The sequence below is a fragment of the Pirellulales bacterium genome, assembly GCA_019694455.1.
Lineage (GTDB): Bacteria > Planctomycetota > Planctomycetia > Pirellulales > JAEUIK01 > JAIBBY01.
On sequence record JAIBBY010000021.1, the window covers coordinates 1 to 81841 of the forward strand.

Sequence of the window (81841 nt, forward strand, 5' to 3'; positions counted from 1 at the left end):
CCTCCGCTGGTTCACAAGGCGTTCCGGAGTTGGCGCGGCGACGAGCGCGTGTACATCGGCCCGCTGCGCGACGCCAGCGAATCGCCAGACCGGCAACTGTCGATCTCCGGCATCGGTCGACTCAACGCGTCGCTGGTCGAGCAGCTCGATGGCGGCTTGGGCGATCTGCTGCACTACGGCGACGCCATTTCCATGGCGCACTCGATCGAGGCGCGCGTGCCGTTCTTGGATTATCGCCTGGTGGAGTTTTGTATTCGGTTGCCGGGCGAATACAAATTTCGCGCCGGTCGCGGGAAGGCGGTGCTACGCGAGGCGGTCAAAAAATTGGTTCCCGCCGAGATTCTGGACAATCGCAAGAAGTTGGGTTTTCCCACCCCCATCGCGCGCTGGTTTCGCGAGCAACCCGAGAACACCGTCTACCCGGTGCTGCGCAGCGAAACCTGCCGCCGGCGAGGTATTTTTTCTCCGGCGGAAATGGAGTCGGCCATCGCGCAGCACGTAGCGGGCAAACAAGACTTTTCGAGCAATATTTATCGCTGGCTGCTCACGGAACTTTGGTTCCAGGAGTTTATCGATCAGCGCCCCGCAGCGAGACACGATTGGTCTGCGCCGGACGCCAAGCGTATGGCCGAAGTCGCCGCCGCCTGAGTGGATTAATACGGGACGTACGACTTACAGGCCACATGGCGGTGGAAGCATGTTCATCATTTCTCTGGCAGGCCATTCCGCCCAAGCTGTCGTCAGCGTAATCTGTAGGATGCGAAGCCGCCGGTTGGGCCGCGCTGTGGACTGCTCCGCAGGCAGTCGCGCGCGACTCACTGGCAGGCAAACTGATGACCGGCGGGATCTACGCGCCGGATACCCCATCTCAATTGGATATTCCCGGTTGCGTCTCGCTTGCCAAGGGGCGACTGCGTGAGTTTAGGTTTTCGCAAGCGAAACGAGCCATCAGGTCAGCCGGGGGAGCGCTGGGTGATCGTCACCCAGTATTACCCCCCCGAGCCGGGGGCGCCGCAGATTCGCCTGCACACTTTGGCGACACGCTTGAAAGCGGCCGGCATCGATGTGCGCGTGCTGACCGGCATGCCCAACTACCCGGTGGGCGTGATTCACGAGAAGTATCGCGGCAAGCTGCACTCGACCGAAACGATCGATGGGATCGAAGTGCAGCGGGTATGGCTCTATCCGGCGACAGGGCGTAAGTTCCTCAGGCGGTTGGCCAACTATCTTTCGTTCACATTCACAGCCACGTGTTACCTGCTGTTCATGCCGCGGGTCGATGTGTTGTTCGTCGAGTCGCAACCCATCTCGCTCGGCATCGCCGGCGTGTTGATGAAGTGGTTTCGCGGCGTGCCGTATGTCTACAACATTCCCGACCTACAGGCCGACTCCGCCAAGCAACTGGGCTTTATTGGCGCGCGGCTGTTGCTCTCCATCGCAGTGATGATGGAAAACCTGTTCATGCGGCAATCGTGGACCGTGGCCACCGTGACGCATCGCTTTATCGACTACTATGTCGAGCGCGGGATTCCGCGCCGCAAACTGACCTTCTTGCCCAACGGCGCCGACACCGCCGTCCTCAAGCCGCTTCCCTACGACGAAGAATACGCGCGCCGCATGGGCGTGCTCGGCAAGAAGGCCTTTGTGTATGCCGGCACCCACGCTTATTACCACGGCCTGGAGGTCTTGATCGAGGCCGCGCGCAAACTGACCGATCGCGACGACATTGTGATCTTGCTCGTCGGACAAGGGCCGGTGCGCGAGAATCTCAAGCGCATGGCGCGCATCTATGGCCTGAACAACGTGCTGTTTGGCGATTCGCCCTTCTCCGAGATGCCGCGTTTGATGTCGATCACCTACTCTTCGCTGGTGGTGATGAAAGACATCGAAACCGCGGAGAAGATGCGGCTTTCCAAGACGTTTCCGCCGTTGGCCTGCGGGGTGCCGGTGCTGCATTCGGGCCGTGGTGAGGCGGCCGATCTGCTCATAGAGCACGATTGCGGTCTTTGCGCGCCCCCCGACTCGCCCAGCGAATTGGCCGCCGCCATTCGCCGGCTGGCCGACCAACCAGAACTTCGCGATCGGTTGGGGCAAAACGGCGTGCGCTTCATTCAGCAAAACCTTTCCTGGTCGCGGATCATTGCCAACTGGCTGGAACAACTGCGACAATTGCCGCCCCATGCCGCTCCGCCGCTCGAGCCCGAACACGCTGGTGCGCACTGATGTCCGCTAGCCCCACAGCCCCCACCTCCACCTCGGGCCGCGTGATCGCGTTGTTTGGCCTGGGCTATGTCGGTTCGGTCTCGGCCTGCTGCCTGGCACGGGCAGGGCATCGGGTGATTGGCGTCGAGATCGTGCCGCAAAAGGTTGAGGCGATCAACCGCGGCGAGATCACCTTTGTCGAACCGGGGCTCGGCGAGCTGGCGCGCGACATGGTCGCCGCCGGCCGACTGAGCGCCACCGCCGACGTGGCCGCCGCCGTGGACGCCGCCGACACCTCGTTCATCTGCGTCGGCACGCCGGGCCAGCCGTCTGGCGCGCCCGACTATTCGCGCTTGTACCAGGTGTGCAAGTCGATCGGCCGCGTGCTGGCGAACAAGCCCGGCACGCACGACGTTGTGATTCGCTCCACGATCCTGCCGGGCACCGCCGAACAATGCGCCCTGATCGTGAGCGAGACCTCGGGCAAACGTGAAGGGGAAGGTTTTCGGGTGCTGGTCAATCCCGAGTTCTTGCGCGAGGGGACGGCGCTGGCCGATTACCAAAGCCCGCCGTTCACCGTGATTGGCGCCGAGAGCGAGGCGGACGCCGCCGCCCTGCGCGCGCTCTATGCCGAGTTGCCGGCCGCGCTATTCGTGGTCCCGCGGCGCGAAGCGGAAATCATCAAGTATTCGTGCAATCTGTTCCACGCGGTCAAGGTGGTCTTTGGCAACGAGATAGGGCGGCTTTGCAAAGCGGCCGGCATCGACAGTCATCGCGTGATGGACATCTTTTGTCACGACGAAAAGCTGAACCTGTCGCGTTACTACCTCAAGCCGGGCTATGCGTATGGCGGTTCCTGCCTGCCGAAGGATCTGCGCGCGATACTGGGCTATGGCCGACAGCAAGTGCTGGATCTGCCCATGCTCAACTCGATCGACGAGAGCAACTGGCAGCAGATCGAGCAGGGCTTTCGATTGATCGCCGAGCGCCAGCGCCGCAAGATCGGCATGGTCGGTTTATCGTTCAAATCATCGACCGACGACCTGCGCGAGAGCCCCTTGGTGCTCTTGGCGCAGATGTTGGTCGAAAATGGTTTTGAGCTGCGGATCTTTGATCCCAATGTGGTGGTTGCGGAACTATTGGGGGAAAACAAGACTTACGTGGAAAAGCGGTTGCCAACCGCCGACAGGCTGGTGACCACCGACCTGGCCGAGATGCTGGCCTGGGCCGAATGTCTGGTTATTGGCAATCGGCTACCGGCGGCCAAGACGGCGCTAGAGCAAGCGCGGCCCGATCAATGCGTGATCGACCTGGTGCGGGCGGAACAAAACATCGACACACGCGCGGAATATCACGGACTGGGCTGGGTCGCCCGGCCGGCGAATTGACGAAAGGAAGCGGACCGCGGGGAGGCGATTCGCGCGACGAAGAGCGACATGCGGATACTCTTTCTGACGCAATACTTCCCCCCGGAAATGGGCGCGCCCCAGGTGCGGCTTTCCGAATTGGGCGAGCGCCTGATTGATCGCGGTTGGCAGGCCGAAGCTTTGACCGCGCTGCCGAACTATCCCACCGGCAAGATCATCGGCGATTACTCTCCGTGGCGCTGCGTTGAAGAAACGGTGGGGCGCATCCGCACGGTGCGCGTGCCGCTCTATCCGGCCAAGACCGGCTTCATCAAACGGTTGTTCTCCTACTTCTCGTTTGTGCTGAGCGCCTCTTGGTACGGCCCCAAACGCTGCCAACGGCCAGATGTCATGCTCGTCGAGTCGCCGCCGCTGTTCATCGGCTACGCGGCGCGCTACCTGGCCTGGCGCTGGAAGTGTCCTTATGTGTTCAATGTCAGCGACCTGTGGCCCGAGTCGGCGATCCGCATGGGTGTGCTGCAGCCGGGCATGGCCGCGCGCATGGCCGAGCGATTGGAGCTGTCGCTGTATCGCAACGCGGCGGCGATCACCGGCCAATCCGAGGAGATCATCGCGGCCATACGCAAGCGCGCGCCGGAAACTCCCAACGAAGTCATCACCAATGGCGTCGCGCCAGAGCGATTTGGCAAACAAGCGGTCGATGGCGACGTGCGCGACCTGTTGGGCGACGAACCGGGGCCAGTGTTCACTTATGCCGGTCTGTTGGGCTTGGCGCAAGGGCTGGATCAACTGCTCGACATCGCGCAACAGTGGCCCGCCGACATGCCCGGCCGGTTCTTGATGGTTGGCGACGGACCGGCCCGCGAGGTGCTCGAGCGCCGCATTCGCGAGGAAGGGATCACGCGCGCGCGCATCGTGGGCCCGCAACCGCGCGAGCGCGTCCCGGCGCTATTGGCCGCCTCCGATGTGGCCTTTATTAGCCTGGGGATGAGCATACCGGGCGCGGTGCCGAGCAAAATCTATGAAGCGATGGCCTCCAGCTTGCCGATTCTGCTGATCGCCGATGGCGAGCCGGCGCGGCGCGTCGAGCGCGCGGGCTGCGGACTGGTGGTTTCGCCCGGCAATGTGGCGGCGGCCCGTGACGCCTGTTTGCGCTTGGCTCAAGACTATGAGCTGCGCAAGAGTCTCGGCGAGTCAGGTCGCATCGCGGCGGAGACCGACTACAATCGGCAGCGCATCGCCGATCGGCTCGATGGCTTTTTAACGCGCGTGGTCGAGAACACTCCCGCCGCAGCCAAGTGACTTCGGCGGTCTGACGACAGAGGTTGATGTCGTCGGCATGCGCTATCGACCCAAACCCGCAGGATGGGAGCGACTATGTATCGCTGGCTGACGCTGCTTGGGTTGGCCGTTTGTTTGCTATCGCAGCAGACCCGCGCGGCCGAGCGCCCCAACATTCTATTGATCATCACCGACGATCAAGGCTATGGCGATCTGGGCGCGCACGGCAATCCGCTGATTCACACCCCGGCGCTCGATCGATTGGCAAGTGAATCGGTCGAATTGACGCGCTTCTACGTCTCCCCCGTTTGCGCGCCGACACGCGCCAGCCTGCTCACCGGCCGTTACAACTATCGCACCGGCGTCACCGACACCTATCACGGCCGGGCGATGATGCGCGCCGCCGAGGTTACGCTGGCCGAGCACCTCGCGTCCGCAGGTTACGCCACCGGCATTTTTGGCAAGTGGCATCTGGGAGACAACTATCCGCTGCGGCCCATGGATCAGGGGTTTCAAACGTCGCTGGTGCATCGCGGCGGCGGCATTGGTCAGGCGTCGGACGCGCGCGACGGGCGCAGCTACTTCGATCCCATTCTCTTTCGCAATGGACAGCTTGAAAAACAACAGGGGTATGTGAGCGACGTCATCACGCGCGAGGCGGAACGCTTCATCGCCCAGCATGCGACCGGCGCGGAGCCTTGGTTTTGCTATCTGGCGTTCAATGCGCCCCATGTGCCGTTGGAGGTGCCAGACGCCGATCGCCTGCGCTATGCCAACATCGATCCCGCGGCGCAGCCTCAAATCGGCAATCCGCCAGACAAAAAGCTCGATGCCGACGTACTGGCCCGCGTGTACGGCATGGTGACCAATATCGACGACAACGTGGGCAGGCTCCTATCGCGCCTCGATCAACTTGGCGCCCGCGAGAACACGGTGGTGATCTTTATGACCGACAACGGCCCGCAGCAGGCGCGGTATGTCGGCGGTCTCAAGGGGCGCAAAGGAACCGTGTACGAGGGGGGCATCCGCGTGCCGTGCCTGGTGCGCTGGCCGGGCACACTCGCGCCGCGCAAGGTCGAGTCGGTCGCCGCGCATATCGACCTGACGCCCACGCTCCTGGAGTTTGCCGATTGTCGGCCGCAAGCGCAGTTCGACGGCGTGAGCCTGGCGCCGCTGCTCCAAGGAGCGGCGACAGACCTGCCGCAGCGAACGCTCTTCTTTCAGTGGCATCGGGGCGACGCGCCAGAGCGTTATCGAGGGTTTGCCGCTCGCTCGAACGAGTGGAAGCTGCTGCGGATCGATCCCGGCCGCGACGACGCGCTCGCCCTGCCAGAGCAGTTTGAACTCTATCGCATCGCCGACGACCCGTACGAATTGCACAACGTCGCCGCTAGCGAGCCCGAGATCGTCGCCGATCTCAAACAACAGTACGACGCCTGGCTAGCCGACGTGGGCGCCGAGCATAGCTACGCGCCGGTGCGTCCTGTGCTCGGCACGCCGCACGAGAACCCCGCGACCCTCACCCCGCAAGATTGGCGCGCCGGCGACCAAAAGTGGACTCGCGACACCATCGGCCAGTGGGAAGTGGATTTTGGCTTGGCCGGCGATTATCAGGTGACCGTCGAGTTGCCGCGCCGCGTCAGCGGCACGGTCGCACTGAATGTGGGCGCAGCGCATCAAGAGCTAGCGATCGAAGACGCGGAGACCGCGCGATTCACTTTGGCTCCGATCGCGGCGGGACCGGCGGCGATTCGCGCCGTCGCGGTCGCCAACGGCGATGAAGTCGGCCCCGATCGGATTATCGTCGAGCGGGTCGGCTCGCCGGGCCGCAAACCATAGACAGTGGCCGCCGTGGCGTTTGTAATGGTGGCAGTCGCACCGCCTGCAACCGTCGCGCGAGCCGTCGATGTCGCGAACTGTTCTACGTTGGCTACCGCTGAGCGCGCTGGCGCTCTGCGCGGCGCTGGGGGGCGCGGCGCGAGGCGACGATAGCGCGCCGCGCTTCGAACCGGCCGATATCGAGTTCTTCGAAAACAACGTGCGTCCCATTCTGGTCGCCCGCTGCCACGAGTGTCACAGCGCCAGTGAGCAAAAGGGCAACTTGCGACTCGACTCGCGCGCCGCCGCGCTGACGGGCGGCGACACCGGCCCGGCGCTCGTGCCTGCCAAGCCCGACGAGAGCCTGCTGGTCGACGCGATCCGCTACGGCGACACCTATCAGATGCCCCCCAAGTCGCAATTGCCAGCGGCGGAGATCGACGCGCTGACCGAGTGGGTGCGGCGCGGCGCTCCCTGGCCGGCGGAAGCCGCCACGGCCAGCGCGGCGCCGGCGAAGGCGTTCGATCTTGCCCAGCGCGCCCAGCACTGGTCGTTGCAACCGATCACCGATCCGCCGGCGCCCAAGCCACAAACCGCCGGCTGGTCGCGCACGTCGGTCGATCGCTTTCTCTTGGCGCGGCTCGAGTCCGCCGGCGTTGCGCCCAACCCACCGGCCGACAAGCGAACGCTCTTGCGGCGAGTGACCTTCGATTTGATTGGCCTGCCTCCCACGCCGGACGAGATTCAATCGTTTCTGGCCGACGAGTCGCCACAAGCCTATGAGCAGGTCGTTGAGCGACTGCTCGCCTCGCCCCACTATGGCGAGCGCTGGGGGCGACATTGGCTCGACCTGGTTCGTTACGCCGAAACGTATGGGCATGAGTTCGATCGCGACATACCAAACGCCTATCGCTATCGCGACTATGTGATTCGCGCCTTCAACACCGATGTGCCCTACGATCAGTTTGTGCTGGAGCACCTGGCGGGCGACCTGCTGCCGACGCCGCGCGTGAACGAGGCCGAGCGCATCAACGAATCGGTGATCGGCACGGGCTATTGGTTCCTCGGCGAGTCGACCCATTCGCCAGTCGACGTGCGCGCCGACGAGGCCAACCGCATCGACAATCAGATCGATGTGTTCGGCAAGGCGTTCCTTGGCCTGACGATCGCCTGCGCCCGCTGCCACGATCACAAGTTCGACGCGATCAAGACGCAAGACTATTACGGCCTGGCCGGTTATCTGCAAAGTTCGCGCTACGATCAGGCGTTTATCGATCTGCCCGGCGTCTTCGCGCCGCATCTGGCGCAGCTTGAGTCGTTGGCGGCCGACGAGCGCCAACATGCCGCGCGGCTGCGCGACGCGGCGCGCCAGCATGCGACTGAGTGGGCGGCGACTGTCTTTGCGGCGCTGGCAACCGACGAGGCGACGCAGCGCGCCGCCGCTGACCCCGCCGATCCGCTGTATGCTTGGGGGGCGCTCTCGGCGCTTGCCGCCGACGCCAGCGTCGATCAGTTTGCCGCCGAGCGAAACAAAATCGCCGAACGACTCAAGACGGCCAGCCAAGCTAATCCACCGGCTGACGCGGTCGAAATCGCCTCGTTCACTCGCGCTGACTGGGGCGACTGGGTCGCCAGCGGGCAGGCGTTCGGCGCTGGCCCCGCACCGGCCGAGGGTCATCTGTCGCTGCCAGCGGCGCATAGCGGCCGGCTGGCGGGCAAACTGCGAGGCACGCTCCGCTCGCCGACCTTCACGATCGAAAAGCCAAAATTCTTGTATCTCTTGGCGGGCACGTCGGGGCGGGTGCGACTGATCGTCGACGGCCTGCAGCTGATTCAGTATCCCATCTATGGCGGACTGGGAATCAAGCCCGCCAGCTCGCGGGCCCGGTGGCATGTGCAGGACGTGAGCAAATGGATTGGGCATCGAGCGTATCTGGAATTGCTCGATGAGGACGATGGCTATCTGGCCTTGATGCGCGTCGCCGCCGCCGATGGTGAGTTGGCCGTCCCGGCCACCAGCGCCCCGATCCACGCGCTGGCGGCCGACACCGGCATCGCTTCGCTCGCCGCGCTCCGCGAAGCGTACGAGCGATTGATCGCCCGCATACTGGCCGGCGAAGAGACCGCTGCCGATCTGGTGGCGTGGGTCAGGCCGGCCCTCTCCCGCGCGGTGGCCGCCGTGCCGGGCGCCGAATCGCTGGTGGCCGAGCAGGCCAGACTGGTCGCGCGGCGAGAATCGCTCGAGGCGGCGCTCCCCGTGCCGCGCCAAGCGCTGGCCATGGCCGACGGTACGGGCGAGAACGAGCGGATCTTCATTCGTGGCAACCACAAGAACCTTGGCGCCGAGGCGCCGCGCCGCAATCTGGAGGCGCTGTCCGGCGACAATCAACCCGCCCCCATCAGCGGCAGCGGACGCCTGGAACTGGCGCGCCGGCTGGTCGATCCGACTAATCCGCTCGTCGCGCGCGTGCTGGTCAATCGCGTTTGGAAGCATCATTTTGGAGAAGGCCTTGTCTCGACCCCAGACGATTTCGGCGCGATGGGTCAGCCGCCCACGCATCCCGAATTGCTCGATCACCTAGCCACGCTGTTCGTGCGCGAAGGCTGGTCGATCAAGCAACTGCATCGCCTGCTGCTGCTGTCGAGCGCTTATCAAATGTCGAGCGCCGCGCGCCCCGAGTTGGCTTCGATCGATCCGCAGAACAAGCTGCTGCATCGGATGCCGATTCGACGACTGGAGGCCGAGAGCGTCCGCGACGCCCTGCTGGCGGTCTCCGGCCGGCTAGATTCCACGATCGGCGGGCCGAGCGTGCCGCCACACCTCACCGAGTTCATGCAAGGACGCGGGCGGCCGGAGCAATCGGGACCGCTCGATGGCGGCAACCGCCGCAGTATCTATCTCAATCTGCGCCGCAACTTCTTGCCGCCATTCTTGTTGGCGTTCGATTATCCCACGCCGTTCACTACCATCGGCCGGCGCAGCGTATCGAACGTGCCGGCGCAGGCGCTCAGCTTGCTCAACAACCCGTTCGTCGCCGAGCAAGCCGAGTATTTCGCCCAGCGGATCTTGGCCATGCCGATGTCGCAGGCGAGCGAGCGAATCGCGGCGATGTACGAGTTGGCGTTTGCCCGCGCGCCCAGCGAGGAAGAACTGTCGGCCGCCGAGCAGTTCTTGCAGGCCCGGCAGGCGCAACATTCAGAGCAAGCCGCACTCGCCGAACTGGCGCATGTGCTGTTCAACGTCAAGGAGTTTGTGTTCATCCAGTAAGAAGACCCCTCATCCGGCCTATCGGCCGGACCTCTCCCCGCACGTGGGGCGAGGGAACCAGAAAACCCGCCAGACACTTCAATGCACTGTGGCTGCTTTCCATCGCCGACTCTCTCGCGCCGCCAAATGTTGGCCCGCTGCGCCAATGGCTTTGGCGCCGTGGCGCTCGCCTCACTGGCCGCCGAGACCGGCGCGTTGGCCGCCGCCGCCAGTCCCTTTGCGCCGCGCCCCACGCACTACCCGGCCCAGGCCAAGAGCGTGATTTTCTTGTTCATGGATGGCGGCCCGTCGCAGATGGACACCTTCGACCCCAAGCCGCGGCTCGATCGCGAGCACGGTCAGCCCATCAAGATGAAGGTTCAGCCCACCCAGTTCGACAACGTCGGCACGGTGCTCAAGTCTCCCTGGCAGTTCCACCAGTACGGGCAGAGCGGCATCCCGGTCAGCGATCTGTTTCCGCATGTCGCCCAGCATGTCGACGATCTGGCGGTCGTCCGCTCGATGGTCGCCAACTTCAGCGAGCACACCAACGCCAACTACTTCATTCACACCGGGCACGGCCAGCAAGGCCGCCCCAGCATGGGCGCCTGGGCCACCTATGGCCTGGGTAGCGAGTGTCAAAACTTGCCCGGCTTTGTCGTGTTGGGGAGCGGCCTGATTCCGCCGGGCGGGCTCGATTGTTTTGGCAGCGGCTTTTTGCCGGTGGCTTATCAGGGTTCAATGTTCCAGCACGGCCCGCAGCCGGTGGCCGACCTCGCGCCGCAAGAGGCCACGGTCGACGCGCAGCGCGCCAAGCTCGATCTGATGCACGCGCTCGACCGCGAGGCAGGCCAGCGCTTTGGCCCCAGCGACGCGCTCGAAGCCGCCATCGCCAACTACGAACTGGCGTTTCGCATGCAGACCGCCGTGCCCGACCTGATGGACTTTGCCGACGAGAGCGCCGAGACGCTCAAGCTGTACGGCATCGACCGGCCGGAGACCGAGGTGTTTGGCCGGCAATGCCTGGTGGCGCGGCGCCTGGTCGAGCGCGGCGTGCGGTTTGTCGAGCTATTGTGCCAGAAGCTGGCCGCCGACCGCTGGGATCAGCACTCCAACCTGAAAGAAGGGCACGAGAAGAACGCGCTCGCCACCGACCGCCCCATCGCCGGCTTGCTGCAAGACCTCAAGAGTCGCGGACTGCTCGACCAAACGCTGGTGGTCTGGGCCGGCGAGTTTGGCCGCACGCCAATGGCACAAGGCGCCGATGGGCGAGACCACAACCCCTTTGGCTTTAGCCTCTGGCTGGCCGGCGGCGGCGTAAAGGGGGGCACGATCTACGGCGCCACCGACGAATACGGCTACTACGCCATCGAGAACAAAGTCGAAATCCACGACCTGCACGCCACCATGCTGCACCTATTGGGCATGGATCACACGCGGCTGACCTACCGCTTTGGCGGACGCGACATGCGGCTGACCGATGTGCATGGCCACGTTTTGCACGACATTCTGGCGTGAGGGGTCACGGCATCTTGGCTTACCGAGTCACGCGGTCGCTTGCTGCGCGAAGCGCGGGAAGCGGTCTTGCATCGCCTGCACCCCCATCTCGCCTTGGCGCAGCGCCTCCATTGCTCGCACCACCGCCTCGGCCGCTTGAATGGTGGTGCAACACGGCACACCATGCTGCACCGCCGCGGCGCGAATTCGCCCCTCGTCGGTCCGCGCCCCCTTGCCGCTGGGGGTGTTGATGATGAGTTGCACGCTGCCGTTGATCAGATAGTCGAGCAGGCTGGGATGCCCTTCTTGCAGTTTCTTCACCGTCTCGACCGCGATGCCGTGCTGCGCCAACAGCTTGGCGGTGCCGCTGGTGGCCAGCAGTTTGTAACCCAAGGCCGCCAGTCGTTGGCCGATCGCCACGATCTGCGGTTTGGTCCGTGTCGACACGCTCAAAAAGATGTTCCCCTCGGTGGGCAGCACCACGCCGGCCGCCAGTTGGCTTTTGGCGAACGCGATCGGAAACGTCTCGCTCACCCCCATCACCTCACCGGTCGAGCGCATCTCGGGGCCCAGCACGATATCGACGCCGTGAAACTTGACGAACGGAAAGACGCTCTCCTTGACCGAGAAGCCGCGCGGCGCCGACTCGGCCTCGATCCCTTGCTCGGCCAGCGACACGCCCGCCATCACCTTGGCCGCCACCTTGGCTAGCTCCATGCCCGTGGCCTTGGAGACAAACGGGGCGGTGCGGCTGGCGCGGGGGTTCACCTCCAACACGTAGACGTTCTGCTGGCCGTCCTCGCGCTTGACGGCGTACTGAATGTTCATCAGCCCCCGCACCTGCATCTGCACCGCCAGGGCGCGGGTGGCCTGTTTAATGTTTTCGATCACGCCCGCTGGCAGGCTGAACGGCGGAATCGAGCAGGCCGAGTCTCCCGAGTGGACCCCCGCCTCTTCGATGTGCTCCATGATGCCGGCCACGATGGTCCGCTCGCCGTCGCTGATGCAATCGACATCGACCTCGATGGCGTCTTCCAGAAAGCGATCGATCAGCACCGGCTGCCCTTGGGCGACGACGAACGCCTCGGCCACGAATTTCTCTAACTGTGAGTTGTCGTAGCAAATCTCCATGGCGCGGCCCCCCAGCACAAAGCTCGGTCGCACCAAGGCCGGAAAGCCGATCTTCGCCGCCTCGGCGCGGGCTTCCACCATCGTGCGCGCGATGCCGTTGGCCGGTTGCGACAGCCCTAGCCGCTTGAGCAGCCGGGCGAACTTCTCGCGGTCCTCGGCGTCGTCGATCGTGTCGACGCTGGTGCCGATGATCGGCACGCCGGCGGTCTCCAGCGCGCGGGCCAGATTGAGGGGCGTCTGCCCGCCAAACTGCACAATCACGCCGTCGGGTTGCACGCGGTCGAAGATGTTCAGCACGTCCTCGGTGGTCAGTGGTTCAAAGAACAGCAAGTCGCTGGTGTCGTAGTCGGTGCTGACCGTCTCGGGATTCGAGTTGACCATGATCGACTCGATGCCCAGTTCGCGCAGCGCAAAGCTGGCATGGCAACAGCAGTAGTCGAACTCGATGCCTTGGCCAATGCGGTTGGGCCCGCCGCCGAGGATCATCACCCGCTTCTTACCGGGCTGCTTGGCGGGAGTTTCGTCTTCATCCTCGTAGGTCGAGTAGTAGTACGGAGTATACGCCTCGAACTCGGCCGCGCAGGTGTCCACCGATTTGAACGTGGCCACGATGCCCCGCCGTTTGCGCTCCGCGCGCACTTCCATCTCGGGCATGTCCCAGATGTGGCCGAGTTGGCGGTCTGAAAAGCCAAATCGCTTTGCTTTGCGCAACAGCGCGTCGCCACAGGCGGCCAGCCCGGCCGTGGCGCGCAGTTCTTCTTCCAGTTCGAAGATTTCGTGCAGGTTGTCGAGGAACCAGGGGTCGATCTTGGTCAGCTCGTGTACTTCGTCGGCGCTCATGCCCGCCTTGAAGGCGTAGCGAATGAACCACACGCGATCGGCGTTGGGGATGGAGAGCTTGGAGCGAATCTCCTCGATGCTGGGCTGATCGGCGCGGCCCCAGCGGTCTTTGTTGTCGCAGCCAAAGCCAAAGCTGCCGACTTCCAGCCCGCGCAGCGCCTTTTGCAGCGACTCCTTGAAGGTGCGTCCAATGGCCATCGTCTCGCCGACGCTCTTCATCTGCGTCATCAGAGTGGAGTCGGCCTCGGGGAACTTTTCAAAGGCGAACCGCGGCGCCTTGGTCACCACATAGTCGATGGTCGGCTCGAAGCAGGCCATCGTCTCGCGGGTAATGTCGTTGGGCAGTTCGTGCAGGCGATAGCCCACCGCCAGCTTGGCGGCGATCTTGGCGATTGGAAAGCCGGTGGCCTTGGAGGCCAATGCCGACGAGCGGCTGACCCGCGGGTTCATCTCGATCACGATCATCCGCCCCGTATGTGGATGAATGGCGAACTGGATGTTCGAGCCCCCCGTCTCGACGCCGATCTCGCGGATCACCGCCAGCGAAGCGTCGCGCATGCGCTGATACTCTTTGTCGGTCAGCGTCATGGCGGGCGCCACGGTGATCGAGTCGCCGGTGTGGACCCCCATCGGGTCAAAATTTTCGATCGAGCAGATGATCACCACGTTGTCGTCAACGTCGCGCATCACCTCCATCTCGTACTCTTTCCAACCGATGATCGATTCTTCGATCAGCACCTCGGTGATGGGCGAGGCGTCGAGCCCGCGGCCCACCAATTGATCGAACTCGTCGCGGTTGTAGGCGATGCTCGAGCCACTGCCGCCCATGGTGAAGCTGGGCCTCACCACGCAAGGCAGGCCGATCTCCTGGATCAGCTTGCGGGCTTCGTCCAGACTGTGGACCGTCTCCCCGCGGCACACTTCCAGCCCGATCTTTTCCATCGCCCGTTTGAACTGGTCGCGGGCTTCGGCCTTTTCGATCACGGCCGGGTTGGCGCCGATCATCTCGACGCCAAACCGCTCCAGCACGCCGTGGCGGGCCAAGTCCATCGCCAGGTTCAGCCCCGTTTGTCCGCCGAGGGTCGGCAGCAGCGCGTCGGGGCGCTCGGCCTCGATCACCTTGGCAACCATCTCCCAGGTCAAGGGCTCGATATAGGTGCGGTCCGCCATGTTGGGGTCGGTCATGATGGTGGCGGGGTTCGAATTGACGAGGATCACCTCGTACCCTTCCTCGCGCAGGGCCTTGCAGGCCTGGGTGCCGGAGTAGTCGAACTCGCAGGCCTGGCCAATCACGATGGGGCCAGACCCGATCAAGAGAATCTTGCGAAGATCGGCGCGTTTAGGCACGGAAGAACCTCATCCGGGGGAACGACTTGACCGAAGGCGCGGCGCCAGGGGGCGATGGCGTCCGGCGCAGGCAGCGGCGGCGGGTGTGCAAAATTTCCTGACGATAGCACGCCGAGGCAGACCGCTCAAGGATGAGGAAAAGCGGATACTAATGCCGGTTGGCTAAGGCCGCGACCCGGCACGGGCGGCTTACAACAGCCAACTCACGAAAGCGGCGCCTGCGTCCCGCGTTGTTGGCAGCCAGACCGGCTGTGATCGCAGAAGTCAGCGGCGCGCAATTCGCTAAGCTGCTTAATGATGTGCTGATCCTGCCCCCCATAGCGCACCGCGCCGCAGCATCCCACCGCCACAGCCATGATCGCCCGTTGCAACTCGTCTGGCGTCTTGGGTTGCCGATTGGAGTAGCAGTGCTCGGCGGCGTCAGACGACATCAAATCTGGCGCTTCGTGTTCTGGCGCGTGGCAGGCGATACAGTATCCATTCTCGACATAGAAATCGCCGGGAGCATTTAGCGGGTGCGCCGGCTTTTTGTCGCGGTCAGTCACTTCCTGCAGTCGACGGCGCAAACGCAGCACTGCCGCAGCGAGCAGCAGCAACAAACCGATACCGATCACTGCCAGGCCGAGCCGGGCGACATAGTTGGTCACCACAACGACGCCGATCAGTTCTGGATCGACATTTGCCAATGTGTCCCCATAAATCCACAAAATCAGCCGATACGAACAGAGCACTAGTCCAAATCCAATGAACTGGAGTCCTCGAACCACAGGCTCAACAGTCGGTCGCTCGACGACCAGAGGAGCGGGCGCCTGATACGGGTTGTCGCTCATCCCGTCATGGTACGCCCTTGCAGACCGCTCTTACACTGCGCGCGATCCGCTTGAACCCCGCGAGCATCACACTGACGACTGACATGATCGCCCGATATACGGTGCGCACAACCACCTCGAAAGCGATTTCGAGGAACGGCACAACCAACAGATCGAGAACGATGCCGGCCAGCAGTTCCATACCCGTTGTTCGCCCCGGAAGAGCCAGCCTTGATTTGATGGTCCTGCTGGCACTTAGCCGATGACGGCCACAGCCGCAGCGTGGTCCGGCGCGACCGTGGAAATCATGAGGCAGTCACAAGTTGTTACATCAATGCCGACAACCACTTATGCCGCTGCCCGCAAACTAGGCGGCGCGTTCACTTTCTAGGCAATCGGCCGCCGGCAGCCAATTGACACTGTGACGTAAGCTTTTTACTGTGAAAAGGTTGTAGGGGTTTCCCGCCTCGCTGTCTCCTCCCCCCGAGCGCCTCGCCGTGGCCAAAAAGTCTTGGAGCGGTGTTTTCGCCGAGGCCACCGACCGCCGCGTCGAGGCCTTCACCGAAAGCATCAGCTACGATCGCCGACTCTACCGGCACGACATCGAAGGCTCCATTGCCCATGCCACGATGCTGGCCGAGGTGGGGCTGATCTCCACGGCCGAACGCCAACAGATCGAGGCCGCTCTGGCCGCCATTGGCGAGGAGATCGCGGCGGGCCGCTTCGAGTTCCGCACCGAGCTCGAAGACATCCACATGCACATCGAGCGGGCGCTCATCGACCGGCTGGGCGACACCGGCCGCAAGCTGCACACCGCCCGCAGCCGCAACGATCAGGTCTCGACCGATTTGCGGCTCTGGCTGCGCGACGCCATCGACCTGCTATCGGATCGGCTCCGCGAGCTACAGGCCGCCTTCGTCGGCCGGGCAGACCGCGATGCCGGCTGCATCCTGCCCGCTTACACCCATTTGCAACGGGCCCAACCGGTGCTGGCCGCCCACTACTGGCTGGCCTACTGCGAAAAACTGGAGCGCGACCGCCAGCGACTGGCCGATTGCCGCCGCCGCGTGAGCACGCTCCCCTTGGGCTGCGCCGCCGTGGCGGGCACCACGCTGCCGATCAACCGCGAGCGGACTTGCGAACTATTGGGATTTGCAGGCGTGGCGGCCAACAGCATCGACGCTTCGAGCGACCGCGACTTTGCCCTGGAGTTCGCTTTTTGCTGCACGCTCGTTTCCGAACATCTCAGCACCTGGGCCGAAGAGTGGATCTTGTGGTCGACCAGCGAGTTCAACTTCATCAAGTTGCCGCAGGCGTTCTGCACCGGCAGTTCGATTATGCCGCAAAAGATCAACCCCGACACGCTGGAACTGACGCGCGGCAAGACCGCCCGCGTCATTGGCAATCTGCAAGCGCTGCTGGTGCTGGTGAAGGGCTTGCCGCTGGCCTACAACCGCGACCTGCAAGAAGACAAGCAGCGCGTGTTCGATAGCTTCGACACCGTGCTGGCCTGCCTGGAGATCGCCATTCCGGTCGTGGCGGGCGCCGAATTGAACCGCTCGGCCATCGCCGAACGGCTGGAGCGCGGCTACCTGGACGCGACCACGCTCATGGAATACCTCATTGCCCGCGGTGTGCCGCAGCGCTCGGCGCACGAGATTGTGGGCACGCTGGTCCGCGCGGCGATGGACAAGAACCTGCCGCTGGCCAAGTTGCCGCTGGACGACTTTCGCGAGGCGCACCCGGCGATCGACGACGGCGTGTATGGCGTGCTCGGCGCCGAGAACACGGTGAACGCTTTTGTCAGCTACGGCTCGACGGCGCCGGCGCAGGTCGAGGCGCAACTGACGCGTTGGCGCCAGAAGTTGGCGGCCGAAGCGCCGACGGAGGTCGCGATATGAAGCGTGTTGCGGTGATGCTCGTATTGCTGTACAGCACCGCTTTCGCGCGCGCTCAAGACGCGACCGCGCCGGCCAACGACCTGAATGTGCAGGCGGTGCTCGAAACCAATCCGACCACCCCCAGCGAGTTGCTGCGCGCGATCACGCTGCTGGTCGAACTCGATCGCGCCGACGCCGCCAAGCCGTTGTTCGCCAAGCTGGCGGCCGCGCCCCCCGACGACGCGACCGCCGCCCAGTTGTTGGGCGAGTTTGGCATGGCCACCTTCATCAAGATCGCGCTATCGTGCGACGAAGGCAAAGCGCTCTCCGCGCAACTGCGCGCTGCGGGCGAGCGTTACGTGCAAGACCCACAGCGCATCGCCGAATTGATCCAACAACTGGCCGACCCATCCGCCGGCAAACAGGCCCTGGCGATTGAACAACTGCGGATCGTCGGCCCCAGTGTCGTGAATCCGCTCTTGGCCACGCTGGCCAATCCGGCGCAGTCGACCGCGCACCGCGGCGCGATGGCGGCAATCGTGCATCTGGGCGCCGATGCCAAGGCGCCGCTTGTCGGCGCGCTCGAAGCGCTACGCCCCGAAATCGTGGCCGAGGCCGCCTCCGCGCTGGCTCGACTCGACGCCAGCGACGCGATCGACCGCCTGTTGCCGCTGGCGCATGGCGAGGAGGGGGCCGCCCGCGACGCCGCTCGCGCGGCGCTGGAGACAATGGTTCATCGCGTCCCATCGGCGGCCGAGAGCGCCGACTTTTTGGAAGACCTTGCCCGGCGCTACCTTTCCGGTCGAAAAGACATTCCGCCCGGCTCGCTCGACGATCAAGGCGCGCCAGCCGTGACTTTGTGGCACTGGAACGTGGAAGAAGAACAGACCCAGCCGCGACAGTATACTGCGGCGGCCGCCCGCGCCGAGTTGGCCGCCCTTGCTGCTCGATCTGCCGATCGCCTGACGCCGGCGGACAGCCCGCGGCACAATGCGCGTCAGCAGTTGGCGCTGGTCACCTACTTCGACACCTTGCCGCCGCAGACCGATCCGCGGCAGACACTGGCGCTGCTTTCGGATGGAATGGCCAAACAACTCGGCGCCGATGGCGGACGACTCTTGGCCGAGACGCTCGATCAGGCGCTGGTCGCCAATCTGCCGCGCGCGGCGACCGTGGCCGCGCAGCTACTGGGACAACTGGGGGATCGCAGTCTGCTGGCCGCCAGTGGTCCGCCGTCGGCGCTCGTTCGCGGACTGGCCGCCGCCGATCGCGAGACGCGGTTTGCGTCGCTGGCCGCGGTGGCCGCGCTCCAACCGTCGTTCGCGTTTTCCGGGTCGAGCCAGGTGGCGACCACGCTCGCCTGGTTCATCTCCACCGTCGGCCAGCCGCGCGCCGTGGCTGCCGCCAACTCGCAGCAAGAAGCGGGCAGGCTGGCCGGGTTGTTGGCCGGCATGGGTTACGACGTCGCCACCGCCACCGACGGCACGGCGCTGGTCCAGCAAGCGGCTGAGTCGTCCGACACGCAGGTCATCGTCATCGACGCCGGCATCTTGCGACCGGAGATACTCGATTGCGTGGTGCTGCTCAAAAACGATCCGCGCACGGCCGCCATTCCGCTGGCCATTGCCACGCCGTCCGATGAAGAGCGCTTTCGCAATTTGGAAAAGCGATACCCCGTCACACGGGCGATCATTCGCCCGCACAATAGCGCCGCGCTCAAGCAGCAGTTAGACCGCCTGACGGCCGACGCCGGCTATGCGCCTCCCAATCGCCAGCGCCGCGCCGAGCAGGCCAAAGCGGCCATGGCCTGGGCGTCCGAGATGGCGCGCCGCGGCGGCCTGTTCGACTTGCGGGCGCTCGACGCGCCGCTGATCTCCGCCTTGTACGATCCCGATTTGACCGTCGCCGCCGGACAGGCCTTGGCGCAGGTCGGCAGCGCCGAGGCGCAGACGGCCTTGGTTGAGTTCGCCAGCCAGGTGGTCGAACCGCTCGCGCTGCGCGAGGCCGCCGCCAAATCGTTTGGCGAGAGCGTCGCCCGCTATGGCATCTTGCTCACCACCGCGCAAATGCAACAGCAATACGCGCGCTACAACGCCAGCGAAACCCTCGACGCCGGCACACAGGCCGTGCTGTCGTCGATTCTCGACAGCATGGAAGCGGGCCGACAACCGGCCGCCGCCGGCGCGCCCGCGCATCAAGAATAATCACACCGTCCGCAGTTCACGGCCCGACAAACCTCACTTCGCATCGCAAAGGCCCGCCATGAGCCGCGGCTATTCGTCTCTGGAAAGCGAATCGACTGGGCCGCCGATTCCCAGCATCATCGGCTCCAGCCCCGCGATGCTGAAGGTGTACGAAATGACCCGCCGCGTCGCGCGCGGCAACTGCCGCGTGCTGTTGTTGGGCGAAAGCGGCACCGGCAAGGAGTTGATCGCCAAGGCGATTCATCAACTGAGTCCGCGCGCCACGCGCCCCTATGTGCGCGTGAATTGCGGCGCCTTGTCAGAGAGCCTGCTGGAAAGCGAACTGTTTGGCCATGTGCGCGGGGCGTTCACCGGCGCCATCGACAACCGCACCGGGCGCTTCGAGGCGGCGCACACCGGCACCGTGTTTCTGGACGAAATCAACTCCACCACCCACAAGTTGCAGGTCAAGCTGTTGCGCGTGCTGCAAGAACGCGAGTTCGAACGCGTGGGAGACACGCAAACCATCCGCGTCGATACCCGTGTCATCGCCGCCAGCAATCGCGACCTGATGGAAGAAGTCGAGGCGGAGCGGTTTCGCGAGGATCTGTATTATCGATTGAATGTGGTGTCGCTCCATCTGCCGCCCTTGCGCGAGCGGCGCGAGGACATCCCGGAACTGGTCGCCCACTTTTTGCAGGTTTATAACGAATCGAACGACACCTATGTGGTGCATCTGGGACGGCCGGCGCTCGAGGCCTTGCAAGACTACCACTGGCCGGGCAACGTTCGCGAGTTGCAAAACGTGATCGAGCGGGCGGTGGTGCTCGCGCCGGGAGACGAGATCACCTGCGAGCTATTGCCCGAGGCCGTCACCGGCAAGTCGGCGCCGCGCAGCAGTCGCTTTCGGCCGATGGACGTCGAATCGTTGGCGCAAGATTTGGTGCAACAGGGGGTGACAGCGGCGGGACCGAACGAAGAGAACCTGCATGGCAAGATCGTCAACCGCGTCGAGCGGGAACTGATCGCCCAGGTGATGGCGGCCTGCGACAATGTGCAGATCAAGGCCGCGGCGCGGTTGGGCATCAACCGCAACACCCTGCACAAGAAGCTTAAAGAGTACGGTCTGGACGGCAGCGAGTAGCGGCGAGGACAGCTCGAATGCTGCACAATGTGGAAGTCGTCTGCTTCGCGGCCAGCTACACGGTGGCGCTGGCGCTGGAGCTCACCCGGCTGTGGTTTCGCAGCGGGGTGCGCGGCATGCTGATGCTCGGCTTCGCGCTCGCCGGGCTATTGGCCCACACGCTGTTTCTGTTCCATCGTTACACCGTGCATGCCACGCCGCTATCGAGCGCGTTCGATTGGTATCTGATGGCCGCCTGGGGGCTGGTGGTCGTTTATCTGTATCTCACGTACTATCACACCAAGAACCCAATCGGCATCTTCATCTTGCCGATCGTGCTGGCCTTGATCGGGGTGGCCGAGTTCTTGGCCGATCGCGCGTCGTTTTCGGCCACCCAGGCCTCGCGCTGGTGGGGCGCCATGCACGGCGCGTTTTTGCTGTTGGGCGCGATCGCCGTCATTCTGGCCTTCGTCGCCGGCGTGATGTACTTGATTCAGGCCCGCCGCCTCAAACACAAGCGCCCGCCGCCGCGCAATTTTCAACTCCCCAGCCTCGAATGGCTCGCTCGCTTCAATACCCGCGCCATTCTGCTGTCGGTCGTCATGCTGGTGATTGGCGTGGTGGCGGGCATCGTGCTCAACGCCGTGAACCACGGTCGGCAGGTCGATCAATTGCCGTGGACCGATCCGGTGCTGCTCACCACCACGCTCACGGTGGCTTGGCTCCTGGTGGCGGTGGCGTTTGGCGTGGTCTACAAGCCGGCCCGGCAAGGGCGCAAGGTGGCCTATCTCACCCTGGCCAGCTTTTTGTTTTTGGCGGTCTCGCTTGGCGTGTCGCTGTTGGTGAACACGCGGCACGGCGGCGGTGACAAGACCGCCGCGCCGCCGGCGCGCGCTCTCCTCCCGGAGGGCCACGGATGAGACTGCAAATGATCGGCTGCAGTCATCACAACGCCACGGTCGAGCGCCGCGAGCGGCTGGCGTTCAGCCCCGCGCAGGCGCGCGACGCGCTGTGCCGTTTTCGCGCCGATTTTCCCCAGGCCGAGGCGGTGCTGCTCTCCACCTGCAACCGCATCGAGGTCTACACCGCCGCGGAAACGGGCGACGCCGCCCCCACCCATGAGCAGGTGGCGGAGTTCTTGGCGCGGTTCCACAACGTGCCGCTGCACGATGTGTTCGACGACCTGTTCGAGCGCACGGGCGAAGACGTGGTGCGACATCTGTTCACCGTCGCGGCCAGTCTCGACAGCATGGTGGTGGGCGAGCCGCAGATCCTTTCGCAGGTCAAGCAGGCCTATCAATTGGCCACCGACGAGCATGCCGCCGGGCCGCTGTCGCATGCCGTCTTTCAGGCGGCCCTGCGCGTGGCCAAGCGCGTCGCCGCCGAAACGGCCATTCATCAAAAACGGGTCAGCATCCCCAGCGTGGCGGTGGCCGACTTCGCCAGCCAAATCTTTGAGCGCTTCGACGATAAGCGCGTGCTCTTGATCGGCGCGGGCGAAATGGGCGAGGAGACGCTCCGCTATCTCCGCGACGAGGGCGCCCGCGACATCACCGTGCTCAATCGCAGCTATGAGCGCGCCCGCGAACTGGCCGCGCAGTGCGGCGCGCGGGCGTTGCCGTGGGAGCAGCTTTTTCCGCAGCTTGCCGCCGCCGACCTGGTGGTGGGCACAACCGGCGCCGAAATGCCGATTGTGCGAATCGAGGATTACCGCCGCATCGAGCCGCAGCGCTATCAAAAGCCGCTGTTCATTCTCGATCTGGCGATGCCGCGCGATTTTGACCCTAGGATCGGAGATTGCCTGCAAGTGTTTCTCTACTCGATCGACGATCTGCGCGCCGCCTGCGAACAAAACCGCGCCGAGCGCGACGCCGAACTGCCGGGCGCCTTGAGCATCGTGGAAGATGAGACGCAGCGCTTTATGACCGATTTGCATCACCGGGCCACCGGGCCCATCATCAAGCGGCTCAAGCAGGATTGGCAGGCGCCGAAGGAAGAGGAATTGCGGCGGCTCTTCAACAAACTGCCCGAACTCGACGACCGCGCTCGGCTGGAAATCTTGCAATCGTTCGACCGGCTGCTCAATAAGCTATTGCATCCGCCGCTCGAGGCGCTGCGCGACGAAGCGCAGCACGGCATCCCCCACGCGCTGGTCGACGCCTTCAAGCGACTGTTTCAGTTGAAGGATTAACGCCGCGCCGCTACACGGGCGAACCAGTGGCGCCGAAGACCGTCAGCGCCTCACTCGTCGCGGGCGCCGAGCGCGCCGCTCGCTCCTCCGCTGGCCGCTCGCGCGGCGGCAGGCAGCGCGATTCCACCAGCCAATAGAAGCAGTAGCCGGCCGGGATCATCACCGTCACGCCCGTCGCCGCCGCCAGCCAAGTGGGGCCGGGCAAGTGGTCGCTGATGAGCTTGGCGCCGACCGGATGAATCAGGTAGATGCTGTACGAGAACTTGCCAACCTCGGCCAATGGCCGCCAGGTGAGCAGCGCGTCCAGCGGTTTGAGCAAGAACAACAGCATCGCAAAGCCAAACGCCACCACGCTGGTTTGATCGAAGCTATGCGGACGGATCTCGTGAAACAAATCGGGCCGGAACTGCCAAAAAGCGGCCGGCACAAGCAATAGCGCCACCCGCGCGTCGCGCGCCAGCGCGTAGTACACCGCCACTCCGGCCGCGAAATGCAGCCACAGCCCATCGAAAAAGAAGCCCACGACCGGATACGGCCACGCCAGCACCAGCGCCGTCACCAGGGCCACGCCGGGAAAGTACCAGCGCCGCAGCAATCCGGCGACGAGATAAAACTGCTCCTCGTAGCACAAGGTCCAGGTGATTGTGAGCAGGCCAATCATCGGCGCTCCAAACAGGTGCGGACGCCACGACTCGGTGAGCGTGAGATTGCCCAGCCACTGCGACGGAGTGAGCGCGGTCGCCGGCACGAGTCCGCCGACCCCGCCGCGCGTCGCGGCCCACAGCGACAGCGCGGCGGTCACCGCCAGCGCCGCCCAATAAGGAGGATAGATGCGCCGCAGTCGACGCCGCATGTAGCCGCCAAAGCTCGACGACCGCTCCACCGCCGCGCTGATGCAATAGCCCGAGATGACAAAGAAGACCGGCACGCCGAGCCAGCCCCAATGCCAGAGGCTTGGCTCGCGCGAGGCGACCGAGTGGCAGGCGACGACCGCCAGGCAGGCCAGCGCGCGCCAGACGTCGAGCGATTGATAGCGCGCGGCGACGGCGGATGATGGCGCGAGTGTGCTCACACCTAGAATCTAGGTTGTGCGCGGCCTGCGGACCGATTCAATCGTGCCGATTGTGCGGGGTTGGCGGTCGGCGTGCCGATTGCCGCAGAACTAGCCGCCGGCCAGGCACGCATTCATCCCCTAGGGCGATGCCCTAGGCTACGGTGAATAGAACGCGTGCGGCCAGCGGTCATTCCAGCACCGTAGCCTGGGGTCAGCGCTAGCGCCACCCCAGGTACATATTGGCGCATTCCGTGTCATTCATCACCGAGGGCTCTCTTCTCCCTCGCCCCCGCGCAGCAGGGGGAGAGGGTGGCGGTCGCCAGACCGCCGGGTGAGGGGGGCGCTTCTCTTGATTTGAAAAACCCTCATCCGGCCTTCGGCCACCTTCTCCCAAAGGGAGAAGGTCGAACTCGACTCACCTCTCGCGCTAGCGCCGCCCCAGTACGCGTTCATCCCCGAGGGCACTCTTCTCCCTCGCCCCCGCGCAGCAGGGGGAGAGGGTGGCGGTCGCCAGACCGCCGGGTGAGGGGGGCGCTTCTCTTGATTTGAAAAACCCTCATCCGGCCTTCGGCCACCTTCTCCCAAAGGGAGAAGGCCGAACTCGACTCACCTCTCGCGCTAGCGCCGCCCCAGTACGCGTTCATCACCTAGGGCGATGCCCTAGGCTACGGTGAATGCTTGGCCGTTGGCCAAACAGGCGCCTCCGCGTCTTGGCGTCTCGGCGGTTCAACTTTCTCCCTAGCCACTATTCACTCGCCACTCACCACTTCCCTCAATCCACTCCATGCACAATCACGGTCTTGCTCTCGGTCATTTCCAGAATCGCGTACTTGGGGCCCTCCTTGCCCAGGCCGCTCTCCTTGAGTCCGCCGTATGGCATCAGGTCGGCCCGCCACTGCGGTCCCCCATTGATGTGGATGTTGCCGCTCTCGGCGTCGCGGGCAAAGCGCAGCGCGCGGTTCAGATCGCGCGTGAAGATGGCCGCGCTCAACCCATAGCGACTGTCGTTGGCCAGGCGCAGCGCGTCTTCCACGCTGGCCGCGCGGGTCACGGCCACCGCCGGGCCAAACAGTTCGTCGCAACTGACGCGCATCTCGGGGCGCACATCGGCCACGATGGTTGGTTGAAAGAGACCGCCGTCGCGCGATCCGCCTTGCACCACCCGCGCGCCGCCGGCGACCGCCTCGCCGATCCAACTTTCCACGCGCGCGGCGTCTGACTCGCGAATCATGGGGCCCATCTGGATCGCCGGGTCGAGCGGGTTGCCCGTCGAGATGTTGGCGACCAGCGGCGCAAGCGAGTCGATAAAATTGCCATACACTTTGGCGCCGGCGATGATTCGCTGCGCCGAGATGCACACCTGCCCGGCGTTGGCGTAGCCGTTGACCGCCACGGCGCGAGCGGCCAACTCCAGATCGGCGTCGTCCAAAATGACGACCGGGCTGTTTGAGCCCAGTTCGAGCGTCACTCGTTTGATGCCGGCGGCGCGGGTGATGTGCTCGCCAATTTCGCGGCTGCCGGTGAAGCTGATCTTGCGCACGCGCGGGTCGCCGCAGATGGCGTCTCCCAGTTTGCCGCCGGGGCCGGTCACGCAGGCGATGGCCTCGGGCGGCAGGCCCGCCTCCAGCAATATCTCGACCAGCGCCAGCGCCGACAGCGGGGTGTCGCTGGCGGGCTTGATGATGACCGCGTTGCCGCCGGCCAGCGCGGGGCCCACCTTGTGGGCGACGAGGTTCAAGGGAAAGTTGAACGGCGTGATCGCGGCCACCACGCCGCACGGCACGCGAATCGTGAAGCCAAGCCGCCCCGCGCCGCCGGGCGCCGCGTCGAGCGGCAACGTCTCGCCGGTCAGGCGGCGGGCTTCCTCGGCCGATAGCTCCAGCACCTCGATCGCGCGGCCCGCTTCTGCCCGCGCCTCGGCAATGATCTTTCCTTCTTCGCGGCTGATCGTTTCGGCCAGATTGTCCTGGCGCTGGCGCACTAGCGCGGCGGCGCGGCGCAGGATGCCGGCGCGGTCATAGGCAGCCAGGCCGCGCATGATCTCGGCGCCAGCGACCAGCCCGGACAAGGCCCGATCGACATCGGCGAGTGTGCCCCGTGGCACGGTGTCGACAATCGAGCCATCGAAGGGGTTGACGACGTCGATCGTCTCGTCGGCGCCGGTCCACTGGCTGGCGATGAACATCTGCATGGCGGCCTCGCCCTCCCTGCCCGCTGCAAGCTTTTTCTGTTTCGCGTACTAGACACTCCAGAATCGTAACGCCGCGCGGCAGAGAATCGAGAGGGGAAGCGTCACTCGCGGGCAAACGGCATGCGCGGCGGCGCGGTTTCCCACATCAGATCGACTTCTTCGGGGGTCAATCCGTAGGCCTCGTTGACCAGATCGCTAATCCGCCGCTCCAAAACCAGCGCTTCGGCGGCGCGCTCGCGGGCAGGGGCGATGGTGCGTTGCCACTCGTCGCGAAGGCTGGCCAACCCGGCGGCGCTAAGCGGCCGTCGCCGCCCGCGCAGCTTTCTCGCTTCGGCGACCCATTCGTCGCAATCGAGTTCGGTCGCCGCTTGCAGCTTCTTGTGTCCTGGTTCAGCGTGAACTGGAATTTTCGCATCGTGGCGTTAGCGGGTTAGGGGGTTGTTAAGGGTTCAAGCTCCTGGGGCTACTCGCGAAGTCGCCTTTCATATCTCAGCGGCCACGATCTTCCGCGCGGCTGGCGTGTGAGCGCGCCACGAATTTGACCCCTCCGGCGGGCTCACTTATCATGCCAAATCCCCCCCGATGGACGGCGGCGGCCCAGCGCGGCCGGCGCCAAGACGGGCCTTGCGCCCCACAAGTCGGCGGGGCCGCTGGCGATTGGTTGAACCTTAAACGCCTCGCCGGCTCACGCGAGCTTCTCCTCTTATATCTACCGCACCCAACGCCGAGGCTGTTCTCCGCATGGCTGAAGCCACCCTGCACACCCCCCAGGCAGGCCCAGCGCCCGGCGCGGCGCCCAAGAAGGTCTACAAAACCTGCACGCGCTGCGTGATGGACGAGCGGGCGCCAAAAATCCGCTTCGACGCCGACGGCGTTTGCACGCACTGCCACGTTCACGACATGCTCGCCCGCATGTTTCCCACCGGCGAGCAGGGAGACGCCTTCCTCAAGAAAATGGCCGACCGCATGCGGCGCGACGGTCGCGGGCGGCAATACGACTGCATCGTCGGCCTCAGCGGCGGGCGCGACACCACCTATTGCCTCTACAAGTGCGTGCAACTCGGGCTGCGGCCGTTGGCGGTCCACTTCGACAACGGCTGGGACAGCGAGATCGCCAAGAACAACATTCAACGCGTCTGCGACAAGCTCGATGTCGACCTGCACACCATCATCGCCGATTGGGAAGAATCGCGCGAGCTGACCAACTGCACCATTCGCGCGTCGTTGCCGTACATCGACCTGACCGACGACATCGGCATTGTCCGCGCGCTGTACGACAGCGCCGCCGAGGAAGGGGTGCGCTGGATCATCCACAGCCATTCGTTCCGCACCGAAGGCATCAACCCCTTGCTCTGGAACTATGTCGATGGCCGCCTGGTACGCAGCCTCATCAAGCGCTTCGGCCGCATGAAGCTAAAGCACTTCAAGAACGTCGACCTGCGGCACTTTCTCTATTGGGCGGTGATCAAGCGGATCAACGTCTTCACCATCACCAATCATTACGACGACGCCGACGCCGAGATCGACGAATTCCTCAAGCGCGAGTTTTGCTGGCAGGACACCGGCGGCTGGCATTTTGACAACGAGATTTTTGGCCTCCAGTGCTACTACACGCGGCACAAGTTCGGCTTCGATTGGCGCATGGTCGAGGTCGCCGCGCTGGTCCGCGAGGGACTCATGAGCCGCGACGAGGGGCTGGCCAGGCTCGACGAAGTGCCCGCCATCGAGCGCAAGGAAATCGTCGACTACGCGCTGAAGAAGCAGGGCATCTCGGAGGCGGAGTTCGCTGAGATCATGGCGGCCGAGCCCAAATACTTCACCGACTACCCGACGTACTACCCGATCTTGAAGCTCTTCCGCCTGCCGATCAAATGGCTGTGCCGGATGAACGTGCTCCCCCCGCACGCGTACGAGAAATACTTTGAGCTGTAAGAGGGGGGCGGGAACCTGTTAACGACTAACAACCGCTGACACAGCGGGCATCTCGTATGAGCACCGACGGCGAATCGATTTTGCGGGCGGCGTTGCAACTCTCGGAGGCGGACCAGATCGAACTGGCCACGCGTCTACTGGCGGAAGTCTCGCCGCCGGGCACGCTGTCGCTCGACGATCCGGCGCTGTTGGACGAACTCGATCGCCGCGCTCACGATGGCGCCGATACGATCCCTTGGCGCCAGTTGGAAGCCGAAGGCTGATGGCGCAAAGAAATCGCCCAGGGGTCGGCGGTCCCCCTGGGCGGTGCAACCAACTTGTTACGGATGGTCAGGTTAGCTTGCTGACTTCAAAATCGTTGAGCGAGCCACCAGCGGTGATTCGCACGCCCGCCTTGCCGGCAGCGCAGTAGGGGGAAAGGGTGGCAGTCGCAAAACCGCCGGGTGAGGGGGGCGCCGGATCAACTCGAGGGCGGGAACGCCTGGCGAAAAACGCGCCCAACCGCTTCCGTGCTTTCGAGTTACGGATATTGCTTGTTCGGCACGGCCGCCGCCAGCGATTCCCCCTTCAAAAAAATTCTTCTCCCCCGCGAACCTGGCGGCCGATGGCTTGTCTGTATCCAAATCGCGGGGAGATTTGCGGGCCTGGGGGTCAGTCCCATCGCTGTTAAGGCAAACTGGATTGACCCTGACGCCAAGTCGTGTCAGGCTTGTAAGGACATCCCCGGCGAGGTGAGGAAAGGCTGACCCGTCAGCCCGGACTCACTCGCAACCAACTTCTTTTTCTCGAACGCGCTTAGCGCAGGATGACATCGATGCGTACGCAGTTCAACGCCAACACGACCAGCCGCGTCCTTGGTAACCGCCAAGACAGCCGCTTCGTGACGGTCACGAACAGCGGGCATGCGATTGCGCTAACGCACTCCATTCCTGCATGGCACTGGTATGCCGCGGCAACCGAGATGCGCGCTACAGCAATGAAGCGCGCATTGAAATCGGCATGTCGCGCGCTGACCGGCCGACTGGCAAGCGTACGCGTACGCCTGTCGTCGGTGGTCGTCGATCGCAGTAGCGATCGCCCGGCGCCGCCCGCCTGCGTCAGTTTGGTCTAACGCGAAAGTATTCGCCCCAGATCAAAACTGAGACTCGACGCAGGCCGGTCCTAGCCGACACGGTGGAGCTTGGCGTTTTTCGCCATGTTTCACTCGCGAGGCCAGGTTTTCGGCGTGGCTGTCATTGGCCCCATTCGTTCACGCCTTACGCAGGAATTATTCATATGCAACTGCTCGAAGAAGAAGACTTACTGACCCTCGAACCGCTCGAAGAACAAACGGTCGGCCAGTTGGTGCTGGCCGCTCAGGACGGCGACCGCGACGCCTTTGGCGAGCTGGTGCGGCGCTTTGAGCAGGCGGTGCTGGCCATCGCGCTGCGGCGGCTGAAGAACTACGCCGAGGCGCAAGAACTGTCGCAAGAGGTGTTTGTGCAGGCGCTGCGCAAGCTCGACCAGTTGCGCGAGCCCGAGTGCTTTGGCGGCTGGTTGCGATCGATCACGGTGCGGTTGGCGATCAACCGCATGGTGCGTCGGCAGCCCGAGCGCGGGACCGAGCCAGAGACCTTGGCCGCGACCTGCATCGAGACCAAGACGCCGCTGACCGAGGCCCTGGCGAGCGAGCGGCGCCGGCAGGTGCGCGACAGCCTCGATCGGCTGCGCAAGCTGGACCGGGAGACGCTAGTGGCGTTCTACGTCGAGGGTCAAACGCTGATCGAGATGTCGACGGCGTTCGACTCGCCGATCGGCACCATCAAGCGGCGGCTGCACGTCGCCCGCAAGCGACTGGCGCGCGAGCTCGAGTCGCTGGCCGTGGCGTGAGGGCTTGTGGTCAGTTGAGGATTAGGAAAGCAATGCCATGCGTCACGGCGCTGGCCGTGGCGCATGGCCTGTTGCTGAAAAACCATCCCCTAGGGCGATGCCCTCGGCTGCGGTGAATATTCTGCGGCGAATAGAACGCGTGTGGCCTCATTCCAGCACCGTAGCCTGGGGCCAGCGCAGCGCCGCCCCAGGTACGCTGTCGCCAAACATTCTCCGCGCCGCTGCGTCTCTGCGGTTCACTTCTTCCCCCTCGACGCGCTCGCCGCATTTTGCACAAAAAAAGCGCTTGCTTTTTGAGCCACGAATTTTGTATTAATGGAGTCGTCAAGCGGCGACTCGCTCGACAGGCATGACCGAACCCAAAAAAACCCGGACGACCTGACCCACTTTTGATCCCGCCACGCGGGACCACAACTCAACGTATACCTGCCGGGTATTGAATCCACTCAAGCCCAGGCGCTGATCGCGGTGATCGGCGCCTGGGCTTTTTTTGTTGCGCTTGCGAGACAGCGAGCCACACCGAAGCAAGCCGTTTTGTGACGATTCCGTCCCTTGGAAAGACAGGAGAACAGATCATGCCGTGCTCGTTCAACTATCCGCAAACCTTTCCGGTCGATTGCATTCAAGAGCTGATCGCCATCGTCCGCGCCGGGACGTACCGCCAGAACGTGCAGCCACTGGCGCATGCCGCCTGGACGGTGCAGGGCTATGTGCAAAGCCTGGCGCTGGGCGCGCCGGCGCCGGTGGTGGTGGGCGCCGATGCGGCAGCGATCCGCGCCCAACTGACCGAGTTGCAATCGGCGCTCGCGGCGCCGGCGGTTGGCGCCGAGCCAGACGCCGCAGGGCTTTCGGGCAACCTGCTCTTGGAACTGGTGGTGAGTTGCCTGTTGCCGCTGGTGCGGCAGCTTGTGGCCGATTGGCTCAGCCGCGAGGAGTGATGGCGATGTCGCACTTGGCTGTAGCGTTATTGGTGACGCTGTGCGCGACGCCGCCAACGGCAGTGGTTGAAGGCCCCAGCCATGCGCTGCCGGGCGACCTGGTGGTGCTCGACGCCAGTCGTTCGCAGGCGGCCGGCTTCGCCTGGGTGTTGGCCGACAGCGACAAGACGTTTCTGGCGGTCGACGACGGGCGGCGAGTGGTCTTCGCCACCGCCCGACCTGGGCGCTACACCTTTGTGCTGGTGGCGGCCACGGCCGAAGCCAGCGGCGCGCCGCGCGTGGCGCTGGCCAGGCATATCGTCGAGATCGGCGCGCCGCCGCCCGAGCCCGGCGCGGCGCCCGATCCGCCGGCGCCGCTGCCGCCGGGGCGGTTTGGCCTGGCCGAGGAGGCGCGCCGCTGGGCGGGCGCAGTGTCGCTCCCCCCGGCCGATCGCCAGCGGACGGCGCGGCTGGTGGCGGGCAACTTTGAGACCGTCAGCACGGCCATCGCCGCCGGCGCGGTGAAGAACGTCGACGCGGCGCTCTCGCAACTCGTCGCAGCGAATCAAGCGGCGCTGGCGACCAGCGAATACGCCGCCTGGAAGAACGACTGGAACCCCAGCTTTCGCGCGGCGATGCAAAAGCTCGACGAGGCGGGGCGACTCGCCACGCTGGCCGACGTGGCCGACGCGTTTCGTGAGATTGCGGCTGGCCTCAACGCGGTGGCGGCCCAAGCAAACTGGCACAAGGAGCGACTATGAAAAAATCGTTTGGCTGGCTTGGTCCGCAGGCGGCGCGGCGCGCGTGGGACGCCTTTGCCGACCAGTTTCCCGCGTTCGAGATCCAAGGCGCCGCCACGTCAACGGCGGGCAAGCGCGCTTGCCTGTGGGAGGCCATGCAGCGCGTGACGGGGGACTACCTGCCGAACATCCGGCAAGAGATTGGCGACTGCGTTTCTTGGGGCGCGCGCAACGCGGTCGATCACACGGCGGCGGTCGAGATCGCGCTGGGGGAGCGCGAGCAGTTTCGCGCGAGCTTTCCGCCGTACTTCTATGGCATCAGCCGTGTGCAGGTGGGAGGCGGCAAGCTCGGCAATAGCGATGGCTCGCTGGGCGTGTGGGCGGCCGACGGCGTGCGCCGCTACGGCGTTCTGGCCGCCGACCAGCCAGATGTGCCCGACTACTCGGGGCGTGTGGCCAAGGAGTGGGGCTATCGCGGCCCGCCGAGCGCCATGATCGAACTGGCGCGGCCCCACCCATTTCGCACCACGGCGCGGATTCGCAGCTATGCCGAACTGCGCGACGCCTTGGCCAACGGTTACGCCTGCACGATCGCCAGCTTGCGGGGATATGCCATGCGGTTGCGCGACGAGCACGGCAAAAGCTGGTTCGTGGGGCGCGACACGTGGCCGCACCAGATGGCGCTAGTCGCCGTCGACGACGACCCCGCGCGGCCCGCGGCCTATCGGCTCAATTCGTGGGGGCCCGACGCCCATGGGCCGCAGCTCGATGGACCACCCGGCGGCGGCTGGTGTCATGCGGAAGAACTCGATCGCGAACTGCGCGACGACGGCTGCGAGTGCTTCGCGTTCAGCGGCTTCGAAGGGTTCCCCGCGCGGCCGATCGATTGGAGCGCGTTTTGACGCGCGGCGCTAGTTGGAGCTTGCGATGCGACTCTGCGGTTTTGACGTCAATCAAGATGGAGTGAATGGCAATAGCGAAACAGGAGCAAAGCGATGAACGAACCTTTGATACTCGATGGCGAATTGATTGTGACCGAAGACGGCTCGGTGGTGGTGGGTCGCGAGGAGTTGGCCAGCGCGATCTACGAATGGTGTCATGGTCGGCTCGACCAGGCGCGCGTGACGATTGAGGAGGTGGAAGAATGAAGCCCGCCGACCTGTTGTTCGAGACGGCGATCGCCAGTCTGTGCGGCGGCGCGGCGCTGGTGGCGCAGTTGGCCGCCGAGGCAGCGTCGCCGAACTTGCCCGCCGTCGATTTTGGCAATCTGACTTCGACCGCCATTCTCGGCTGGTACGCCTGGCACACCACCACGCGGGCAATTCCGCAGCTTGTGGCCGACTTTCGCCAGGAGTTGCAAGAGCACCGCGAGGCATTCCGTCGCGAACTGGCCGCCGAGCGCGACAGTCATCGCGCGCTGGTGTTTCATCTGGGCGCGGAACAGTCCGACAAACAGTGAATCGGCGATCCATAAACCAGACGGCTGCTATACTCACGGCATGACTGCTCCGCGCGCCACTTTCCGCTTTGAAGAACTGGTCGAGTCCCCCGCCGCCGCGCTCGCCGAATTAAAGACCGCCGCGCCCGGCCCGGCCGGGCAGTTGCCGCTGACCGCCGAGATGCTGCGCGAAAGCCCCAGCGGCGACCTGTTTGGCCTGACGCAAAACGCCGGCATGGGTTGGTCCCCGGTGGAAATGCTTGGCCCGCAGTATTTGATATTGAGCACGCAAGGGGGGCTGCGCGCCGAGGACGGCCGCCCGGTGGCGCTGGGCTACCACACAGGACACTGGGAAGTGGGCCTGTTGGTGCGCGAAGCGGCGCAAGAACTCAAGGCCGCCGGCGCCGTGCCATTTGCCGCCTATTGCAGCGACCCGTGCGATGGTCGCACGCAAGGCACCACTGGCATGTTCGACAGTCTGCCGTATCGCAACGACGCCGCGCAGGTGCTGCGGCGGCTGATCCGCTCGCTGCCCACGCGCCGCGGCGTGCTCGGTGTGGCCACTTGCGACAAAGGCCTGCCCGCCATGATGATCGCCCTGGCGGCGATGCACGACCTGCCTTGCGTGCTTGTCCCCGGTGGCGTGACGCTACCGGCCAGCGACGGCGAGGACGCGGGCAAGGTGCAAACGATCGGCGTGCGCTTTGCGCAAGGGGAGCTGACCTTGGAAGAAGCCGCCACGCTCGGCTGTCGCGCGTGCGGCTCGCCGGGGGGCGGCTGCCAGTTTCTTGGCACGGCCGCCACGGCACAGGTGGTGGCCGAGGCGCTGGGGCTGGCGCTGCCTCATTCGGCGCTGGCGCCATCTGGCCAGCCTGTATGGCTCGACATGGCGCGACGCAGCGCGCGGGCGCTGGCCACGCTCGACGCGCGCGGTATTTGCACGCGCGACGTGCTCACCGACCACTCGATCGAAAATGCGCTGGCCGTGCATGCCGCGTTTGGCGGTTCGACCAATCTCTTGCTGCATGTGCCGGCAGTGGCGTTCGCCGCCGAACTGCGGCGACCCACGGTCGACGACTGGGCGCGCGTCAACCGCGCCGTGCCGCGACTGGTCGACGCGCTGCCTAACGGACCCATGAACCATCCCACGGTGCAAGTTTTCTTGGCGGGCGGCGTGCCCGAGGTGATGTTGCATCTGCGCGACTTGGGGCTGTTGCATCTCGACGCGCTGACCGTGACCGGCGAACCGCTGGGAAAGAATCTTGAATGGTGGGAACAGAGCGAGCGCCGCGCGCGGCTGCGCGAGCTTTTGCAAACGCGCGACGGCGTGTCGCCCGACGACGTGATTCACTCCCCAGCCAGTGCCCGCCAGCGCGGACTGACCAGCACCATTTGTTTTCCGGTCGGCAACCTGGCGCCCGAGGGCTCCGTCATTAAGAGCACGGCGATCGATCCGGCAGTGGTGGGCGCCGACGGTGTGTATCGCAAGACGGGCCCCGCGCGAGTCTTCACCAGCGAACGCGAGGCGGTCCGCGCGATCAAGGGACAAACGGCCGCGCCGGTGCGGGCCGGCGATGTGCTGGTGCTCATCTGCCGCGGACCAATGGGGACCGGCATGGAGGAGATCTACCAAATCACTTCGGCGCTTAAGCATTTGCCGTGGGGACGCGAGGTGGCCGTACTCACCGACGCGCGATTCTCCGGCGTGAGCACCGGCGCTTGCATCGGACATGTCGGCCCCGAGGCGCTGGCCGGCGGGCCCATCGGCAAAGTGCGCGAGGGGGATCGCATCCAAATCATCATCGACCGCCAGCGTCTGGTGGGGAGCGTCGATCTGGTGGGAGACGCCGAACGCGAGTTTGGCCCGGCCGAGGGAACGCGTGTGCTCTTGGCGCGTGAGCCGCGCGCCGATCTGGCGGCCGACCCGGCTTTGCCGCTCGATACGCGCCTGTGGGCCGCGCTGCAGGAGGCCAGCGGCGGCGCCTGGGGGGGCGCGGTGTACGACGTGGAGCGGATCGTATCGCTGCTCGCGCGCGGACTGGCCGCCGAACAAGCCGACGAGCGCGACGCATGAATCAACCAGCACAAAAGATGCCACCCTGGAAGCTGGCCGAAGCCACCTACGCCGATATCAAAGACGCCGCGTACCAGGTGGCGGTGCTGCCGTTTGGCGCCACCGAACCGCACAACTTGCACCTGCCGTACGCCACCGACACGTTGGAGGCCGACACGGTGGGCGCGCTTGCCTGCCAGGCGGCCAGCGCGCGCGGCGCGCGAGTAATTCTGCTTCCGACGATACCCTATGGCACGGAGACAAATCAGCGCGCCTGCCGACTATCGATGAACCTGAACCCCTCGACCTTGGCGCTAGTGATTGGCGATCTGGTCGCGTCGCTCGTCGGCCACGGAATTCGCAAGATCGTGTTGCTCAACAGCCACGGCGGCAACGATTTCAAACCGGTCTTGCGCGAGCTGGCGGGCAAGTCGCCGGCGCAACTTTTCTTGTGCAATTGGTACGCCATGCTCGCCGCCGAGCAGCGCGAGATCTTCGCCGATCCGGGGGATCATGCCGGCGAGATGGAAACCGCCTTTGCGCTGGCCTACTTTCCCGCGCTGGTTCGCAAAAACGCCGATGGCTCGCTGGTGGCCGACGACGGCGCCACCGCCAGCACACGGTTCGAGGCGGTGAATCGCGGTTGGGTTTCGATCACCCGGCCGTGGCACTTGCTCACCACCAACACCGGCAGCGGCAATCCGCACCCGGCCACGGCCGACAAGGGGCGGCGTTTTGTCGAATTAGTGGTTGAGCGCATCGCGCAGTTTCTGATTGAATTGGCGGCGGCACCGCTCGACGAGCGCTTTCCGTATTAAACGCTTCGCAATCACCCACGTAATTCCATCTCATGACGCTAGAACCCTTCAGCAAACAAGGTGTGCTCGACTTTGCGAACGCGCTGCCGTTCTTCAATCTGATTGGCCTCAAGATCGTCGATGTCGGCGATGGCTACTCCAAGGCCGAGATCACCTATCGCAATGACCTGTGCCAGCCGGCCGGCATTCTGCATGGCGGCATGATCGCCACGCTGGTCGACACCGGCATCGCCCACGCGCTGCTCATGACCGACGCCTTTCGCCGCAACTCAGAAGTCGGCGGCACGATGGTTTCGGTCGATCTGCGGATCAAATACTTTCGCCCCGTTTCCGAAGGCATCATCACCTGCGTATCGAAGATTCCGCGGTTGGGGCGGCACATCATTCATGGCGAGAGCATCGTAACCAGCGCCGACGGCAAGGAGGTCGCCCGCGGCGATTCGATTTACATGATGGTCGTGCCGGAGCAATTGCGGGCAAAGTAGGGGGTTGCACGGCTTCCCATCTGCCCGTGGTTTCGACCGGCTGGGTTGCCTAAAATGGCGGGTCTATCTCCGCCGCAATTACCCCAGTAGTCCGCATGCCGCTATTTCTCTCGCGCAGCACATGGTTCTGTTCCTTGCTCTTGGCATGCTGCGCGTGTGGCGCCTGGGCGCAAGACGACGATCTGCCGCCGCCGGCCGGTTTGATCGCGCGGTACGAAACCAGCTCTCACCGCGGCTTTGAACGGCTGGAAGCGCTGCCCGCCATGGCGCTTGCCGAGCATGAGTCGCCCGACAGTCGTTTGACCCCACACGACTGGACCGCCACTTGGCGCGGGCTGATCGATATCCAGCAGCCGGGCAGTTATCGGTTTGCCGCCGATGCCTCGGGGCCGGTGCAAATCACTATTGCTGGTCAGCAGGTGCTGGCCACCGCCGGCGCCAGCGATGGCAACAATCTAGGCAACGCCGCCGATCTGCTGGTGGGCTATCACCCGGTGGAAATTGTGTTTCAACCGGCGGCCGGCCCTGCCCGACTGAAGCTGTATTGGGAGTCGTCGGCCTTCGCGCGCGAGCCAATGCCCCCCGCCGCGTTCCGCCACGCGCGCGACATCGCAGCGCCGGCCGATTTGTACTTTGCCGGACGATTGGCCGTTGAAGAACACAACTGCAAGGCATGCCATCAACCGGCTGGCGACTTGCCGCTGAGCCAGCTACTTGCCGGGCGGATGGGGCCCCGACTCGATCGCGTGGGGCAGCGAGTCGACGCCGATTGGTTCTACGGGTGGCTGGGCAACCCGCAACAATTCCGGCCGGAAGCAGTGATGCCGCGTTTGTTTGCTGATACCGCACAGGGGCGCTTCGAGCGCACGGCGGCAAGTCGCCTGCTGGCCTCGCTGGGCGGTCCCTTTCAGGCGACCGCCATCACGCCCGACGCGGCGCGAGTCGCCGTCGGTAAATCGCTCTTCGAGCGCAGCGGTTGCGCGGTGTGCCACGAGCGGCAAGAAATCCGCGCGGAAGTCTTTGCGCCCCCCCGCGCCACGCTGCAACTGTTGGCCAGCAAGACCGACGCCGCACATCTGGCCGCGTTCATTGCCGATCCTTACCTGCACGACCCAACCAGCCGCATGCCGAGGCTGGGGCTTGAGCAACAAGAGTGCCAACAGATCGCGGAGTATTTGATCTCGCGCGACGCTTCGCCCGCGCCGGCGGCAGACGCGCCGCTGGCCGCCGACGAGCTCCCGGCGCAACTTGCCGACTATCGCGGCCCCGCCAGTCAGCAGCCAGGCTATGCCGCGCTGGGCGTGGACGACAAGTTGCTGGCCATTGGTCGCGACGTGATCCGCGCCAAACGCTGCGCCAGTTGCCACGATTTTGGCGAGTCACGGAATAAGGACCTGGCGCCCGTCCCGCTGGCGATCGACTTTGGCCACATCGCGCAATCGAATCAATTGGGTTGCCTGATCGCGGCCGCCGCGCCCGACGACATGGAGTCCTCGGCGCCCCGCTTCGGCGCATCGCTCGATCGCGCGGCGATCAAAGAGTTTCTCGTCGCCGCCAGATCAGCCTCTGGCGCCGCCGCGCCGGGCGAACTAGCGCGCTTGACCTTGGCGCGATTTCATTGCGCCAGCTGCCATCAGCGCGGCGACGACGGCGGACTGAGCCTTACGCAAACGCGATTGTTGACCGAGAATCAAACCAACGCCGAGGCAGAGCTGGTGCGTCCGCCCACCTTGACTGGCATCGTGGCCAAGCTGCGACCCGCTGCGCTGCATGCCGTGCTGGTGGAAGGCGCGCGGTCCCGCCCCTGGATGGCGCTCAAGATGCCGCACTTTCCGCGCGAGCTGATCGAGCCGCTCGCCGCGCGGCTGGCCGCGCTCGATGGCGACCGCCTCGCTGCGAGCGATCCGCCCAATAGCGCCGCCGCCGACCTGGCCGACGCCGGACGCGAGTTGACCGGCAATGGCGGCTTTGGCTGCATCAAGTGCCACGATATCCGCGGACTCGCCAGCGGTGGCACGCGCGGGCCCGATCTGGCGCGCGTGACGCGCCGCGTGAACTTCGATTGGTATGTTCGCTGGATGCGCGATCCGCAGCGCATCGAACCCGGCACCCGTATGCCGACGGTCTTTGTTGGCGGCAAGAGCCCTTATCATCAAGTGTTGGATGGCGATCCCGCGCGACAGGCGCGCGCGCTGTGGGAGTATTTCGCCGCCGGCGACGAACTGCAATTGCCCGATGGGCTGGAACTGGCGGGCGCCAGGCAGCGACTGGCCGGCGCGCAACCGCTGGTGTTGCGGACCTTCTTGCCCGAGCTGCCGCCGCGGGCGCTGGCGATTCGCTTTCCGAGCGGTGTTCACCTCTCGTACGACGTGCAGGCGTGCCGGCCGGGCTATGCTTGGCGCGGCGAGTTCTTGGATATGGGGCCAGTGTGGAGCGGACGCGGCGGTCGGCCGGCGGGCATCGAAGGCGAAATCTTCTGGCGCTGGCCGGCGGGCTTCGACTGGGCGTTGACCACTGACGCCGAATCCTTGCCCGACTTCGCCGCGCGGGCAAGCGATCCAATCTTTGGCGCGCAGCCTCCCGACGACGGCCAGATTCACCAATCGCGCGTGCGGTTTGGCGGATATCGGTTGGCGGCCGATGGGCCAACGCTGATGTACTCGCTGGAGGGAGACGACGCCGGCGCCTTGCAGGTGGAAGAGGCGCCGCGCACGCGGCAGTTGCCCGAGGGAACCGCGGTGGTGCGGCGGTTTCGGGTTGCAATTCCGGCCGGTCGCGCCTTGTGGTTGCGCGCGGCAGAGAGCGAAGCGCCCCCCGTGGCCAGGATCAATGCGGAGCAAATCGCGCTAGCAGCCGATCAAACGGCCGATCGCGATGCGCGAGTTGAATTGGTGGCCGCTGGCGGGCGAGCGCTCACTTGGCTGAGCGAAGCCGACGCGGAGGCGCCGCGCTGGCACAGCGCGAAGCAAGGAGAACGTTGGACGTTGGCATTGGTGTTTTCGCCGCGCGAAGCGCCGCGCGAGGCGAGCTTTGCGCTGGTGCTGGTCCGGCCCGACTCCAGCGACCCGGCGGCGCTGGAACGATGGCAAAAGGCCAGCGGCGACCTGATAAAATCCCTGAAATAGCGAGGCGTTGCCCCGGCATCTGGGATCGGGCGAACGTCCAGATTAGAACGGTACGTTAGCAGCCTGCGGAAGAAATCGGTCGTGGTTTTCTTCCCCCTCGCGGCGAGCGCGGCTACGCTGCTGCGACTCGCCCAATCACGGCCGATGTCGCGATTTTGAGAATTGCGTTTTGAAATGCGCGCAGCCCGGCGAATACTTCCTCGGGCTGTCAGGCGGCGATGCTCAAATTGGATCGGGAGACTGGTTGGTTGGCCCCCACGGGAGTGAAAGCTCGCTCTGCATCCAGCGCCAAGGCGCCGCGCCGCGCCGCGCCGACGGCCGGCGCGCTGGCTCGCGCCCAGTCGTTCGCCAGTCGTCGGCCCGCATTGTCGTACGGGCTGGCCTTCTTGCTGCTCTTGGGATTGATCACCGCGCTGCGCTGGTCGGTGATCGATTCGCCTCCCTACTACGATTTTGCGACCGGCGTGTTCGTCGAGGCCAGCTATCTGGCCGATTCGAATTTCGACTATGCCCGGCTAGCGCGCGACGAAGTGCGCTGGCTCGAAGGGGGTCCCGCCGTTTACATCACCAGCGCGATACCCACGCTGGTGGCGTTGTTGATGAAGGGATTGCCGAGCGCGCGCGCGGTGCTGATCGCGTATCACCTGTTCAACTTCGCTTGCGCGGCCGCCGCCGGTCTGTTGATGTTCGCCATCTTGCAGCGCCGGATCGGCGCGCTCGGCGCCGCGCTGATGGCGGCGCTCATGTTGACCGCCCCCTTGTTCAGCGCGCAGATCGACATGCTCGGCATGGACCTGCCGATGACGGTCTTCGCGCTGGCCACTCTGTGGCTGGTGGCGCGCGAGCAATATCTGTGGGCCGCGCTCACCGGCGCGGCGACCTTCTTCGTCAAGTCGCCGGGGCGGGCCGTGTCGCACGCCGTGGCCATTTATCTGGTGCTGCTGTTGGTGCTGGGGCAGCGGCAACCGGCCGCGACGCGCCGCCGGTTGTGGATCGGTCTGGGGGCGAACCTCTTGGTCGTGGCCGTGCAGGATTTTCTCGCCACCTGGGTCAGCGAACTGCCCAACTCCGACGTGGAGAATTGGAGCTTCTCGAAGCAACTTTTTGGCGAAGAGAACATGCTGCGCTGGACGCCGCAGTGGTTTCCCGATCAGGTGGCGATCTTCCTGTTGTCGCTGTTCGCCTGCGCGGCCGTCACCGCGTGGTGGCTGTATGGCCAGCGGCGGCGAACCTGGGCGGCCATCGCCGACGCTTGTTATGGCCAATTGGTCGAGTTCGCTCCCTACGTGGTGGGCTGGATTATCGCGCTCGGCGTGTTGGCCGCGCTGGCCCTGGTGTACTGTTTGCCGCGTTACTTTCTACTGATGCTGCCCCCCGTTTATCTAGCCCTGGGGCAACTGCTGTTCTGGCTTCCGCGCTGGCGCGGGACGGCGGCGATGCTCGTGGCGGCGCTGGTGTTGTTTAACTTGGCCAACGCCTACGGCCGATTTTATCCCAAGCTCACCGACGCGCAGCGCACCGGCGCCGTATGGGAGCGCAGCCGCGAGTGCCTGTTGGATCACGCCTCGAACATCCGCGCGGTGGAGGCTCTGCTGCGCGAGCGCCGCGGCGCGGCGGTGGTGGCCGCCTCGCCCTTTGTGCAGTTCTTGGCCTATCCGCGACTGGGCTATGTCGATCAGGCCATCGACGGCTACACGCTCAATCGGTATAGCGGGCCGCATTTTGTCTCCGGCCTGCGACTGCCCGACGACAATCCCCCCGAGGTCGTCTTTGTGTATGTCAACAACCCCTTCAGCCAGGGCGCCATCCTGCCGCCGCAACCGGGGGATGAGATCATCTACCACGATCATTTTGCGTCACCCCTAATCGTCTATCGCCGGCGCTGGCCCGCCACGATGGGCCTGGAAGAGCGGCGACTGGCCTACGAGCGGCTGGTGCTGCCCGAAAAGGCGCTGGTGGCGCAAGGCAATCAATTGGCGCAGGTTGGCGCCTATCGCGAGGCGATCGACTTTTATCGCCGCGCGGCGGCAACCAGCCAGTTCGACGCCGAGGCCCAATACGGCTGGGGCTTTGCCTTGGTCAAGCTGGGCGAGCGCGCCGAGGCGATCGCGCGGCTCGAAGCCGTGGTCCAGCACGACGCCCAGCATGCCGGCGCGCGGGCGTTGCTCGGCGCCACCCTGGCCGAAACGGGGCGCTATGCGGAAGGTTTGGCCCAGCTTCAGCAGGCGGCGCAACTGGCCCCCACCGATCCGCAGCCGTGGATCACGATTGGCAAGATTCAGCAGGTGCAAGGGCAATGGCGGGCAGCGATCGAAGCCTTGGCGCGCGGCGCCGAGTTGGCGCTCGCCGCAAAGCAGCGCGAGCGCGCCCTGGCGACTGTCAAGCTAGCGCTGTCCTTGGCCCAAGCGCATGGCGAAACTTCACTAATGCCTGGTCTCGAAGCGCTAGCCGCGCGCTGCCGCGCGACCAACTCGATTTCTCCTCCCCCGCAATAAACAGATGCCGCAAGAAAAGCCCCGCTATCTCAAACTGGCCGATGGCCGCGTTGGCCTGCGCCGCTTTCGCGACGACAGCGCTAGCGGCCCGCGACTGGTCTGCTTTCCCTATGCGGGCGGACAATCGCTCGCGTTTCGCGGACTCGACGAACACTTGCCCCCTCACTGGGAACTGTGGGGGCTCGATCCGCCCGGCCACGGCTGGGCGCCGGGTGTCGCGCTCGACAGCGTGGAGACACTGGTCGATTTGTATCTCAACAACTTGCCGCGCGAACTGCTCGTCGGCGCCGTGCTGTATGGCCACAGCCTCGGGGGCTGCGTCGCATTTGAACTGGCGCGGCGGCTGATCGCTGCCGGCGCCGCACCGCGAGCACTGGTGCTCGGCGGAACTCGGCCCCCGGGCCATCTGGCCGAATATGAGTCGTTTTTGGGCCTCGACGACGCCACGCTCTTGGCCACACTCATCAAAATCGGCGGTGTGCCCGCCGAGTGGGCCAACGAACCCGAGGTGTTCGACATGTTCAAAGACACCTTGCTGGCCGATTTTCGCGCCTTCGAGTCGTTCACGATTCGCGCGCCGCTGGTCGGGTTGCCCGTACTGGCGATTGGCGGAACGCAAGACGATGTCTGCCGGACTCAGCACCTGTTCGACTGGCTGCGCCTGAGCGACAACTGCCGCATCGAATTTGTCGAAGGTCGGCACATGTTCGTGCAAACCAATCCGCTTGGCGTCGCGCGGCTCGTGATCGACTTTGTCGACCGATTACAACCAGACCGCTGGGCCAGCGGACGATGACCCTCCGCCTACCACTGCCGACCGATCATGTTGACCTGTGGCACGCCTCGGTCAACGAGTCGGGCACGCCCGCGCGCCTGGCGCAATACCGCGACCTGATGGAGCCGCACGAGCGGGCGCAGGCCGATCGCTTTGTCTTCGACAAGGATCGACAAGAGTACACCGTGGCGCGGGCGCTGGTGCGGACCATGCTGTCGCGCTATCTCGATCGCGCGCCGGCCGATTGGCGCTTCGAAAAGAACCGCTACGGGCGGCCCGAGATCATTCCCGCGCCGGGCGAGCCGCGCTTGCGCTTCAACCTGACGCATACGCGTGGGCTGGTGGCGGTGGCGGTGGTGCTGGAGCGCGATATTGGCGTCGACGCCGAGAACCTCACGCGCCGCGATGTGGGGCCGTCGGTGGCCGACCGCTATTTTTCTCCCAGCGAAGTGGCTGAACTGGCGACCGTGACGAGCGACGCTCGGCAGCGCCGTTTTCTCGAATATTGGACGCTCAAAGAGTCGTACATCAAGGCGCGCGGCATGGGGCTGTCGTTGCCGCTGGAACAGTTCTCATTTCACCTGTCCGCCAGCAACCCCACCATTTCATTCGACCCGCGCTTAGTCGATGAACCCGCGGCGTGGCAGTTTCGCCAATTCTGGCTGCCCGAGCATTTGCTGGCGGTGGCGCTGCGCCGGGAGTCGGGCGCGGATACTGAAGTTCGCGTGCGCGGCGTGACGCCGCTGATGGATTAGGCTTCCGGTTTTCTCTCTCGCCCCCGCGTCGCGCAGCGAAGCAAAGGGGGAGAGGGCGAGGCCGCAGGCCGAGGGTGAGGGGGCGCTACATCACAAATCCCAAAGACCCTCATCCGGCCGATCGGCCACCTTCTCCCGAAGGGAGAAGGCCGAAGTTGGCTCAGCCGACGCGCGAGGGCCTAGCGGGCCGGCGCAGAGCGCTTGAGCGGCAGAATGTCGGGAAACAGCGCGTGCAAGTTGTGCAGATCGATGACTTCCTTGACGCGATCCTCGCGCTCGTCCCAATCGACCATCTTGGTTTCGAAGATCACCAAGAGCAGGTCCATTGCCTCCTTGATTTGCTCGTCGCTGGGGCGCGCCTCGCCCGTCTCCTCGTACATCTGACGAATGCGACGGGCCGGCTGGATCACCCCTTTTTCGTAGGCGTCGTTGTCGAAGTTCTTGTTCGGCGTGCAGGCGATCTGCTTGAGGATCGAGCCGAAATAAGGAGGCACGTAGTCGGCCATCGGGCGGGTTCTCCGGCGCCGCGGTAGGCGCCCTGTCGGGGGACAATCTCGGGGGAAAGATTAAGTATAAACCGAAAGCTCCCGGCGTTGGCAAATTACGCCGGAAGCCGAGCTTGCGGGCAGATTACGGAATCGGCTGCACCGGCGGCAGGCTGACCAACTCGAAAAACCGTTCGAACTGGACCACCGTCGGCGTGACGTTGGCGCCGGGGGTGATCTCCAGTTCCAGGTACGAGCCGCCGTCGGATTGCAGCAGCATATAGATGCGATGCCGGTCTTGATGGCGGTACAGGCCATACACGTCGCGCCGCAGGCCAAAGATGTCGCGGTACCAGGCGCCGCCGATCTGCAGAATGGTCCAGTGCGTATCGCTGGAGATGGTCCGCTCCTGATCGCTCGGTTCCAGCGTGAAAAACTGGTTGAGCATCGTCGGATCGCATTCGCCGATGCCCACCATGTAGCGACTGGTGTTAGGCAAAATCAGGCGATCGTGACGAAAGCGGAGCACCGTGCCGACCGGCACATACCAGATGGGGCGACTGCCAATCCAGGCCGGTCGCGTGCCGGCGAACGGCAACATGGTGGGCAGCTTTTCCAGCCGCGGATAGGCGACATCGTCGTTGTAGGCGGGGTACTGCCACTGCGCGGCGGCGGGGGCGGCGGTCGCCAACAGGGCCAGCGCCGCCAGCAGATGGGGGCGAAGCGAAGGGGTCATAACCGTTTTCTCCGGCGAACGGGCCGCGCGGCCGCCCCTCTGACCCAAGCGTCAGAGTCGCGCCGATCGCGCACCTCGTTGGTATGCGAAACACCGCCATTGTAGTTAGGGTCCAGCCCGCGATGTGCGTTTTTTTCAACACGGCGGCGGCCCAATCGCCCGCCCGGGCGGAGAATTCGCTCCAATCGGCACAACCGGCCCGCCCGGCGGCCAGAAAGGCCCACAAACCCCGAGGCGCCGCGCCGCAGGCCGCGCGGCGGGGGCAAGCCGGCGGCTTGGCCTGGGCGATCGCGCTAGGCGCCGTCCCGCGCGGCGGGAAGCGTGATCGTGAATTTGGTGCCCCGCCCCGGTTCGCTCGCCACGTGGATCGCGCCGCCGTGCGCCTCGATCGTCTTGAGCGCGGTGGGCAGCCCCAATCCCGATCCGCCCGGCTTGGTCGTGTAAAAGGCGTCGAAGATGTGGGCCTCTGTCTTGGCGTCCATGCCTTGACCGGTGTCGATCAATTCCAAGAGCACCGCGTCGTCGCGGCGCGCGGTGCGGGCCACGAGTTGGCCGCCGCTCGGCATCGCCTGCTGCGCGTTGAGCACCAGGTTCAATAGCGCGCCGTGAAACGCCTCGACATCCAGGCCGACCGGCGGCAGGTTGGCGTCGAAGTAAGTCACCAGCTCGATCCGGGCCTCCGCCGCCTGTGGTCGGTAGAAGTCGAACACCCGCTCGACCTCGGCGTTCAGATCGGCGGGCTGCAAGCGCATTTGGCGCACGCGAGCGAACTTCAGAAAGTCGTCGAGCAGGTCTTGCAGTCGTTGGCACTCGCGCTGCACCACCTCAATCTTCTTGAGCGCGCGGCGATCGCGCGGGGTCGTCGATTCGGCAAAGTCCTCCGCCAACAATTCCATGTTCAGGCGAATTGTGGAGAGCGGGTTCTTGATTTCGTGCGCCAGCGCGCCGGCCAGCCGGGCAATCTCGGTGTAGCGCTCGAGCAATCGCTGGTGCCGCGCGTCGGCCGTCTGGTCGGCGGGCGCGGGCCGAGCTGCGCGTTTGGATTTCGCCACGCGAAACGTTTCCTGCGTGAAGGGTAGAAAAAAAGCCCACGGCGCGACGTCCGTGGGCTTTGAAGTTACCTGTTTTTGCGAGCTAGTCCAAACCGCGCTGGCGGCTGTTAGCGCCGGCCGCCGCGATCGCCGCCACGGCCACGATCTCCGCCGCGACCACGTCCCCGGTCGCCGCCCCGATCTCCCCCGCGATCGCCGCCACGTCCGCGGTCGCCCCCGCGATCACCGCCCCGGTCGCCATGTTCGGCGCGCTCGCGCGGTTGATCTTCGCGCGCCGGCATCTGCCCTTCCTCGTCGTACGGCAACTCGCCGTTCTCTTCAAGGATGACGACGCGGCGGCTCAGCTTGACGCGATCCTGCTCGTCGATGGCGATGACCTTGACGTTCATGATGTCGCCCACCTTGCAGATGTCGTGCACGCTGTTGACGTACTGGTCCGACAGCTCGCTGATGTGGCACAGGCCATCCTTGCCGGGCAAAATCTCGATGAAGGCGCCAAAATCCTTGAGGCTGCTGATGCGGCCCTCGTAGATCTTGCCGACCTGCACCGTCTCGGTGAGCGCCTCGACCCGCTTGAGCGCGGCCTGCGCCGCTTCGGCGTCGTTGCTGGAGATGACCACCACGCCGTCGTCGTCCACTTCGATCGTGGCGCCGGTCGTCTCTTGGATGCCGCGGATCGTCTTGCCGCCCGGGCCAATCAACAGGCCAATCTTGTCGGGGTCGATCTTGGTGCGCAGCAGCCGCGGAGCCCAGGGAGAAATCTCGGCCTTGGGACGCGAGATGGCGCTGAGCATCTTGCGCAAGATTTCCATGCGGGCTTCGCGGGCCTGCGTGAGCGTGCCGCGAATGATCCCTTCGTGGATGCCTTTGATCTTCAGATCGAGCTGGATGCCGGTGATGCCGTTCTGCGTGCCGGCGACTTTGAAGTCCATGTCGCCAAAGTGGTCCTCGTCGCCGATGATGTCGGTGAGCAAGGTCCACTTGTCGTCGTTTTCCTTGACCAGACCGATCGAGATGCCGGCCACCGGATTGCTGATCGGCACGCCGGCCGCCATCAGTCCCAAGGTGGCGCCGCAGACGCTGGCCATGGAGCTGGAGCCGTTCGACTCGGTGATGTCGGAAATGACGCGCATGGTGTAGGGGAACGCGTCGGCGGCCGGCAACACCGGATTCACGCTGCGTTCGGCCAAGGCGCCGTGGCCAATCTCGCGCCGACCAGGACCACGAATCGGCCGCACTTCGCCCACCGAGTAGGAGGGAAAGTAGTAGTCGAGCATGAACTTCTTCGAGTATTCCTCGAACAGCCCATCCACGCGCTGCTCGTCGCGCTGGGTGCCGAGCGTCACGGTGATGAGGGCCTGCGTTTCGCCACGCTGGAAGATGGCCGAGCCGTGAACGCGCGGCAGCACGTCCACCTCGCACTCGATCGGCCGCAAATCCTTGCTGCCGCGGCCATCGGGGCGCGTGCCGCTCAGGATCAAATCGCGGGTGACTTTGCTCTCTAGCTCATGCCAGGCGTGATCAACGCTGCCGGCGCTCAAGGCGCCAGCCGCGGCCGGGTCGGGGATCAGTTCGCCCACCACCCGCTGCTTGAGCGCGCTCACCGCTTCGGCGCGGGCGTGCTTGCCCGGCGTTTGCTTGGCCGCGCGGAAGGCGTCGTAATAACGCGACCGCAGGGTGTCGAAGACGCCGTCCGACGGCGGAATCACGCATTCAGCCTTCTTGGCGCCGCATTTTTCAATCAGCTCTAGCTGCAACTGGCACAACTCGCGAATGTAACGCTGCGCCTCGAAAATCGCCTCGGCCATGCGATCTTCCGGCAGTTCGCGGGCAAAGCCCTCGATCATCAGCACCGATTGCTGGTTGCCGGAGACGATCAGATCGAGGTCGCTTTCTTCCAGTTGATCTTGCGAGGGGAAGACGACGAACTGGCCATCGACCATGCCCAACCGCACCGAGGCCAAGGGGCCTTCGAACGGCAGCGGCGAAACGCCGAGCGCGGCGGCCGCGCCGTTCATGGCCACGATGTCCGCGTCGTTCTGGCGATCGCTGGCGACCACCATGCACTGAATCTGCACCTCATCGCGGAACCAATCGGGGAACATCGGCCGGATCGGGCGATCCATCAATCGCGCGGAGAGAATCTCCTTCATCGTGGGGCGTCCCTCGCGTTTGAGGAACCCGCCCGGAAATTTGCCCGCGGCGGCCTGCCGCTCGCGATAGTCGCAGGTGAGCGGGAAGAAGTCGATGCCCGGCCGGCCAGGGCCGGAGGCGACCGCGGCGAGGACGACGGTTTCGCCGTACTGAGCCAGAACCGCGCCCGACGCCTGCTTGGCGAGCTGTCCGGTTTCGAGAGAGAAGATGCTTTGCCCGATTTGTTTTTCGACGCGTACTTTCACTGCAAGTCCTGACTTTCCTGCGGTATCCAGCCCGTGGCGAACCGCGCGCGACCAGCGCGAGCGAGACTTCGCTTTGAAGCAGCAAACCGAGGAGCCGAGGAGGTGTGCAGCAAGAGAACTATTGCAAGAGCGCCGACAAGCCCTGGCGGAGAGAAGGACTACCGGCGCCGCTCGGAGCGCTACTTGCGGATATTCAGGCGCCGGATGATGTCGAGATAACGCTGCGGCGTCACTCGGCGCAGATAATCCAAAAGGCGACGCCGGCGGCTGACCATCATCAGCAGGCCACGCCGACCAGCGAAATCCTTCTTGTGCTTGCGCAGATGCTCGGTGAGCTCGCCGATCCGTGTCGTCAGGATGGCGATCTGAACTTCGGGAGAACCGGTGTCGCTATCGCCCCGGCGATATTCCCCGATGAGTGTCTGCTTGCGCTCTCTGGTAATAGTCATCGAAAACCGCGATTCCTGTGCTTCGGCCGGTTCCTTAGACCTGCTGCTCCGGCCGGCTAGCGAACGTGCTGAGATACCTACTTTACCACTTTTTACAACAACTCAAGACGATCAATGTACCAGTAGGAGCAGAGTTTGCAACGCCAAAAGCAAGGCCAATCGCCCGCCCGGCGGCGGCCGGCCGCCACGCGACTGACGCTACCGGCAATCTCTCGCCAAATCGCCTGTTTGGCCAGATCAGGCAGGCGTCTGGCCGGCCTTTAGCCGATCGCCGCAATGCCCGACTCCGCCGCCCGGCAAACCCGATCCAGCTCGTCCAGCGAGATCGCCAGCGGCGGAAAGATCACCACCACGCTCCCCAGCGGCCGCAACAGCACGCCGTGGCTTCGCGCGTGATCGCACACCGCCAAACCGCGCTTTTCTTCCCAGGGGAACGGCTCACCGGTGGCCCGGTCGCGCACCAGTTCTATGCCCGCGATCAGCCCCCACTGGCGCACGTCTCCCACGTGTGGCAACTCTGCAATGCGGGCCAGATGCTCGGCCAGGCGATCGATCTTGGGGGCCAGGTTCTCCAGCACGCGCTCGTCTCGAAAGATGTCGAGCGACGCCAACGCTGCGGCCGCTCCCAGCGGATTGCCCCCGTAGGTATGCCCGTGATAGAAGGTCTTGCTCTCTCGATATTCCCCCAGAAACGCGCTATAAATTTCCCGCGTGGCCAACGTCGCCGCCATCGGCAGGTATCCGGCGGTGAGTCCCTTGCCCAGACACAGCAGGTCGGGAGTGACCGCTTCGTGTTCGCAGGCGAACATCCGGCCGGTGCGGCCAAAGCCCACCGCCACCTCGTCGGCGATGAGCAGCACGTCGTAGCGGCGGGTCAACTCGCGCAGGCCGCGCAGGTAGCCCTCGGGATGGACGATCATGCCCGCCGCGCACTGCACCAATGGCTCGACCACCAGCGCGGCGATCTGGTCATGCTGTCGCGCGAGCGCCGCTTCGGCCTCGGCCAGATAGTGCGCTAGCGCTGCGCCGCGCGTCACGCCGGCGGGCCGGCGATACAAGTTCGGCGAAGGGATGCGAATCGTCTCGAACAAGAGCGGCCCAAACATTTGATGAAACCGCTCGACGCCCCCCAAGCTGACGCTGCCGATGGTGTCGCCGTGATAGGCGTCGCCCAGGGCGACGTATTTGGTCTTGGCCGGGCGCGGACTGGGCCGCTGTCGCCAGTATTGAAAGGCCATTTTCAGCGCGGCTTCGATCGCCGTGGCGCCGTCACCTGAGAAGAAGACATGTTCCAGCCCCGCCGGCGCCAGTTCGACAAGCCGCTGGGCCAGTTCGATCGTCCGCGGATTCGACGCGCCCAATAGCGTGGTGTGCGCCACGCGGTCTAACTGAGCGCGCAGCGCGTCGTCGAGCCGCGGATGGCGATGCCCATGCACGTTGCACCACAAGCTGCTGACGCCGTCGAGATACTCACGGCCATCGAGATCGTAGAGCCGGCAACCTTCGCCGCGCTCGAGGATTAGCGGCTCGTACTCCGCCATCTGGGTGAAGGCGTGCCAAACCCGCTCGCGATCCCAGTGTTCGAGTTGTTCGCGAGTGGGTTCACAAGACTTGTCGCCTGGCGCATTGGTCACGCCACTGGTTCCTGCTTACGACGATCGCGCTTACGCAAAGCCGCCATCTCCGCGATGTATTGATCGATATCGACCACATCTTCTAGCGCACCGGCGGAGCGAAGAATCCCCTCGCCCGGCGAAGCGCTCGGGTCGGCGCCAATCAGAATCACGCGCACCTGCTTGCCATCCAGGGCGCTTGGCGCGGCGTCGAGTTCAATGGTTCGCCCATGAACCACGCCATGCAGAATCTGCGTCATTCTCGAGATTCCTGGGATCAGTGGAGATAGCTGTAAGGTACTCTATCTCGTCAGAGAGGACGGCGCCCCCCCCTTACATCTCACGCGCTGGCGGCTTTTCGCCGTACTTGGCCTCGTACTGCGCCGCGAACTTTGCCTCGTGTTCGGGGTGACAGACAAAGCACTGCGAGTCGGGTCGATCGTGCTCCGCGCACCAATCTCCCTTCGCCTTGCAATCCGCCGCCGCTTTGCTGCTGCATAGCGCGCAGATTTCCTCGGGCACGCCGTGCTCCGGGCACCACCAACCGCCGTGGTCGTGGCCGTCGCTGGCTTGGGTCGCTTCGGCGACCGGCGCCGCCGGTTCGCTCTTGGCGCAACCGGACAAGAACAATCCGCCGGCGGCCGACAGCATCAACAGGCCATAAAAGCTCTTCATCGCAACTCCTTTTTTGTGGATAGTCAAACCTTCGTCGTTCGTTAAACCGTGGCCAACTCGCTGGCCGGCGCGGGCGCTGCGGACGCGCTGGCGCGGCGCAGGCCGGGAAACTGAAACACCAGATACAACACCCGCAGCACCAACAGCGACATCACCATCGAGCCGATCACGCCGCCAATCACCACCGTCGCCAAGGGGCGCTGCACCTCGGCGCCCATGCCGGTGTTGAAGGCCATCGGCAAAAATCCCAGGCTCGCCACGAGCGTGGTCATCAGCACCGGGCGCAAACGAGTGATAGCCGCCTGCGTCACCGCTTGATCGAGCGGCAAACCGCGATCGCGCAGTTGCCTGACGTAAGAAACCAGGATCATGTCGTCGAGTACGGCCACGCCCGACAGCGCCACAAACCCCACCGCCGCCGAAATCGAAAACGGCATATCGCGCAGCCACAGGGCGAAGATGCCGCCGACCCAGCCAAACGGCACGCCAGTGAATACCCGCAAGGCGTCGATCATGTTGTGATAGGTGAGGTAGAGCAATCCAAAGATCAACAGCCCCGCCAGCGGCACCACGATCATCAGTCGAGTGCGGGCGGATTGCAGATGCTCGAACTGCCCGCCGAACTCGACAAAGTAGCGGCCGGGCGGCAGCTTAAGTTCGTTTTTGATGCGGCGCTGCGCCTCGGCGACAAAACTGCCGACGTCGCGGCCGCGCACGTTGACCGCCACCGTCATACGGCGCTGCCCCCATTCGCGAGTGATGGTGGCGGGGCCTTCGACCAGCCGCAGCGTGGCCAACCGCGATAGCGGTAGTCGCTCCCCCGTCGCGGTCGGAATCAAGATCGAGCCGATGGCGTCGGCCCCGTCGCGCATCTCCTCGGGCAGTCGCACCACCAGCGGAAAGCGCAATTGCCCCTCGACCACCTCGCCCAGCGGCTTGCTCCCCAGCGACTCGACCACATCGGTCACCGCGCGAGCAGGCACGCCATAGCGGGCCAACTGCTCCTGATCGACTTTGATCTGCAGCACCGGCTGGCCGGTAAGTTGCTCGGCGGCCACGTCGGCGTTGCCGGGTATTTGCCGCAAGATCGCCTCGATCTCGGCGCCCTTTTGGGTGAGCACGTCCAGATCGTCTCCGTAGAGCTTCACCGCCACGTCGGTCCGCACGCCCGACACCATCTCGTTCATGCGCAGCTCGATGGGCTGCAAAAAGGCGAGTCGTTGGCCGGGCAAATCGCGCAGGTGCTTTTCAATCTTCGTGGTCAGCTCGGCCTGTGTGCGGGCCTGCGTCCAGTGCTCGCGCGGTTTGAGGGCGATGAACAAATCGGTGAGCTCCACGCCCATCGGATCGGTGGCGATCTCGGCCGAGCCGATGCGGCTCCACACGTGTTCGACCTCGTCGGGGAACTTGGCCAGGATGGCGCGCTCCATCTGCGTGTTGTAGCGCACCGAGTCGGCCAGATCGGTGCCGGTGAGCCGCACCACGCTCACGGCGATGGCGCCCTCGGACAAGCGGGGGATGAACTCCGAGCCCAAGTTCGGCGCGATCAGCGCAAAGGCGATGAACAGCACGCACGCCGCAAAGCCCATCACCGCCCCTTTGTGGTTCATCGAAAAGCGCAACAGCGGCGCGTGCAACCGATGCGCGATGCGCATCGGCAGCGGTTCGGTCTCGCGCAGCTTGAGCGGCAGCAGCAGGCTGGCGAGCACCGGCATCAGGGTCAGCGACAAGAACATCGAACCCAAGAGCGCAAAGATCACCGTCAGCGCCATGGGGCGAAACAGTTTGCCTTCGATTCCTTCGAGCGTGAGAATTGGCAGGTAGACGATCATGATAATCAGCTCGCCGAACATCGTGGGGCGGCGCACTTCCAGCGCCGCGTCGCGGACGATGTCGACCAGGCGCCGCCGTTCCGAATCGCCATGGGCAATGTGCCGCACGCAGTTCTCGACCATCACCACCGAGCTGTCGACGATCATGCCAAAATCGATGGCGCCCAGGCTGAGCAGGCTGGCCGCGATGCCAAACCGCCACATGCCCGAGAACGCGAACAGCATCGACAGCGGAATGGCCAGGGCCACGATGCAGGCCGCGCGCAGGTTGCCCAAAAAGGCGAACAGCACCGCGATGACCAACAGACCCCCTTCGAACAGGTTTTTCTGCACCGTGTGAATCACATGGTCCACCAACTCGGTGCGATCGTAGAGCGACACGATCTCCACGTTGGCGGGCAAGCTCGGTTTGATCTCTTCCAGCCGCTGCTTGAGGGCGCGAGTCACCTGATGTGGGTTCTCGCCCATCAGCATGAAGCCCAGCCCCATCACCACCTCTCCCTGACCGTCGACGGTGACGGCGCCGCGGCGAATCTCGGCGCCAATCTCCACATCGGCCACGTCGGAGACTTTGATCGGCACGCCGTCTTTGGCGGCGACCACGATGTTGCGTATCTCGTCCAGATTGGTGGTGCGTCCCACGCCGTGCACCAGCACGCTGCGCGTCCCCTCGCGTATCGCGCCGCCGCCGACGTTGCGGTTGTTGTCCTGCACGGCGCGAATCACGTCGTCGAAAGTCAGGTCGTGCTTGATCAGCCGATTCGGATCGATGCGGACCTGATACTGCTTTTCGAAGCCGCCCCAGCTATTCACCTCGGCCACGCCGCGCACGGTGCGCAGCTTGGGGCGAATGAACCAATCGTGAATGGTGCGCAGTTCGGTCGGGTCGTTGCCGCCGCCGCGCACCGCGTAGTGCAGTATCTCTCCCAGACCCGTCGCCACCGGGCCCATCTTGGGCCGACCAATGCCGGCCGCCAACTCCACCGTGGCCAAGCGCTCGTTGAGCAATTGCCGCGCGAAGTAGATTTCGACATCGTCGTCGAACGTCGCCACCACCTGCGAAAAGCCAAACTTGGAGACCGAGCGCACGTTGTGCAGGCCGGGCAATCCGCTGATCGCCTGCTCGATCGGAAAGGTGATCTGCTGTTCCACCTCTTCCGGCCCCAGGGCCGGCGCCACGGTGTTGATCTGCACCTGCACCGGCGTCGTGTCGGGAAAGGCGTCGATGTCGATCTGTCGCAGCGACAGCCCGCCCATCACCGCCATCGCGATCACCACCAGGATGACCAAGAACCGATTGCGTAGCGAAAAATCGATGATCCAATTCAGCACGCGCCGCTCTCCTTGCGTGTTGGCGTTGCGAATGCGCTAGTGCCCGTGCGCGCAGCCGCAGCCGGCGCCAAGGTTGCTCTTGAGCAATTGCGCTTGCAGCACATAGCTGTTCTTGCTGGCGATGACCTCGCCCGGCAACAGCCCGGCGATGATCTCGGTGGCGCCGTCCTCGCGCACGCCCAGCCGCACCTTGCGAACGTGAAAAAACTTGGGCGCGTCTTTCTGGAACCAATTCTTGTCGCGCACGAAGACAATGCTGCAATCGCCATCCCAGTGGATGGCTTCGCTAGGAACCATGATCGCCCGCGGCTCCTCGCGCAGCACGATGCGCCCCGTGCCAAAGGTGTTGGCCCGCAGTTCGCCATCCAGGTTTTCGAGCGTTGCCCGCACCGCCACCGAGCGAGTCTGCTCGTCGGCCGCCGTGCTGAGCCAGGCCACTGTGCCCCGCAAGATGGTTTCGTCCGCCGCGTCCGAGGGCTCGAACAACACCGCCTGCCCCATCTGCACGTAGTGCGCGTCTTCTTGTCGCACGGCCAGCGTGAGCCACATCTGCCGCGTGTCCGCCACGGTGAACAGCGTGGTGGCGGTGCTCACCACCTCGCCCGACACCACGTCGCGCTTCACCACCACGCCATCCAGCGGCGCCACCACGGGCAGCAAGTTGGAGGTCGTGGTGTTGGTGTCGATCGAAGCCACCACAAAACTCGGCAGGCCCAGGAACTGAATCTGTCGCGCGACTTCCTCGGCCGGCAGGTTGACCAGGTCCTTGGCGTCGATGCTCAGCCCCAGATTCACCAGCGCCTGCTGCGCGCTCAGGATGCTGATCTTGGCCGCTTCGAGCGCGGCCTCCGCCTCGCGCAGTTGCTTGCCCGGCACGGCGCCCTCGCGCGAGAGGGGAGTCAGCCGATCGACATGCGATTGCTGTAACCGCAGTTGCGGCAGCGCCTCGAGCAGGTCGGCCTTGTAGCGGCCCACCTCCGACGCGTCGATCAGCGCCAAAATGTCGCCCCGGCGCACCGGATCGCCCACCTGCTTTTCGACGCGCCACACCGTGCCATTGGAACGGCTCGCCAAATGCGCCTCGCGGTCGGCGTCGTACACCACCTCGCCATTGGCCGAGATCGCCTCGACCAGCGGTCGCTCTTCGACCACGGCGATATCCACCCCCGCCTTTTCCATGGCCTCGACCGAGGCGAATTGAATCCGCCGTTGATGCGTCAGGCAGCGGCTGCTGTTCTCAGCGCGGGGCCGCGTGTCCAAGGCGCGGCGGGCACGCTCCAAGTCGGCCGGCGTGATCGTCGGAGTCGCGGCAAGCTGCGCCACCTCGGGGTGTTCCAGCGGGCACTCGGCCACGCCATGCTCTTTGCACCAGCCATGCCATTTGCCCACCGGCGCTAGCGCCGGGTTGCACTCAATGCAGGCCGCCTCCGACACGTTGTGCGTGGTGCACCACATCTCGGGCTGGGCCGCGCCGCCGCTCATTAGTTCAGAGAATTTTGGCAATTGCCAATCGCTGAAGTGCCCGACCGCCGCCAGGCCGCCGAGCAATAGCAGCACCGCGCCGGTCGTGCCGATGCGGCCTAGCCACGCGCGGAGGCGCCCCGGTTGTCGCGGCGCAGGCGCCGAGTGGCCCGGCGAGGGCCAATCTTGTTGGGTGACAGTGGACATGGCAGGCTCCTCGAATCAATGCGAATGACAGCAGCGCGCCCGTGGCGTCAGACGCCAGCAGGCAAGACCAGGAGAGAGGCCGGCCAATGCGCGCCAGCGGCGCGTCGGTCGGCCGCGCGCGTCAAATGAGCAGCAATTGAAATTGCAGGTGCGCGCGGAGCGGCGGACCATGGGGAGCGCGAAATTCGACCAGCACGCGCTCCACTGGTGGCTCGATTGCGGGAGCGGGCGTCACCAGAACGGCGACCATTGGCGCCGCCGGGGCATCGAGCGACACCTTGCGCGTCAGCAGCGACTGGCAAGGCGCCGCGCAATCGATCTGGCAGGGACAAGGCGCAGGCGCCGGTTCGCCCGAGTTGTGCTCGTGCTGGCCTTTGTGCGGGCAGTCGCACGGATGCGCGGCATGGATCGCCAGCCGAGCGCCCTCTTCGCAGGCGGGCGCTTGATGCCAACAGCAGCCCAGCGCCGCGTGCAGCAGCAACAAGGCGGCGGTCAGATTGGCGACAAACGCGTGCACGAAATGGGGCTCCGAGGTCCGACGGCTATTTTACGGCCAGCGAACTGAGTGGGGCAATGCCAACCCCTTGAGAAGAAAATCGGACGAATTCCGCCCAAAATAAAGCATTCATACCCCACTGCTGGATTTTGGAGCTATTCTGGACGCTGCTCGACGCGTCCCGCGCTGCCGCGCGATCAATTGCAAGCGGCCATCGCGGCGCTCCGCGTTGTTTCATAGTGGTGGCCCTTGGGGAATATTGCGCCCATGACCGGTCGAAAACTTGCCTACGGGCTGCTGGCGTTGACGTTCGCTGTCTGCCGCCCGGCGACAGGAGCCGAACCGCTGGCGGGTGTCGACGCGTACGCCGCCAAGGCCATGGCCGACTGGCAAGTGCCCGGCATGGCCATCGCGGTGGTCAAAGACGACCAGGTGCTGCTGGCCAAAGGATACGGAACGCGCAAGCTGGGCGAGGACCAGCCGGTGGACAGCCAAACGCTGTTCGCCATCGGTTCGGCGAGCAAGGCGTTCACGGCGGCGGTGCTGGCGATCTTGATCGACGAGCAAAAGCTGGCCTGGGACGATGCGGCGATCCGTCACCTGCCAAACCTGGTGCTTTACGACCCCTATGTGACCCGCGAACTGACGGTGCGCGACCTGTTGTGCCACCGCTCGGGCTTGGCCCGCGCCGACATGCTTTGGTTTGGCAGCGACTACAACCGCGACGAAGTGCTGCGGCGGTTGCGCTACCTGAAGCCGAGTTGGAGTTTTCGCAGCCACTTTGGCTACCAAAACATCATGTACCTGGCGGCCGGACAACTGGCCGCGCAAGTCGCCGGCCAAAGCTGGGACGATCAGATCAAGCAGCGGCTGTTCCTGCCGCTGGGAATGAAGTCCAGCGTGACCAGCACCAACGACCTGGCGGGACGCAACAATGTGGCCACGCCGCACGCCAAGATCGACGACCAGGTGCAAGCGATCCCCTATCGCAACATCGACAACGTAGCGCCCGCCGGCTCGATCAACTCGTGCGTCGACGACATGTGCCAGTGGCTGCGGCTGCAACTGGGCCAAGGGGTCTACGCGGGCAATCGGCTCATCAGCGAGGCGGCAATCGCCGAGATGCAGGCGCCGCAAATGACCACGCCGCTCGATGACGAGATGCGGCAAAAATACCCCGACGCCCACCTGATGGCCTACGGACTCGGCTGGTTCTTGCACGATTATCATGGCCGCAAGATCGTCGAGCACGGCGGGCATATCGACGGCATGTCGGCCCAGGTGATGCTGGCGCCGGAGGAAAAACTGGGCGTGGTGGTGCTGATGAACAGCGGCGGCAGCATGCTGCCGAGGCCGATGGCGTTTTACCTGGTCGACCAGTTGCTAGGCACATCGTCGCGCGATTGGAGCGCCTACGAACTGGAACAGTTCCAAAAACAGGAGGCCAAGGACCAGGCGGAGAAGGCCAAGCAAGAAGCGGATCGCAAGACCGACACCAAGCCTTCGCTGCCGCTAACAGACTACGCGGGCGCCTACACCCACGAGTTGTATGGCGACGCGGTGGTGACCTGCGAGCAAGACAAGTTGGTGCTCGCCCGCGGGCCGGCCTTTGTGGCCGACTTGTCGCACTGGCACTACGACACCTTTTTGGCCCAGTTTCGCGATCGCTCACTGGAACCGGTATTGGTGACGTTTGCGCTGGGCGCCGACGGGCGAGTCGGCACGCTGGAATGGCCGACGCTGGGGCCGTATCAACGCCAGCAGGCGAAATAAGCCGGCCGAGGTTGGCCGGGCCGCTAGAATGGCGCCTCGACTACAAACGGAATGTTGATTTGGCCGGCGGCGGCGCCATGCGGCAGCACCACGCGCCGCGAGTCGCGTTCGCCGTCGACAATGACCAGCAACTCTCCCGCCGTCCCGGGCGCCAGTTCGCACGGCTTTGCGAAAACGAACGTGCGCCCGTTGGTCTTGGCCAACGGTATCTGTTCGCCATTGACGACAAAATAGCCCTCGACCGATGCCGAGTATCCGCCGTCGCGAAATATGCCCATGAGTGATCCAGTCAAGTTAGAACGAGCAGAACGCCATGTTAGCCGATTTTCATCCGACGCAAAGATCGCTGGTTATCTCGGTGGTGGCACGGATGGCGAAGTCTGGAAAACAACCATTCCAACGGCAATCAAAGTTTTCGGATACAACACCGGCTACGAAAACGAGAAGTATTGCTACCAGCGCCTCGCCGATTGGGGACTGACCGACACCATCGATGGCTTTCAAGTTCCGCGGATGCTGACCTTCGATGACGAGCTCAAGACCATCGAAATGGAATTGATGCTCACGCCACCCTATATCATCGATTTCGCCAAAGTGCGGTTTAGCGATCCAGAATTTGCCGACGAAACCCAGCAATATCATGAGCGCGAATGCGAGGAACTGTTCGAGCACAACTGGCCGGCGGTCCAATCGCTACTCGCGACGTTGGCAAGCTACCAGATCTATTACCTCGACCCTAAACCAGGGAACATCATGTTTCCTGACATGAAATAGCTGCGCCCGCTCCCTCCCACTACACAAAAAAACCCTCGGCGAAGCGCCGAGGGTTTTTGATACTCAACAAGATTCTGCGCGCCTTACTTGGCGCCGACCAGCATCGCCTTGCGCTCGGCCACCACTTCGGTCTGGATGGACGGCGGCACGCGGCGGTACTTCGAGAACTCCATCGTGAAGGTCCCTTGTCCCTGCGTCAGGCTGCGCAGATCGGTCGAATAGCCAAAGGTTTCAGCCAGCGGCACTTCGCCTTCGATGGTCGCGATCAGTCCCTTCATCTCGGTCGCCACGATCATGCCGCGGCGGCTGGTGAGATCGCCCACCACGTTGCCTTGGAACTGCGTCGGCACCTCGATCTCGATCTTCATGATCGGCTCCAGCAGCACCGGCTTGGTCTGCAGGAACGTCTCGCGGAAGCAGTTGCGGGCGCAGATCTGGAATGCCATGTCCGAGCTGTCGACGTCGTGATACGAGCCGTCGTCCAGCACCCCTTTGACGCTCACGATCGGGAAGCCGGCCACCGGTCCCTTGGAGAGCGAATCGCGAAAACCCTTCTCGACCGAAGGGATGTACTCCCGCGGAATGCGTCCGCCGACCACGTTGTCCTCAAAGATGAAGGCCTCGCCTTCCTCCTCGGTCAGCACTTCGAGCTTGCCGACGATGTGGGCAAACTGGCCAGAGCCGCCCGTCTGCTTCTTGTGGCGGAAGTTGAACGCGGCGGCGACCGTCGGCGCCTCGCGGTAGCTGACTTTCGGGGCGCCGACCTCGACCTCCACGTTGTACTCGCGGCGAATCCGCTCGACGTAGATTTCCAGGTGCAACTCGCCCATGCCGGAGATCAGCGTCTCGGCCGTCTCTTCGTCGGTCATCACGCGGAACGTGGGATCCTCGCGGCTGAAGCGCTGCAGCGCCTTGCCCAGCCGATCGACGCCATCGCGGGTGGTGGGAGTGACGGCCATCTTGATGACCGGCTCGGGGACGAACATCCGCTCCAGCGAGCAATACTTTTGCTCGCTGGAATAGGTGTCGCCGCTGGCCGAGTCGATGCCCATCACGGCCACAATGTCGCCGGCCGTGGCCTGCGGAATCTCTTCCTTCTTGTCGGCGTGGATGCGCACCAGGCGGCCGATGCGCTCCTTGCGACCAGTCCGTTGGTTGAAGTACGTCTCCCCCTTGGCGATCGTGCCTTGGTAGATGCGGGTGAAGGTAAGCTGCCCGTACGGGTCGTCGACGATCTTGAAGGCCATGCCGACGAGCGGCTTTTTCGGATCGGGCTCGAGCGGAAACTCCTGCTCGTCGACCACGGTGCGGGCTTTGATCTTGCGATCGATCGGCGACGGGAGGTAGCGGATCACCGCGTCCAGCAGCGGCTGCACGCCGGCGTTGCGGTAGGCGGTGCCCATGAACACCGGCGTCATGTCCTGCTCTTGCACGGCGTGGCGGGTGATGTCGTGGATCAGCGCCTCGTCGATCTCTTCCTCGGCCAGCAGCTTTTCCATTAGCTCGTCGCTGTACATGGAGAGCGCTTCCAGCATGTGCTGGCGATACTCGGTGGCCTGCTCCTGGAGGTCGGCGGGAATCTCTTCTTGCCGCACCTTTTCGCCGTTTTTGCCGTCGAAGTAGAGCGCCTTCATCGTGATCAGGTCGATCACGCCTTGGAACTTGTCTTCCTTGCCGATCGGAATCTGCATCAGCACCGCGTCGGCGTCGAGCTTCTCTTTGAGTTGCTTGGTCACTCGGAACGGGTCGCTGCCGGTGCGGTCCATCTTGTTGATGAACGCCAGCCGCGGCACGTGATAGCGCTTCATCTGGCGATCGACGGTGATCGATTGCGACTGCACGCCACCCACCGCGCACAAGACGAGCACGGCGCCATCGAGCACGCGCAAGCTGCGCTCGACTTCGACCGTGAAATCGACGTGGCCCGGCGTGTCGATCAGGTTGATCTGATGGTCTTCCCACTCCACCGTGGTGGCGGCGCTGGTGATAGTGATGCCGCGCTCTTTTTCCAGTTCCATGTGGTCCATGGTGGCGCCTTCGCCCCGCACTTCCTGAATGCGGTGAATGCGGCCGGCATAAAACAGAATGCGCTCGCTCAGGGTCGTCTTGCCAGAGTCGATATGGGCCGAGATGCCGATATTGCGCAGTTTGCTGAGTTCCATGGCTACTGTCTCAAACGAAAAAGAACGGGCTGAAATGGTTTCCTAGTGAGCGAATTTTGCGCCAAGCGCACAACCTACACGCACGCGGCGTCGTCGGACGCCTTTTTCAAAAGGGGAACGCTAGCCCGGAGGACCCAGGCAGGGGGGCCTGAAAGGCTCCCTCTCCCGATCCCGCGGACAAGGAGAGCTTCCAGGAAGGAACCCCGCGCAACGGCGGCACGCGCAAGGTGTCCTATATATTACTCATTTTCGGCCGGCGGCGAAGAGCAAATCTAGCCCGAAATTCTCCCGATTCACCAAAGTTTCACCGAACGGCCGCTACGGCGACTCACTTATCTACGAACACTGGCCGGCTAAGTTCGCTAAGATCGACGCTTTAGGGTCTCCCCGACCAGTCGCCGCCAACCGCCTCAATCCGCCCCGACCGCGTGGCGCTGGCGCCCCCCCGCACGGGACATTTTGCACCGCGCCAGCCAGCCGCCGACCCCCCATGAAGCTCTTTGCCATCAGCGATTTGCACGTCGGCCACCCCGAAAACCGGCAGGCGATCGTCGACTTGCCGCCACATCCCGACGATTGGCTGATCGCCGCCGGCGACTTGGGAGACAGTCTCGAACAGATCGACGACGCGCTCGCGCTACTGACTGGGCGGTTCGCTCAGGTGATCTGGACCCCCGGCAACCACGACCTCTATACCGTGGAAGACGATGGCCCGCGCGGCGTCGACCGCTACCAGCAGTTAGTGGAACTGTGCCGGCGCCGAGGCGTGCTTACGCCCGAAGACGACTACCCGCTCTGGCCGGGCGACGGGGGGCCGCACGTCATCGCCCCAACCTTTGCGCTCTACGACTACTCGTTTCGGCCCGACGACGTGCCCGAGGGACGCGAAATAGCCTGGGCGCTGGAGAGCAACCTGTTTTGCTCGGACGAGACCTATCTCTATCCCGATCCCTTCGCCAACCGCCGCGCGTGGTGCGCGGCGCGCGTCGAGTTGACCGAAGCCCGCCTGGCCGAAGTGGCCTGGCGGCACCCGCTGGTGCTGGTCAATCACTGGCCACTGCTGCGCGAGCATGCCAAGCTGCCCGCCGTGCCGCGTTTCTCCATCTGGTGTGGCACGCGGCGCACCGAAGAGTGGCATCGCCGGTTTGGCGCGGCGGTGGTGGTGTATGGCCACCTGCACATCCGCCGCACCACACTGCAAAACGATACGCGGTTCGAAGAAGTCTCGCTCGGCTACCCGCGCCAATGGCGACAGCGCCGCGGACTGCAATCGTACCTGCGCGAGATTCTGCCCGGCCCCAGCCGCAAAAGCTGGCTCCCCTGGTAGCAGGCGTCAGCGCGGGGGCGGGGTCGGCAGCGGCACTGCGCCGGCTGGCACTGCGCCGGCGGGCATTGCTGGCGGCAAAGATTGTTGACTGGGGAGCACCGTGGCCGGGGCGGCGACCGGCGGGTTGCTGATATCGATGCGGCTGCCCATCCGCAGGTTCTCGGCCCGCTCGAGCAGTTGATCGATGGGGGTCAATCGCTGCGGGGTCATCTTAAAGGTCAGCGATCGCTCGTCGCGCATTTCGAACGGCACAAAGTTGTCGCTCACAAAATCGAGGGGCGGTATCTGATACCACGGCGGCAAAAAGCGGTGATCGACCGTCAACGTTTCGTAGCCATCCTTGACGATGCGAATCCGTCGCTTGCCGTAATAGGTGAAATAGCTCGAACACGGCGTCGTGCCAATTTGGATATGGTCCACATAGACCAAGGCGCCCGGCGGATCGGTGCGAATGGTCAACCGGCGCTGCACACAACCAGTCTGCGATGCCGCCAACAGCAGCGCGGCCAGCCACAGCCAGCGCGCAATGCCAGCCGGCAGACGCGGCGCAAGACACCGAATTAGATGGCTGGCAATCACGGCGCGAGGGCAAGCACCAGGGCACCAATGGGACGCGGGGGGCATTTCTCCCGCCAAAAATGGGCCGCGGAGTATAGCGATGGCCGCCCGCCGGCGGCCAGAGCGATTGAGGTCGCTGGCAATCCGGTCCTGGGGGCGTCGGCCACGGCGACAATCTTTCCCATTCCCACTGCCCCGCCAGACTTCCCGAGTTGCCGCCGGTGTGCAACTATGGCAGCTTGCCAGGCCAATGTAGAATCTGGGCGAGCAAGCCGCACTGCTCGCCATCAATTGTTTTGCAAGCGCCAACTTCATGGATCACGAGTCAACCACGTGGCAGAGCGGCATCAGCCATGCGGTCCGTAGCGACATTGGGCTGCGGCGCGCGAACAACCAAGACTCATACGCGGTGGCGCTGGCCAATAGCGAAGACGCCTGGCTGGCGCGCGGACACTTGTTTCTAGTGGCCGATGGCATGGGCGCGCACGCGGCCGGCGAGTTGGCCAGCAAGCTGGCGGCCGACGTCGTGCCGCAAACCTACCGCAAGCATGCCGAACTGCCGGCGCCCGACGCCATTCATCTCGGCGTGCAAGAAGCCAACAGCGTGATTCACGCCCGCGGTCAGGCCAACGCCGAATTTCACGGCATGGGCACCACCGGCAGCGTGCTGTTGCTGCTGCCCCAAGGCGCGCTGGTCGCGCATGTGGGAGACAGCCGCGTCTACCGTCTGCGCGGACAGCAATTGGAGCAACTCACGTTCGATCACAGCCTGGCCTGGGAGATGATGTCGTCCGGCCACTTGAGCGACGAGCAGCTTCCCGCCTCGGTGCCGCGCAACATTATCACCCGTTCGCTCGGCCCGTCGCCGCAGGTCGAGATCGATCGAGAAGGCCCCTATCCGCTGGCGGTGGGAGACACCTTCTTATTGTGCAGCGACGGCCTCAGCGGGCAGGTGACCGACGACGAAATGGGGCAGATCCTGGTGACACTCGACCCCGAGGAAGCGGCCCAGGCGCTGGTCGATCTGGCCAATCTGCGCGGCGGGCCCGACAACATCACAGTGATCGTCGCCAAGGTGACCAGTCCCAGGCTCATCAGCCATGCCGACACTGGCTGGACCGCCGCGGCGGCAGAGAGCGAGTCGGCAGATTACATGCGGCTGCTGTTTTGGGGGATGTCGCTGGTGGCGCTATTTGCCGCGATGAGTTTTGGCGCCGCGCGCTACTGGGCGGCCGCTGGGCTCGGCGCCACCGTCGCCGCCGCGTTCGCCGCAGCGGCCTATGTCACGCATGGCGGGCGCCGTGCGCTGCAAGAGCATGTGGGGGGCGAGGCGCGTTATGGCCGGGGGCCCTATCGCACGCGGCATTGCCTGCCCGATCGCCGCGTGGCCGATGAGTTGGCCAAGATCGTGGGTCAACTGCGGCAGGCGGCGACGGACGGGAATTTTGCCGTCGATTGGAGCCGCTTTCGCGGTTGGGAAGAGGCCGCCGTGGCCGCCGCCGAACGCAGCGATTACGCCATTGCCATTCGCTCTTATTGCCGCGCCATGAGCAGCATGATGCAACAGTTGCGCAATCAAAGTTCCGGCGGTACTTCTGCTGGCGCCGGGGCCAACTGACAGCGGTGGCTTCGCCCCCGCGCCCAGTCCCCCCGCCCCGCGCGACTTCTCTTGCCTGTTTCATTTGAAGCCGGTTACACTCCGGCCCCCATGCAGGAGCGACGATGCTCCAGGGTTCCACTTCGCCGCGCGGCAAGGAGGTCGCGTTGCTCTCGCGCTGGCCCATTCGCAACAAGCTGCTCGTCGGACTGGCGCTATTGGTCGTCATTGTGGCGATTGCGTCGGGCAGCGGTTTGTATGGCCTCTATGCCTACAAGTGGATGGTCAAGAGCCTCAGCTCGCGGGCCAACGAGTTGCCGCTGACCACGGCGCTGATTCGCCACATGAGCGACTTGCGAGTGGTCTTCGCCGAGGCGCACGCCCGCCGCGGCGACGTCTACGTGGCCGACGATGCCGATCCGCTCGACGAGTTGTTGCGCCGCGATGTGACACGGCGGTTGGCGACCATCCGCGGAGTGCTCGACCGCTATGGCAATCAGCTCGACTTCAACGAGTTTCGCGTGGAGACGATGAGCGCCGGCCGACACGAGCGGCGCACGTTCGACCAGATGCAGCGGCTGTTCGACACTATGTCGCGGCTCTGCGGCCAGAGCGATTGGCTGGCGCGCCCGGCCGATCGCGCGCGGCTCTACGTGTTGGCCAGCCAGTTGGAAGAGCTGGCCTGCAAGCTCCCCGCGATCCTGCACGAGCGCATGCAAGAGCTGGCCAGCGACGTGCGCGGCCAGTATCGCAGCCTCATCTATTTGAGCTGGATCACCACCATCATCGGCGGCCTGCTGTTGGCGCTGCTGGTCAAATTGTTCTACGACTGGATCTTTCGTCCGCTGCGCGTGCTCATCAAGGGTTCGCGGCGCGTGGCGCTGGGACAGTTCAATTACCGCATCGTGCTCGACTCGCGCGACGAGATGGCCGAATTGGCCGACGCGCTCAACGACATGACGGCCCGCTTTCGCTCGATTCGCGACGATCTGGATCGCCAGGTGCAAGAGCGCACCAAAGAGGTGGTCCGCAGCGAACGCTTGGCCAGCGTGGGTTTTTTGGCCGCCGGCGTCGCCCACGAGATCAACAACCCCTTGGCCTCGATCGCCATGTGCGCCGAATCGCTCGAAGGCCGGCTGACCGACGTGCTGGGCGAAGCTAATGGCGAGGGCGCCGTCGCCCGGCAATATCTGTCGATGATTCAGACCGAGGCGTTCCGCTGCAAGGACATCACCGAACGGCTGCTCGACTTCTCGCGAATGGGAGACGTGCAGCGCCAAGACACCGAACTGCGCGAACTGGTGCAAGGCGTGATCGACATGGTCGGCCATCTGGGCAAATACCACGACAAGCAGATCGTGCTCGCCGCCGGACCGCCGGTCCATGCGCTTGCCAACGCTCAGGAAATGAAACAAGTGGTGCTGAATCTGCTCACCAACGCGCTCGACAGCATCGACACCGGCCAGCAGGTCGACGTGCGCTTGCAGGCCGAGCGCGACCATGTGGAGCTGCTCGTGGCCGACAACGGCTGCGGCATGCCCCCCGACGTGCTCGAACATTTGTTCGAGCCGTTCTTCACCCGCAAACGGGGCGGGCAAGGCACCGGCCTGGGGCTTTCGATCACGTATCGCATCATCGCCGATCACGGGGGGCGCATCACGGCGCACAGCGCCGGAACGGGACAGGGGTCGCAGTTTCGCGTCACGCTGCCGCGTGCCGCCAGCCAACAGGAGTCGCGCCATCGCTACCAAGCCGCGTAAACCACTGCGTCTGTTGTTTGCCGACGACGAACGATCGCTGCAAGAGCTGATGAGCCTCGAGCTGCCGCGCTTAGGGCACGAAGTGACCGTCTGCCCCGACGGCCTGACCGCTGTCGCCGCGCTCGAACGCAACATCTACGACGCGATTCTCGTCGATCTCGATATGCCCGGCCTGCACGGCTTGCAGGTGATTGCGCGGGCCAAGGAGCTGTCGCCCGACACCGAGGCGATCGTGCTCACCGGCAAAAGCTCTTTGGAGACGGCCGTGGGCGCGCTGCGGCATGGCGCCTTCGACTATCTGACCAAGCCGTGCAAGCTGGCCGAGCTCGATTCGCTGCTCGCCCGCGTGGCCGAAAAGCGCGAGCTGACCAACAAATATCGCGCCCTCAAACATCAGTTGGAACGGATCGAAGGCAAGTCGCAACTGGTGGGTGACACTCGCCCCATGCAACGCTTGCGCGACCTGATCGCCAAGGTGGCGCCGACCAGCTCCACGGTGCTGCTGTTGGGCGAGACCGGCACCGGCAAGGAACTGGCCGCCCGCGCCGTGCACGACCAAAGCCTGCGCGCCGAGCAGCCGTTTGTGGCGATCAACTGCGGCGCGCTGCCAGAGAGCCTGATCGAGAGCGAGCTGTTTGGGCATCGCCGCGGGGCGTTCACCGGCGCCGACGAGCATCGCGTGGGTCTGTTTGAGGTGGCCAACGGCGGCACGCTGTTTCTCGACGAGATCGGCGAACTGCCCAAGGGGATGCAGGCCAAGCTGCTGCGCTTTTTGGAGAGCGGCGAAATTCGCCGCGTCGGCGATAACAATTCGTTCACCGTCGATGTGCGCGTGGTCTGCGCCACGCACCGCAACGTCGAAGACATGGTGGCCCAGGGAGAATTTCGCGAAGACCTGATGTTCCGTATCAACACCTTCGAGATTCGCCTGCCTCCCTTGCGCGAACGCATCGACGATCTGCCGCGCCTGGCCGGCCACTTGCTGCGCCGCGTGCGCAGCGGCGTGCGGCCCGGGCAAGAGCCGTTCACCCCCGACGCCATCAAGTCGCTCGAAGCGCATCACTGGCCGGGCAACGTGCGCGAACTGGCCAACGTGATCGAGCACGCCGCCATCTTGTGCGAAGAGTTGCCGATCGACGCCGAACATCTACCGCAGCGGTTCGCCGCGCGTCGCATGGCGACGCCGTTCAAGCTGGTCGGCACGCAAACGCTGCGCGAGATCGAATTACAAGTGATCCAGCAAGTGCTGGAGCGCCACGGCGGCAACAAACCGCGCGCGGCCGAGGAGTTGGGCATCAGCCTGAAGACGCTTTACAACAAGCTGAATCAGGTGAACCAGCTTGAGCAATCGGCGTAACGCCCGCGCGGCCTTCGATCTTCCACCTCGCCCCCACGGCGCAACTCCACAGTGCAGTCGCAGGCCTGCCAAGCCTCGCGCGAGTCAATATCAGCCTTCGCCCCCGCGCTAGCCGCGGGAGAAGGTGGCCGATAGGCCGGATGAGGGGGCAAGCACTTCTGCTCTGCTAGTGCGGTGTGACAAGTAAGAACGTTGAAACGCCAAGGCGCAATGACGCCAAGACGCAGAGAGCAGAAAAGAGGACGCTTGTTGACGCGCCAGTGTATGTGCTTGGCCAACGGCCAAGCAGTCACCGTAGCCTAGGGCATCGCCCTAGTTGCTAGTTCACGCAGCGGACCACGCCGACCAGCACGCCCAGCACCTGCGCGTTGGTCACATAGATCGGCGGCATCGAAGAATTGGCCGGCTGCAAACGCACGCGCTTCCCCTCCGGGAACCAGCGCTTGAGCGTCGCCTCTCCCTCGTCGGTCATGGCCACCACCGTCTGCCCCTTGCGGGCCTGCTCCTGCTTGCGAATGACGACAAAGTCGCCATCGGCGATCTGGTCTTCGATCATCGAGTCCCCCGCCACCTTCAGCACGAACAGGTCCCCCGAGTCGCCGCTGAAAATCTCGGAGAAGTCGATCCGCTCGTTCTGCTCGATCGCCTCGTGCAGCACCCCCGCCGCGATCCGTCCGGTCAGCGGCAGTCCCTTGTTCTCGGGCTGGTCGGTGGTGAGCATGATTGCCCGCGACATATTGGGCTCGCGATTGATGAGCCCCTTCTTTTCGAGCGCCTTGAGGTGGCACATCACGCCGTTGGGCGAACTGATCTCGAAGTGGGCGCCGATCTCGCGCACTGTGGGGCCGTAGCCGCGACTGCGAATCTTCTCGCGAATGAATTCGTAGACTTCGCGTTGTCGCTCGGTCAATTTGTCGAGCTCGTTCATGGCGGCGCCTTTGATGGGAATGTGGGCGAACAAAACCGCGTCAGCAGGCCGAGCGGGTCGAACTGTGAGCCGATTTTGTCCCTAGTAATATGGACAAGGAATCGACGTTTCGTCTCCTCAAGTTTAATATACGCGTGTACATAGTCAATAGCGTTTGTACAGTGCGGGCCGATATGCCGCGAAACGCCGGGAAAATGGCCAGATTTGACCGGCGCGCGTGAACGACGCCTTCAAATTTTCTCCCCCGCCGCTCCCTTGCAGTACGCCACAAACTGCTCACCCCAACTCGGGTACTCCGGCGCGAACGCCCCCGGCCAAAACACCACCAATGGCGTCGTCGAGCAGGGGTAGCGCCGCGCGCGCTCGGCCGCCCACGGATGATTCAGCTCCAGTCCCACCTGCCACGCAGTCGCCAGGTCGTAGCCGCCCGGTTCGTACCGGCCGCTCCAGCCCGCGCCGCCGCGCCGTTGATTGGTCCCCAAGGCCACAAAGCAGGCCACCGGCATTCCATCTGACCGCGCGACCGTGCGGCGATAAATCTCCTGGTTCACCCCCCATTCACTGAAGTAGAGCGAGCACGAGTTGATCTCGCCCGGCGCGTTTGGCGGATGCCAGTCGGCCGGTAGCCAGCCATCGTCGCCGGCGTTGTTCGGCTGCACCGCTCCGCGCTCGTAATAAATAATCCGCGCCGCGGGCAAGCAGTCTCGCGCCAGGCGATCAAGCCAACGATACTTTTCCAGTAGCGCCTCGGCGTCTTCGTTGGCGGCGCGCCAATGCTCGACATCAATCACCAGATGCGTCACCGACAGGTCGGCCACTAGCGCAAGTCGCGCGCGGTAGTCGGCCAGATCGGCCAGAAACTCGCCGCCGATGCTCGTCGCTGGCAGCTTGGCTTGACGCATCCGCTGATATGGCGAGCTCGCTACGCAAACCGGCGCCGCCAGCTCGCGCGTCACGCGCGCCTGCTCCGGCGTGAACCACTCCAGCGACAGGGGTACGCTGCCGGTGATCCGCGCGTATTCGGCCAGCAGCGCCCGCTGCTCGGGCAGCCACATCGGGAAGGTCATCGTCCCCGGCCGCGCCTGAAATGGCCACGACAGATGCGGCTTGGCCAGCTTTTTGAGCGACTGCAGCGCTTCCAGCATCAGGCGTCTCCTCATTCAAAACGTTCAATGAAGTAAATACCGAACCACGGCGGTATGTGCTTTGCCTCGGGCGAGTTGGGTAGCGCATGATCGTGCGGGTTGGGCGTGAGCGTGTGCGCCAGCGGCGGCAACGCGTGAACGTGCGGATTGGGGGTTAATTCGTGCGACAACTCGGGCACGCTGTGCCGGTGCGGATTTGGCGTGATCTCGTGCGAATGTGCCGGGATGGTGAAGCTAATGCCGCTCACCACCAGGTCGTCGGCCACGTCGGCGGCGTTGAGCGTCAGCCCGGCCGCGATCGCGCCGATCGAAACCGTGTGCAGGTGTCCCGGATCGGAAACGACGTGGCTGAGATTGTTGTTCTCGCTGGTTGTGCCGTGGCCGAGGCCAATGTTGTTCACGAACACATCGACATTGCCCGCGCCAACGGCGTATTGAATCGTGCCGGTGTCCAGTACGGTGTGCTGGTGCGCGGCGTGCTGCGGAATGGTGACGCCGGTCGTATTGCTCGACGTGCTGACCGCCCCAGAGCCGCCCAGCGGAATAGTTCCGGCGCCGGCGATCGTGCCCGAGGCCGTGCCGCCGGTGGCGCCCGCCGACGAGACGATGAGATACTCCGTGCCGGTGTCGAAGGCGTCATGCGGCGCGAGGGTGAGCGTGGTCGGGTAGGTGAGAACATCGTCGTGCGCGGCGATGGAGAGCGCGCGCGGATCGGTGGCCAGTCCCGCCGCGCGGTAATCGTGCAGGTGCCGCTTCTCGCCGCCGGTCGTTAGCGGCACGACGGCGGGGATGTCCTCGTCGCTGGTCGTCACGCCGACCGGAAAGCGCCCCTCGGCGCTGGCCAGTATCCGCCAGCCGCCGCGCACATCGGTCTCGATGCCGCGCCACAGTTTGACCGTGCCAAGCGGATCGTCGAGATAGTCGCTGACGCAGATCGCCGCGCCATTGGCGTCAAGCTGATAGGCGATCACGTCGCCGGCCCGCACATTGGGATCGCCAAAACCGCTGCGCGGCAGATAAACCGAGACCGGTAGCGGGCTGCCGCCGCCATCCAGCGCCAGCGCGCCGCTCTTGTCGGTCGCCTGCTGACAACTGACCGTCGAGTTGTTTCCGCTGGCATTGGCCCAGTTGGCGATCGCCTTCGCCCACCGTAGCGCCGACTCGCGCGCCGCCATCACCTGCACGCGGCCGTCGATCGCCCCGCCCACAATGCGATAGCCCGGCTTGTCGCGGGCAAGCGTCCATTGTCCGGCGACAGGCCCCCACATCTCTCCCACGACCGGCGTATGCAGCGTGTCGTAGGCGGCATAGCACGGTAGATCGCTGGTGCAGCTTCCCAGTCCGTCGGCATCAACCGCGAACGGGCCATTGAAGAGTCCCGTCGCCCCCTCGCCGTTGGGCTGGCCCACGCGCAGCACCGCTTCGCCCGCAAGTTCAACCACGCCCAGCGGGCGCAGCGCGGCGAAGGCGGGGATTGACTGCCCCGCGTCGTTGCGAAACGCGAGCCAGCGAATCGAGTTGCCAGACGGTGCAAAGGTCATCGGTTGCTCACAAGTCGGTTTGCCGTTTCAATTGCCGCCGCGCGGCAGCGGGCGGATGATCGTGGTCGTCGCGCCCTCCGGACCCACGCGATACACAATGCGATCTCCCGGTTCGGCCGGCACGGCGGCGACCAGTCCCGCCACGAGCGATTGCCTCGCGCGCCGGCGCGCCAACCGCGCGGCCAGCGCGTCAATCGTCAGATCGGCCGCCGCGTCGATCTGGTCGAAGTTGGTGGCCGCGCCAGTCAGCGCGTAGCTGGCTGGGGCGTACTGCGCTGTGACGGTCGGCCTCAATTCCTCGCGGCGAATGTAGCGCGCCGTGCCGTCGCCGTGCGACAGTTCGCGGGCTCGCACATATCGCCGCCAAGACTTCGTCGCTGGATCGCGCACTGTCACGCTCGCGCGCAGCACAAGCTGCGCTGCCGCCGGCCGTGGCCCCGCGCCATAGCGGAACACCGGCCGCGCGAACTTCACCAGTCCGCGCTGGCCGTCCAGCACAAACGGCGTCGCCACCCGTGGCCGGGGATCAGCGCCCAAGGGGGCGAGCGTCGCCGCGCGATTGTCGGCTTGCCACGGATAATCGCACCACACCCCAAACACCACGGCCGGCAGATTGCCGCCCGCTGGGTCCGCGGCGCTGGCCGCCAACTGTTCCGCCGCGAGCGGCGCCAGTTGTGAGAGATCTTTGATCGCGCCGACCAGCGGAAGCTCCAGCGGCAATTGCGCCCGATACCAGCGAAACACGCTCTGCCGCGCCAATTCGCGCGCCGCCAAATCGCTGATCGCGTGAAAGTGCCCCACGTCGGCCAGCGACCAACCGCCGTACGGCCGATAGCTCAACTCGTCGAGCGGTCGCGTCTCGCCATCGACATCGAGCCCCACCGCCTCCAGTGGCAAGTCGACCTGAAAGCGCATCGGCGCCGTGACCACCGCCATGCGGCTTGGCCCCGGCGCCAGCGCCGTCAACTCGCCCCCTGCGATCAAATCGGCGCTCGCTCCATCCACTGCCGCCGCGCGCGGCGCGATCCGCACCCGGTCATCCAGCCCCAGCGTCACCAGACAATCGAACTGACTTGTCAGTCGCTCCAACTCTCGCGCCGGCGAGGCCAGGTTCCACTCCACCCGCGGGCGCGGCGCCGTCGGCAGCGCCGAGACATCGGCCAAAGGTTCGCCCAGCGCCGCCAGGCACAATTGGGCTAGCTCCCTCGGCGTGCGTTCCGTGCCAGCGACCAGTGCGCCGTCCGCGCGCCGCAGGTTGTAGCGCCCGCTGATCTCGCCATACCGCCAGCGCCAGCGGCGATCGACCAGCAATAGCCGCCACACCGTTGCCTGGGGCGAAAAGCGAAACGCCACGCGCTCCACTCGGCAATCGACCAGCCGCACCCGCGCGCCGCCGCAGGTCAGTTCCAGCGTGCCGCCCGTAAGCATGGCGCCCGCCTGCGGCGTGATGTCGACGATCGCGCGCCCCGGCCGCGTTCCCGCCACATGCGTGTAGCGCGCGGCGACCACCTGTTCAACACCGGTTAACGACGCGCTCACGGTTGCCGATGTCATCAGATCACCTCCAGCGTGCGATCGACCCCCAGATCGAGCGTCACCGAGGCGATCGACGCGCGGTGAAGCTGAATTCCGGTGGTGAATGTCGTTGTCGCGAACGGATCGAGCAGCCGCGCGCCGCCGTACAGGTGGCACTCGCTCACCGTTCGCGCCCGCAGATCGCGGGAAAAGTCGAGCGCGCCGCGCTCCCCCACGTGCGCCACCCCGATCGCGCCGGTCGACTGGTAATAGAGCGTCCCCGCGTCGAGCTGCAGCGTGCCGTCGCCGCCGGCCAACTGCCGCAGTTCTCCCCCTTGTTGGTGAATCGAGGTCGCGCCGGCCGACAAGAACACCTGCCCGCCCGATTGCGCAAGCGCGCCCAGCGTCACGCCGGCGCCGATCCGCGCGGTGGCGTCGCTGGCCGGGTTGCCGCGATAGCCCACGCCGAGCGTGCCAATCGCGGCGGTCTGCCCCGCGCCCGCCGCCACGCTCAGGCTGCCGCGAGCCAGGTGAATGACGTTGGCCGCGCTGCTCCCCAGCCAATCGATCGCGGCGCTGCCGGCCTCGGCCGCCGCGCCGCTGTTGGCAATATCGAGCGTGGTCGCGCCGGCGCCCGTGTCGAGCCGAATCCGCCCGGAGCCTGCCCCTTCTCCCTGACCGATGTTCACCTGCGCGGCGCCAATCGCCAGATAGCAGTCGCGATATTCGAGATACCCGGCCGGGTTGACCCGCGCCAGACCGATCGCGCCGGTGTAGCTCTGCGCGATCGACAGGCTCGCCAATGTCACGCCCGACTGCGCAAGGCCATACAGAATGGAGCTACTGCCCGACTCAATATGCGCGTCGTCGCCGCTGGCCGGCACGGCGCCGGTCGACCAGTTGGCGGCCGTGTTCCAGTCGTTAGGCCCACTGGCCGCGCGGGTGGTGGTGAGCAGCAAGGTCTGCGTGTTGCTCGCGCCGCCATTGGCCGTGCTGGCGATGAGTGTGAACGGCGTGCCGGGCCGGTCGCCGGTCAACTGCACATAGCTGGTCATGTCGGCGGCGGTCACCTCGGCGTGTTCGGCCACCGGCGAGGCGTTCCACGCGGCGGCCAACCCCGCGCACACATCGGCCACGGTAGCCGCGGCGGCGGTGTATGTCACCAGCTTGCCGCCGATCGACAGTTGAAACACATCTCCCACTTCCACATTGGCGGGCGTGGCTCGCACCACTTGAGAAATGGCGGGCGCGTCGCCGCGCCAGCGAACGATTGCCATGGGACGCTCCTACTTTGCGATTGGTTCCCCCGCGAGCGGCCAGGCCGACTCGAAGGCGTAATGCCAGGCGATCTCGTATTCGGTCCAGCCGCCGCCGGCGCGCGGCTGTCGCGGACTATGGCGCTCGATGCGCCGCTGATCGATATGCTCGGCCGCCGGCCAAAGCGGCCCGCTCGGCGCGGGATAGGCCACTTCGCCGATGGCGCGCCCCGCTTGCGTCACTCGGAATGTTGTGGCCTGCGCCACCCGTTGCCGCTGCGGCGGACCGGCCAGCGTGGTGAGGTACACGAACCGCGCTCCGCCTCCCGAGAAGCTGAGCGATTCTTCCCACACCAGCGGCGCCGCGCCGGCGGCCAAAGTCGGCATGTCCGCCTCGATCACAATCTGGTAGCTGCGATAGGTCGAATACTCGGCGCCGCGACCTTCCGGAAAGCTCGGCCCGCTCACTACCCGCGCGCGGCTGGCCCCCAACACGTGGCTGGTGCGAGTGACGCCGTCGGGCAGATAGATCGCCAGTTCCTGCCCATCGATGGCGTAGGCCGCCTTGAGCGCGTCGATCGCCCGCGTCAGATCGTGCTGTGTGGCGGCCTGCAAGAAGCCCGCAATCTCCCAGCGCTCGCGTTGGCCGATCTTTCCGCCGCGCGGCGTGGCCAGCGCGCTGGTCGAGATCACAATCGTCGCTTCGCCCAGCGCGTGCGCGTAGGCGCCATATTTCAGGATCATCGTGTTCGCTCTTGGCTAATGGAAATAGGTGACGCTCAACTCTCCCGCGCCGGTGCTGGCGGCCGCGCCCGCCAGTACCAGCGCCAGCGGCGCGGTCATGCCGATCGCGGGGCCCGGCGTTTCGAAGCGCACGCTGGGAAAATCAAATCGCAGTTCCTCCGGGCCGGCGGCGAGTCGCACGCTCGCGGTGGTCGCTCTTGGCGCGGCGGCATAGATCGCCTGCGCGGCCGCGTCGTAGGGCAACGTCAGCCCCAGCCGCACGCGCCGTTCGACGACTGGCAAGTCCACGCGCCAGGTCCCGCTCGCAAAGCGTTCCACCGCCATGCGGTTTTCGATCTGCAGGTCGATCCGCGCCGCTTCGTGCGCCACACCGTCCAGCAATACGCTTGAGCTAGAGAGCGACAATGGCGCGCCCGGCTCACAGACGGTCGGCGACAGGCTGCCCGCCGGCGCAAGCGATTCTGTCAGCGCCTCGATCGACAAGGCCAGCGTGGCCGGCGCGCCGCGCTCGAGCGCCAGCCGCGCCTCCGCGATCTGGCAACCGTGGTAACGAAACACCGCCGCGCCCCGATCGATCGCCAGCGCAAAGCTCGGCAAGCGCTCCGCCAACTGACACAGCGTGACGCCTGGCCCGTCCGCTGCGCTTGTGCCCATCGCCAGCGGCAACAGCCGCGCCAGCTCGGCCAGCGATGGCTCCAACACCAACTCGCCGCTCACCGCCACTGGGCCCGCGACCATCCGCTCTGCCAGCGCGCTGCGCGTGCCGCGCAGGCCAGACAAATCGCGCGCCTCGCGCCGCGCGGCAAGCGACTCGCTGACCACGGCCAACGGCCCCACGGCCAGCGGACTCTCGCCAACTTCGATCCGGCATGTGCTGCGCGTGGTGAGCGTCATGGCGGCGCCTTAAGCTCCCATCCCGCGCGGTTCGCGGGCGCAAAACCCCAGCACCAGCGCCGATGCCCACACGCCGTGCCGCACAAACACCTCGCTCGCCACGATCTCTTGCGGCAAAAGCTCGCAGTCGAACACCTCGTCGACTCCGACCAGCGGCTGATGCCGAAACGCCCGCGCGATCCGTTCGCGCCAGCCGAGCGTTTGCGCCAAGTACGGCGTTTGCTGTTGGTGGTCGGCCACCAGCAGCGTGACCTGCACCGGATAGATCGTCTCGTCGCGCCAGTTCGTGCCGCCTGCGCGCGGCATCTGTTCGCGCCCAGCGGGGCTGACCACGATCGCGGGCAGCGCCGTCGCGCGGCCGGCGCCCAGGTCGCGGTCACTGGCCAGCTTTTGAACCAGCACGCTCGCCGCGCCGAGGCCGGGCAAGGCGAGCGCCACAATGCGCGCCTGTGTCGCCAGCAGGCAGCGATACAAGAGCGCGTCGGCGCCGCTGGTGACTTGAAAGTAAACCAGGTTCGAGATGCCGGTCGCGCCGGCCACGGTCGACGCGACATAGCCCCAGTAGTAGCCGGTCGCCAGCGCCAGCGCGAGATCGCCATCTCCCAGCCGCGCGCCGGCGAGAATCCAATCGGCGCCGCTCAACTGACCGTTGACGCCGCGCACAAACAGGTCGTTCATTGCGCCAAGCGCCGAGCCGCCGATCGTGGCCAAGGCGCCGCTGCCATCTTCGTTGTCGGTGATCGAAAGCGCAAGCGTCATTTGTTTTGCGTCTGTTAAAGAGAAATGAAAAACGTCAGTTCGCTCGGCGACAGACCAATCGCCAGCGCGCCGCCAACGTGACCCGCGCCGCCGAGACGACCAGCCACGCCTCGGCGCCGCGGACGATGCGATCGCCTGGCCGTGGCTCGACTCCCGCCAGCGCGCTCGCTGGCACGTGCCACGCCACATCCCCGGCGGCCAGCGCCAGTTGGCCAGATAGCAGTTCCAGCGCCTCGCCCGCCAGCGGTCGGCGCAGCGCCTTGGCCACCGGATAGGTCTGTTCTCCCGCCGGCAGCACGCTCACAAAGTCGATTGCCTCGTGCTGATCGAACGCGTCGAAGTCCTGATTTACGTCGATATTCATCAGGTGCAGCCTCGCGAATGGATTTCAAACGGCTCCTCGGCGGCCAGTCGCGCGTCGCACCAGGCGACCACCTCTTGCAGCCGCGCCAGATAGTCGGCCCAGGCCACCGCCTGACCATCGATCGAGTAGCTTGGCTTGGGCGTGGCGGTGATTTCGGTAATCAGCGCGAGCGTTTGCGTTTTGATCGCGCGCAGCATGTCGGCGTCCGTCATCGTGTGTCTCCTTTATCTGGCTGCCAGGCGGCGCAGCGGGGCCCGCGTTGGCGGCGTGACGCGCGTTTGCGCCATCCGCCGCGCGATGATGCCCGAGCCTTGCGCGTGCGGGCCGGTGTTCGAATGCGTAAAGTCCTGCCAAAATCCGGCCGCGCCCCCGGTGTTGGGGTAGAGGCTTGGATTGGCGAGATAGTCCTGCTCGATGTCAGAGAGCGCGATCAGTCCCTTCCGCTGCCGGGCCGCGGCCAACCGTCGCAGTTCGGCGTTGAACTCGCTCATTGCCGCCAACTCCTGCGGCGTGTAGCCCCTGATCGTGCCGCCGCCGGTGTAGGCGCCGTTGCCGCTCGAACCGGTCAGCGAAATCGTGTTGGCGTCGACAATCTGCGCGCTCGCCCAAAAGCCATTGGCCGCGGTGTTGCCTGTCGCCCCGGCGACATACAGCCGCGTGGTGGCGCCCGCGATGCCGTGGCTCGGCGCGGTCAGCACGATCGGGCTGGCATTGGTCGCGCCGGTCACCGTGGCGCTACGCTCGCGCGGCATCATCGTGGCCAGCCAACAACTACAGTCGTTGCGCGCGCACAGGTCCAATAGCGCGGTCAGGTTCTCGCGCAGCGAGGCGAGCGCCGCCGCGCTATCACCAGCTTGAATCGGTGTCAGGTCGTTGACGCTGCCGCCGTCGAAGTTGATCAGTTCCACGCCGCAGGTGTGCGTCATCCCGGCCAGCATCAAGTGCGTCCACTCGCGCCGCGCCAGGCCTCCCCGCGCCAGCGGCGCCACGATCAGCCGCCGCTCCAGGCCGTGCTGCGCCAGCGGATAGTAGCCGCCGGGCAAACTGTGAAACTCCGCCCCATACGGAAACGCGCGGGCGACATGATCGGCTGTTTGTATCGCGGGACTCGCGCCGGCATACGCGGCGCTGGTCATCGAATCGACCAGCGACAGGCTCGGCCGCCGACAAATGGCGACGTAGCCCGCCTCGATGTTCACCGCCGTCGGCGTCCCCACCAGCCGCAGCTTGCCCAATGGCTGCGGTGTCCAGTCGACCAGCGCGGCGCTGGCCACGATCTTGGTCGCCGACGTCGCCAGCGCGCTGGTGGTCAGGTCGATTGCCGTCAGTCGCGCGCGGCCGTCGCGATGCAAGTGCAACAGCACGCACTGCCGCGCGGCGTGGTTCCAAGGAGTCGCCAGCGCGAGCGATCCGTTTTGATACCCGTAATAAAGTCCGCCGCTGGTCACGCTCAGCGTGAGCAAGGCCGTGCTGCCACCGGCCTCCAGCGCCTGAATCGTCAGCGCCGCGCCCGTTGGCACATACAGGTCGGATAGCGCGATGTGCGACCAGCCTTGCTCGTTCACGGGCAAGGCGCCGATCTCGTCGATGGTCGTGGCGGTCGGCGACTGCCCATTGCCGGCAAAGTTCATCCGTCGTCGCAGCGGCGAAACGCCCGTCAGTCCGTACTCGGTGGCGTCGTCGCTCACCGTGCCGGAGCCGCTGGCCTGAAAGTACGCCCCCTGCGTCGCCGCGCCGGCTGCCGCCAGCGCAAATGGTTGAAACAAGCGCGTCACCAGCGACTGCGGCTGTTCGTCGAGCGCATACACTGGCCGCACCGCCAGGTCGTTGCCGCTGTAACTGCGCAGCGGGCCGGTCACGCGCCACTTCACTCCGGCCCAGGCTGGCAGCTTGATCTGCAGCGCCTGCCCGCTCCAGGTGATTGCCGTCGTATCGGTGGTCGTGCGGCTCACCAGCGCGCCGTTCAACAGCGCCTCGACCACGCCGCTGGCGCCATAGCGCACATGAAACGTCAGCCGGTTCCATCTGCCCCACTGACCATACACCGCCTCGGTGACGTTCCCTTGCAGATAAATCGACCGCGGCGTCGTCGCCGCGCTGTTGCCGGTCACCAGCGCCCAACCGGGCGGGTTGTAATACGGCGCGCCGCTCGCCCCATTGCAACAGATTTGGCAATGCAGATACGCGCTGGTGATTGCCAATATCAAAAAGTCGCTCTGCGCCGTCGGCAACTGCGTGGCGCCGTCCCACGCGCCCATCAGCCACAGGTCGAGCCAATAGTCGGCGGCGTCTCCCGCGGGCGGCGCGCCGACCAGCGCCGTGCCGGTCGGATCGACCTGCAACATCGCCAGCGCGCCCGTCGCGCTCTCCGCATATCCTGTTGCGCCAGAGCCGGGTGGCAGTTCCGCGCTACTGGCCGCGCGCAGCGTCCACGCGCCGGCGGTGAGCGCCGTCAAGCGGCTGCTAGCGGCGGGACCCGAGTTGGCCACCGTCAGCGTTTGCCCCGCCAAGGCGCCCCAGCCCGTGGCGTCGATCGCGCGTAGTTGCGGCATGTTATTTCACCCTCGCTTGAATGGTCGCGCCGGCCAGTCCCGTGCCGGCTAGCGCCGTGCGAATCGCCACCAGCGTCTCGGCGCAGCCATCGGCGTCGACCTCGATCGGTTGCGTGTAGCTATAGACGCCATCGCGCACGTCGTTGGCCACGTCGACCGACAACGTCTGCGCGTGCAGTCCACCGGCGTCGACCAGTCGCTGCGCCCGTCCCTGTCGATCGCGGCCAAACACCTGCGCCACGGGGCTTGCGCTCACCGTGGCCGCCGTCGGATACTTGAGCCGCGCTTGCAGGCTGGTCCCCAGCCCGGCGATGGCCAGCCAGGTTTGCGCCGCGCGGGCGATGGCGCCAGGGTTCACAACCACTCCCGCCGCCTGCACGCCAGGCTCGTTGTCGATTTGCGCCGGATCGAGGCAGACATCGACCCAATCGCTGGCCACCGCCACCGGCAGCACGTACTGCCGCACGCCGCCGCTGATGGTGGGAGCTGTTCTGAAAGTTGGTGGCATGACTTGCTCTACGAAAGGTTGAAGACTCGTTCGAATATCAAAAACCACGGCGGGGCAGGCGCGTCGAACCGCGGCCACGCTGTCGCTGGCGCGCCCCGTTGGTTGGGCAGCGCTTGCCGCTTGTGCCGCGCCCAGCCGCCGCCGTGGCGCCCGTCACGCGTCATCACGTGTCGTAGCACTGCACCACGTAGCGCGGGTTGATCACCGCCGCGGCGCCGCGCTCGCTCACCTTGAACCGCAGCACAATGTCTTGCGTAAAGTCGGCCTCGTCGTTCTGCGGGGCCTGCACCACCGTGATCGGCCAGTTCTCCATGTAGGCGAACGCCCGCTGAAAATCGCCCACGTACCAATGCTTCTTGGCGTTGGCGACGGTAACCCCGCTCGCCACCAACCGCCGATACGCGATGCGGCTCGACTCCACCCGGTAGCCGCTGATCGGATTGGGCGCGATCGTCTGCGTCGCCGCCCCGGTTCCGAGATAGCGAATCTCCGTCGCGCTAAAGATGCGATTCGCCGCGTGCCGATACGCGGGCATCACCAGCACGGTGTTGCCTTGCACCAGCACCGGCTCGCCAGTCGCCGGGTCGACCATCTCGGCGAACAGTTGCTCCACCGCGTCCACGTCGGTCCAATCGACCAACTCGTTGCCGCTGAGGCTGTTGGCCCACGCCCCCGACGCCAGATAGGTGTTGTACGCGGTTCCCTTCCACTTGTAGTTGTTGGTGACGCCGATCACCAGATCGGCCAGCCGCTGCTCCTTGTTCAGTCCCAAGATCTCGCCCACTTCGCTCGCGCGCTGCAGCACCAGGTTGGTGCGATCGAAGAACACCGCCTCCTTGGTCACCGGCACGATGAAGCCGCGCTTGGTGGTCGAGGGCGTCTCGATGTAGTCCTCGCCAAAGCCCAGGTTGGGGTACGGCATGCCGGGGCGCACCTCGTCGACCAGATCGGCCACGCGCGTCACGCCGGGGATCTTCTCGCCGTCGAACCGCGTCGGCACGGTGCTCACCAGCCGCGAGACGACAAACGCCTCGTGCTGATACGCCTCCAGCAGAGTCGAGTAAACAATCTGCCCCGTGATGTTCGAAAACGCGCTGGCGTCCACCGCCCCGGCCGCCTCCTGCAGCGACACGCCCCCCGCCACCCGCGGATCGAGCGTGCGCACCCACTCGCGGCCGTCGGGCACCAACGCCTCGGCCAGGTCGCGCAGACTGAAGTCGCGCGGCCGCAGTTGCCCGGCCGAGAGCGCCTCGGACAAATGCCCCACCGTCTTGGCGGGGCCTTCCAACTCGTACTGTCGTTTGAGATCGCGATATTGAATCGTTGGCATCGAATCGGTTTCCTGAGCTGCAAATGAAGGAATGGAAAAAACGCCGCGCGCCTCGGGGCTCACGCTTTCGGCTGTGGGCCGCCGCGCATCACCGTGGAAAAGATCTCGACCAGCGCCCGCGTGGTGCTCGCCCCATAGCGCTTGGCGACGCGGCCAATCGCCTTGGCCTCGTTGCCCGCCGCCAGCGCCGCCGTCTTTTGGTTCTCGAGCGCGTTGCCGCTCTGTTTGGCGGGCGCCGCCAGCGCGCCTAGCTCAAACGTCGCCGCCGCGCAGTCGAATTCAAACACGCCGCTGGTCGCCACGCGGATCGGCTCGACATCGCCTGCCCGGCTCCGCTGCATCGCCACGCCGAGAAACGTGTTCTGAAACTCGTCCTGCGTCGTCGCCAGGTCGGTGTTCCACGCGTGCAGGCTGGCCGGCGTCACGTCGCCGCCGGCGGCCATCTCCACCAGGTCGCCCACCTCGATCACCGTGGCGCTGGCGATCGGTTTAGAAATCACGGGATTGGTGTCGCCATAGCGCCACCGCATTTGGTCGGCCATGCAAGGTCTCCTTGAATCGAGTCGGTCAGGTGATGTTTTTTTTCGTTGGAACTGGCCGCGACTAGCCGCGGGCGATCGCCCGCACAAACTCCGCCGTGGTGGTCGCCGCCAGCGCGCCGTCGGCGGCCAGTTGTTCCATGGCGCGCGGCGACTGC

The 81841-nt window shown here is 65.1% G+C and carries 68 protein-coding genes; 34 read left to right on the top strand and 34 right to left on the bottom strand.

Annotated features, from left to right (window positions below; all coding sequences use genetic code 11):
* The 7 genes from K1X71_10320 to K1X71_10350 all read left to right on the top strand — a co-directional run.
* Positions 1–648 (top strand): asparagine synthase C-terminal domain-containing protein (locus K1X71_10320; protein MBX7073530.1); only part of this gene is annotated, 648 nt, incomplete at its 5' end.
* A 267-nt stretch (positions 649–915) separates the two neighbouring features.
* Positions 916–2223, top strand: coding sequence for a glycosyltransferase family 4 protein (locus K1X71_10325; protein MBX7073531.1), 1308 nt, complete (start codon positions 916–918; stop codon positions 2221–2223).
* On the top strand, positions 2223–3590 hold the full coding sequence (locus tag K1X71_10330; GenBank protein MBX7073532.1) for a nucleotide sugar dehydrogenase: 1368 nt from the start codon (positions 2223–2225) through the stop codon (positions 3588–3590). Before K1X71_10325 ends, K1X71_10330 begins: the two co-directional genes overlap by 1 nt.
* Before the next feature lie 48 nt (positions 3591–3638).
* Positions 3639–4871 carry a glycosyltransferase family 4 protein gene (locus K1X71_10335; GenBank protein MBX7073533.1) on the top strand — a complete coding sequence of 411 codons (1233 nt, stop codon included), beginning with the start codon at positions 3639–3641 and terminating at the stop codon, positions 4869–4871.
* Between the two features lie 75 nt (positions 4872–4946).
* On the top strand, positions 4947–6689 hold the full coding sequence (locus K1X71_10340) for an arylsulfatase (protein ID MBX7073534.1): 1743 nt from the start codon (positions 4947–4949) through the stop codon (positions 6687–6689).
* Between the two features lie 67 nt (positions 6690–6756).
* The gene (locus K1X71_10345) at positions 6757–9936 is read left to right on the top strand and encodes a PSD1 and planctomycete cytochrome C domain-containing protein (protein ID MBX7073535.1); all 3180 of its coding nucleotides are present in this window, start codon (positions 6757–6759) and stop codon (positions 9934–9936) included.
* A gap of 126 nt (positions 9937–10062) precedes the next feature.
* Positions 10063–11433 carry a DUF1501 domain-containing protein gene (locus tag K1X71_10350; GenBank protein ID MBX7073536.1) on the top strand — a complete coding sequence of 457 codons (1371 nt, stop codon included), beginning with the start codon at positions 10063–10065 and terminating at the stop codon, positions 11431–11433.
* Positions 11434–11460: 27 nt separating this feature from the next.
* On the opposite strand, the gene carB is transcribed toward K1X71_10350, so the two are convergent.
* The 3 genes from carB to K1X71_10365 all read right to left on the bottom strand — a co-directional run bounded on the left by carB (position 11461) and on the right by K1X71_10365 (position 15741).
* Complete coding sequence (gene carB, locus K1X71_10355) at positions 11461–14730, bottom strand: carbamoyl-phosphate synthase large subunit (protein MBX7073537.1); 3270 nt, start codon at positions 14728–14730, stop codon at positions 11461–11463.
* A gap of 203 nt (positions 14731–14933) precedes the next feature.
* Positions 14934–15560, bottom strand: a complete 627-nt coding sequence (locus tag K1X71_10360; protein MBX7073538.1) for a hypothetical protein — start codon at positions 15558–15560, stop codon at positions 14934–14936.
* 4 nt (positions 15561–15564) lie between these two features.
* The gene (locus tag K1X71_10365; GenBank protein ID MBX7073539.1) at positions 15565–15741 is read right to left on the bottom strand and encodes a hypothetical protein; all 177 of its coding nucleotides are present in this window, start codon (positions 15739–15741) and stop codon (positions 15565–15567) included.
* 295 nt (positions 15742–16036) lie between these two features.
* On the opposite strand from K1X71_10365, the gene argH reads away from it, so the two are divergent.
* From argH to hemA, 5 genes are read left to right on the top strand one after another with little or no spacing between them, the layout of a single operon-like run.
* Positions 16037–17440, top strand: coding sequence for an argininosuccinate lyase (gene argH, locus K1X71_10370; protein ID MBX7073540.1), 1404 nt, complete (start codon positions 16037–16039; stop codon positions 17438–17440).
* Positions 17437–19623: a hypothetical protein gene (locus K1X71_10375; protein MBX7073541.1), complete on the top strand. Its 2187-nt coding sequence runs from the start codon at positions 17437–17439 to the stop codon at positions 19621–19623. The genes argH and K1X71_10375 overlap by 4 nt, the downstream gene beginning before the upstream one ends.
* 58 nt (positions 19624–19681) lie before the next feature.
* Positions 19682–20746 carry a sigma-54 dependent transcriptional regulator gene (locus K1X71_10380; GenBank protein ID MBX7073542.1) on the top strand — a complete coding sequence of 355 codons (1065 nt, stop codon included), beginning with the start codon at positions 19682–19684 and terminating at the stop codon, positions 20744–20746.
* 17 nt (positions 20747–20763) lie between these two features.
* On the top strand, positions 20764–21645 hold the full coding sequence (gene ccsA, locus K1X71_10385; protein MBX7073543.1) for a cytochrome c biogenesis protein CcsA: 882 nt from the start codon (positions 20764–20766) through the stop codon (positions 21643–21645).
* Positions 21642–22916, top strand: a complete 1275-nt coding sequence (gene hemA / locus K1X71_10390) for a glutamyl-tRNA reductase (GenBank protein MBX7073544.1) — start codon at positions 21642–21644, stop codon at positions 22914–22916. The genes ccsA and hemA overlap by 4 nt, the downstream gene beginning before the upstream one ends.
* Positions 22917–22926: 10 nt before the next feature.
* Here hemA and K1X71_10395 read toward each other — a convergent pair whose 3' ends face one another.
* The 3 genes from K1X71_10395 to K1X71_10405 all read right to left on the bottom strand — a co-directional run bounded on the left by K1X71_10395 (position 22927) and on the right by K1X71_10405 (position 26445).
* Entirely contained in the window at positions 22927–23988 is a 1062-nt protein-coding gene (locus K1X71_10395) for an acyltransferase (protein ID MBX7073545.1), read from the bottom strand.
* Positions 23989–24742: 754 nt separating this feature from the next.
* Positions 24743–26161, bottom strand: coding sequence for an aldehyde dehydrogenase family protein (locus K1X71_10400; GenBank protein MBX7073546.1), 1419 nt, complete (start codon positions 26159–26161; stop codon positions 24743–24745).
* A gap of 101 nt (positions 26162–26262) precedes the next feature.
* Positions 26263–26445: a hypothetical protein gene (locus K1X71_10405; protein ID MBX7073547.1), complete on the bottom strand. Its 183-nt coding sequence runs from the start codon at positions 26443–26445 to the stop codon at positions 26263–26265.
* Between the two features lie 457 nt (positions 26446–26902).
* Between K1X71_10405 and K1X71_10410 the strand changes: the two genes are divergently transcribed.
* From K1X71_10410 to K1X71_10485, 16 genes are all read left to right on the top strand, one after another.
* Positions 26903–28093, top strand: a complete 1191-nt coding sequence (locus K1X71_10410) for an N-acetyl sugar amidotransferase (GenBank protein MBX7073548.1) — start codon at positions 26903–26905, stop codon at positions 28091–28093.
* A gap of 56 nt (positions 28094–28149) precedes the next feature.
* Positions 28150–28356 (top strand): hypothetical protein, encoded by a 207-nt coding sequence (locus K1X71_10415; protein ID MBX7073549.1) that lies wholly within the window; start codon positions 28150–28152, stop codon positions 28354–28356.
* A 551-nt stretch (positions 28357–28907) separates the two neighbouring features.
* Positions 28908–29204, top strand: coding sequence for a hypothetical protein (locus tag K1X71_10420; protein ID MBX7073550.1), 297 nt, complete (start codon positions 28908–28910; stop codon positions 29202–29204).
* A 164-nt stretch (positions 29205–29368) separates the two neighbouring features.
* Positions 29369–29962 carry a sigma-70 family RNA polymerase sigma factor gene (locus K1X71_10425; GenBank protein MBX7073551.1) on the top strand — a complete coding sequence of 198 codons (594 nt, stop codon included), beginning with the start codon at positions 29369–29371 and terminating at the stop codon, positions 29960–29962.
* A gap of 575 nt (positions 29963–30537) precedes the next feature.
* Positions 30538–30900, top strand: coding sequence for a hypothetical protein (locus tag K1X71_10430; protein ID MBX7073552.1), 363 nt, complete (start codon positions 30538–30540; stop codon positions 30898–30900).
* A 5-nt stretch (positions 30901–30905) separates the two neighbouring features.
* Positions 30906–31640, top strand: a complete 735-nt coding sequence (locus tag K1X71_10435) for a hypothetical protein (protein MBX7073553.1) — start codon at positions 30906–30908, stop codon at positions 31638–31640.
* On the top strand, positions 31637–32521 hold the full coding sequence (locus K1X71_10440) for a hypothetical protein (protein ID MBX7073554.1): 885 nt from the start codon (positions 31637–31639) through the stop codon (positions 32519–32521). Before K1X71_10435 ends, K1X71_10440 begins: the two co-directional genes overlap by 4 nt.
* A 93-nt stretch (positions 32522–32614) precedes the next feature.
* Positions 32615–32767, top strand: coding sequence for a hypothetical protein (locus K1X71_10445; GenBank protein ID MBX7073555.1), 153 nt, complete (start codon positions 32615–32617; stop codon positions 32765–32767).
* On the top strand, positions 32764–33078 hold the full coding sequence (locus K1X71_10450; protein MBX7073556.1) for a hypothetical protein: 315 nt from the start codon (positions 32764–32766) through the stop codon (positions 33076–33078). Before K1X71_10445 ends, K1X71_10450 begins: the two co-directional genes overlap by 4 nt.
* A gap of 40 nt (positions 33079–33118) precedes the next feature.
* The gene (locus tag K1X71_10455; GenBank protein ID MBX7073557.1) at positions 33119–35131 is read left to right on the top strand and encodes a YjhG/YagF family D-xylonate dehydratase; all 2013 of its coding nucleotides are present in this window, start codon (positions 33119–33121) and stop codon (positions 35129–35131) included.
* Between the two features lie 17 nt (positions 35132–35148).
* A complete protein-coding gene (locus K1X71_10460; GenBank protein MBX7073558.1) occupies positions 35149–35928 on the top strand; it encodes a creatininase family protein in 780 nt (259 codons plus the stop codon).
* Positions 35929–35960: 32 nt separating this feature from the next.
* Positions 35961–36413: a PaaI family thioesterase gene (locus K1X71_10465; GenBank protein ID MBX7073559.1), complete on the top strand. Its 453-nt coding sequence runs from the start codon at positions 35961–35963 to the stop codon at positions 36411–36413.
* A gap of 95 nt (positions 36414–36508) precedes the next feature.
* Entirely contained in the window at positions 36509–39538 is a 3030-nt protein-coding gene (locus K1X71_10470) for a hypothetical protein (protein ID MBX7073560.1), read from the top strand.
* A gap of 263 nt (positions 39539–39801) precedes the next feature.
* Entirely contained in the window at positions 39802–42033 is a 2232-nt protein-coding gene (locus K1X71_10475; protein ID MBX7073561.1) for a tetratricopeptide repeat protein, read from the top strand.
* Positions 42034–42037: 4 nt separating this feature from the next.
* Entirely contained in the window at positions 42038–42829 is a 792-nt protein-coding gene (locus tag K1X71_10480; GenBank protein ID MBX7073562.1) for an alpha/beta fold hydrolase, read from the top strand.
* Entirely contained in the window at positions 42826–43563 is a 738-nt protein-coding gene (locus K1X71_10485; GenBank protein ID MBX7073563.1) for a 4'-phosphopantetheinyl transferase superfamily protein, read from the top strand. The genes K1X71_10480 and K1X71_10485 overlap by 4 nt, the downstream gene beginning before the upstream one ends.
* Positions 43564–43742: 179 nt before the next feature.
* Here the strand turns inward: K1X71_10485 and K1X71_10490 are convergent, their stop codons facing one another.
* From K1X71_10490 to K1X71_10540, 11 genes are all read right to left on the bottom strand, one after another.
* Entirely contained in the window at positions 43743–44069 is a 327-nt protein-coding gene (locus K1X71_10490) for a hypothetical protein (protein ID MBX7073564.1), read from the bottom strand.
* 124 nt (positions 44070–44193) lie between these two features.
* A complete protein-coding gene (locus tag K1X71_10495; protein ID MBX7073565.1) occupies positions 44194–44784 on the bottom strand; it encodes a hypothetical protein in 591 nt (196 codons plus the stop codon).
* Between the two features lie 293 nt (positions 44785–45077).
* Positions 45078–45836: a sensor histidine kinase gene (locus K1X71_10500; protein MBX7073566.1), complete on the bottom strand. Its 759-nt coding sequence runs from the start codon at positions 45834–45836 to the stop codon at positions 45078–45080.
* A gap of 107 nt (positions 45837–45943) precedes the next feature.
* On the bottom strand, positions 45944–48235 hold the full coding sequence (locus K1X71_10505) for a polyribonucleotide nucleotidyltransferase (protein MBX7073567.1): 2292 nt from the start codon (positions 48233–48235) through the stop codon (positions 45944–45946).
* A 179-nt stretch (positions 48236–48414) separates the two neighbouring features.
* On the bottom strand, positions 48415–48684 hold the full coding sequence (rpsO, locus tag K1X71_10510; GenBank protein ID MBX7073568.1) for a 30S ribosomal protein S15: 270 nt from the start codon (positions 48682–48684) through the stop codon (positions 48415–48417).
* Between the two features lie 260 nt (positions 48685–48944).
* Positions 48945–50225, bottom strand: coding sequence for an adenosylmethionine--8-amino-7-oxononanoate transaminase (gene bioA / locus K1X71_10515; protein MBX7073569.1), 1281 nt, complete (start codon positions 50223–50225; stop codon positions 48945–48947).
* Between the two features lie 89 nt (positions 50226–50314).
* Complete coding sequence (locus K1X71_10520) at positions 50315–50557, bottom strand: hypothetical protein (protein MBX7073570.1); 243 nt, start codon at positions 50555–50557, stop codon at positions 50315–50317.
* Between the two features lie 73 nt (positions 50558–50630).
* The gene (locus K1X71_10525) at positions 50631–50972 is read right to left on the bottom strand and encodes an RND transporter (GenBank protein ID MBX7073571.1); all 342 of its coding nucleotides are present in this window, start codon (positions 50970–50972) and stop codon (positions 50631–50633) included.
* Between the two features lie 41 nt (positions 50973–51013).
* Entirely contained in the window at positions 51014–54136 is a 3123-nt protein-coding gene (locus K1X71_10530; protein ID MBX7073572.1) for a CusA/CzcA family heavy metal efflux RND transporter, read from the bottom strand.
* Positions 54137–54172: 36 nt separating this feature from the next.
* Complete coding sequence (locus K1X71_10535) at positions 54173–55804, bottom strand: efflux RND transporter periplasmic adaptor subunit (GenBank protein ID MBX7073573.1); 1632 nt, start codon at positions 55802–55804, stop codon at positions 54173–54175.
* A gap of 121 nt (positions 55805–55925) precedes the next feature.
* Complete coding sequence (locus tag K1X71_10540; protein ID MBX7073574.1) at positions 55926–56321, bottom strand: hypothetical protein; 396 nt, start codon at positions 56319–56321, stop codon at positions 55926–55928.
* 246 nt (positions 56322–56567) lie between these two features.
* On the opposite strand from K1X71_10540, the gene K1X71_10545 reads away from it, so the two are divergent.
* Positions 56568–58073, top strand: a complete 1506-nt coding sequence (locus tag K1X71_10545) for a serine hydrolase (protein MBX7073575.1) — start codon at positions 56568–56570, stop codon at positions 58071–58073.
* 23 nt (positions 58074–58096) lie between these two features.
* Here the strand turns inward: K1X71_10545 and K1X71_10550 are convergent, their stop codons facing one another.
* Positions 58097–58351 carry a hypothetical protein gene (locus K1X71_10550; protein MBX7073576.1) on the bottom strand — a complete coding sequence of 85 codons (255 nt, stop codon included), beginning with the start codon at positions 58349–58351 and terminating at the stop codon, positions 58097–58099.
* On the opposite strand from K1X71_10550, the gene K1X71_10555 reads away from it, so the two are divergent.
* The gene (locus K1X71_10555) at positions 58350–58847 is read left to right on the top strand and encodes a hypothetical protein (protein MBX7073577.1); all 498 of its coding nucleotides are present in this window, start codon (positions 58350–58352) and stop codon (positions 58845–58847) included. The genes K1X71_10550 and K1X71_10555 overlap by 2 nt on opposite strands.
* A gap of 83 nt (positions 58848–58930) precedes the next feature.
* Here the strand turns inward: K1X71_10555 and fusA are convergent, their stop codons facing one another.
* Positions 58931–61009 carry an elongation factor G gene (gene fusA, locus K1X71_10560; protein MBX7073578.1) on the bottom strand — a complete coding sequence of 693 codons (2079 nt, stop codon included), beginning with the start codon at positions 61007–61009 and terminating at the stop codon, positions 58931–58933.
* Positions 61010–61499: 490 nt separating this feature from the next.
* Here fusA and K1X71_10565 point away from each other — a divergent pair, with 490 nt between their 5' ends.
* On the top strand, positions 61500–62336 hold the full coding sequence (locus K1X71_10565) for a metallophosphoesterase (GenBank protein ID MBX7073579.1): 837 nt from the start codon (positions 61500–61502) through the stop codon (positions 62334–62336).
* A 6-nt stretch (positions 62337–62342) separates the two neighbouring features.
* Here K1X71_10565 and K1X71_10570 read toward each other — a convergent pair whose 3' ends face one another.
* Positions 62343–62960: a PEGA domain-containing protein gene (locus K1X71_10570; GenBank protein ID MBX7073580.1), complete on the bottom strand. Its 618-nt coding sequence runs from the start codon at positions 62958–62960 to the stop codon at positions 62343–62345.
* Between the two features lie 247 nt (positions 62961–63207).
* Between K1X71_10570 and K1X71_10575 the strand changes: the two genes are divergently transcribed.
* The 3 genes from K1X71_10575 (at position 63208) to K1X71_10585 (ending at position 67608) form a co-directional block, all read left to right on the top strand.
* Entirely contained in the window at positions 63208–64512 is a 1305-nt protein-coding gene (locus tag K1X71_10575; protein ID MBX7073581.1) for a protein phosphatase 2C domain-containing protein, read from the top strand.
* Positions 64513–64616: 104 nt separating this feature from the next.
* Complete coding sequence (locus tag K1X71_10580; GenBank protein MBX7073582.1) at positions 64617–66251, top strand: HAMP domain-containing histidine kinase; 1635 nt, start codon at positions 64617–64619, stop codon at positions 66249–66251.
* Positions 66252–66255: 4 nt separating this feature from the next.
* Positions 66256–67608, top strand: coding sequence for a sigma-54 dependent transcriptional regulator (locus K1X71_10585; protein ID MBX7073583.1), 1353 nt, complete (start codon positions 66256–66258; stop codon positions 67606–67608).
* A 319-nt stretch (positions 67609–67927) separates the two neighbouring features.
* Here the strand turns inward: K1X71_10585 and lexA are convergent, their stop codons facing one another.
* From lexA to K1X71_10655, 14 genes are all read right to left on the bottom strand, one after another.
* Entirely contained in the window at positions 67928–68536 is a 609-nt protein-coding gene (gene lexA, locus K1X71_10590) for a transcriptional repressor LexA (protein ID MBX7073584.1), read from the bottom strand.
* A gap of 230 nt (positions 68537–68766) precedes the next feature.
* Positions 68767–69681, bottom strand: a complete 915-nt coding sequence (locus K1X71_10595) for a hypothetical protein (GenBank protein ID MBX7073585.1) — start codon at positions 69679–69681, stop codon at positions 68767–68769.
* Between the two features lie 11 nt (positions 69682–69692).
* Entirely contained in the window at positions 69693–71222 is a 1530-nt protein-coding gene (locus K1X71_10600; protein MBX7073586.1) for a hypothetical protein, read from the bottom strand.
* A gap of 27 nt (positions 71223–71249) precedes the next feature.
* Positions 71250–72776, bottom strand: coding sequence for a hypothetical protein (locus K1X71_10605; protein ID MBX7073587.1), 1527 nt, complete (start codon positions 72774–72776; stop codon positions 71250–71252).
* The gene (locus K1X71_10610) at positions 72776–74014 is read right to left on the bottom strand and encodes a hypothetical protein (protein MBX7073588.1); all 1239 of its coding nucleotides are present in this window, start codon (positions 74012–74014) and stop codon (positions 72776–72778) included. Before K1X71_10610 ends, K1X71_10605 begins: the two co-directional genes overlap by 1 nt.
* A 9-nt stretch (positions 74015–74023) precedes the next feature.
* On the bottom strand, positions 74024–74737 hold the full coding sequence (locus tag K1X71_10615; GenBank protein MBX7073589.1) for a hypothetical protein: 714 nt from the start codon (positions 74735–74737) through the stop codon (positions 74024–74026).
* Between the two features lie 15 nt (positions 74738–74752).
* Positions 74753–75631 (bottom strand): hypothetical protein, encoded by an 879-nt coding sequence (locus K1X71_10620; GenBank protein MBX7073590.1) that lies wholly within the window; start codon positions 75629–75631, stop codon positions 74753–74755.
* A 9-nt stretch (positions 75632–75640) separates the two neighbouring features.
* Positions 75641–76390 carry a hypothetical protein gene (locus K1X71_10625; GenBank protein MBX7073591.1) on the bottom strand — a complete coding sequence of 250 codons (750 nt, stop codon included), beginning with the start codon at positions 76388–76390 and terminating at the stop codon, positions 75641–75643.
* Between the two features lie 34 nt (positions 76391–76424).
* Positions 76425–76754 carry a hypothetical protein gene (locus tag K1X71_10630; protein ID MBX7073592.1) on the bottom strand — a complete coding sequence of 110 codons (330 nt, stop codon included), beginning with the start codon at positions 76752–76754 and terminating at the stop codon, positions 76425–76427.
* Entirely contained in the window at positions 76754–76966 is a 213-nt protein-coding gene (locus K1X71_10635) for a hypothetical protein (protein ID MBX7073593.1), read from the bottom strand. The genes K1X71_10630 and K1X71_10635 overlap by 1 nt, the downstream gene beginning before the upstream one ends.
* A gap of 12 nt (positions 76967–76978) precedes the next feature.
* Positions 76979–79306, bottom strand: a complete 2328-nt coding sequence (locus K1X71_10640; GenBank protein MBX7073594.1) for a hypothetical protein — start codon at positions 79304–79306, stop codon at positions 76979–76981.
* Position 79307: 1 nt separating this feature from the next.
* Positions 79308–79814 (bottom strand): hypothetical protein, encoded by a 507-nt coding sequence (locus K1X71_10645; protein ID MBX7073595.1) that lies wholly within the window; start codon positions 79812–79814, stop codon positions 79308–79310.
* A 163-nt stretch (positions 79815–79977) separates the two neighbouring features.
* A complete protein-coding gene (locus tag K1X71_10650; GenBank protein ID MBX7073596.1) occupies positions 79978–81144 on the bottom strand; it encodes a hypothetical protein in 1167 nt (388 codons plus the stop codon).
* Positions 81145–81203: 59 nt separating this feature from the next.
* Positions 81204–81686: a hypothetical protein gene (locus K1X71_10655; protein ID MBX7073597.1), complete on the bottom strand. Its 483-nt coding sequence runs from the start codon at positions 81684–81686 to the stop codon at positions 81204–81206.
* Positions 81687–81841 lie beyond the last annotated feature (155 nt).

Coding starts and splice junctions, on each gene's coding strand:
- K1X71_10460 (MBX7073558.1), top strand. CDS start 35,149: ATGCCACCCTGGAAGCTGGCCGAAGCCACCTACGCCGATATCAAAGAC.
- K1X71_10485 (MBX7073563.1), top strand. CDS start 42,826: ATGACCCTCCGCCTACCACTGCCGACCGATCATGTTGACCTGTGGCAC.
- K1X71_10545 (MBX7073575.1), top strand. CDS start 56,568: ATGACCGGTCGAAAACTTGCCTACGGGCTGCTGGCGTTGACGTTCGCT.
- K1X71_10520 (MBX7073570.1), bottom strand. CDS start 50,557: ATGACGCAGATTCTGCATGGCGTGGTTCATGGGCGAACCATTGAACTC.
- K1X71_10610 (MBX7073588.1), bottom strand. CDS start 74,014: ATGGCAATCGTTCGCTGGCGCGGCGACGCGCCCGCCATTTCTCAAGTG.
- K1X71_10555 (MBX7073577.1), top strand. CDS start 58,350: ATGAGTGATCCAGTCAAGTTAGAACGAGCAGAACGCCATGTTAGCCGA.
- K1X71_10430 (MBX7073552.1), top strand. CDS start 30,538: ATGCCGTGCTCGTTCAACTATCCGCAAACCTTTCCGGTCGATTGCATT.
- K1X71_10640 (MBX7073594.1), bottom strand. CDS start 79,306: ATGCCGCAACTACGCGCGATCGACGCCACGGGCTGGGGCGCCTTGGCG.
- K1X71_10625 (MBX7073591.1), bottom strand. CDS start 76,390: ATGACGCTTGCGCTTTCGATCACCGACAACGAAGATGGCAGCGGCGCC.
- K1X71_10450 (MBX7073556.1), top strand. CDS start 32,764: ATGAAGCCCGCCGACCTGTTGTTCGAGACGGCGATCGCCAGTCTGTGC.
- K1X71_10580 (MBX7073582.1), top strand. CDS start 64,617: ATGCTCCAGGGTTCCACTTCGCCGCGCGGCAAGGAGGTCGCGTTGCTC.
- K1X71_10570 (MBX7073580.1), bottom strand. CDS start 62,960: ATGCCCCCCGCGTCCCATTGGTGCCCTGGTGCTTGCCCTCGCGCCGTG.
- K1X71_10375 (MBX7073541.1), top strand. CDS start 17,437: ATGAAGCGTGTTGCGGTGATGCTCGTATTGCTGTACAGCACCGCTTTC.
- K1X71_10600 (MBX7073586.1), bottom strand. CDS start 71,222: ATGACCTTTGCACCGTCTGGCAACTCGATTCGCTGGCTCGCGTTTCGC.
- K1X71_10575 (MBX7073581.1), top strand. CDS start 63,208: ATGGATCACGAGTCAACCACGTGGCAGAGCGGCATCAGCCATGCGGTC.
- K1X71_10455 (MBX7073557.1), top strand. CDS start 33,119: ATGACTGCTCCGCGCGCCACTTTCCGCTTTGAAGAACTGGTCGAGTCC.
- K1X71_10420 (MBX7073550.1), top strand. CDS start 28,908: ATGCGTACGCAGTTCAACGCCAACACGACCAGCCGCGTCCTTGGTAAC.
- lexA (MBX7073584.1), bottom strand. CDS start 68,536: ATGAACGAGCTCGACAAATTGACCGAGCGACAACGCGAAGTCTACGAA.
- K1X71_10435 (MBX7073553.1), top strand. CDS start 30,906: ATGTCGCACTTGGCTGTAGCGTTATTGGTGACGCTGTGCGCGACGCCG.
- K1X71_10655 (MBX7073597.1), bottom strand. CDS start 81,686: ATGGCCGACCAAATGCGGTGGCGCTATGGCGACACCAATCCCGTGATT.
- K1X71_10445 (MBX7073555.1), top strand. CDS start 32,615: ATGAACGAACCTTTGATACTCGATGGCGAATTGATTGTGACCGAAGAC.
- K1X71_10470 (MBX7073560.1), top strand. CDS start 36,509: ATGCCGCTATTTCTCTCGCGCAGCACATGGTTCTGTTCCTTGCTCTTG.
- K1X71_10650 (MBX7073596.1), bottom strand. CDS start 81,144: ATGCCAACGATTCAATATCGCGATCTCAAACGACAGTACGAGTTGGAA.
- K1X71_10495 (MBX7073565.1), bottom strand. CDS start 44,784: ATGACCCCTTCGCTTCGCCCCCATCTGCTGGCGGCGCTGGCCCTGTTG.
- rpsO (MBX7073568.1), bottom strand. CDS start 48,684: ATGACTATTACCAGAGAGCGCAAGCAGACACTCATCGGGGAATATCGC.
- K1X71_10350 (MBX7073536.1), top strand. CDS start 10,063: ATGTTGGCCCGCTGCGCCAATGGCTTTGGCGCCGTGGCGCTCGCCTCA.
- K1X71_10615 (MBX7073589.1), bottom strand. CDS start 74,737: ATGATCCTGAAATATGGCGCCTACGCGCACGCGCTGGGCGAAGCGACG.
- K1X71_10525 (MBX7073571.1), bottom strand. CDS start 50,972: ATGAAGAGCTTTTATGGCCTGTTGATGCTGTCGGCCGCCGGCGGATTG.
- K1X71_10535 (MBX7073573.1), bottom strand. CDS start 55,804: ATGTCCACTGTCACCCAACAAGATTGGCCCTCGCCGGGCCACTCGGCG.
- K1X71_10630 (MBX7073592.1), bottom strand. CDS start 76,754: ATGAATATCGACGTAAATCAGGACTTCGACGCGTTCGATCAGCACGAG.
- fusA (MBX7073578.1), bottom strand. CDS start 61,009: ATGGAACTCAGCAAACTGCGCAATATCGGCATCTCGGCCCATATCGAC.
- K1X71_10605 (MBX7073587.1), bottom strand. CDS start 72,776: ATGACATCGGCAACCGTGAGCGCGTCGTTAACCGGTGTTGAACAGGTG.
- K1X71_10425 (MBX7073551.1), top strand. CDS start 29,369: ATGCAACTGCTCGAAGAAGAAGACTTACTGACCCTCGAACCGCTCGAA.
- bioA (MBX7073569.1), bottom strand. CDS start 50,225: ATGGCGGAGTACGAGCCGCTAATCCTCGAGCGCGGCGAAGGTTGCCGG.
- K1X71_10595 (MBX7073585.1), bottom strand. CDS start 69,681: ATGCTGGAAGCGCTGCAGTCGCTCAAAAAGCTGGCCAAGCCGCATCTG.
- K1X71_10360 (MBX7073538.1), bottom strand. CDS start 15,560: ATGAGCGACAACCCGTATCAGGCGCCCGCTCCTCTGGTCGTCGAGCGA.
- K1X71_10380 (MBX7073542.1), top strand. CDS start 19,682: ATGAGCCGCGGCTATTCGTCTCTGGAAAGCGAATCGACTGGGCCGCCG.
- K1X71_10620 (MBX7073590.1), bottom strand. CDS start 75,631: ATGACGCTCACCACGCGCAGCACATGCCGGATCGAAGTTGGCGAGAGT.
- ccsA (MBX7073543.1), top strand. CDS start 20,764: ATGCTGCACAATGTGGAAGTCGTCTGCTTCGCGGCCAGCTACACGGTG.
- K1X71_10365 (MBX7073539.1), bottom strand. CDS start 15,741: ATGGAACTGCTGGCCGGCATCGTTCTCGATCTGTTGGTTGTGCCGTTC.
- K1X71_10340 (MBX7073534.1), top strand. CDS start 4,947: ATGTATCGCTGGCTGACGCTGCTTGGGTTGGCCGTTTGTTTGCTATCG.
- hemA (MBX7073544.1), top strand. CDS start 21,642: ATGAGACTGCAAATGATCGGCTGCAGTCATCACAACGCCACGGTCGAG.
- K1X71_10400 (MBX7073546.1), bottom strand. CDS start 26,161: ATGCAGATGTTCATCGCCAGCCAGTGGACCGGCGCCGACGAGACGATC.
- K1X71_10465 (MBX7073559.1), top strand. CDS start 35,961: ATGACGCTAGAACCCTTCAGCAAACAAGGTGTGCTCGACTTTGCGAAC.
- K1X71_10645 (MBX7073595.1), bottom strand. CDS start 79,814: ATGCCACCAACTTTCAGAACAGCTCCCACCATCAGCGGCGGCGTGCGG.
- K1X71_10565 (MBX7073579.1), top strand. CDS start 61,500: ATGAAGCTCTTTGCCATCAGCGATTTGCACGTCGGCCACCCCGAAAAC.
- K1X71_10550 (MBX7073576.1), bottom strand. CDS start 58,351: ATGGGCATATTTCGCGACGGCGGATACTCGGCATCGGTCGAGGGCTAT.
- K1X71_10635 (MBX7073593.1), bottom strand. CDS start 76,966: ATGACGGACGCCGACATGCTGCGCGCGATCAAAACGCAAACGCTCGCG.
- K1X71_10415 (MBX7073549.1), top strand. CDS start 28,150: ATGAGCACCGACGGCGAATCGATTTTGCGGGCGGCGTTGCAACTCTCG.
- K1X71_10410 (MBX7073548.1), top strand. CDS start 26,903: ATGGCTGAAGCCACCCTGCACACCCCCCAGGCAGGCCCAGCGCCCGGC.
- K1X71_10335 (MBX7073533.1), top strand. CDS start 3,639: ATGCGGATACTCTTTCTGACGCAATACTTCCCCCCGGAAATGGGCGCG.
- K1X71_10440 (MBX7073554.1), top strand. CDS start 31,637: ATGAAAAAATCGTTTGGCTGGCTTGGTCCGCAGGCGGCGCGGCGCGCG.
- K1X71_10330 (MBX7073532.1), top strand. CDS start 2,223: ATGTCCGCTAGCCCCACAGCCCCCACCTCCACCTCGGGCCGCGTGATC.
- K1X71_10345 (MBX7073535.1), top strand. CDS start 6,757: ATGTCGCGAACTGTTCTACGTTGGCTACCGCTGAGCGCGCTGGCGCTC.
- K1X71_10490 (MBX7073564.1), bottom strand. CDS start 44,069: ATGGCCGACTACGTGCCTCCTTATTTCGGCTCGATCCTCAAGCAGATC.
- K1X71_10480 (MBX7073562.1), top strand. CDS start 42,038: ATGCCGCAAGAAAAGCCCCGCTATCTCAAACTGGCCGATGGCCGCGTT.